Source organism: Pseudomonas sessilinigenes (assembly GCF_003850565.1).
In the GTDB taxonomy this organism is placed as follows: Bacteria; Pseudomonadota; Gammaproteobacteria; order Pseudomonadales; family Pseudomonadaceae; genus Aquipseudomonas; species Aquipseudomonas sessilinigenes.
Genome location: NZ_CP027706.1, coordinates 5298675 through 5414017, shown reverse-complemented (window position 1 = coordinate 5414017; position 115343 = coordinate 5298675). Strand labels below are relative to the sequence as shown.

Sequence of the window (115343 nt, the reverse complement as noted above, 5' to 3'; positions counted from 1 at the left end):
TCGAAGTGTTCCGCTACGATCCAGTCCCGCAGGAGGGCGTCGGTGAGGCCAACGCAGGTCGTTCTAATGCTCATAAGATTCTCGATAGCTATTGTGCCGTTGCGCTACGCAGCTCAGTCGCCAACCACATCGAAGTTGCAGTGCTGGGCGGCCTTGGCCTGGTACATGTCGGACTTGGCCGGAACGAAGAACTTGCCGTCCGTGCCCTCGCGATGGCGCTCCCCGGGCACCGAGACCTGCAGTACCGGCTGGCCTGTGAGCCGTTCGTGCTCGCGCAGCAGGCGGGTCATGGAGACCATGCGATCGAGCATCCGGCGCAGCATTTCCATGCCTTCCTTGTCGCCCAGGACTTCGCCTTTCTTGTCGCCCACCAGCATCGCCGGGAAGCCGTAGCCGACCATGATCATGCGGTTGAGCAGGGCGCACTGGAGCATCTGGTTGTAGACCTCCACGTGCCCCATGCGCCGGCCAGTCACCATGACCCCGGCGACCTTGTTGGTGAGGGTGCGATCGTGGCGCAGGAATCCGGTTCCGACCCGTTCCAGGAACGCCGACATCAATGGGGTTGCGCCAAAGCCATGGACCGCGCAGGCAAAGATCACGCCATCGCTCTCTTCCATGAGTCGCACGGCACGGGCGGCGTCATCCTTCTGCGCGCAAGGCTCGTTGCGAAAGTTGCAGTCGCCGCAGGCCCCACAGGGGTCGATCTTGGCGCTGGCCAGTGAAAAGACCTCGAGGATCACATCCTGCTTCTCCAGGTACTCGGCTGCCCACTCCAGTGCCCTGGCATTGTTGCCATCCACCCGCTCCGAGCCATTGATGGCGACATACTTGATTTTGTCCGTCATGGTTTCTCTCTCCTTAGAGTTCGCATTTTCCGAGCACGGCGATCCTCGGACCGCCGTGCCATGTTTGCCGGGGTGCTGGCCGCGGCGTCAGTTGGCCAGGTAGTCAGCGATCGGATACTTCACGCACAGGGCCTCGGCTTCTGCACAGAACTGCTTGCGCAGCGCCGGGTCCAGGGTGAATTCGTTATCGCCCTGTGGGGTCACCTGGTCGAGGATCCGGCAGAGCAGGTCAACGATCTGCCGGCAGCCCTGCGCGTCGATATGACGTTGGGCCAGGGCCCCGGTGCCGATGCGCAGGCCGCTGGTGACGAAGGAAGAACGTGTCTCCCCGGGGATACGGTTCTTGTTGACGACGATGCCGCAGTGCTCCAGCGCGGCCTCGGCAATCGCGCCGGTCATGTTGGCGCGCAGGCGAATCAGGATGGTGTGGTTTTCGCTGCGTCCGCCCACCACTTCATAATCCCGGGCCTGGAACTCGCTGGCCATCACGTCGGCCGCGTCGCGGATGCGTTGCATCTCGGCATCGAACTCGGGGGTCATGGCGTAACCCAGCGCTGCGGCCTTGGCGGCCATCATGTTGACCGCCGGTGCGCCTTGCATCCTGGGGAACACTGCCAGCTCAAGCACTCGGGCGAAGGTCACGTCGCGGCCCGGGACCTTTTCATTGGCGTCGCGGCCCGAGAGGATCAGGCCGCCACGGGGACCGGCGAGTTGCTTGTGGGTGCAGGTGGTGGTGACGTGCGCGGCGTCGATCGGGCTTGGGTGGCGTCCGGTCGCCACCAGGCCGGCGATGTGCGAGATGTCGGCCATCAGGATGGCACCGGCTTCATCGGCGATCCGCCGGAAACGATCGAAATCCACGACCCTGGAGTAGGCCGTGGCGCCGCAGATGATCAGGCGTGGCCGATGCTCCAGGGCCAGCCTGCGGACTTCGTCGTAGTCGATCAGGCCTTCCTTGGTGGTGCCGTAGCCGATGGCGTTGTAATAGGTGCCCGAGAAGGTCACGGGGCTGCCATGGGTCAGGTGGCCGCCGTTGTCCAGGGCCATGCCCAGCAGCGTGTCGCCTGGCTCCAGGAGGGCGGCGAGGACTGAATAGTTGGCGCTGGAGGCCGAGTGCGACTGGACGCCGGCATATTGCGCACCGAACAGTTGCCGGGCACGTTGGATCGCCAGGGACTCGACCAGGTCCACGTTCTCGCAGCCTGCGTGATAGCGGCGTCCGGGCACGCCTTCGGCGGTGACGTTGACCAGCACGGAGGACGAAGCTGCCAAGGTGCGCGGCTTGACTGCGCAGCAAGAGGCGACCAGCGACAGGGTACGCTGCTGGCGAGCGACCTCGGCATCGAGGATCTGCGCCAGTTCGGCGTCATGTTCCTGCAGGTCGGCCAAGCCACGCTTGAGCAGATCGGCTTGGGTGAGAAGTGGTTGATGATTGACTGTCATTGCTTGCTATCCCTTCCATTGGTGTTGTGTGCTGCGAACGCCAGCACGGTTTCCTCGACTTCGTGCGCGTGGGTGCGTACGAAGTAATGCCCGCCACCGGCCAGGGTGGCGGCTTGGGTGACGTCGATGAACTGGCTCCAGTGTTCCAGCACGGTTTCGGGTTCGGCGGTGGCCGGGTCTTGATCCCCCAGCAGCACCAGTGCCGGTACGTCGCGTGCCGGGTACTGCGCCAGGTAGCGATAGGCTTCGCAGGCGACCAGGTGGTCCCTGCGTCCGCGTGCCAGCATGCTCTCGACCTGGGTGTCCAACAGCCCGGTAAAGGCGCCCAGCGAACGCAGGTAATCGGTCCAGGTCTGGTCGGACGTGACTTCGGCGGCGCGTATCGCCGCGTCTGCATCCAGCACCGGGCGCGAGGCGGCCACGACCAGTGACAATCCCTTGTGGCTGTCAGCCATGCTGGAGGCCAGGCACGCGGCAGTGGCTGCCCCGGCGCAATGGCCATAGATCACCAGTCGCTTGGCACCAATGCCTTCGATCTGAGTGGCCAGGGTATCGAGCAGGGCATGGAAGTCCGAGGCATCCTCGACTTCGAAGTCACCGAAATCCACACCGAAGACCTGTACCTCCTGCTGGCCCTGGAACAGGTTGCGATAGGCCGTGGCATCGCCGCCGCCGAAAGGCACGGCAACCACGGCGGTCGCTCCGGCTGCGGCCTGGGCATCGCCAAAACACACCAGGCGCGCGGCTTGTCGAGTAGCTTCGCTGAGGATGCGCCGGGCCAGGTCGGTAGCCGTCGGATGCTCGAAAAGCGTCACGATGGGCAGGTTGCAAGACAAGCGCGACATCACCCGGATCGCGTCGAAGGAGTCGCCGCCGAGGTTGAAGAAATTGTCTGCCTGGCCCACATGGGGCAGCTTGAGCACCTCGGCGAAAATGGCAGAGACGCGAGCCACTTCATCGGCGAGGATTTGTTCATCGAACTGGATGTTTTCAGTCATTCCATTCACTCCTATCCATAAGTACATCAGCGAGTTCATTGATCAGGTTGGTGGCGCCAGCGGCGTCGCAGAACGGCCCTTCGATCTCCAGGAACCACTGCGCAGGCCCCGTGCGCCGTATTTCGATGCCCACCGGGAACGTGGCACTCATCACCTGGGAGGCCGGGATGCCGCGCTTGGCCGCGCCATTGATGAACAGCTCGCTGGTGCGGCAGCAATCCAGTGCCTGGCGTGCGGCTGGGCAGCGGCGAGCACGGGCCTCAAGGCTGGTTTGCCCGGGGAACAACGGTGCTTGAAGAGGCTCGAGCGAGAGCGGGACCAGGCCGGTCATCATGCCGATGGCGTCTTGTTGCTGGGCTGGGCGCCAGTCACGGGAGGAACACAGGGTGTTGCCCTCGGCGATGACTCCAGCCCGTTGCAGACAGGCCAGCAGGGTCGCCATGGGGTGCTTGTCGGCATTGCTGGCGGCAACGTCCAGGGTGCGTTGCAGGCTCATGCGCGGCCTTTGGGCGTCGAAGGCCAGGCGTCCGGTTTGCAGCAGGCGCACAGGTGTCATCGGTGGCGCCATCGGGATGGAACCTCCAGGGGCAGTCTGTTCGGGCCGGGCCTGGGCCTGGACATAGGCCTCGTAGAATCCATGCCCCTGGCGCATCTGTGCCAGGGCCGAATCGCTGTCCTCGGCTTGCAGCAGGCGCGCCAGGATCTGCAGGCTGTGTTCATCGGCCAGGCCATGATGGATCGACAGGAAACACTGTGTTCCGCTGTCAGTGGCGAGGTGGCCGGCGGCAAACAGCGCAGTGCCGGATCTGACAGCTATCTGGACTTTACGCAGGGCCTCATCAGCGCTGTTCCCGCAAACCTCGAGCACCTTGAGGTAACGGCCCAGTTCTTCGCCCCAGCCGGCGTTCAGTAGTTGGCGCAAGGGTTCCAGGTCCGGTAGTACGGCGTCCTTGAGCGGGATGACCGTGGAAACTTCCTGGGCAAGTCCGGTGTAGAGGCCCTGGGCAACCATGGCCTTGGCCTCGACGCTGAACCTGGCATCGGCCAGGGCTTGCACCATGCCTGATGGTTCAAGCGGCTCATTGAACGAGCCTGTAGCTGTTACTTTTGACATGTTCGATTCTCGGCGCGCAGGGGTTATCCGGCGGCGGTTTCGATCCAATGGCGAGCGCATTTGCAGATGCCCACGCTCCTCCCGACCAGCAGGAAAGTCATTGGGCACGCACAGTTCATCTACGACAGTCTCAATCGCTCATGTCGTAGGAATGCGTCGGTTTTTAAGGGGTCTCGAGCGGGCCGATCAGTTTCTGAGGCGCGCGCAAAGGAGGGAGCCTGACGGAATGTCGGGCAGGGTTCCGAGGGGGAGGGGGGCGTTTACTGCGGTTAGCCGCTCATGGGCGCAGGTGCTGAGGACAAAGGTTGCAAGGGGGGCTGGCAGGTTCCGGACAACAATATCGGCAAACAAATACATTAAGCCATTCCTTAGCTCGGGTAGGAAAAATGTCGCCGTTGAGGCGATCTAAATAAAGCATCCTTTGACACGGCTCCAAGCTCATCCTGATGGAGCCTAGGGTAAACCCCTACATGTCACGAGGGAAAACCTTAGTAGGTAATGTCGTAAGCGCAAGTAAGTTTTTTCCTGTTTGTAAAAAAAAATTATCAGGACGCTCTAGCTCGCGGTTTTGCCACCGAAAAAATCTGCAGCGAGCATCAAGGGCAGTAGCGGGGGAATGAATCAATGCTTCTAGTGTTACAGCCAGATAACAGGCCGTAGCACCAGAAGCGGGGGAAATCCGAGGCGGGCGCTGAAGCTCTTCAGCAGTGAATGTGTTCCGCGGCGTGCATGGCCAGGTAGGCATCGAGTTTCTGGTCGTTCAGGCCCAAGGTGTTAAGAATTTGCGCCATGAAGCTGACAGGCGCGCTGCCAGGGGCAGTGACCACCCCATGGTCGGCAACGGCATAGGGGACGTCCTCGTAATAGTCAGCCCCGCGGTAATGCACCTGCTTCAGGTTCTCGGCAGAGTTGGAGGTATGTTGCAGGTGATCCAGCACTCCCGCCTGGGCCAGGACCCGGGTGCCATCGCAGATGCCCGCCACCACGATCTTCTTGGCATGGGCCGAGCGTACCAGTGCCTCGATCTCAGGTGCCTGGTCGGTTTTCCAAATAGGGCCTCCGGTCACGATCAGCAAGTCCACCTCTTCCAGATCGATCGCTTCGATGGCCAGGTTCGGGACGATGATCATTCCGCCGGATGAGGTCAGTTGCTTACCGCCGGGGGCCGCGAAGCGAGTGTCGAAACCATAGTAGGCCCGACCGGTGGAGTTGATGAGCGCGGGTTCCCAGTCGGAGAAATTCTCGGTGAGAATAGTGACGGCACGTACCATTTGAGTGTCCTTCTCAAGTATCCATGATGATCAGCAATGGCCCAGGGGAACGCCCTACAGCGCATTGCCATCGAGTGTAGACGCCGGTGAATGGCAGGTCCGAGTATCGGCAGGATACAGCCGATTCGACAATGACAGTGGTCAAATGGCTGTCAGGTTCACGATTGAAATCAACGGGATGACGCTTTGAGCAGGCATCATGGCTGATGCACCGTCCCGGGACGGACGCTGCTGCATCAGGGGCAGGCTGGCGTCTGGTTGCGCAAAGGGCGGCAGGCTTCTTCCAGGGTGGCGCGCAACGCCTGGCACAGGCGCTGGGGTTCGCCGTCCTGGCGGAAGCTGGCGACCTGGCGTTGCAGTTCGGCAAAGCACGGCCCCTCGGCGCTCCTTGCCAGGCTCACGCGTGGGTCGGGCTGGATGTAGCGCGAGTCGTCCGGGGCCAGGTACAAGCCGTTGAGGTTCTGGTAGTCGGCGTCGATCCAGGCATACAAGTGATGCGCGAAATGTTCGGCAAACCGATAGCGACCGAAGTCCATCACCTGCAATTGCAATGGCGCGGTGCTGGACGGCCCGGCCAGTTGCACGTTGACGCCATCGATCAGCAGGGGCCTATCCCCGTTATCCGCCAGCAGGCGTTGTAGCGTTTGGGCCACCTGGTCACTGACCGGCAGCGCTTGGTCATCGCGTCGTACCTGCACCTCGCCGTTCTCCCGGCAAACCAGGAAACGCACGGCGCCACAGCTGCTGGCGGTCAAGCCATAACGCCGCAGCAGCAGTTCGGCCTGCATCAGCGCCCCGGCCAGTTCGGCGCCTTGCCAGTAGCGTTGCCATTGGCACCGCGGGCGGGTGCAGGGGCGGCGCAGTAGCAGCACCGCTGGCTCCGGCGGACGCCCGTCATGCCACAAGGCGTCGAAGCCCAGGTCGATCAGGGCATAGGCCGGCAGCGGTGTGATTGCGCCACCGGCATGCTTCATGGCGGCGAACACCAGGTGTTCCATCAGCACCTCGTGCACCGCTTCGGCCAGCGTCAACAAACCGTTGGAGTTAGGCAGCACGGGGGCTTCGTCCGGCGGTACGCCGATGCCCTTGATGTCGAACAGCACCTGTTCGCTGCCCGGCACGCACAGCACCGCGGCCCGGCCATAGCGAGGCGGGCGCCAGGCCGTGACTTGTCGATTGTCGAGGGCGATTGGCGTGTTGATGCCTTGCGCCGACGCTTGGCTAGTGGAGACATAAGCGGCGTTGTGTAGCAGCCAGCGGTCGATGGCGGCGTGCTGGGAAAGGCCCGTAACGGGCTCCCAGAGGGCGTCAAAATCGGCGCGAATGGCCGGGTAGTTGGCGAACACTACGCGCGCATTGGCCACCCCGAGCACCTGTTCTGCCTCCAGCGCCTGGCCACTGCCGGCGTAGTCGGCCAGCTGGCGCACCCGGGGGCCGCCAGCGAAGGGCTGGTCCAGGTCGTGGGATGGTTCAAATGCGACGGGACTGTTCATCGAGAGTCTCCGGCCCAGGCATCAAGGTGCCCGGGGTGATCGAGGGCGGCAAGGGGGTCCAGCAGGACCCAGTTGCGGTGAAGCTCCAGGCTGGTTTGCGGTCCCTGGGCCACCTCGCCCCGGTTGCGCAGCATGGGCAGCTCGCGCAGCGCGGCCGAGGCCGGGGCACAGACTCCCAGGGCGTCAGCATGGGGGCTGTAGCGCAGGCGTTCGAACAGCGGCAGCTCACGGGTGCGGATCGGGATGAACTGCCCGTTGAGCGTCGGTGATCCTTCCACGGCCCAGGGTTCCAGGCCGTAATCGCGCAAGCGCGCGAGCAGCCCGGGCATTTGCTGCCGCAGTCGCTGGCTGCGGGCCTGGGCCCGTGCGATGGCGGGCATCAACGCCGGCAAGGCATGAATCGACAAGGCTGGGCTCGACGCTGGAAAAGCGCGGGCTCGCTGGCCCGGCGACCAGACGTCGATATCGCCATCCACCGGTGTGTCACCGAACAGCGCGCCACCGCCGCCAATGTCCAGCGCCTTGCCATGGCCAAGGGAGGTGATCACCCGCGAGGCGCCGGGGCGGTCGAGGTCCCAGGCCCCGGCACTGTCTTCGATGATTGGTAGCTGCTCGCCCAGTAATCGGCGCAAGGCCGGGATGTCACAGGGCAAGCCGTATTGGTGGACCGCAATGACCGCGTCCAGGCCATTGACGTGGGGGGCCAGGGCCTCGCGGCTGAGCAACAGTTCGGCGGCGTTCTCGATAATTACTGGCACTGCGCCGACATTGAGAACGGCGGCGACCACCTGATGGCAGGTGGCCGCGGGAACCGCGACCCGCCAGGTGGTGGCGGCACCCAATTGGCGCAGTGCCAGTTCCAGCGCCGCGGTGCCGGACCCGAGCAAGACGCCATGGCGTCGCCTATAAAACTGCGCGAGCCAGGACGAGCACGGCAGCCGATCGGCCTCCCGTGCCCGCCACAGGCCATCGGCAGGACCCTGGGCTACTTGCACTTGTCCATGGCACAAGCGGTCAGGGCTTCGACCTTGCATTTATCCATGGCGCAGGCGGTCAGGGCTTCGACCTTGCATTTATCCATGGCACAGGCGGTGAGGGCTTCGACTTTGCACTTGTCCATGGCGCACGCGGTCAGGGCTTCGACCTTGCATTTGTCCATGGCGCACGCGGTGAGGGCTTCGACTTTGCATTTGTCCATGGCGCAAGCCGTCAGGGCCTCGGCCCGGGGGCCACCGATGCGCCAGCTGGTGAATTTGCTTTCCGGCAGCGAGCCGCGCTTGACCACGTCCAAATGCAGGGTGCGGGCATCATGGTCGTTGCACTCGAGGAGAATCTCGTCCTCGGCGACCGCAAAGTGATCGTGCAGCAGGCAGAGTCCAAAGCGATCCAGGTTGCCGTGGCGCTCCAGTAGCTCGTGCAGGTCATTGATGAATTGCGCATCAGACGCCCCCAGTGGCATGGCTTCGTCAAAGGAGGGATTGGTGTGTCCGTTCATAAGGTGTACTCCAATATGTTTGATTTGAACTGGTCATCTTCATCAACAGTGCGCGCTAGGTTTGTGCCTCATGTACCTCCTTGTTCCGGTGGAACCTTGCTGGCCGATACCCCAAGGGGCTCAATGCTGAGCAGCGCTGGCCGGTTGTCCGATGCCATCGTGCCCAATGCCAGTTGCGATCATTGGCACTGAAGGCACGCAGGGTCAGGTCGACCCGGGCGTTGCCCTGTACCGAGGCGCTAGTAAAGGCCGGGGGACTGTTCAAAGTGGCCACCGGCAACAGCAGGGCCGCCGCCAGCATGTCCTTTGCGTATGGGGCATGATTCAGTGGGCTAAACCGAGTGAGAGTCTAGGTCCGCTTCTTCGTCTGTCGAGGTGGGGGAGGAGGCGCCAAGCAGGTGTTTTCTCCACTCTGGTGATGCTCCTGTGGCCGTCTGCCCTGGGCTACAGATCACGTTATTTCAAGGCCTTAGGTCTGATCGCGCGACCAATGCCGAATGCCGCTAATAGCGTTTTGTAATCACCCTTGCGACAAAATGGTTGGTCACACCCGGATGTCACTGGGATCGGACGTGCCTTTCAAGGCATGCAGGTGTGCAGGCAAAGCAGCGCAGTGACAGGCGCTGAATCTCAAAGGGTAGGGGTTAGGAGGCTGCAAATTTGAGGGTTTTGATATAACTCAACTAAATGAATATTTAGTTGAGTTGTTTTTAATATTCAAATTATAGGGGCAGGGTAGTTCACTTGGTGATTCTTACAATGTACTGCAGTGGTTATAGTTGGCTTGGAAGTTGGTATTGAAATTCCATATACGCAGCCTGCAAGCATCTGCTGTCAACCAGCAAGGTGCGAGCTGAAATAAATTTGATAAAGGGCAGATCGAAGCTATCCTCACCAAGGATCATGTTCTTGATCATTTATAAATACGTGCAGGATATATAGGCAGGAGCCAAGGGATATGACAGGGGAAGATCTAATTAAAGCTATAGTCAATAACGATGTTCTCAAATGGTTGAATGATTGTTTTTCTGTGCCGGTTCAAATGGGCTGCGCGGTTTACGGGAAGCCGCAAAATGACAATGACGGGAAAGTGATTGAAAAAAACAATTCCATGGATAAGGCAATCAAAGACGCGATTGTATTTCTTGGTGCGAACTCGGAGACAGCTGTTTGGCACTTTGCTGTCATGAAACCAAAGGTTCACCACTTTGTCGTTATCCCTTGGTACAAGCAGTCAGCTCCTAACCAGGGGATTGTCTATACGGTATTCATGGCCTACGAGAATGAGTACATGATGGTTAATTATGTCAAGCATAACAGCCCGGCCCCTGGTACTAAAAAAGGCTACAAGGAAGTTTGGACAGCAAACGACCTGAAAACCATGCTCTCTGATTTACTTGTTGAGGGTAACGCCTGGGAAGAGTATTTCGGCAATGTCGGGGCCTCCCAGGCACAAGAAATTAAGTACTACAAATATAGAGAAATAACGTTGAACTCAGCAGTTGCCAGCGTGCAGGAATTTAGAAAGCGTTGTAGCTGATAAGCTACCAGGCCGCCTCATGCTCGGCCTCGGTTACCCAAAGCCCACCTTCAGTAGTGCGATGTGCCGGTGGGTTTTGGCCAGCAGTTTCTTGAGCCAGTTGTTCTCCAGCTCGATCTTTGGCAACGGTTGCGAATGTCGAGAGATGCCGCGACGTGTTCAGCAACGGTCGGTGTCGGTACGGGCCAAGCAGTTGAAAATTTTTCGTCCAGTGCCGGTGGAGCTCTGGATTGGCGGTCACCAGAAACAAGGGGCTCGGGTTTCGTTTGTCCTGGTCACATCGTCTAGGTCCAGGCGTGAGCTGCAGCAGAGTGATCGAGGTGTGGCTTCAAAATCTGCCGCCATTGGCCCTCAAGCCGATATATGAATATTCGCATAATGTATATTATGTTAAATTAAGTGCTACGCCAGAAATGTTCATGAGCCTCGTAAGGCACTGATTCGACTCGCGACTTCGGAATTTCGGAACTTTTCCTATGAGACTCGCAAGCACTTGGTGTTTTTTAGCGAAAATTTAGAACAGCCTCGCCCGAAAATGCTCAATTTCGAAATTCTCTCTCCACACGACCAACCTTCAGCACCCGATCCTTGCGCTTTCAATCCAACTACAATGGACCTACACCCATTCCATCACTAACGTGACCAGTGAACCCTATGGTTTCTCCTCGTGCCCAGATGCCCATTTCACCTCCCGAGTTTCGGAATCTAACGGATTGCCTGACTCAGATCAAAACCGAGCAAATGCATTGAGGCGCCCAGGCAACTACGTTGCCTATATATTCCTAAGCAAAATCGGCCAATACTTCCCGCAGCCACTTATGCATCTTGCAGGCCATGAGTTTTCTAAACTCCTCAGCGCTAAGCGAGCTAAGAATTTTTTCGACGGCTTGCTCATTCACCCCTTTTTGTCCAAGGTACAACAGAGCCGTCAAGGCTATGCCTGCTTGGCTACTAGCATGCTGTAGACGTTGCCAAGATGCATGACGCAACCGCACCACCGCGTTACCTATCTTGATTTCACGCGTCGATCCACTGGTGTAGTAAGTGGGTAGAACCTGCATCTGAGTGCTAATTCCTAGTCTGCGAACAGCCTCTGCGCCATGGACTTGGATAGTCTCGCCCCTGGCTCTTGCGACTGCCTCCATGACTGTTATCGGGTTAGCTCGAACCTTCTTACCAGTGTACTCACTCAGTTTAGGGCGCATATAGACGCCGCGAGTAACGCGCTCTAGGAGGCCACTTTGCACCATCCGAGACAGTGCTTTATCAACCGAGGTACGGGATCCCATCTCTACGAAAACTGCATTAGTAAAAGGCTTGCCCCTCTGCATGTGTTTGATACGCTTAGAGATACACTCAGCGACAGACATGAATGGCTCCTAACCCTTTCGATCCAGCTCTGAATCGGTCAATTATATCCGGCCAATTTCAGCGAAAGTTGCAAAACACGAGCTTGACTGTTTTTTAACTCTTGCTCGATCTTAGCGGTTTTCATGAGGTGCTCATCGCTGAGCTCTGCTATATATTTCTCTAACTGACTTTGTTGTAACTGGGGTGCCCCGGGTTGACAATATCGAGACCGCATCAGCAACTTGGGTTTTCGTAACGTTAGCGTTCTTAGAAACATTCATATGGCGCCCTCTTCTTGTCAAAATTCACTTTTTTACGCCTCGCCGGTTACGCTCTGGTACCCATGCATCATGCGATCACTCCATTCACCCTATATTCCGCAAGTAGATTATTCAGGACAGACAACCATACGACTAGGATGAAATCGAGCATGGGCCATGCAGTCGATTTCAGTCACGCCGAGTTCGAGGCTGGCCTAGTCTCGCCGCCGAAATCATCGTAGATCAGCTTGCCCTTCCAGTCCGGCAGGAAATTACACGCATGTTCGCCGGCCCCGCGCAAAACGGGCTGGTGGCGTAAGCCCATACGACCGACGTTGCATCAAGTGACGAAGGCTGTTCAAGCAGTGCTTCGCGTTCCACTCAGAAGATGACCCTGCGCTTAATATCGAATCGGGCTAGGCTATCTCGATCGGCCACCTGCAATGTGAGAGTTTTATGGCACCTCCAACTGCCCAGACAGCTATCTCGACGCCGCTGGTTCATAAACCGACGGAATATCTTACTCATGCCAAAATTGAGGAGCTTAGCGAGCTCCATATTTTTTTGCTCGTGAGGGAAGGTTTTGCACTGAAAGACGTCCAAGCAATGATCGCGCTTTCCGAGCTTTATTTGTCATCGAAACTCATCGAACGTATCACTGGTAAGCTAGGTCGAACTAAGCAAGGTAAAGGCGTCGAATCGACGACCGGTCGACTGAGTTCCCTCCAGAGCGCGATAGCCTTTCAATACGCAAAGGTACTGGAACACGCAACGACTGTTTTTGGCGCCTTGCAGCTTGCTGAAGAATGGCTAGCTAAACCCTGCCGGCGTTTTGACGATAATACCCCTCTTGATCTGGCGGGTAATCCAGTCGGGTTTCAGGTTGTCGAGAACTACCTGGAACGCGTTGAACTGGGGATCTATCAATAAGGATCCTCCATGAGCTTCGTGAGGTCACTCACACTCGTGACGGTACCAGGCGTATGTGCACTTGAATCAAGGGCTGCGCGTTACCGAAGCCCTCCCTTCCCTCCCCCTGCTCTTCTTGGTTAGTTCCAAACTTCGGAAGCTGATAGCGCTTCCCGTGGCGCTTTGGTTTGATGGCCCCCGGCGTGTGGGCCTAGCCTGAGACTCTCACACTGGAAAGGCTTAAAGGTCCTTCCGTGGCGATGAGCGTCCCCCTTCAAAGATTCTTACTGAGCACAATTCATCTCTGATTGTCTGAAACAGAGCCTCAACGTCCTGATGACTTTCTTTACCGACGTATGTGGCGACAAGAATGCTGAGCGGGTGCACGTCTAAAGCTCCCGCTAGCTGGTCCACCTTTTCTAACGTTGGGCTTTTGAGGCCTCGCTCCAGCGTGCTGAGGTAGGTGCGACTACTTACAGTAGCAAAATCTTCTTGAGTAAGATTTTTACTGCTTCGGATCTGTTTCAGCGCTCGGCCGAACGCGATATTGAGTTCCAATTTGCTGATCCCGCAAAAGGAACGATGAGGCGCCATCGAATCTTATAGGACTACAATCTATAGTGTTCATTTTCGAGGTTCGCTATGTTTACCACCTACCCAAGGACTGAAATCACCTTCGAAACGCCCGATGCTGCCAACTCGCATGATGGCCAGCGAGTTTGGAGCTTCGTTGAGCAGGAACTGCTACTGCCTTGGTTTTACCTCCAAGTAGTGCGCAGGGCTGGCCGGGAAAATTACGCCAGCATGCTTATGATGTACCACGTTCACGAGCTCAAGCAGTTTATCGACGCGCAGTCAAATCGTATGTGGGTCGAGCAGGTTCAGCTGGTTACACCTCCCCATATGAATGGCCAATCTATCTGGCTGATGGAGCCTCTGACGATGGCTGGGATCGTTATGGATCCCCGAGACGGGTCGCACTTTTTCGTTTATGAAGTCGCTGGTGGGGTGACCTACTCGTTACGAGACGATGCTGATGCGAATTTGAAGCCTTTCAGAGTCCTATTTTCAGGTGAGCGTGATCTTCGTAGCTAGACGCCTGGCCACGACTAATGTCTTTGAAAGCGGGCATGGCTTGGTCACATACCAAATTCCTTCGAGAGAGCCAACGATAGCGGAGTCCAGAAGCAATATTGACCTCCGAAAAACAGGCACCACGGAGGGGAAAACCTCTCTAAAAGCTGACGCTTTAGGTGCGCATGCTGAACCTGTGGGCATACTCACGGGAGTGAGCGGCGATCGTGATAATGCAGTCAAGGCAGTGGAGTGACCGTGAACAAATACGAACGTTGGACAGTGAAATGTCAAGATACTAAGGATGGGAGCGGCGATTGTATTATCGACTTGCCGACTGATCTACTTACCCAGTTAGGGCTAGGCGTTGGCGACGTGCTCACCATTGAGGTTGTTAACGGTTCGATAGTATTGAGGCCGAAGCCGAACGATCCTACGTCCCGATGATTTATCGATATTGAAGCGCGGCCCTGGTTTTCACCCTCACCGCAGCAAGCGAATTAATAAACAAAAATGCCTATTGAGCCTTTGGCAGCGATTACCATGAGTGCCGGCAATCCTTCAACCTCGGTAGCGAGCAGCCGGCATTGCAAGGTTTAGAGCTGCCACGGAGTAACCTGTCCTTGAACATACCACCAATTTTTAGGTATGCCTGTTATTCGCCTCTTCGCCAAGCAGCTCAATTGCTGGCGAATGCCTCAAGCGAAGTGAGCAGCTTGGCAAGCTCAGTAAGGTTGGCGGCTGTCACAATGTCGTACGTCCCTCCGCTGCTTAGCAGATAGACCTCCCGGGCTTTTCTGACACGCTCCAACAGCGGAACGATCACGCCTGATGCCATTTCCAAGAAGTCATTAATGTCTGCCCTGGTCTGGGGGATTTTGTATCCGGTGGCAGCACTCGTGATAATGACGCCGGCATCTCGAAGTTTCGCAATTCCGCTCGACCTGATTCTCTGTTCTGGCAGATCGCCGAATCCTCTCTCTCCGAGATGTGTTTTGATCTCAGCCGTAGTGATGTAGTCTTTCGTGACGAACTCACTTTGGAACCTCAGATAGTCCAAGATCGTGAGTTGTAAATGCTCGTCTTCATCTGGATGATTTCCCACTTTTTCGATGAATCGGCCGGCTTGTCGAAGAGCTTCCTGATGGATCTGGTAGTCGGCGAATCCGGGTTCATCCGATGGGGGCGATAGCAGTGTTTGATACTTAAGGGGCCATTCCAGCAGGCCCAAGGTAAGCTCGCGAAGAATCCTCTTATAGATCCGTACCACATCCTCTTCAGCCTTTCCTTCGTAGATCTGGGCAACAGATCCGGCGAAGAAGTCGGCGACCTGAATTAGTACATCGTCCTTGCTGGATTTTGTCTGAAAAGCTTGGGCATCGCCGAACAGGTCATCCACATACCTGTCTTCAACATAGCCTTTCAAACTCTCCTGAAACTCTGCTCCCCCATGCTCGTCGACGATCATCTGCAGATTATGGCAGTTGCTGAATAGTAGACCATTGACATGCTTGATGAACGACTTTTTGAAACGTAGACCTCCATCCTTGTAAACCTGGGACTTGTCTACGACGGCAAAATAGAGCTTAAGCGGAAGCTCTGCCATGTCATTCAAGATCCGAACGCGACGTTTGGTGTCCTGGGGTTTGACCTTACTGGACTTGATTTCCCCCGTCTGGAAGTGACGCTCTCTGAGTGTTTCAGCGCCCTCATAGGCGCTGTCCAGGAATTGCTCACGGACAATCACTGCACACACCACGAAGAAGCCCGAACTTCCACCTTTTGATGTGTCTAGGTCGTGATTTCCAGACTCATCTACATAGGCATACATTCTGTTCAATTCAGGGTTTCTCTCAGCATGATGTCCCTAACCACGCCGGAGTTCTACCGGCGCAGCGGCTATCTCAGTTAGTTGCTGTTGTAATGCCTGGTGCCGGGCCTTCGCTAAATGTGTAGTTAATTACCACGTTGTTGCGGATGAGCACGTCAAGCGTCTTCTGGGTGCCTGTTGTCGTCACTTTCATCGTCACCACGTAGCTCTGAGCGTGCGCTGAACCGTTGGTATAGGTATAGATCCACTTCTCGTCAGTCTCGCTGACAGCATTCTTAGTGTAGGGCTCACCGAAGAGCGACTTCAGCTCAGTTGTCGTCGTCTTGCCCTTAGTAATGCTGGCGACATTGGCCGACGAGAAATCCCGACCAGCAGTGTAGTGTGACGTGGCACAACCACCGAATACAAAGCACATACCGATTACAGCAATGAGCTTTTTCATAGTCGTCCTTGATAAAAGAGGTACCAGCAGCTTAACCGCAGGCAAGGCCAAAAGCCATTACGGCACAACCATTACTCACATGTCAGCTAAGCGTGTTAGCCGCGGCGCGCGTAGGCCACCAAGGTCGAAAGGCGCGAAGATGGAAGTCACCTCCTCGCCGAGCAGGCTACTTACTATCCCTTACCCCCATCTAGGTCTGACCACCATCCACGAACAGCTCAGTTTCGTGGGCGAAGCTTGAATCATCGCTCGCTAAAAACGCTGTAGCGTTGGCTATCTCAGCGCCCCGAGCAACTTGGCAGTGGCGCTTCAGTGTGATGAGTGAATGCGCACAGCTGGTCACGGATCACGCCTTATCAACCACCCTCGAAAGCACCACTCGCGGTCGTCATCGGTCCTTGCTGGGCGCTTTGCGCGCGCGCGTCGGCCGCTCAAGCTGCTTCAAATGCTGTTCGAGGGTCTCGGCCCGCGCCTGCGCCGCTGCGGCGTGCTCCCGCACGGTGCCCAGTTCGGTTTGAGTAACCTGCAGGCGCTGTTGCACTGCCTGCAATTGCTCCTCCGCCTGCGCGGCCACCTGGCGCCACTGCTCCACCTGTGGGCGTAGTGCTGTGGCCTGCGCCCGGGTTTCGGCGCCTTGCTCACGGGCTTCGGTCAAAGCAGTCTGGCTGGTCTGCAAGGCCTGGTGAGTGAGCAGGAGTTGCGTATTAGCCTCCTTGAGCTGGGCCGCCAGTCCTTTAGTTTCTTCACGAGCACGATCGATTTCCCGGAAGGCTCGGTTCTCCACGTCCTTGGTGTAGTGCTCTTGGTCGAGGCGCAGTTGTTCAGCTTGAGCCCGGGAGTCCTGTAACTGCTGGCGGAGCGCAACGGCGTCCTGGCGCGCCTCATCTACTTGGCTCCCCTGTTGCTCGCGCTGCTGGCGTAGATCATCGATCTGCGTCAGGCGCTGCTCCAGCAATTGCTCCAGATCGCCCAAGCGTATCTCTATGGCCTGGCGCGCGGCGACGGCCTCAGCGGCCAGCAAGCGCCCGCGTACCGCCTCCTGACGCAGTTGCTCCTGTTCCGCGGCCAACTGCTCGCGTTCCTCCATCAACACTTGGCGTTGCGCCGCCAGCGCCTGTTCTGCCACGCCTTGGGCCAGTAGCGTCGCCTGCTGCCAGATGGCGACAAAGGCTTGGGCCACTTCCGTCGGCAGCCCGGGCAGGCGGGTCTCGCCGCGCAGGCGCCCGGCCAGCTGTTCCCACCACTGATCGAGCAGCGCGCCGACCCGTGCCGGACTGCCACGGCCCAGCTCCAGGCGCACCCGTTCCACCGTCGGTCGCTCGCCACGCGCCAGCACAGCGTCCGCCGCAGCGAATACGTCGTTTTCCGGTACGCCTACCGCCATGCCCTGCCTCCATGTGATTAGATCTGATAATTAAATCTTATCCGACATTATTTTCAATTTGACAATATTATATTACGTTAAACGTAATAAATATTACAGATTGCTAAGTGATAGTCAGCATGGCGTTAATTCAGCCAACGCTGGCGAGGCTTATCGGTGCTGGCTTGAATGTGAGTGAATGGGTGGCCATGTCGTTGATCGGTCACATCACCTTGGTTAGTAGCGACTCGCCCACGAAGCGCTAGAAGGCGATCGACCGGTTTCAGTAGGAGCCAGAATGCCGCGTGTTTATTTACACCAGACGGACCGTCGGCACTGGGAATAAACTTCTCGACAGCAACTACGTGTTCTTCCTGGGACTGCCATGGGCTCCTGGTTCAAATGACCAGGCGGGGTATGCCTATCGTACCGAAGGCAGTCCAAGCGTAAGTCGGGGCAGCTCAGTCGTATCTAACGTGCTCGCCGTTTGCTTGTGAAACGTCTTCGCCCAATCGCTATGGTCCGCGCGATCAATGTGATGGGTATGAAGCCTATGATTGATAGGACGTTTGCGCTGGACGACATCGCTGAGGCTTTCCGACATCAGGCTGCGGGCAAACACTTCGGTAAGGTTTGCCTGTCAATCTGATCTGCAAGCGATCGGGAGGCGCGTTACGCCCACGTGTGCTGCGCAGGTTCCACCCGCCTCCCTTCGACGTGAATCAGCAACTAACAGCCCAAAAAAACCGGTGCCCGACGCGTGAGAAAGGCAGTTACGCCTTCCCTGAAGTCCTTGGTCTTGGTTGCAGCACAAAAAGCTATTCGCTCTCGCTCCAGGTGAGCCTGTAATTCAGCAGGAGCGCTCCTTATCAGCTCTTTATAACGACCATAGGCATGACTTGGTCCAGAGAGGATCTCTGCACTCAAGCTTTCCAGACGCTCCTGTAGCTCATGCGCAGGAACACACCAGTTCAGCAAGTTCATGGCCCGAGCCTCTTGTGCAGTCAACTCGCCACTGCCCACCATCAGTTGCATTGCCGCTCCTGTGCCGATACGTCTTGGCAGAAAAAAAGTCCCACCACAATCGGGAGCTGCCGCCACTTTGTTATAGGCCAGTAACAGACGAGTATCTTCAGCCGCGAGGACCAGGTCGCATCCCAACATCAGGCTCAGCCCTGCCCCCGCCACTACACCATGCACGCATGCAAGAACTAATGCTGGCGTGGTATGGAGCGCCAGGATTGCTGAGTGAAGAGGGTCCAGCAAATGATTGACCACCCGATCTGCGTAATCGAAATCGTCGGCGAACCGCTGCAAGTCCCCCCCTGCCACGAAGGCGCGCCCAGCCCCACGAATGACAATCAGGCGGATACCAGCCTGCGCGGTAGCCTGTAGCACGGCTTCGCAGAATGATCGTGCAGTTTCGACATCAATAGCATTGAGTACACCCGGGCGGTTGAACGTCAGAGTTGCACTACGGGAGACGGCATCGAACTGGTAATCGACAGGGCGTGACATCGCGAGATCCATGAGTGAAAGGAAAGTTCTCGTCGCAGCCTAGCGCTAGAAATAGATCACCTGCCCAACCTTAAGGTTGGATTTGACCACTTGGGATTGAATCCACCTTTTAGTCCTTTATGACGAATCCTCCAAACACGGACTGCCCCATAGTGACCGGGCAACTGCGCCCCAGCGCCCACAAAAATCTCCACAAAAAAATAACCATGGAGACTCTGTCTGTGCCCGTCCAAGCCCCTACCCGCCCTCTGGCCCTCCCAGTCGTGAATGCGCAAAGCGCAGACATCCAGCGAATATTCAGCGCTCAACGTAATACGGCTCTAAAACTTCGAGAATCTACCGTTGAACAACGCATCCGCAAATTACGCCGCCTGCGCAAGGCTATTGAGATTCGCCACGACCAGATTATTGCGGCGGGTGCGGCGGACTTCGGCAAGCCTGATATAGAAGTGGAAATGACCGAGATACTGACGGTCATCATGGAAATCAGCCATACCTGTAAGCACCTAAAAAAGTGGCTCAAGCCGAAGCGCGTTCCCTCAACTGCATTGATGCTAGGCACCTCGGCCTCGGTGCGGTACGAGCCACGGGGACGCTGCCTGATCATTTCGCCCTGGAACTACCCTCTAACTCTGACATTCGGACCACTGGTCCCGGCCATCGCATCCGGTAATACGGTGATCATCAAGACCTCGGAGCTTACACCGAACCTATCGGCAGTCATGGTGGAGATCATCCGTGATGCTTTCGATGAAAGCGAAGTCGCCATTTTGGAAGGTGACGCTTCGGTGGCAAGCGAGTTGCTGGCCCTGCCCTTCGATCACTCCTTTTTCACCGGTTCCCCAACCATTGGCAAGGTGGTCATGCGGGCGGCGGCAGAGCATCTGACTAGCGTGACCCTTGAACTGGGCGGTAAGTCACCGACCATCATCGATGAAAGCGCCGATCTTGAAATGGCTGTAAAAACCATTACCTGGGGCAAGTTTCTCAATGCCGGGCAAACCTGCATCGCACCAGACCATCTCTATGTGGCGAGCAACGTCAGGGACCGTTTCGTGCAGTTGCTCAGGCAGCATCTGGATCAGGTTTATGGTGAGGGCGCCAAGGCCCGTTCTGCACCGTTAGCGCGCATCGTCAACCAGCGTCATGCAAGTCGTATTGCAGGGTTAATCGAGGACGCTCTGGAGCGTGGCGCCAGGGCTAGCTATGGATCGGTGATTGATGTCCAGGACCGCTTCATTTCCCCCACGTTGCTTGAGGATGTACCGAGCGATGCCAAGATCATGCAGGAAGAAATCTTTGGCCCCGTATTGCCGATCATCGTCTTTGATGACCTGGATGAGGTTATCCAACGTATCAATGCCGGGCCCAAGCCGCTGGCTTTGTACATCTGGAGCAAGAATCGTCAGCACATCGAACAAATCCTGCAGAACACCAGTGCAGGTGCATCCTGCATCAATCACGTAGCGGGGCACTTCCTGCACAACAACCTACCGTTTGGCGGCGTGAACAACTCGGGAATTGGCAGCTACCACGCCGAATGGGGGATCCGCGCCTTCTCCCATGAACGCTCGGTTCTGGAAAGCAAAATCATGCTGTCGAGCCTGTTCTTCCCCCCCTATACCCAAACCACTCGGCGAATCCTGCGCTGGTTGTTCAAATTCTTTTAACAACAAAACGAAATCAAGGAACCTGCCATGAAGATCATTGCGGCGGTGACACGCCACAACGCCAACGGCTTTTGCATCGAAGATCTGGAACTGGACGATCCTCTGGATGAAGAAGTTCTAGTACGCATCGTCGCCGTGGGTATCTGCCATACCGACCTGGTTGCGGCTTCCGGAGTCCTGCCGATCCAAGCTCCGGCAGTGTTCGGCCATGAAGGCGCCGGCATAGTGGTCAAGGTAGGCAACAAGGTCACTAGCGTTCGGCCAGGCGATCATGTTGCTCTAAGTTTTCACTCCTGCGGGCAGTGTGAACGCTGCGCCATTGAGGACCCGTCTTATTGCCACTCCTTCGGCCTGCTTAACTTTACCGGTATTCGCCAGGGTGGTAGCAACTTGCATGATGCAAATGGCGCAGCGGTAGCTGGAAGCTTCTTCGGTCAATCATCCTTTGCCAGTCATTGCGTGGCCAACCAGCGCAACGTCGTCAAGGTGAGCAAAGACATTCCCCTATCTCTGGTAGCGCCGATGGGGTGTGGCATCCAGACTGGATTTGGTGGTGTCACCCGAGCCCTGGCCTGTACTGCAGGCTCATCCATCCTGATCCTGGGGGGAGGCGCTGTAGGTCTGGCGGCGATCATGGGCGCAGTGCTTTGTGGTTGCGAGCAAATCATTCTCGTCGAACCCCATGCAAACCGACGGGCTTTGGCGCTGGAGTTGGGGGCTACCTGCGTGATCGACCCCTACGGCGAAGATACTGAAAAGGTGGTGAAGGCCTTGCTCCCGACCGGTGTGAACTACGCACTGGATACATGTGGTATCAACGCAGCACTAGAGACCGCCTACCGTTGTCTCGCGCCACGGGCCACCTTCGGCCTGGTGGGCGCCCCCCAGGATTGGGAGCAAAAACTGCCGGGCAGCCTAGCCCAGATGATCCAGAACGGCATCATCTTCAAGGGCATCATCGAAGGCGACAGTGATCCCCAACAGTCGATCCCGGAGTTGATCAGTCTCTATCAAGAAGGCCGACTGCCAATTGACAGGCTGGTGAGTGACTTCCCTCTGTCTCAAATCAACGAAGCCGTCGCCGCCCAGCATGCCGGTACCTGTGTCAAACCTGTGCTGCTGCCCAACTGATCAGCTTTAAGTCTTCGCCATTGAGGAATCGTTGTATGGCAACTTCCCTTCTGCGTCATCCCGGTTATCACGCCAAGCGCTCGCCGGAACGCATTGCTGTGCTCATCGCCGAAACGGGGGCGTCACTGACCTATCAGGAGTTGGATGCCTTCGCCAACCGCCTGGCACGATTGTTTCAGGCGTTGGGGCTTCGTTATGGAGAGCATGTCGCCTTTTTGCTAGAGAACCGAGTCGAGTGCCCTGCACTTCAATGGGGGGCCCATTATGCCGGCCTGTACTACACCTTTCTCAGTACGCGTCTGACGACAGCCGAAGTCACCTACATCATTGAGGACTGTGACGCTAAGTTGTTAGTGTTGAGCGCTAAATCTGCCACGCCGCAACTGCTTGGAATACTGGAGCAATTGCCCGGTGCTCCCAAGGTATTGATTCTCGACCCACAGGAAGGTGTGGCAGGGTCACTACCCGAGCTTCTACAAGCCTATTCCTGTACTGCACTGGAGGGCTCGCGAGAAGGCAGTGAAATGCTTTACTCATCGGGCACTACCGGACGCCCCAAGGGAGTCAAACCCAAGCTCACCGGTTTGCCCCTGGGCAGTACCGAGGTGATCGCCCAACAGTTGGAGCGGTCATTCTCCGTCGATGAACATTCAGTCTATCTGTCACCGGCCCCCTATTACCATGCCGCACCATTGAAGTGGGTAAGGGCCGTGCATGTGCTGGGCGGTACCGCGATTCTGATGGAAAAGTTCGAGCCAGAGGCCGCCTTGGCCGCCATCGATGAATATCAGGTAACCCACAGTCAGTGGGTGCCGACTATGTTCCATCGCCTGCTCAACCTGCCAAGTGAAATCCGCAGCAGATATTCCCTGAGTAGCCAGCAGGTTGTCGTACATGCCGCTGCGCCCTGTCCGATCCCTACCAAGCGAGCCATGATCGACTGGTGGGGGCCGATACTCTACGAGTACTACGGCAGCACCGAGCAGATCGGTATGACTATGGCCAGCACCGATGATTGGCTAAAGCATCCCGGTACCGTGGGACGAGCCATCTATGGGCGTTTGCATATTCTTGACGAAGCAGGACAAGAGCTGCCTGCTGGTAAAGATGGCCTGGTGTTTTTCTCGGAAAGCCTGCCGTTTTCCTATCACAAAGACCCGAACAAGACGGCCGAGGCCTACAACGACCTGGGGTGGGCATGCGTGGGAGACATCGGCCATATCGATGCCGATGGTTATCTCTTCCTGACTGATCGCAAAAGCAACATGATCATCTCTGGCGGCGTCAATGTATATCCACAGGAAGCCGAGAACATCCTGCTCAGCCATCCGCAGGTGCTGGATGCCGCAGTGATCGGCATTCCGGATAGTGACCTGGGGGAATCGGTTCATGCGGTAGTGCAGTTGCATGACTACAGCATGGCCAGTGATGCGCTTGCGGTCGCGCTCAATCAGTTCTGCCGCGGGCAATTATCCTCGATCAAATGCCCGCGCAGCATCGAATTTCGTGAAGACCTGCCTCGCGAACCCACAGGCAAGCTGCTCAAGCGGCTATTGCGTGACGAATACGCGGGCAATGCGCGTTGAGGAAAAGCTAATGAATGATACTTGCATCATTGTCGGTGCTAGCCATGCCGGCATTCAACTGGCCATTGGCTTGCGTCAGGAAGGTTGGCAGGGGCGTATCCTGTTGCTCGGCGAGGAGGCCTGTCTCCCCTATCATCGTCCGCCCCTGTCCAAGTCCTATCTCAAAAACGAAGCCGATCTGGCCATCATCCACCCACAGGCAAGCCTGGATAAACATGAAATAGAATTTCTGGCTTCGACCCGTGTGGTGCGGATCGATCGCCAAGTGCGTGAGGTCCTGTTGGATAACCAGCAGCGCTTGGCATACACGAAGCTTGCGCTCTGTACTGGGGCCAGCCCCCGGCGCCTAAGTATCGAAGGCAGTGACCTACAAGGCGTGCATTATCTACGTGATCACGCCGATGCGGATCGGCTACGCACGCAGCTTCCTGGAGCTCGTAACGTGGTGATTATCGGTGCGGGCTACATAGGCCTGGAAACCGCTGCCAGCTTGCGTCAGTTGGGCCTGCAAGTCTGCGTGCTGGAGGCCGCGCCACGCATCCTGGGACGCAGTGTCGACGAGCCTGTATCGGCCTTCTTCGAGGCGTTGCACCAGGATAATGGCGTGACAATCCGCACGAGCTGTCAGGTCAGCCAACTGGTAGGCAAGGAACATGTCGAGGCCGTGCTATGCACGGATGGCACTCACTATCCGGCAGACATCGTTGTAATCGGCGTCGGTGTAAAGGCCAATGTGGGCCTCGCGGAGGATGCGGGGCTGGCCGTCGATGATGGCATCCTGGTTGATAGCTCTGCCCGTACATCGGATGCGGAAATCGTCGCAGCAGGTGATTGCACTCGTTTCCCGAGCGCCCACCTGCAGCGCTTGGTACGTCTGGAGTGCTTAGCCAACGCTAGCGATCAGGCACGAGTGGCAGCCGCGACCTTATGTGGCCATGAACGTCGCCATGATGCCCTGCCTTGGTTCTGGTCGGACCAGTACGCCACCCGCCTGCAGATCGCTGGAGTGGTCGATGAATACGAGCGCGTGGTACAACGTGGGGACATTGCTACAGGCAGCTTTTGTCGGTTCTATTTGCGCGATGCAGTGGTACTCAGTGCCCTTTGCGTAAACCGTCCCAAGGAATTCATTGCCTGCAAGCGGTTGATTGCGACGGCAAGGCCAGTCGATCCGACCAAGCTGGCCGATGAGTCCTGTGATATCAATGTCGCACTATCTGCCCTACCTGCTTGAATGGCTTCACCGCCTGCGCATGGATGCGCTTGAACGATACAGGCCAGGGCTGTCACGACTTGATTAGCCACTATTGACCCATAAGAACAAGAACCATGAAGATCGGCCTGCCCTCCTCCGTTGATCTACCCGTCAACTTCATCCCGCGCCACCTTTACGATGGGCTGTTAAGCACACTCACGACACATCGCCTTACCTTACTCTGCGCGCCGGCAGGTTATGGCAAGAGCACAGCACTCGCCTACTGCATGCAGCATATCCATCGTGCCAACGCCCAAGGGATATGGGTCTCGGCCGAGCAATGGCCTGGAGTCGGCAGCGATACGCTGTTGCAAACGCTTTGCCGACAGTTTCCCGGAATCGCTGCCACGCCTGAGTCTCTTCTGGCACGCCTGCTGGATCTCAAGGCACCGCTGGTGATTTTCATCGACAGCTATGAATACAAAGAGAGCTGCCCTGGAACAGCCCTTCTGGAGCGCGTCTTACGACTCAACCAACCGCGCTTGCATATTGCTGTGGCTTGTCGGCACCAGCCGGCAGTAAAGCTATCCCTGCTGGAGATGCGAGGTCAGTTGCACCGTATCGACAGCGCCCAGCTCAGTTTCAGCGCCGAAGAAACAACCTTGGTACTCGGTCCGGAGCTACCTGGCAGTCAACGCGAGGACCTATACCAACGTACCGAGGGTTGGCCACTGGCGGTGAATCTTTGCGGGCTGCTGGCAAGAGACAAAAAACGCGCAGCCAGGTTGGTGAGTTTTTCCGGGCGAGACCAAGGTCTTCGGCTCTTCTTTGAAGAACAAGTACTGGCCCATCTGGATCTTCAACGGCAAGTTTTTCTCGGTGCTTTTGCCGTACTTGGAAAAGGTTGTGGTGAACTTTGTGATGTTGCGCTGCAACGACAAGATAGTCAGCGAGAATTGGAAGGCCTATACCAAGCGGGGGCGTTTCTTGAGGCCTGCGATCGTAATCTCAACGAATACCGGCTGCATCCCTTGTTCCGGGAGTTCCTGCTTGAAAAACATTCGCCCGAACTCCATCCGCGCAAGCTACTGGTACGAGCCACCCGCTGGGCCATTCGCAATCAGCGATATCGGCTTGCCGCTGACTATGCGCGAGCCAGCGGTGAACCTCGAGTGGCCCGCCTGGTGATCAGTAAGACCAGCGAGACTCTTGTACGCAACCTTGGCGAGCTACCGACCATCGTCGGTTGGACTCGCGACCTGCAAGTTGGCCCCGTGTTTGAACTGAACGAGTTGGTGTACTGGTCAACCTGGTCGCTGGCCTTCTCCTACTGCTGGGAACAGGCTCATGAACGCATCTGTCAGCTGGCTCGCGCCGTCCGCGATAACGTTGGGCTCTCACCACTGGAGCGCCGCCGTTATATGTCCAGGCTAGAAGCGTTGGAAGTGGCATTGGCAATCTTCCAGGACCGCACCGTAGGTGTGATTGAGTGCTCGGCTCGTTGGTTGGAGCGGTATCAGGATGCCGACACCTTCGACATTGCGGTCATCGCCAGCGCCCAGATGATCGCACGACGCTTAGATGCCGACTGCAAAGGTGCGGCAAACGCTGGGAGCCGAGCCATATCGGCCATACAGCGCTCCGACAGCGTATACGGCAAGATCTGGGTGAACCTACTCAACGCCCTGTACCAGTTGGAGTTCGGTGATTACAACCGTGCGCGTCTGTTGCTCAACGAACAGTTCTACCTGGCCACTCGGGAGATTGGCGAGCATTCAGCGATTCTTTCCACCTGCGCGCTGCTGTTGTCGCGAGTCGCCTACGAACACAATGATCTGGACGAGGCCGCCGACTACGTCGAGATCGGTTATCGGCATATAAGGGACCATGGCCTGATCGAGAGCGCTTTGGCCGGGGTGACAGTACGAGCCCGTCTAGCCGCGCGCTCCAGTTTGGGGGAGGCGTTACAGATATTCGATGATGCTCAGGTGATCAGTGCGGTCTACCCCCCTCGCCTGGAAAGCTCACTGCATCAGCAGCGTATCGAGTTGCTGCTGGATCATGGGCGTACCAACGAAGCACTGATCGTCGCAGATGCCTTGGAGCAACTGATGGCCGAACAGACGCATCAGGATACGCGGCTTGTGCCAAGGCTATACCAAGTCTATATCGAGCTACTGCTCAACTGCGCCCGAGAGCAGTGGCTAAAAGCCCGGACAGATTACGAACACCTGTTGGCTGAGCCAGCATTGGCACTCCAACCCTTGCTGCATTGCCGAGTGCTGATTATCAAGGCCTCGTTGCTGGCAAAAGCCGAAAGCCCGGTTGAAGCAAACAAGGTTCTGTGTGTTGCGCTGAGGGTCGCGCGTGAACACAACCTCTATCGCGTGTTCCTCGACCTCAACCGCTTTTCGAGCCCGACCTTGCAGTGGCTGTGCAATAGCAAACAACAACAGCTGCCCTCAACGGAGCGCGAACTGTTTGTCCGACTATGCGATGCCTTGCAACTGACTGCGCACCCCAGAGCACAGGCACCCCATTTGGCTGAACCGCTATCACGACGGGAAATGGAGTTATTGGCGATGCTCGAATCCGGGTTGACCTACCAACAGATCGCCGATCAATTGTTCATATCCCTGGCCACGGTCAAGTGGCATGTCTACAACATCTACGGAAAATTGGGGGTCAAGAACCGCTCCGGGGCCTTGGTCGCCGCTCGTCATCTGCAATTGCTGGATCAAGGAACATGACCGCTGTCTACCAACGGCCCCAAGCGACTGTAATGAGTCGACCGATCCAGAGCTTTTCCCCTGAAGGTGAACCAGACTTTTTCCTAGGTTTCCCCTGCTGGCCCAATGCCAAAGTGACTTCACAAAAACAACGTTGGCAAACGCCGTGGAGACACTATGAGTACTGGCACCCGCGACTCTACCCAGTTCCGTAAACTGATGGACGCCCCCTTGCTGGCATGGCCTACCGTGCTGCTGTTCTTTGGTTCACTGAGTATCCTTGGCCTGGTGGACTACCTGGCTTTGGCAGGCACTATCCCCTTATGGACGGGAACGATCATCAATGGCCTGGTCATCTATCTATTGTTCAGCTGCGTACACGATGCCTCCCATGGCGCAGTTTCGCGTATCAAGTGGATCAACGAACTGCCAGGCCATGTTGGTATGTTCTTCTTCGGCCCGATTGCACCGTTCAATGTCGCTCGCTTTATCCATATGCAGCATCATCGCTTCACCAACGACAACGCCCTAGACCCCGACCATTTCGGGCACAAGATGGACTGGCTGTTTCCCCTGCGCTGGAGCAATTTCGATTACTACTACACCAAGTATTTCTTCATGCGTGCGCCAGCGGCCATGCGAAGGAAGTTCCTGCCACGACTGATCATCCATTTCAGTGTCATTATCGCCGTCTTGCTTGCCCTGACGCTGGCCGGTTACGGACTAGAAGCCTTGATGTTGTGGATTCTACCGACCCGTATCAGCTCCTTCCTGTTCGTCATGGCCTTCGTCTATCTGCCCCACGAGCCCTTCCAGAGCACCGCCAAGGAGGATGAATATCGCGCCTCCAACATCCGTCCAGGTGCGGAGTGGCTGTTGACGCCATTGTTGGCCTACCAGAACTATCACCTGATGCATCACCTGTACCCCACCGCCCCCTTCTACAACATGATCAAGTTATGGGAGCTAAGGCAGGCCGAGCACATGGCCAAGCATCCATTGATTGTCAACACCTTCGGCTTGCGTCCTGTAAGCCAATCCAGCCGGACCCGGAGGGATGCAGCATGAAGCGCTGGCAATGCCGTTACTGCTCATTCATCTACGACGAGGCTGCCGGTCTGCCGGCAGATGGCATCGCTCCCGGAACGCCACTGAGCGATGTGCCGGATGACTGGATGTGTCCTGACTGTGGAGCGACCAAGGTCGATTTCGACGAAATCTGATCCACATCCCATCAGGAGGGGGCGCCCGCCCTCTCCGACCCCTGTCGAGAAGAACAACCATCCTCGGATCTGACCACAAGGCCCGACGATCAGGAGTCGAGAATGAATATCCCTGCCCGCCCACTCTGCGCGCAATCCTTCCCGCAACTTGTAATGTCCAAGCTACAGCCTCCCCAGCAGCCGGTTCAACAAGAACTCCGTCTTGCCTTGTTGGGTCGATTGGCTAACCGTACCCCTCGCAAGCTGGTACTGGTGCATGCCCCTGCCGGTTTCGGCAAGACAACCTTGCTCCTGCAATATCTGGCGGTTTGTCATCGGGAACAGCGACGCACGCTCTGGTTGAGTCTCGATGCCGCAGACAACGACCTCGAGCGCTTCGTGCGCCATCTGCAAGTAGGTTGGAATGCCCGGGCACAGAGGCCTGTAGATGCTACCGGACTGCTCGAACAACTGGCTTTGTACAACCATCCGTTTTCCATTCTGCTCGATGAGTTCGAGGTGATTCAGGCCCCGGATGTTCTCGCCCTGCTGCAACAGTTGCTCGAGTATCTACCGCCCCACGGCGAAGTACTGATCAGCTCACGACAGGTGCCGCAACTACGCTTGGCGACTCTGCGGGCCCACGGTCAGTTGCTGGAAATCACCCGAACACAACTGTGCCTCAGTCTTGAGGAAACTACCCGCCTGCTGCACGCCCGTTTGCCGCGGCAATTAGCTCCCCCGCAGATTGCTCTGTTGCACTCCCGGACCGAGGGTTGGGTAGCGGCCATTCAACTGCTGACTCTATCTTTGCCCAAACATGATGATCCAGCCCATCTGCTGGAGCACTTTTCAGGGCGCCATTGTGAGCTGGCGGACTTTCTTACCGAAGATATCTTGCGACGCCTGTCACCGGCGCAGCAGGAGTTTCTCATCGCCAGCAGTGTGTTCGAACAGTTCAGTGCGCCGGCTTGCGACTGGCTGATGCAGCGCCAGGACAGTCAAGAGATGTTGGATTGGTTGTTGCGCAACAACCTGTTCCTGCTGCCCCTCGATGGCCAAGGTAGTTTTTATCGCTATCACAGCCTGTTCGCCAGCTACCTGCGCAATCAGTTGCGGCATCAATCTGCGGCTCGTTATGGACAGTTGCAGCACCGAGCGGCGCAATGGTTCGTCCAGCAAGGCAAACCGGCTTGCGCCATCGACCACCTGCTCTTGGCCGACTCCCCTGAGGCCGCGATGCAATTGCTGGAACAGCATGCTCCGGCGCTGCTCGAACAAGGCCGAGTGCGACGTTTGCTGCGCTGGTTCGACCAGTTGCCAGCAGAACTGCTCGCCCGGCATCCACGTCTGCGCTTGTCTTGCGCCTGGGCGTTGATACTCAATCGACGCCATGCTGAGGCTAGTGCGCATATCGCGGCTATCAAGCAGCAATCACCTTCGGACGCAGTCCATGCGCAGACAGTGGAATGCCTGATGCTGGCAATGAGTGATCGTATCTCGGCATGTTTTCAGGCTAGTCGCGAGCTGCTAGCACAGCTGCCGAGTGGATACTCATTACAACGAGGCCTCCTGGCCACAGTTCAGGCGCACCATATGATTGCCGCCAACCGCTACGATGAGGCTCGCCAATTGCTGGCTCAGACCTGCGGCCAGCAAACCATGCTGCACACTACGTTCATACGGACCATCAGCGACTATAACGAGGGGTGGATCGATTTGCTCCAAGGACGGCTGGTCCAAGCACAGGTTCGATTGCAGACCAGCTATCGCAGTTCCTGGCGTGAGGGACAGAAAGGCGTGCCAGGTGGACGCGCCATGATCGGCGCCCCCCTGGCCGAAGTGTTGTATGAGATGAATCAACTCGACCAGGCACGGCGCCTGATTGGCGAATGCCTCCCCTACGCACGTCAAAACGGTCACGTCGATGCCCTGATCCTTTCCTATGTACTACTCTCGCGCCTGGCGGCCACCGAAGCGGACCGGGAAACTGCTTTACGCCATCTCATAGAGCTTGAAAATATTGGCCTCGATCTTGATCTTCCTCGGGTTCGCGCTAGTGCGCGCCTGGAGCAAGCCAGGCTGTATTGGCTGCATGGCGACCTGTTTCTCAGTGAACGAATCGTCCGTGAAGTCGAGAGCATGCCGTTCTGGCTGTCTCTGACAGGCTACAGCTTGCCGGCCCAGGATATCGAAACACCTCAAATGATGCGTTGGCGTCTGGCAATCGCCAACGGTCGGGCAGCCACCGTGGAGGAAGACATTCGCCGAGCCTGTATTCAGGCTCGACAGGAGATGCGCTTGCGTCGCGGCTTGAAGCTGGAGTTGTTGTTGGCTACCGGCCTGAACTCCCAGGGCAAGCAACAAGCTGCACTGCAACAAGTTACCCAGGCACTGCAACTGGCCGGCAACGAAGGCTTCCTGCGCAGCTTCCTGGACGAGGGTGAAACTCTGCAACCGCTGCTGCGCATTTGGCGGGCGCGACACCTGCATCTGTCTTTACCGGAAGGGGTCAGCAGTGATTTCGTTGAACGACTGTTCGGACAATTTGTAGAGGAGTCGCCGGCTAAGCAGCCTTCGCGCAAGCAACCCACGTCAACCACTGCTGTTATCGAGCCATTGAGTAAACGAGAGCTGCAGGTGTTGCACTACATAGCCGAAGGACTGCGCAACCGGCAGATAGCCGACAAAATTTATCTTTCTGAAACCACGGTCAAAGCCCATCTGCGTCGTATTCATTCCAAACTCGATGCCCACTCAAGAACCGAGGCTGTGGCCATTGCTCGGCGACATGGTTGGATATGAGCGATCCCGAGCATGGGCGGCCCACCTGTTCTCTGCCCTCACTCTCAGACAAAAGCCGGCCCTGAAGCCGGCTTATGCTTGGTTGGCTCAGATCAACGCGGCGGCATCCGAAGGGCACCATCCAAGCGGATAGTTTCTCCGTTGAGCATCGGATTCTCGATGATGTGCCGGGCCAGTTGAGCGAACTCCTCGGGGTAGCCTAGCCGAGAAGGAAAAGGGACCTGGTCTCCCAGGGCTTTTCTGGCTTCCTCAGGCAGCATTTCGAGGATTGGAGTGGCAAACAGCCCCGGGGCTATGGTGCAGACTCGAATGCCACTACTTGCCAATTCGCGAGCAACTGGCAGGGTCAGGCCGACGACACCACCTTTGGAAGCGGCATAGGCAGCCTGGCCAATCTGACCATCGAATGCTGCGATCGAAGCCGTGTTGATCAAGACACCTCGTTCGCCCTGCTCATTGCCAGCATTGAGGCTCATCTGGAGTGCGGCGAGTCGGATAACGTTGAAAGTGCCGATCAGGTTGACTTCGATTACCTTTGCAAAGCTTTCCAGACGATGTGGGCCCTGCCTGCCCAGGACTTTTTCCGGATTACCAATCCCGGCGCAGTTGATCGCCCCATGTAAACCGCCGAATCGTTCAACGGCCAACTGGATTGCATCCTGGACCTGATCTGCCGAGGTGACATTGACCTTGGCAAAGGCACAACTGTCACCGAGACGGCTGACCAGCCTCTCACCCGTCTCGCTGTTCATATCCGCTATCACGACCTTGGCACCTGCACTGATCAGATGCTCTGCCGTTGCGGCACCAAGGCCAGAAGCTCCGCCGGTGACGAGAAAAACCCTACCTTGTACTTGCATGCTAAAACTTCCCCTACGGTGTGAGCCGACATTCAGTCGAAGAATTTTTGTTGTACGCCAGCGCCTCGGAGCCGCTCAGGCAGTTCGAGCCCTGCTGCCTGCGTCCACTCCACGATCTGCGTCGCACCGAACCAATCGATGCACTGCAATGGACCGCCCATATGCTTGGGGAAGCCAAGGCCCAGGGTCAGTGCGGTATCGAGTTCATGGGCGCTGGCCACCACTCCCTCCTCCAGGCAATACACAGCCTCCAGCAACATCGGTAGCATCAGCCGGCGGACAATTTGTTGATCGCTAACCCGGGAAACACCTACAGGGGAGATACCTAAGAGCGCTTGAATATCACTGGAAGGGATTTTGTGGGGCCGTCCTTGAGCATCACGTTGGTGGAGATAGAAACCTGCGCCACTTTTCTGCCCCAGACGACCGAACCTGGCCAATAGGTCGAGGTATCTGCTGAGCTCCGCTTGCATGCGTCGCGGATAGGCCAAGCCGATGGCGCGAAAAACATGGGCCGCGGTATCGAGGCCGACCACATCGTTCAGGTAGGCTGGTCCCATGGGCCAGCCGAGCGCTTCCATGATCTGGTCAATACGCTGGAACTCCACGCCCTCGCTGAGCAATTTAAGGAACGCCAGAATGTAAGGAGTCAATACGCGGTTGACCAGGAAGCCTGGGCAGTCGCTGACGACGATAGGTGTCTTGCCCAGAGCCAAGACATACTGAACGGCTGTGCCTAAGCTTGCGCGATCGGTATGCGTGTCACGTACCACCTCCACCAATGGCATTTGTGGCACAGGATTGAAGAAGTGCAAACCCACCAGGCGCTCCGGGTTCTGAAGCGTATTGGCCATCTGATGCAGACACAGCGAGGACGTGTTGGTCGCGATAACGCACTCCTGTGTTACCTGCGATTCCAGTTCACTCAGTACTTCGCGCTTGATGTCCAGGCGCTCCACCACGGCCTCGACAACCAGCTGTACGTCATTGAATCCCTGGTAGTCCAGCGAAGGGGTGATGCGCGCCAAAACTGCCTCGGCCGTTGTCCTGTTCATTCGCGCGGCTGCGACGCCCTTGTCGACGAGACGCCGGGCCTCATTCATGCATGTTTGTAAAGCACTCGGTGAGATGTCCTTGACCTTGGTATCGATGCTCTTGATCGCATTGCTATAGGCGATGCCGCCGCCCATGATTCCGGCCCCCAATACGGCACTACACGATACTTGAGAGGCACCGTCCCGATACTGTCGCAGGCTCTTCTTCAGCGCCTGTTCATTGAGGAATGCCTGTACCAGACTCGAGGCGGCCTGGGTCTTGGCTATCTGGCCAAAAACTCTCGACTCGAGCTCCAGTGCCTGATGCCCGTTCAATAGCAATGCATCTTGAAGCAACTCGACAACGATTCGTGCCGCAGGCAGGTGCTGACCTCCTTGCGCCTGCTGACGCTCACGCTCACGCTGGAGTAGCTGGAGGTCTTGCTCACTGGTAACTACTGGCTGCTGCTTGCGTCCACGGGCCTCGCGCCACTGCAGTTCTCCGCGCACGGCTTGCTGGAGTAGGTTCAAGGCAACATTTCGTAGTTCGTGCGGGTCGGCAATGGCATCCACCACACCATAAGCCAACGCATCCCTGGCTGGCATCTGCGCTCCGCTCACCATCCACCGCACAGCAGTAGCGGCTCCTGCTACTCGCGGAAGACGTACAGTGCCGCCAAAACCGGGAATCAGCCCCAATTTGACTTCCGGAAGCCCAATTTCGGCACGGCTAGATTGCACACGCAAATCCGTGCTCAAGGCCAGCTCGAGCCCTCCTCCCAGGGCGTAACCATTGATGACGCTAACAGTCGGTACTGGCAGGTTTTCCAGCGCCAGGAACACCTGGTTGGAACACCTGACATCAGCACTGATCTGCTCGGCTGACAGGGCAAACAAGCTGGAGAACTCGCTGATATCTGCACCGACGATAAATACATCCTTGGCGCTGGTGATCAAAAGGCCGTGTACGGCTGAGTCATCGGCAATTGATTCGAGTGCCTCGCGCAGTTCACGTACCGCAAGCTTGTCCAGCTTATTGATGGATTCGCCTGTGCGATCGAAACACAGTTCGATCAGGCCATCCGCCAATGGAGAGAGTCTGAGTGTCTTACCTTGATACATGCGCCCTCCTCAGTTGGTAAAGAAGCGATTGGCCAGGGCAAGCTGCCCACGGCACTCTGTAATGATGCGCTTGAGTAACTCCGCGCAAGTGGGGATGTCGTTAATCAAGCCGACGACCTGTCCGGCCCATACCAACCCGGCATTCAAGTCCCCAGTCTCCAGGGCCAGGCGCCCCTTCTGGCCGGACACCAGATGTTGGATGTCCTTGAATTCGCAACCACCTTCGCGGCGTTCAAGGCTGACCACCTCGTTCGATACCGGTGTTTTCAGGACGCGACCGGTGTTATGCAAGGTGCGAAAAATCAGGTTGGTTTCACGCTCGCTGGCGCCCAGCAAAGCCTCTTTGACGGCCTGATGAATCGGTGCCTCGACGGTCGCGCAGAAGCGCGTACCCATATTCACGCCCTCGGCCCCCAGCACCAGTGCTGCGGCAAGGCCGCGGCCATCAGCAATTCCACCGGATGCGATCACCGGGATTTCCAGAGCACTAGCGGCCAGAGGAATCAGCACCAGGCCACCCACGTCGTCCTCACCGGGATGACCGGCACACTCGAAGCCGTCAATGGATACTACGTCCACCCCATTGCGCTGCGCAGACAAGGCATGGCGTAGCGAAGTGCACTTATGCAGAATCTTCACGTCATGCGCCTTGAAGCGAGCAATGAACTCCTTAGGACTGTTACCCGCGGTCTCCACGACCTTTACCCCGCTGTCGATGATTGCCTCGACATATTCGGCGTAAGGTGGTGGGTTCACCGAAGGCAAGATGGTCAGGTTCACGCCAAAGGGTTTTGTGGTGATATCCCGGGTCCGCTGGATTTCTCTGCGCAGATCCTCAGGTGTTGGTTGAGTCAGGCCGGTCAGCATGCCCAGGCCTCCAGCATTAGAGACGGCCGCGGCCATTTCTGCACGTCCCACCCACTGCATGCCGCCTTGTACGATAGGGAATTCGATTCCCAGAAGCTCGGTAATCCGGGTTCTCATGGTCAAACTCCTCACAACCGCTCGATGATGGTGACGTTGGCCATGCCACCGCCTTCGCACATGGTCTGCAGGCCATATCGCTTGCCATGCACGCCAAGGGCGTTGATCAGGGTGGTCATCAATTTGGTGCCCGAAGACCCCAGCGGGTGGCCCAGGGCGATAGCACCGCCATGCACATTGAGTCGAGAGGCGTCCGCGCCAAGTGCTTTCAACCAGGCCAGTGGTACCGAAGCAAAGGCCTCGTTGACCTCGTACAAATCGATGTCGTCGATCCGCATGCCGGACTTTTCCAAGGCTCTCTGAGTCGCAGGAATGGGCGCCTCGAGCATGATCACCGGATCATGGCCCAGTACACTCATGTGATGGATCCTGGCCAAGGGTTCCACTCCTAGAGCCTTGAGCCCTCGCTCATTGACCACCATGACTCCGGACGCGCCATCGCAAACCTGACTAGCGTTGGCAGCAGTAATCACTCCGCCTTCATGCAACAGTTTGACGCTGGAGATGCTGTCCAGGGTTGCGTCAAAACGGATGCCCTCATCTACCTGGTGCAGGTGATCAACGTTACCCTCGCCAGTGGCACGGACCAATAACGGCAGGATTTCATTACGGAACGCTCCCGCCTCGACGGCACGTGCCGCTTGCTGATGGCTGCGCAAAGCAAAACCATCCAGATCCTCACGGCTCAGGCCATACTTCTGGGCCATTTGCTCAGCACCGCTGAACTGACTGAAACGTATCCCTGGATAACGCTCCTCTATCGCTGGGCCGACGTACAGACCGTAGCCGTGTTCGTTAGGCAACGTACTGGGCAGGAACATAGGCACCCGGGTCATGCTCTCGACACCGGCAGCTATGACCACGTCCTGACTGCCCGACATCACGGCTTGGGCGGCAAAGTGCAAGGCTTGCTGTGAAGAACCGCATTGGCGGTCGAGGCTGGTGCCTGGCACGCTTTCCGGCAGCATCGAGGACATGATCGCGTTACGAGCGATATTGTTGGATTGCTCGCCGATCTGACTGACGCATCCCATGATCACATCATCGATTCGTGCCGGGTCGACATCGACCCTGGAGACCAACTCATTGAGTACTTGAGCGGACAGATCCGCTGGATGCCAACCGGACAAGCGTCCGTTACGACGTCCTCCCGCGGTACGCACTGCTGCAACGATATACGCTTGGCTCATCTCTTTTGTCCTCATCCCAAATTGACAACCTGCTTTGCGGCAGGCGGGTTTCCAGCGCCGCAGCGCGATGGGATGAAGCCTATGGCGGGTAGTCGGAAGATGCGCCGTTCTTTAGGACTAATCTACTTCCTGTTGGATCATCCCGCAGAGCTCACTGGAACCTGTCCTCTATCGCTCGGACACACCTCCAGTAATACCCACGCCTCTATGTGTTCTATGCAAATTAGTCCGTTCGAACCCATGCAGGCCCCCGGCGTTTGCTTAGGATCAGCCCTGCCACTCTCCCCCGCTGGAGAGTGAAAGAACAACAACAAGAGCGACCTAACTATGAAAAAAACCCTTAATGCGGTTTGTCTCTCAGGACTATTTTGCTCAGCCTTGCTCCTGATCAGTTCCCCGGCAAGTGCTCAAGAAGGACATTGGTGGCTACGTACCGGCCCCGCCTTTGTTGATTTCAAGAATGACGTCACCTTGAAAGCGCCCTTACTCGGCGGCGAAGTTCCCGGAGCGAATGCCAGTGTCAAAGACAACGTCAGCGTGGCAGCTGAGATTGGATATGACTTCACTGATAACTGGGCTCTAGGTCTCACCCTCGGGTACCCACCCACCACTGAACTGAAGGCGGGGGGCTCGCTCAAGAACTTGGGTAAGCTTGGCAGCATCACTTACGGCCCGGCGGTCCTGACCGCCCAATATCGGTTTACCAACTTCGGCAGATTCCAGCCTTATCTTGGTGCAGGGTGGTCTTACATGCTTGTACTTGATTCCAAAGACAAGGCCGTTAGCAATCTGAATGTCGACGACGTGAACGGACTGACCCTGCAGGCCGGCTTCGAATATCGCAATAACGAAGACATGGGGTTGTTTTTCGACGTCAAGCGACTGTTTTTGGAAGCAGAAGCTACTGGCAACGCCCCTCCAGCCATGGGCGGTATTCCGGTCAAGGGCGAGATTGTCCTGGACCCTTTCGTCTACAGCGCCGGGGTCGTGTTCTACTTCTGAAGTTCTCACAGCGCCGGTGGCAAGCGGCCACCGGTCAACGGGCTTGCGCTTTGTTAGTCAAAGCGCAGCTCAGAGGAGCAAGCCGTCATGCAGTACTGGACGAAAACAAAAATTTCCCAGCGCTTGGCGCTCTGCCTGAGCCTAGTGCTGATTCTCGTAGTCTTTCTCGGTGTATTTGCGCTGTTCAACCTGGCCAAGATCCGCGCCACTAACCAGCGATTACAAGAAACCTGGTTACCCCAGCAAACATGGTTGCTCGATTTGCAAAACCAGTTGCAGAACAGCCCCCAGGACACCCAGGTACTGAGAAATCTATTAGCTGCACTGCCATCCGGCCAGGCGACCCCGGCGTCCGAGGACGTTCGTGACGCACTGGTGAGCTACCTGAATGAGCCTCTAATGCAAGCCCCTTTGCAGGGGGCTTTGTTGCGCCTGAGTAGACAGCAACTAGAGGAAAGCTATGGAATGGCCACGTCAGATGCCTCTGTGCAGGCGCATGTTGGCAATGTGGTGGTTACAGTCATTCCACCGGTGCTGGCGATTACCCTGCTATTGCTCTGGCGCCTGATCATAAGTATCACCAGGCCCATTCAAGCCGCAGTTGTTGTCGCGGAACACATAGCTGCCGGTCATCTTGGTCACCCAGTGGAGATCCATGGGCCGAACGAAACTCGGCGCCTGGGACTGGCCCTGGAAACCATGCGTGAAAATCTGCACAGCACGCTGACGCAGATCCAGCAAGGCAGCAACGATCTGCTTCTGGCGGCGGATGCAATGCGCAATACGGCGCAAATTAACACCGACAATCTGCAGCGGCAGAACCAGCAGGTCGAGCACACCGCCGCTGCCATCAACCAGATGGCGGCCTCGGTCGCACAGGTCGCCCGACACGCCAATGCCACAGCACTGAGCTCCCGAGATTGCGTCGACGTATCCAAGGAAGGCCAGCAGCGCCTGCACGTGACGGTCACTGATATCCAGGTATTGGTGACACAGGTGCTCGAGGCCTGCCTGCATTCCGAGCAATTGACCTACAAGGCCAAGAATATCGGCCAGGCTCTAGTGATCATTCGAGACATCGCCGAGCAGACCAACCTGCTGGCCTTGAACGCCGCCATCGAGGCCGCACGAGCTGGGGACAGCGGCCGTGGCTTTGCAGTGGTAGCGGACGAAGTTCGAGCTCTGGCTCGGCGAACCCAGGCATCGACCAAGGACATCGAGCAGATTGTCGAACAGATCCAACTAGAAACGCAGCAAGCGACTCGAGCCTTGCACAATAGCGCAGAGCAGGCTAGCCAGACGCTGGTCCGAACCACTCAAACCAGTGACAGACTGCAACATTTTGCAGAGCTCAGCACCAGAATCAACGACAACAACACCAGCATCGCCAGCGCCACCGAAGAACAGGCCATGGTATCGCAAGATATCGACGGTAATCTGGCACGTATTCATGAATTGACCAGTCTCAGCCTGAGCCAGGCCCGTGTGACAGCCAAGGCTGGTGACTCCTTGAGCGATTTGGCAGGCCAGCTACGCGAAGCCGTTATCCGCTTCACGTTATAGGCTCTACAACAGGTTCGGCGATCAGCCGGACCTGTTGAGAGTTTTCCACGTTTTGGCAAACGCTGTATTTCAGCCGATCAGTTCACGACCGAACAAATTGCGAGCCACAACCCAGCGCTGCACTTCATTCGCGCCTTCATAGATCTCGCCGATCTTGGCATCTCGATAAATCGACTCCAATGGAAAATACGTGGAGGTTTCTTTCAACTCCCGAACAAATCCATAGGCACCGCATACCTGGATGGCGTCGCGAGCCACATCCACCGCAAGCCGGCTGCCGGCGATCTTGGCCATTGCTGCTTCGACTTCCGCCTGGCCCTCCTGGTCGTAGCGCAGCGCCGCTTTGATATAGAGATTGCGGGCACTCTCGATACCCAGAGCATGTTCGGCAAACACGAACTGCCAGTGTTGAAACCGTGCCAGCTCCTGACCAAACACCTTGCGCTTACTGCTGTAATCAACAGCGAAGTCCACCGCGGCCTGAGCCATGCCGACCCCAATGGCACCAATCCCCATCCGCCCGAGCATCAAAGCCCCAAGGGCGGCACGCAAGCCCCCGCCAACCTCACCCACGACATGATCATCGGCGACAAAGACATTTTCGATATGCACGTCGGCCGTCAGTTGGGCATGGTTACCCATTTTCAGGTCCGGCTCACCCACCGAAACTCCGGAGGCATGCATGTCGACACACAGCATGGTCAACCGGTCCCCTGTACGACAAAGGAGTAGCATCAAATCGGCGGCAACCGAGTTGGTGATCCAGCGCTTGTGGGCATTCACCACCCACCCACCCTCGACTCGCTCCGCCCGGCTATGCATGGAGCCGACCGACAGATCAGTACTTGCCTCCGGTTCGCTTGTGGCAAAGGCCCCTACAAATCCGCCTTTGACCAGTTGTGGTAGGTACCGTTGGCGCAACGCCGGGTCCGCTCGATCCAGCGTCTTGCCCACCAGGATCGCTTGGCCATCGTAGAGTGCCGAGGCGGCGCCGGGTGAGTAGTAGGCCAACTCCTCAATGGCGACCAGCGTCGCAAGAGTCGGGTACTTCAGCCCGCGCCCCCCCACATCGCTAGCAAAGGGAATTTCATACAGACCGGCTTCACTCATCAGCTCGAACAGCTCTCTGGGAAACCCATCCCGGCGCTCAGGAGCTGTATTTAATGAATGAGCTCTTGGACGAAGCTTAAGCTCAGCGAACTCCCTGGCCTCGGCACGAATAGCAAGGGTTTCTTCAGGCAGAAATATGTCATTGAACATATGTTCGGAACGGCGGTGAGGATAGCTCATCAGATTCTCCATTTTTTTTTGTATTGGTTGAATATCAACGGCGGCAATTGCGTCCGAGAAGGTTCGCCCAAGAAACGACGAATTAGATGTAGCCTTTCGGCGATTGGAGGTGAACCTTGTTATGGACAGCGCTATGTCCATCCTAGAGCGTTCCGCCCCGAGGGAAACCATACTAAAGAAGGGGTAAGTGGATGGTGGGAAATTCCACTAGCTGGTTACCAGATAGTGACCAGCTGACATCTTGCTGGGGAGTAGGTGCAAGAGTATGGCGAATGTTCTAAATAACTAGATTGGATAATGATGCTTATTAGGGTCATCCAATGAGTAAATCTAAACTTTTTTATGTGTCAGCATCCCAGGATGCAGCTCCGCGCTTGCCATAGATTGAAGCAGGTGTAATAGCCAAAACAGCCGCTAATACATGAATAAGCTCCGTTGAAAGTCCGACGAAGCTCGTCGGACTGGGAGGATTAACCTTCGATGCGGTAGCCTTTAAATAGAAATACCGAACCCAAGGCATAGTCGTCTATCAACTCGTTGAATCGCGCAATCGTTTCGTTCTTGCAGTGTTGGAGAAACGCAGCTTCATCGACATATACTTCATCCAAATAGAAGCGATTGCGGTTGTGCTGATCGCGAATCACCTCGAAGCGAAGAGTGCCCTGAGCTCGGAGCTCGGAGCTTTTCTGAGGCACGCATCATGTAGGTGGCCACCGCCTCTTTGATCGCTGGCAGTTCCTGCAGGCGTTGGCCGAACATGCGGCTGCAGCAGATCTCCTACTTCGGCGGAGCGGGGTCGTCCAGTTCCAGTTAGGCGTAAAGCTCATTGACTACAATAAAGGCAAAGAGGGCTTATCAGGTTTCCCAGCGGTCAGCACTTGTCCCGACCATCTCCGAGGATGCGACCAAGAATAAGCCACTTGTAGAGTTTTGCGATGCAGATGTACGCGGCCCACGCCGTAAGCGCGGAGATCAAAAAACATAATGCAGTGCTGCTTGAGTTGTAGTGGGATTTAACTACTTCATCCAGTGCTAGGGCGAAGTACATCGTGATGACGCACAATGCTGCAATTACCGAGCATTTGCAGGCGAGAAGTATTAAGTAAGCTGTGCGTCGGGCGTTTCTTGATACGGCCATTAAATCCCCTGGCTACATTCCATAATGTGTATCTGATACAAGATGCGTATCTATTATTCATGAATTTAATATCCAATGATATCACATTGACGCCATATTCATGGCAATCTTATACCTAAGTATTATGCGGCTCATGTGGAAGTCATGCACTGGGCCGTCTGGTCGCCGTTGCGGCTGCTGTGCCGACTGGTAACGGGCCAGATTGAGGCGCTATGGCAGAATGATTCTATGGATGTTTCCACGGCCTTATTGCTGCTGACTCGCCTGTGTGAACTGGGTAAGCTCTCTGCCACTGGTGACGAAAGAATAATTAGTTATACGTGTCATCGTCCAATGAGGAGGTCTGAACTTTTTTATGTGTCAGCATCCCAGGCTGCAGCTCCGTGCTGGCCATGGTGTGAAGCAGGTGTAATAGCCAAAAACAGCCGCTAATAATTGAGACCTCGATGGCTTGATTAGTTGGGGTTTCGAAAATCCATGCGCCAATATTATTGAAATATTGGCGCATAGAAAATCACAAGGATTTAATTGCTAGATACGGCATCACAAGTGTGAATCTTGAGAAAACCACTGCTCTTCCTAAAAGTGGGTGCATCCTACCTTCTCGTGCCTCGAGAGCTGCACATGCTTAAATTTTATAGCTTTATTTACAGAGAGAAACTTGCTTGTCAAGTATTCGCCATCACGCCCATTAAAATGCCGATATGGGGCCTTCTGGTTTATCCATAATCCAGGCAGTCGTAACTGTAATTTTAGGCCATACAGGAAGGACATATTTGCTAGATATATAGCTTTCAGTCGAACTGAGTTCCTTTTTGAATTAACTCAACCTTAAAGCCATCTGGATCCTGTAAAAATGCAATGATGGCGCGTCCGAAATTCATATGACCAGCCTCACGGAGAACCTTGTAACCGAGTGCTTTTGCACGATCACAAATTGCGGCCGCGTCCATGACTTCAATGGCAACATGACCATAAGCATCACCCAAATTGTAATTATCTTGATCCCAGTTATGAGTCAGCTCCAATACTGTATTGTCTTGCTCGGCGCCATAACCAATGAAGGCTAATGTGAATCGTCCCTCCAAATAGTCTTTGTGCCTTAATAATCGCATGTCTAGAACGCGAATATAAAAATCAAGCGCCGCTTGAAGATTACTTACGCGCAACATAGTGTGCAGAACTCTCATGAATAAGCTCCTTTGAAAGTCCGACGAAGTTCGTCGGACTGGGAAGATTAACCTTCGATGCGATAGCCTTTAAATAGAAATACCGGACCCAAGGCATAGTCGTCTATCAACTCGTTGAATCGCGCAATCGTTTCGTTCTTGCAGTGTTGGAGAAACGCAGCTTCATCGACATATACTTCATCCAAATAGAAGCGATTGCGGTTGTGCTGATCGCGAATCACCTCGAAGCGAAGAGTGCCCGGCTCCTTTTCTAATGAGCTGTTGGCATCAAATAGCCCAGCACTGACAAAAGCCTCACGCTTGTCAGAAGGAACATCGAACTGCACCAGTACGTGATAAGTCATGATTGATTCCGATTGAAGAATTATAGGGAGCGATCGCAGGAAGGATGCTAGGCTGGGAGGTCAGTTATTAAAAGTAACTAATAGTCATCAACACGCTAACAAAAAGAGATCATATGAAGCTCTCACAACTCAGCTTCTTCTGTGCCGTGGTCGAGCATGGCACCATTGCGGCAGCGGCAGCACAGCTGCATTGCGTACCATCAAACATTACTACGCGGCTACGCGAGCTAGAGGGGCAGCTTGACGTTGTCTTGTTCAATAGAGAAAAGAACCGCCTGCTAGTGACTCCTGAGGGGCGCTTGCTATACCGCAATGCCAAGCAGATTCTGGCAATGACTGCCGATACCCAGTCGTTGTTCTCCAGCGAAAAGCCACATGGTGTGCTGCGAGTGGGAGCTTTGGACGTAGCGCTGGCCAATCATCTGCCCCCACGTCTTTCACGATACCGTCGCGAGAATCCAACAGTGGAACTGCACATTCGCCCAGAGCACTCGATGCTACTGGAGCGTCTACTAATGGAGGGGGAAATGGATCTTATACTCACTGACGGCCCGATTGAGCACCCATTGCTAGCTAGCCGCCTGGCATTCCGTGAGCGCTTATTGCTAGTCACTCCAACTAAGCTCTCGGCACCTTCAACGGAGGAACTTGAACATCTTGAGCTTTACGTATTTGGCCACACTTGCCATTACCGCCGTCAGGTCGACCATTGGTTAGAGACCTGCGATATCAAACCACGGGTGGCTCTGGAAATCGAGTCATACCCCAACATCTTTGCCTGTATAGAAGCAGGGTTGGGTTTTGCCTGTGTGCCAGAAAGTGTCGTCAACCAATTTTCTCTTACACATAAAGGATTCTATGCCCAACACATTCAAGGCCTGGGTTCGAGTGACATTCATTTTGTTTGGCGTAAGCAGCAAGCCTCTCCGCTGATTCAGGGTTTTATTGAGAGCATCGAATCTACACTTTGAGTGTACGCAGCGGAACTCCACTATTCTTCTCCGCCAGTTATCCCGCAACGATCAGGTTACAAAAGACTTAAAGATCTAGAAAATGAGCTTATAAATTCCAAACACCCCAAGTGCCAACAAAAAATAAAAAGCATACTGAACACTTTTCGGCGTGACCCTTCTACTGAGCACAATCAATTCATCGAAGAAAAATGAGGTGAAATCATTGATATCTATATCCATTTCAACCCCTGCTTCGTCAAAAATAGCCAAAGCTTCACCATATTTAATTCGAGCAATTTTTGCGGTTAGCTCATTGCGATCATCTATTTTTACACGGTCTTCAGCAAAACACTGCCATGCCATCATTCGTGCCGCCTTCTCGCCTTCCGAGTCTAGTAGGCCAATAGAAAAGACTCTTTCATTTGCCTCTTTATTAACCTTTGAAAAGCCATACAACTCAAGATTTCTCATAAAGCCTCCTAGGACTTCATAAATAAGATTAAAAAATTTACACTAATTTCCCGCTGAAGCTCGGGGAGCTGCGATTCATAGAAACAAGCTAGTACTCATAAGAAACGACCCTCTAAAGTTAATCATATTAAACACCACCCCCCACAATACCCACGGAGACGTCAGTCCCATGAGGGAAAAACAGATAAATATAGCTATAAGCCAAGCGCAAAAGCACTTCGTCCGCCGCCACCACTTCGATCGCTTGGTAAGTAGTGAAACTTTAAGATCATCGGTATGTTTACGACGTGCTCTCATAAACTGTCTTCCAAGCATGGATAACCCAAGTTTTCCATCAACACCTTCCCGCCGGCCGCCCCTGACTGAGGAGGGCCGGGCAACTTATGAAAAGCATTAAAAGTTAATTAATGGCGCAAGAAATTCAACCATCACAGTTGGCCTGGAATTAAATTAGCGCTTGCGCTTACGAAACTTAGAGCGCGCCCACTGTTTAATTTGCTCCCAATATTCTTTCCCCAGTAGCGCTATCGCAATAAGAAATAGAACTTCGCCAACCACCACCAGAACCGACATGACGGCAATCTTATTCGGTATCTCGAGGAAGGGAATGATAGGGAAAGCCAACCAATAAAGTAGGACCAGCCCGAGTAAACCGAAACCAGCTTTCTTTTTAAAGCTGACTTTTTCACTGCTGAGGATAGTGGGTAGTTTGCGCAGCCAACTCTGTAGATCATCAATGATCGTGTAGACGGCCGGAATTACCAGCAGGCTCAGTACTGTGGAGGTAATCAATCCACCAATGACGGCGACCGCCATTGGGCTGCGGAAGCTCGGGTCGGCACTGCCCAGGCCCAAGGCTACCGGTAGCATGCCTGCCCCCATAGCAAGAGTGGTCATGATGACCGGGCGCGCCCTTTTGTGGCAGGCGTCGATCAACGCCTCGGTACGTCCCATGGGCTGCTCTGTCGCCACTCCATCCGGGCCGGGATGGCCGCGACGAGCCTCGATTGCATAATCCACCAACAGAATGGAGTTCTTGGTAGCGATCCCCATCAACATCACCAACCCGATGAGCGAGGACAGCGAGAACGCCTGACCTGCCAGCAACAACCCGACGAAGGCACCGCCTAACGACAAGGGAAGCGCTGCAAGGATGGTGACAGGCTGAAAAAAATCCTTGAACAGCAGTACCAGGACTACATAGATCGCCAATACGCCGCTGAACATGGCTACGCCGAAACCGGTGAACAACTCGCGCATCATTTCTTCGTCGCCCTGCGTCACCTGATGGACGCCGCCAGGCAAATTGCGGATCGAAGGCAACGTCGCCACCTGAGCGGTTAGGTCACCCAGCGGCATCCCGGAGAGTTCAACATCGATGATGACACTGCGGGCACGATTGATTCGGCTCAAGCGTGCCGGACCGCCATTTTGCTCAAGTTGCACCACCTGGTTGAGCAGCACCGGTCCCTTGGCTCCCCTAACCGTCAAGCGTTCCAGGAGACGCATATCCTCCCGCACATCTCGCGATAACTTGACCACGATAGGTATCTGGCGTTGTTCCAGATTGAGCTTGGCCAGCAATTGGTCATAGTCACCGACAGTCGCCACCCGCAACGTATCGGCGATAGCAGTCCCTGTAACCCCTAGCTCGGCGGCTTTGGCGAAGTCCGGCCGCAAGATGATTTCATTACGGACCAGACCCGTATTGGAGGAGATGTTGCCCAGGCCGGGAAGGTTTCGCAGGTCCTGCTGTACTGTATCTGCTGCCTCAGCCAGCAACCTAGGATCGTCGCCTGCTAGCACCAGTTGGTACTTCTCACCCGAATTGCCGAATCCCACCTTGCTGCGCACGCCGGCCAGCTCGGCCATCTGTGTACGGATCTGGGCCTCAATTACATTTTTCTTCGGCCGTTCCTTACGCGGGTCGAGCAGCACGGTAAGCATGGCGACACGCATTTCGGGCTTGCTTTCCTCGCCTGAGGTACTTCCCGCAGAGCCACCACCGATGGTGGTGAAGATGCGCTGCACGTGGGGCAACGATTCCAGGCGACGACGCGCATCTTCGGCCTTCGCCTGGGTCTGAGCCAGCGTGGCACCAGGAGGCAGCTCCAAAGTGACTTGGGTTTGAGAGTTGTCATCGGGAGGGAAGAACCCTTGGGGCAACAGTGGAATCAACATCAGCGAGCCGACGAAAAAACCACCCGCCATGAACAGGGTGATCCAACGATGGCCCAAAGCCCATTGGCTTATGCGCAAGTAAGCTGGCATCCAGAATGGGTCGCGCTGGGGCCTTGAATGAGCCTTCATCAGATAGGCTGCCATCATCGGGGTCAGCAGGCGCGCCACCACCAGAGACGCGAATACTGCCAAAGCCGCTGTCCAGCCAAACTGCTTGAAGAACCTGCCGGCGATACCGTCCATGAAAGCCGTTGGCAGAAACACCGCTATCAGCGCGAAAGTTGTGGCTACCACAGCCAAGCCGATCTCCGAGGCTGCGTCCTTGGCCGCTTGCAGCGGTGTCTTGCCCAAGGTTATGTGGCGTTCAATGTTCTCCACTTCAACAATGGCGTCGTCCACCAGCAGTCCGATTACCAGCGACAGAGCTAGCAGGGTCACTGCGTTCAACGAGAACCCCATCATGTCCATAACGATGAATGCCGGCAGTACGGATAATGGTAAGGCTGCAGCTGAAATCAGGGTGGCGCGAACATCCCGCAGAAACAAGAACACGATGAGGATCGCCAGAAGCGCGCCTTCGTAAAGTATGCTCATGGAGGCATCGAACTCATCCTGCGCAGTCTGGACGAAGTCGAAGACCTGAGTGATCTGCAGGTCGGGCCGTTCACGACGCAATTGCGCTATTGCTTGCTGCACCCCGTCGCCTACTTCTACCTCGCCAGCCCCCTTGGCTCGAGCGATCTCGAAGCCGACCACAGGCTTACCGTCGAGCAAGGCCAGGGAGTTACGCTCGGCAACGGTATCCTTGATGCTTGCCACCTCCCCGAGCCGAAAATGCTGCCCACCCGGAGCCGACAGTTCCACCGCTGTCAGCTCATCAGCACTTTTGACTCGCGCCATGAGACGCAACGGCTGTTTGCTATGACCCAGATCGACCAAACCGCCCGTAGCGTCGGTTTGTACATTGCGCAGTTGCTGCGAAATTTCGGCCGCTGTGACACCGATCGCTTCCAGCTTCAATGGATCAAGCTCAACCTGGATTTCACGGCTCAACCCACCAACGCGGGTCACCGAGCCCACTCCCCTGATCCCTCTCAAGTTTCGCGACAGGGTGTTGTCCACATACCAGGACAGCTCGCTTTCATCCATATTGCTAGAGCTGATAGAAAACGCCAGGATCGGACTACCGATGATGTTCAGCTTGCTAACGATTGGATCGCGCAGGTCTGTCGGCAGGTCCGCGCGTACACGCTGCACGGCCGAACGTACATCGTCCACGGCTTCCTGCACGGGTTTTTCAAGGCGGAACTCGGCGGAAATCGACACCATGCCATCTTGGATGGTGCTACGTAGATTTTTCAGACCTTGCACGGAAGAAATCGAGTCTTCCAACTTACGTGCGACCTCAGTTTCCAACTGCGGTGGCGCCGCGCCCGGGAGTGCCGCCGATACCGAGACGGTCGGCAGATCCATATCCGGAAAGTTCTGTACCTTCATTCCATGGAAGGCGTAAAGACCAGCAATACTCAATATCAGGAACAGCAGAATAGAAGGAATGGGACTGCGGATAGACCAGGTCGAAAGATTCATGTCGGGGCTCTCAATGCTGGTCAGGGTTGGCAGGTGAACTGGCTAGCCGAACTCTGTCACCGTTGTTCAGAAAGGCCCCGCCGCTGGCGACGATACGCTCGGCTCCTTTAAGACCTGAAAGGACTTCCTGTTGGTCGCCGAAGATGCGTCCAACGCTAACCTTCAGTGCAGAGACCTGCATGTCCTTGCTCACTACAAATACCAAGTGAAAACCATCACGAGCCACCACAGCGGACTGCGGCACCATCATCGCTCGTTGTATCCCCGTCATCAGTTCACCGCTGACATACGCCCCAGGTGGGATAAAGCCCTCCTCCCCTGCTTTCGCGCTGTCGATGTCCACATAAACCATCCCCCGACGTGAGCTTGGATCGATAGTCGGAGCAACAAGACGTACCACACCGCTCCACGTGCTGCCGCCAGGCGAGGTGATCATGGCTTTTTGGCCTGGGCGAATCTGCTCTAATTGTTGCGCAGCCAATTCCGCTCTCCATTCGAGGCGGCCCTGGCGAATCAAGCGGAACATTTCATTACCCTGGGCTGGTACCGAACCGATGGTTGCTGAGCGCGCAGCCACGATTCCATCGTCAGGAGCACGCAGTACCGTCTGGCTCAAGCGCAGTTTCTGCAACGCCAGCTGGGCCCGAGCGGTTTCCAGGCGGGCCTGGGTAGTCTGTTCCTGGGTCAATAGTTGTTGAATACGTTGCGCGCTTAGGTTGCCGGAATCCTCCAAGTTACGAGCCCGCTGGCCATCCGCGCGTGCTTCTCCTGCCGCCGCGCTAGCCTCATGCAAGGCCGCCTCTGCCAGCATTCGATCGTTCTCCACCGTATCGCGAGCAAACCTTGCGAGGGGTTGCCCCTTTCGCACTCGGTCTCCGACTTGGACCAAAACTTCCTCTACGCGCAATCCGTTGATCTCTGGGCCAATAATTGCCTCTTGCCACGCAGCAACTGAACCGTTGGCGCTGATCACATTGCTCACCGGTTGCAAGGTCGGGGTGGCAAGGCTGACTGTCAGTGCGGGCTTACTGGCCTCCGCAACCGCTGGTAGTTCTGTAGGCCCGCAGGCTGTCATGAACAGAGGAAGAGTCAGCGCCAGTGCAATGACATAGAAAGGCGAAGGTCGCATGCGGGCCTCGGTGTTCAAGGGTGTTGGTTGGGTCATGGTTTAGATTCAGTATTCATAGATGAGCGGTCGAAGCCCCCGCCAACAGCGCGGTAGAGGGTTGTCCAGGCACGTCGACCTTCCAGATCCAAGGCCAACGAATCCTGCTCGGCCGCGCGCGCCTTGCGCCGGAGCTCCTCCAGCTCGAACGGACTGAGCATTCCTTCCTGTAGCAAGCGCTCGCTCGACTGCAGACGAATAGCCGCTTGTTCAGCAGCGACGCGGCTGTAGCACAAGCGCTGGTCGGCACTGTCGAGTTGCACTAAGGCTTCTTCGATTTCGCGTACTGCAAGGCGAACCCGTGCGTGGTACGCACTGATCGAGGCATTGAGATCTTCCTCGGCGGCCCGCTGGTCAGCAGCCCGACGTCCGGCATCGAATATCGGAAGATTTAGCGCCAGGGGTCCGAAGGTCCAGCTAGTGGCATTGCGAACGCTGACGTCTCCAGCATCGATACTGCTGCGCCCGACGAAACCCTCCAGGCTCAAACGAGGTAAGCGGTTGGCTTGCGCTTGCATGACCCTTGCCTGAGCTTGTATGACATCCAGCTCGGCCACATAGACGTCGGGACGCTGGCTCAGGGCCTGGGCTGGTATTGCCGACACGCTGAATGAGGCTAATGACAGAGGGCGTTGCCAGGCGGGTTGCAACAGTTGTCGGAGACTAGGTTCGCTTTGTCCGGTCAAGGCTACTAGTCCCTTGATCTGTAGCTCACAAGTAGCTTGTTGCTTCTGCAACTGCCCCATCACCTGCGCTGCGTTATATCGCTCTGCTGCCAGTTCCCCATCTGCAGCCATGCCAGCTTGCAAAGAACGCAGCATCATCTGAACCGAGCGCTCATAAGACTCCGCGTCCCGGTTATAGAGTTCCGACTGACGCTGACAAATACGTGACGCGTAATAAAGATCGGCTACTTCTGCTGCAACCAAAATGCGGGCGTTATGCCATTGTGCATCGGCACTTTCTAGTCCCGCTTGACCACTGCTTAGTTGCGAACCATTAAGTTTGGCCAAGTCCAGCGCCCAACTGACTTGAACCCCTGTTTGAGTTTGAGTGTAGGCACCATTAGCGAGTGGAGAATAGGACTTATTACGCGACATAGTTGCTGTTAATTCTGGCAGCAAAGATGATAGATCCTGCACCTGTGATGCCTTCGCCCGTTCTATTCGTGCTAATGCACTTGCGATATTGGGGCTGACTTCATTAGCGGCCTCAATTAGCGTCACAAGCTCCGGCTCATTTTGCGATTTCCACCAATTCTTCAACTCAGTTGCCCGCCGTGAATCAGGCATTGGCGCTTCCCATTGCGCCGGCACTTTGGGATCGGCTGATAGTTGCTCCACATGTTTGGTTGCACAACTACATAAGAGCAAGGCAGTACTGATAAAAGAAAAAAAGAGTGCTAGCCGGTGGGGGCGTTTAAACAACCGCATTGGATTCACCGTTGAATTGGCAGTTGACTGCATGAGCAGGCTTCCCCTGTAGGGCGCGAACTGTCACTCGCTAATTGAGTGACATGTTGAGTAAAGAGAATTTTCATAGAAATAAACCGCGGGCAGGTTAGATACTCCGGATGCTATAGATTTTCCCGGTAGGCAATACATTTCCTCGTAAAAAACTTTCCAATCCCGCTTGGATATCGGTGCTTAGTATTTCTATCGAATTCAAGAATGGAGAGAAGCAATCGCTGTGTTCACCACGTTTTCCTGAGAGATCAGAAGGCCCACTGGACGGGGTTGATTTAGCGTCCGAGATGCCCGAACAGAGGGAGGATCTCAGTGGGCTCCTGCGTAAGACTCTCGGCATGTGAAGTCCATAGGTAACTGTCGACGAGATCGTCGCCCAATATCTGCAAGTCTTTTTCATGGACGTTTCGGGCATGGGAAGCTTCGTTTGAGAATCCATCTTCTTGCTCCCCCCTAGCGAGGCATTGCTTTTCGAGGACTCCGCCGCGATCTCGGTAGCCTGGACCTTGATCACTGCTCTATCGGTGCTATTTACATGTGGAGAAAAGTCATTTACAGCTTCCTCCGAGTGCGCCACCTGCGAATGACTACAGGCGCTCATCAGCAAAACGCCGACAATCAACAGCAGAAGCTCAATAGGCCAATTCGAAACTTTCAAAAAATAAACGGAGTACTCCGTCTCATTATATCTTAAAAAAAAAGCCCATCGATGAAGGGCGTTTTAAAACGGTTCTATTCACCATGATCCAAACCTGCGTTGAAATTCAGGAACAAATAGATAGGTTCTTACAAAATCGCCGAGTGCCGCAGCAGCGTGGTCAGTATTGGCGGCCAAGCCCAAATTCATTTCCAGCCACAGACCGCTGAGTAATGAAAACAAGAGCCCCGCCGCTCCTTGTGGAGAAAGACCCGGGCGAACCCAGCCCTCACGTTGACCATTGGCTAGAAGCTCAATCAGCTGTTTACGCATCTGCTGGTCTACTTCAATGAGACGTGTCTGGTCATGACCACGCGTTACCTCCAACCAGCTATCCAGGCTGAGATCAAGATCTCCAGGGCACAATTCCTGCGCCAGTTTCTCTGCGCTGATGCTAGCTAAGTGGTGCAACCCGTCCTTACTGAATAATTGTTGAGCCTGAGAAAGGTAGCGTTCGCACTCAATTGCGATAATGGCGTCAATAATCTCTCGTTTGTCGGAGAAATAACGAAAGACCGCTCCGGCACTCATGCCCGCCTGCTGGCAGATGTCTTCGGTACGGGCGCCATGGAATCCCTTCTCCTTGAAGACGCGGGTAGCTGCCAACAGGATCTGTTCGCGGCGTTGCTCATGCAATTGTTCGTTGCGGGTGCGGGCCATAGCTGGTGCCACTCAATAAACGGACTGAATAGTCGCATAATTAACCATGGCAGCGGCAATGTCAACCGCCTCATCAACGGCACGCCCTAGGTTTGATATTGAGTGTCTAGGGAAACTCCGAACAAGTTGCTCCTCATCTTGAAATGGACGGCTTGTAGATCGTGTTCTTGGCCAAGCCACGGAAGCGGGTTTTCACATAACCGAATTGGCGCTTGATCACACGGAATGGATGTTCGACCTTCGCTCGCGCCTGCGCTTTGACCTTCTCGATCTTGCGTCTGGCTTTATAGAGCACGCTGCGTTTGCTCAAGTGTTTGTAGGTGCTACGACGAGCCGCAATCTGCCAGATCACCTGCCGCCCTTCATGCTCCGGCCGTTTCTCCACGCGGTATAACCCGCATCGGCATCTCATCGCCATGCAACAGGTGCGCGACCTCCGTTACATCAGCTACATTCGTCGTTGTGCCGTGGACGTGGTGCACCAGCTCCGACTCGGCATTGGCCCCGATATGCGCCTTCATGCCGAAGAAATACTGATTACCCTTCTTCGTCTGATGCATTTCAGGATCGCGTTTGCCTTCCTTGTTCTTGGTCGAACTGGGTGCGTGGATGCTGGTGGCGTCGACGATGGAGCCCTGGCGCAACAGGCCCTTGTCTCGCAGGTAATTGTTGATTGTTTCCAGAATCCCCGAAGCCAGTTCGTGCTTCTCCAGCAGGTGCTGGAAGCTCATGATTGTCGTGTCTTCGGGGATCGGAGCGCTGAGCGTCAGACGAGCAAACTGGCACATCGAAGTGATCTCGTGCAGCGCCTCTTCCATGGCTGGGTCGCTCAGCGAGAACCAGTTCTGCAGCAGATGAACACAATGGGACGGGGGCTATTTCAGGGCAGTTCAGATGACCTGTGCTGACTTGATCGGAGAGTCCTTAGGTGTCCAGCTACATTGGGTTGATATCAGTCGCGACATACTATGGGTCGGCAGATGTATCTCTGTCAGCAATCCAGGATGCACAGCAAGTTCCTCCATATCCGAGTGGCCTACCCGCACGCGAAGTATTAAGTTGGGTTGGGCCTGATAACCACAGGTTATCCGTACCTGTTGATCGAGCCGCATTGAGCGAGATGAAAATGACAGATCCTGTACAGTTACCCTCCTCCCAGCCGTTGGTGCTGGCGGAGTTGGCCGACAGCACTCGCGCCGCCGCTGAAGCGTTCATCTCCGCAGGCACCGCAGCCAATACCGTTCGCAGCTACCGCAGCGCCCTGACCTACTGGTCGGCCTGGCTGCGGCTACGCTACGGACACGTGCTGGGCGATGCGCCACTCCCCGCGACCGTGGCCGTGCAGTTCGTCCTCGATCATTTGGCCCGGCCGTTGGCCGACGGTACCTGGGCGCACCTGCTGCCGCCGGCGATCGACGTGGCGCTGGTGACCGCCCGGGTCAAGGGGGGACTGGGGGCGCTGGCCTTCAATACCGTCAGTCACCGCCTTTCGGTGCTCGGCAAATGGCATCGGCTCAACGGCTGGGCCAATCCGTGCGAAGAACCGGCGCTGAAGACCTTGCTCCGCGACGCGCGCAAGGCGCAATCGCGCCAGGGTGTGACGGTGCGCAAGAAAACCGCGATTGTGCTGGAGCCGTTGCAGGCGCTACTCGCCACTTGCACCGACGGCGTGCGCGGGGTACGTGATCGCGCTCTCCTCCTGCTGGCATGGAGTGGCGGTGGCCGTCGGCGGTCCGAGGTGGTCGGCCTGCAGGTCGGCGACGTGCGCCAACTGGATGTTGACACCTGGCTGTACGCTCTCGGCACCACCAAGACAGACACCGGCGGGGTGCACCGTGAGAAGCCGCTGCGCGGCCCAGCAGCGCAGGCCCTCGCTGCCTGGCTGGTGGCGGCACCTGCTGACAGTGGCCCGCTGTTCCGCCGGCTTTACAAAGGTGACAAGGTCGGCACCACAGCGCTGTCAGCGGACCAAGTCGCACGCATTGTCCAGCGCCGAGCGCAACTGGCGGGTCTCGACGGCGATTGGGCGGCGCACAGTTTAAGGTCGGGGTTTATAACCGAGGCCGGGCGCCAGGGCGTGCCGCTCGGCGAAGTGATGGCCATGACTGAACATCGCAGTGTCACCACGGTGATGGGTTACTTTCAGGCAGGCTCCCTGCTCGACAGTCGGGCCAGTCAGCTCCTCGGACCGACACCGATCGCGAGCGAAGCTGCGCCAGAACCAGCAGCCGGGTCAAAGGGGACGAGCGTCTTCTGCGCGTCAGCCATGACGAACGCGGGAGACTGAGGCGGTTGCGTCGCTGATCGATAGGTCTGGTGGAGAGATAAAGCCACTTAGGCAGATGCTGCGTACACCTGAAGTTACATGGGGAACAAGTCGATGGCAAAAATGCTTTTGCTGGGAGTACTGCTGTGGTAAGCCGCTCGCGGCACCAGCGAATTCGCTGGTAGGCTACAGGTGAGGTGTCGTTCGACGGAGGCATAGACTGAGAGGAAGAACCGCTCCAACGCATTGATCGCGGTGCCTTCATGATCCTCGTAGAAGTACGAGAGATAGCCCATACCATCGCGATCGTGGATGACCATGCCTTTCTGCAAATGGTAGGAGTGGTCCAGATCGGTGATTTCGTCCGGGAGGAGCTGGAAAGTATCGTGATCGAACTCCTGATAGCTCTCTGGGTGCCGAAATGAGTGAAAGTGCTTGCTGACAGTCCCCAACGTCGGAGCGTTGAACATGAACAAGTATGTCCTCGCCTCGAGTCGCAGGTTTTGGAAACTCTGGAAATAGCGAATCCTCATGAAACCCGGCCCGGTTGATCGAGTTTTTTACTTCGATAATGGCAATCACCGCCTCCGCCGGAACCACAACCCCCTCTACTCGATAGAACGGGGCATATCGGTGCGAGTCGTAAATCAGAATGTCGCACTGCTTGGAAAAACCGCCCACGCTGTCGATGATGAAGCCCTGCTCCACACTGACCGCCCCGGCAGGTGGTCTTTGAGGAACTGGCGAAGCACCGCTTCGGCCAGTGGTCGGGTTGTGGCGGGTGATGTACACCTTGGCCTGGGCGATCTTGCTGTACAGTTCCTGACTAGTGACTCATGTTTAAAGGTAAGCCGCAATGCTGATGGCTGCCGCCGGCCAAGCCCCATCGATTGTCGGTATGACGCACCATCTCGACAAGACGCCGCCGCGCTGGCAGTTGAAAACCCGCAGCGGTCCATCCTGCGGCACCAACGCAGTAGCCTCCAAAAAATTACTAATGTACCAGTACATCGTTGCTTATCGCTTGAAGATGACGTGACAGCGGGCTGCTTGCACGTTGCGTGATTTCTTCCGTTTGCTAGGCTGGAAACAGATCTCCGTCAGGTGCAACGCAGGGATCTGCATGAGCGCCAACGCACTCAATGATCACCACTTGGCGCATCGTGCGCCGCTGCCCCGGGGTATCTGGTATCTATGGCAGCAGATCCTAGGCGACCGCAACCACAGCCCTGTGGGCATGACCGTTCATAAGTCCTTGGCTCCAGGAAACCCTGCAGCAAGACGTTTCGCTCGATCCGCGAAGTGCGAATCTGTGCAACTGAAAGCCACCCCATGCACGATTCATCAGTGATGATTGCCTGTCGGAGCAGCCCATGGCACTACTGCAAACTATCTATTTCATCCCCGGTCTCGGTCAGGAAATCACCGATTTTCTGTTGCACACCGTGCCCCTGCGTAGACGGCGTAAAGTGGCGCGCTACCTTCAGCATGTCGACCTATGGTTGCGCCACACACAGTACAAATCGCTCAGTGAGAGCCTGCTGCCGCTAGAGGCCTATGTGTATTTTTATCTCTCACATATCTCTGTGTACCCCGGACCGGCAGACCCCACAGAGCCCAGAAATTACTACCTTCCAGTGTACATTGATGACTTGCTCATCCAGCGTAAACTGAAGGGCTTGGGTCGACTTAGCAATCGCCAGGCCGCTTCCAGAATCGCCGCCGCTATGAACTGGCAGGAACATCGCTTCGGCAAAAATCTGGACCCCCTGCGTTCCCAGATGAAGAAGCTCTACCGTCAAGCCACTCGCTTTCTCCATGCCGCTGAACTCACAGCACACACTAAATTGTACTCAGGCGAAAGCCTGGAACTGATAAGCGGAAGTTGCAGAGGCGTGGAGCACTGGTTGAGGGATCTCGCGATGCTTCGTTTGTTACAAGAAACGGGATGCACCACATCGGATCTGGCCAAAGCAAAATGCGCCGATCTTCTTCACGGATACAATGATGCGTGGTATTTCCAATTCGGCAATGATAAGGAGATCTGCCTCACCGAAGGGAGCGCCACCCTCTTGCAGGCGTTACTGGGCCGACATCATCATTTGGCGAAATATCGCGTTAATCACCAAAAGCTGTTCAGCATGGGAGACGCTGGAGTCGAATTCGAGATGAGTGCCCACGAGATAGAAGTCGTATTAGAACGCCGCTACCGCTTCGCGCTAATGCTAAGCAGCGTGAACTGCCCATCGCTTGTCAATCTTTACGATCCTGACGCCACGCCCTTTCCGGAAGGATTTGTCAGTGAGTGTACGGCGCTCATTCCACCCCTTGGAAAAACCCACAAGGTCGTCAACCTCCAATTTCCGGCCGACTTTGATAGAGCACTTGAACGCCCTACCTCCGCTGCCTCAGAAGACCAATATTTTTACGAAGATTGGGACGCTGCGATTCGCAACTCTAGACTGGCATTGGCAGAACAGGAGGTTTTACACGCCAATGAAACACCTGCCGAAACACAGAATGCCAACCTGCGACAGAAGCACGTGCTGATTGCCGGCGAAAGCATCGATGAAACGGCCTGGGACAATTGGGGCGTAGACTAATTGTTTATCACTGTGACAGCGACGCATACGTCTCTCGCTGCGCCGGTTTGCTCACCTTCCATCGACCGAGCTCACCGAAAACGGAGCGGGCTGTAAAATGGAATTCACAAGCGGCCTGCTGGGGAAGGATAATCAGCGCCCATGCAGCGGATCCTACCCACCGGCGATAGACCACTTGATTGGGGTTCGCCCTAGAGCAGGCTAGATCCGATTGGGGTAGCCGGCGTATCTGGTTGGTCATGAAAAAAATAATTTCATGAGCTAGTATTTTCGTCATCAGCCATTTTCTTTCGCGTTCCCCTTTGAGTGAAGCAAATACTTCGTGCGTCCGTTTCGATTCAAGCCAAGCTTCCAGTTTTCTGTTGACACATGACCTTGCCTTCGAGCACAAGTCGGATGGCGTTTTAACCCCGTACCAAAAACATAACCAGTCAAGATAGCCGACGAGTTGGTACCCTTGCTTGGGCACCTCACACTCCTCAATACTCCGCCAAATTCCGGCAAGCTTTTGCTTACTCAGTTTGATTTCAGGAAGAAAGCGCTTTCTAATTTTCCGGAAAATACACTTCAAAATCGGAACAAGGTCTTTGACTGTCAGCTCTATTACCGATCTTTCAACTGGCGAGCAACGACTGATGTTACTGACTCTGTAAAAACCCACATTTTTATCACCCTGACCTGATGCCGCCCTAGTCTGAACCTCATTGAACAGCGCACGCTGGTGCACCGAAAAATGAGTGATGGCCGAGGAAAACTGAGCGGCATTATCAAAGTAAATATTGGTCGGCTGATTTATATCAAAAAACACCTGACGGTCCCTGCCGCGCTCAAAAATTCGATGGGCCAAAATTAGGCGGTTTAGCCCGGATTTATTCAAATAGGACCGGCCACTCTGACTGCCCTTGAGTCGCAGTAGATGGCCACAATGGTTGCAGCCGTATGGTTCACGGAACAACCTGCTGTTTAACGAGTAGTCCATCGCCCCTCCGCAGGTCTGACACGCTTGGCTCAACTCGACCTGATGGATCGGGCACTGCTTGATGAGTAAGTATTGAAATAGGGAGTAGTGCATGCCACGCACCATGCATACTGGACACACTCTTAAAGTGGCTGCAATGTGATCATTGCTCGGTACAGCTGACGGCACTAAAAAAAGTGCATTTTGCTGCGCTCTATCGAGGGTAAAGCACTCGTGGATCGCTACAGGGTTCACAGCCGTGATGTGGGCGAGGTTTGGGAATCGGCTAAGTTTGCCGTTACCCTCGCTCTTTGATGGCGCAAAGATTTTAACCAGCGCAGCCCCATGGATGACGTTATAAAGTGCAAACCGACTTAGAATCGAATATGCAGATTCGTAAGCCATGTACAGTGGGGCCACCGGACAGTACCTAGGGTTGATGCTCAGCGTCTTAGTATCCGGGACGATTATCATCATCAAGCGTTCAGATCAGCAGCTTTACTATTGCGCGTTGCGGCCTGAAACCAAGATTCACGTATAGATCGCAAACTGAACTCCCTGGTAATGGTGTAGCTTGGGTGATCCATGTCGACACTATCGCGCAAAATAATCTCTATCGTTTTACTGAAATACTGCATCGGTATTTCCATTTTGCTTTTCAGCTTCAACTCCTTATAAGCATCACAAAAGGCATCCCACAGTATGTCTTTCACTTGCGCCAGCCTAAAGCCATTGGCATATGCCTGTGGGACAAAGAATTTGGTGAACGTCCATGTGGAATTGGCCGGATAAGGGGTACTGTCAAAAAAGCCAAGGCAGGTCGCGAAATCTTCTTTTTCGCGTATTCCGCGGAAAGGGTGCTCGTAAAGCATGAACCTATTAACAATAGCCTCTCCCTCCACCCCGGTATTGAGGAAGGTTTTCTTCTGGTCCAGCAGTTGCTGCTGCCCTACCAGGATGGGAAGCAATGTTACGCCCTTTAGCCGCAGGTCATTGTAGATATCCTTGACCCAGTCAAAATGCTGCTGCTGAAGCCGCTGAGCTTCATCAATGAACAGAATAAAGACCTGCCGTGAATCCTTGCACGCCGCCTGCTCCATGAAATTCACTAACCGAAGATGTTTTTTTGAGAGGCTAACATTGTCATTCCACTGCTTGTGACCGACCACCGCCAGCAGTGAGTTATAAAAATTACCTTTCGTGGCTGATATTTCCCGCTTCGCGTTGTAAATAACAACAGGAAAATCCGGAAAATCTTGCGTAAGGCATTGCTGGCAATAAAGCATTGCCCAGGTCTTACCGTAACGGGTATGCCCCCAGATGACTAAACCAGAATCTCTGCGACGAATAACCTTAAGCACAAGCGCGTAAGTCTCACCGATCGAAAATGTCGGAATCAAATACCGCTGATTGCAGACAGGATGAAGATCAACCTCGACGGGTCTCGTATCCTGGATATCCATTTGCACCCTCTATTTCAAAAAGTGAAAACTTTAAACAGCTTTACTCTGTCGACTTGTGATTCCGATGCTGGGGGAGGCGTTTCTTCCTCGACAGACGAACCTGATGAAACCATGCCAGTGTTTTTGTAGAGGTTCGTCGCGCTCTCTCGAGTCATTTTGTTACCTTTCAATTGAAACCTACGGACAGCTTCAATGAATGACTCACTTTCCGTAAAGCGGAATTGTCCGTCCTTCACGGCCTTTGAAATCTCGGTCTGCAATTTGTAGCTGTGTGGCGTGATTGAGTAAGGTGGCGGCGGTGTCAGCACACCAATAAACGCACCAGACTCATCAAGCAAATTGATCGAAGAGACATCTCTACGAGAGTACTCAATGATCATTTTCCGTCCCGCCGAATTACTCCGCAATACGTCCGGATTTCGGTATTTTTGGTAAGCAAAGTTAATGAACGCGCCCCCATATTTGGCATTTGACTGCACGATCTTTGGCTCGCGAATTCTCGTAAACGCTGCCTCATTTTGATAACGAATAGGCAGTGTGTTCGGCGGCAACGCCCTTGCCTTCATACGCATGAGGAACAAGTCCAATGGAGTGTGGCCTTGGATTGACGCGTGCGGCCGACCGTTATAGTCAGAAATCACTATGTCTACGGCACTTTCCAACTCTTCTAGAGACAGCAACATCTTCAAAGGGTTTTTGGATTTTGGCGATAAACGTGCCTTGATCTCGTCTGTGGACTCACTACCCGTGGTACCAATTATTCTGTGAGAAAAATTTTGCACTAAATAGAGAAAAAAACGCTCCACAACAGGGCGATCATTGGGCGTGTGCGGTCTGCCGAACTCCACCACACTGCCAAGCCTATCATTTAGCACCTCAATCACATGCTTCGCCTTATGCGCCCAAGCATTATCCAGTTTTAGTGTGGACCACGTTTGCCACGCGCCCGAACTTTCTGAGGGGAACCCCCCTTCATTGCAATAACGGGTATCAGGAATATTCAGCGGTGGACGAGCGTGTGGGCTCAGGGCTCGATAAATCGCCGTAAGCAAGTCGACTTGATCATAGTTGTGACCCAGTGCCAATGAATAGCCCAACACGCACCTTGAAAATTTTTCGATCAGACAAATTAGCCAGACCCTAAGAATTTCATATTCAACAGGCTCCCCATAGGCATCCCTTTCGCGAATAACCAAGCGGATATCCAATTTGTGTCCATCTGCTTCAACTTGCTCCAAGATATCCGATGGATCAATATCTCGGACGCTCTCGTTAGCTTGTGAGGACTTCAACTCCTGCTCTGCTTTCAATTCTCGGTGTTTATCCTGCAACCACCTCCTAAGCCCGCTTATACCTTCGGTTTTTTGATTTAATGGGTATTCATTTTTGGTAACTCCAACCTCAATGCACTTGCGCACGAACGCTTTATGAACCGCTATAAAGTAGTCGCCGCCAGATTTCCGGGGTTTATATCTACGGGCTTGCGCTTTCAGCCAGTCATCCACATCTGGATGTTGCTCAACGAAGTGCGTAAAAACGCCGGAATATCCTTGCGTTGCGGATGAACTGGGCTGCGCTGTCCGATTATATTTTCTTTCACCGCTGCGTTTATAAGGTATTGCGGCCACCCAGCCAATGGGACTTCCGGATTTGTCCATCGCTTCGCATTTGTCGATGACTCGATAAAGCGTTGAGCGGGGTATCCCGTATTTTTCTTGAATTTCCTCTAGCGATGCGCCTTCCTTCAAGAACGCCCGGATAGCTTTAATACGATTCTCCGTCGGACCTCGAAGGCCATCCGGCAGGACCGTTAAGTCAACAGCGCGCCACTTATCACAGTCGTAACCTTCTCGTTCGCGTTCGGACCTAGAAAATCGTTGATCACTCATCCTGGGCATCTCCATGGCCTAATTGGGATGTCCCACTTAATTTTGTCGAACTCAATCTATTGACCTTCAATCGGCCCTTTCTGACTAACTCGAACACCAAAGCTGCGCCCTTTTCGCCAAAATCCTGCTCAACCGCCTGCATAGCGCTGCTCACCGTAAGTCCATGCCTTGGGAGGAGTCTCATTACTTCGCGAAGATTGCGCTCAGTCAGTGCATCTCTCTGCTTATTGATATAGGAAAGCATGAGTAGGTAGTTTTCGTAGCGGGTACGTTCTGATTTCAGGAAGTCAGTATCTAAAATTTCGCAGAGAAAGCCGTTATCGTCGGCATAATTCTGGACTTCAACGGTCGTGCTGGTTCCCAGGCACGACTTGGACACCACAATGATTGAAGCGTGGCTATTCTCGAACGCAAGCGCAACCGGAATTCTAACTTTGTCCAATTCGATGAAACGCTGGTTCACGGTTAAATCGCTCACCCAAGGATCAAACTCCACCTCGGCGAATCGCCACAGCGTGGGTCGGCAGAACAAGCTGACCTTTTCGTTTTGCTTATGACTGAACACCACGAATTCTGGAGCGCCCGCTGGTCGTGAAGGATGGGAGAGTGGGTCCATTGCTTTCCTTTTTGACTAATGCCCGTAAAATCATTAACTTACGAAGTTGCAAAATTGCACATGCACTCAAAAGTTTCATAATTAGAGAGGAAGTATGGGTGACAGATGGTCAATCGTTATATCTTATAAGAATATAAAACATATTCTTTATTTCTGGAGGAGTTGGCGATCTAGGGGGCTATATAGATCGACTTCGATTTATAACTGGATTTCCATTAGAAATACTTAAGTGAGGTCGTCAAAGACGATGGATGCATTTCAAATGCTGAGTTTCAAATTTTGAAAGTCTCGAATTTTCGAAGTCGCAAGACTCTCTCAACGGGCCATGTTCTTTGAGTTCATGACGAGTCCTTGAATGAGGTGGCTACCGATGAAACTGATTCAGTGCCGTTTCTCTTCAGGTCAACGACTACCGCTGCTTATACAAGCTGGTGACGCGGCGCCGTTGCCCGTCTTGTTCCGTTCATCTAAGTCCAACTTAAACTCAGACAGCGCGCTTACAACACGGCTGCGGCGCAAATAAACCGAGCCGCTCACCAAGGCGGTATCTCGGCCCGCTGGGCTTCCATCCCCGCGCCTGCGCGCTCCACTTACATTGTTGTACGAGCTGTAATCTAACCGTCCACGCTCTAGACTGCGGATCCTCACTTTTTTATGAACGATGGAAATGTATATGTCTGAAGCTGAACACGACAATGTCGAAGAGAAGGCAAAAACTGATGATCTTTATCAAACCGCAGAGCAATATTACTCGATGGTAAAAGCCCATCGTCGTCGCAAGCGTGCGGCTAGGTTTCGAGAGATGAATCCTTTGGCTTGGTACTTCGACGAATTCCCCGCGCAGGACATGTATAAGAGCCCGTTATCGAATCAGCGCTCAACTCGGCAGGAAGTTAGATATCACTGGCTAAGGCAGCGCACAGGCTGGGTCTTTTGGTCTCAGCTGAAGACTACGACTGCGGTACGATTTGCCGCTTTTGGAGGATTGATCAGTGCATTCTATCAGGCCGCCCCTGGTATGCATGGCGAGGCCGGTGACGCAGGAGCTCCCTTCAGGTGGCTTTTGTTAGCAGGCCTGACCTACCTCATCGCTGTGCTTTGGTATGAAATATGGTGCCCTCTTTTGTTGAAACAGGCCCTCTCCACCAAGCCTGGCTTACTCGAAAATCAATCCAGTGTGTGGCTTCGTACGTTGGTTGAGGATGAGCTGCGACGCTGGTGGAGCAAACGCAATTGGTGGCCGCATCCCGACTTGCTGGATGAGCAGAAGTCCGAAGACCGGACGGCGATCGCAATTATGTCCGGATATGGTGTACCTGCGTTCGCAGGGTTCGATGCTTATGCATGCGCTCACATTGAGCGAGCTCTATTCGAATATCGCAACCTGCGTAAAGTAACTATGTGGCGAAGGGGCGATCGCTCGTCGGGTATGGAGGCGTTCTCACCACAATACAGCTACGAGGGTAACCGCCCCTTAATGCGTCGTTTGACCATCAGTTCTATCAATGAATACGATATCCAGGACAATCCCAAATCAAAGGTGGGAGATTTAGTGGTGGGCTGGCACAGGTGCCCTATCAGCCTCTCTTCGCACCTTGAGAGTCGAAGCACCGTCAACATTAGGCACGAAGCTGAAGGACTAGATCACCTATTCGTAGATCATGCAGGGGCTATAGCGTTTGCTCAGACGATTGCAATTTGGCAAAACACAATGCACCCGATTCGTCGTCTCATACTAATGGCTCTGTATTTGATGAGTGGAATCTTTTTCGTGTGGTTCGTAGTTCTTCAACTACAGATTATTCTCCCGAAAATGTTTTGAGCCAATCCCTGTCGCTCACTAACCGGCCGCGCCGGTGCTGTGGTGGTGGACATATGCCAGCGTTCACCGCTCAGCATTCCTTCTCTATGGAGTCATCCGCTTGCGCATAGGAGCCCGGTGGAAAAGGCTTAGGGAACACCTTGCGCAATCACATCTGCTTGTCGGGCGCTCAATTGGTAAAGCGAGTCTCCGAGATACATCGTGCGGGAAATTTTCGGCCCCTCGCGGTCGAACAGCGCGTAACCAAAATGCTCTTCGAGGGTTTTAACGTGCCGGCTCACGGATGATGAACAGGTTTTCTGCGGCCTGGGTAAATGAGCTGAAACGCGCGGCCAATTCAAGGGCGCGTAATGCGTTTTGTTCCAGAGCACCATGATTTTTACTCATCATTACCTGGCTTTTTTTCTGCTTTTAAATACAGTGCGCTTGCCAAATAATGAGCCATATAAACAAGCGATCGAACTTATAAAGCACTCGAGCGAAACAGCAACTTACCTCCAGCTATCATTGCGTGTGGTATGCACCCTCCCCGCTGTGGTCTTCATCATGCTTAAACACACAGAAGACGACTGGTGATGCCCGATTTCAATCAATTCCTGTCCTCCAGTATCCAGCAAACCCGACTCGATCAAGTGGTGGAATCCGATATGTTGAAGGACATCGCGCTCGAACTTGTGAGGCCAAACGCCGAGGCAGCCCTGGCATTTGAGCAGGAGCAAGAACGGCTACAGCAGGCGTGCGGATTTTGAGCCCGCACATCCTCATCGACCAGGCCATCGAGGGCGTTGCCGATCCCGATAGTGAGCCCGGCATCGATATCCTGGTGCAAGGCCTGATCACCCGCCTTTTCACTGATGGGGCAATCACCACTGCTGAATTCAACCACTACTGCAAGCGCTTGATGGACGTCTGTCAAAAGCGCAAGGAGGCAGAATGATCCCTTCCCCAGTCAAGTCGCTCATCGACGAGCAGTTGGCAGACATCTCCGCCCACAACCTGCGCGATGCCTACTGAATTTCCGCTTTTTCGGTAATAAGAAAGGCTTCCTGCATTTGAAAAACCTGCCAATCGGTACGGTGCCTCCGCCCCCAGCGATCACGCCGGGCTGAATAAAATAAGCCGCCCTGCTGTTCGTTCCGCCCTCCCCACTTCTGCCATTAACTTCCCACTCTAAAGGCCCTGTAAAATGACAGAGATATCGGGGACATCCGGTGTCTGCGTCAATAGCGATAACGGCCACCTTTCTTCAAGCTAAGCATGCTCTCTAGTTGCTCGGGCAGCGCTTGTTTCAGCGCCTGTTCGGTGTAACTTATTTTTCACTTTCGACTGTCATTCAGCCCTCTCTGCGGCCCACTGCTTACTGTCTGAATATAGTCGCTGTCATGGATTAAACACCCTCTCTTGTTCCATCAACTTTCCAGCGCTGCGTTTGCCGCAGCCGATGAGTGCATGACCATGGAAGAGCTAAGTTATTTGAAGAAAGTCGAATCCAACGCACGCACCTATGCCGCCAATTTCCAGCGCCTGTTCGTCAGCGGCAACGGGGTGTGGCTCAGGGATGCGCAAGGCAAGGAATACCTCGACTGCCTGGCCAACGCCGGTACCCTGGCGCTGGGCCATAACCCGCCGGAAGTCAAGGACGCGGTGCTGGACTTCCTGGGCTCCGACCAATTGCAGCAAGCACTGGACCTCTCCACCCCGGCCAAACATGCCTTTGTGCAGGAGCTGTTTTCACAACTGCCGGCAGGCATGCGCGATACCAGCAAGATCCTGTTCTGCGGCCCCAGCGGCTCGGATGCTGTGGAAGCGGCGATCAAGCTGGCGCGCCACTACACCAAACGTGCGGCATTGATGGCGTTTCACGGTGGCTATCACGGCATGACGGCTGGCGCCCTCTCGGCCATGGGCAATCTCAACCCCAAGGGCATCCCCAGCGTTACTGCACAAAACACCCATTTCCTGCCATTTCCGTACCGCTTCCGCTGCCCGTTCGGTACCGACGGCGAGCAAACCGATCAACTGTCGCTCGAGTACATCCGCACCGTGCTGTCGGACCCTGAAGGTGGCGTCACCCGCCCGGCCGCCGTGCTCGTCGAAGTGGTGCAAGGCGAAGGCGGCTGCATTCCTGCCTCGAACGCCTGGCTGCGCGGGCTGCGCGAGATCACCCATGAGCTGGGTATCGTGCTGATCATCGACGAAGTCCAGACCGGCCTGGGCCGCACCGGCAGCACCTTTGCCATCGAACACGCGGGGATCGTTCCCGATATTCTGGTGCTGTCCAAGGCCATCGGTGGCGGCTATCCACTGTCGGTCATTGTCTACGCCGAACACCTCGACACCTGGGGCCCGGGCATGCACGCCGGTACCTTCCGTGGCAATCAGATCGCTATGGTCGCCGGGCGCGCAACCATGCGCCACATTCGCCAGGTGGGCCTGGTGGAACACGCCGCCGCACGCGGAGCGCAACTGCTCGCCGGCCTGCAGGACATTGCCCTGCGCCATGATGCGATTGCCGACGTGCGTGGCCGTGGCCTGATGATCGGCGTCGAGGTCACCAAGCCGCGTACGGAGAGCCGCACCGGCCTGGGCGACGGCACACTGGCCAAGGCGATCAAGCTCAACTGCTTTGACAACGGCCTCGTCATCGAAACCGGTGGGCGCCACGGTTCGGTATTGCGCTTCCTGCCCGCTCTGACCATCACCGAAGCCCAGGTTGGCAGCGTACTTGATCGTTTCGAAGACGCCATCAGCAGCGCCACCGCGCACCGTTTGCAGGTGGTCGGCTAAGCCCATGAAAACAGCAGCAGCGCCGAGCTGCTGTTGTGCCATGCCAAACCTGATGCAATGAAAAGCCCGCCAACCGACACCGGTTGGCGGGCTTTTTGGTATGCGCGTCAGTCCCGGGCAAGCGACTCGATCGGATCCAGCCGCGCGGCATTACGCGCAGGTACAAACCCGAAGATGATGCCGATCAGGCTGGAGCACACGAAGGCGGTGATAATCGATTCCAGCGAAAACACCATCTGCCATTCCGTGATCACCAGGGAGAACACGAACCCGATACCGAACGACAACGCAATCCCGATCACCCCGCCAATCAGACAAACCATCACCGCCTCCACCAGAAACTGTTGGCGAATGTCCGACTGCCGTGCCCCGACCGCCATGCGAATACCGATTTCGCGTGTACGCTCGGTCACCGACACCAGCATGATGTTCATCACCCCGATGCCACCCACCACCAGTGAGATCAGCGCAATCAACGACAGCAGCAATGCCAGCGACTGGCTGGTTTTCTGCACGGTTTGCATGATGCTATCGAGGTTGTAGGTGAAAAAATCCTTGGTCCCGTGGCGCTGTTGCAACAGCTTGACCACGTTATCCTCCACCACCTTGCTCGGCTGGCCATCCTTGATCCGCACCGTGATGCTGTCCAGGTAGCGTTGACCCAACAGGCGCCCGGCGGCAGTTTCGTAAGGCACCCAGACGTTGAGAGCCTTGCTGGTGTTGAAGATATTCTTATTGTCCGCCGCCACCCCAATCACCGTGCACGGCAGGTTGCCCACCAAAATGATCTGGCCCAGCGCCTCGACGTCCGGGCCGAACAGGCGATTACGGGTGTTGTGGTCAATCACCACCACTTGGGCCTGGTGGGTGTCGTCGTCCTGGCTGAAGGTGATGCCTTCGGCGATCTTGATCCCGCGGACCTGGAACGAGCTGGCACTCACGCCATTCACCGTGGCGTTCACATCGATATTGCCAAAGCGCAACAGCAGGTTGCGTCCGGCGTTAGGGGTGGCGCTGTCGATGTAATGCAACTCGCTGAGGGCGGTCACATCGGACAACACCAGGGTTTCAATCGCCGACGCATGGCTGTCGCCAAAGTCGGTGCCCGGGTAGATGTCGATGGTGTTGCTGCCGATCGCCTGAATATCATTCAAGACATAGCGCTTGGCGCCCTCCCCGATGGCCACGATCGACACCACCGACGTGATGCCGATCACGATGCCGAGCATGGTTAACAAGGTTCGCATGCGGTGGGAAATCAGCGCGACCCAGGCCATCACGAAGGCTTCCTTGAACAACCCCAGGCTCGCCACCAGACGCCGCCCCGGCGTAGCCCGGCCCTGGGTGGCAACCGGGGCCTCGACCTCCGGTGCGGCGCGCTCGTTGAGGCGGTCACTGAGCACTTCGCCGTCGCGCATCTCGATGATGCGCTCGGCGTGGGCCGCAACCTTGGCGTCGTGGGTCACGATAATCACGGTATGCCCCGCCGCATGCAGCTCCAGCAGGATGTTCATCACTTCCTTGCCGCTGGCGGTATCGAGGGCGCCGGTCGGCTCATCCGCGAGGATCACCTCGCCACCGTTCATCAACGCCCGGGCGATACTCACCCGCTGCTGCTGCCCACCGGACAACTGGCTCGGTCGGTTGACCAAGTGATTGGCCAGGCCCAGCCGGGCCAGCAGTTCCTTGGCGCGGCTATGGCGCTGGCCTTCCGGCACGCCGGCATAAATCGCCGGCATCTCGACGTTATGCATGGCGCTCAAGTGCGGCAGCAAATGATAACGCTGGAAGATAAAACCAAAATGGTCGCGGCGCAGTTCTGCCAGCTCCTGGTCCGCCAGGTCACGGGTTTCGCGACCGCTGATGGTGTAGCTGCCGTCAGTGGCGTAGTCCAGGCAACCGAGAATGTTCATCAGGGTCGACTTGCCTGAGCCCGACGCCCCGGTGATCGCCACCATTTCCCCGGTGTTGATGGTGAGGCTGACATTCTTGAGTGCCATGAAGGCTTTTTCACCGGCCATAAAGCTGCGGCTGATGCCTTTGAGTTCCAACAATGCTTGGGTCATTGTCAGCTCCCCGCCACGGCCGGCGTCGGATCACCGATGACGACCTGGTCGCCCTCCACCAGGCCATCCTTGATCTGGGCCTTGACCTTGTTGTTGATCCCCACCTGCACGTTGCGCTCCTGAGCGTGGCCGGTCTCATCCACCACCCGCACTACGTACGAACCGTCGTCATTGCGCTTGCCCAGGGCCGCAACCGGCATCATCAGTACATCCTTGGCGGTGTCGCGCACGATGCGCACCTGGGCGGTCATCGAGATGCGCAGGCGATGATCAGGGTTTGGCACATCAAACAGGGCGTTGTAGAACACCGCGGTGTTCTGTTTGGTCGTACCGGCGGCCTGGGTGTCCAGGTAGTTCTGCGGTGCCGGTTCAGTGCCGCGCAGTTTGCCGTAGTAGCGTTTATCGGACTCGCCAAGGATGGTGAAGTACACCTCCTGGCCTGGCTGGATGTGAATCACATCGGCTTCCGAGACCTGGGCCTTGATGGTCATGGTGTCCAGGTCCGCCAATTTCAGCAGCACCGGCGCCAGCTGCTCGGCGATCACGGTCTGGCCTTCCTGAGTGACGATGCCCACCACGTCACCGTCCATCGGTGCAACGATACGCGTATAGCCGAGGTTGACTTTGGCGGTGTCGATCTGGATTCGCGCATTTTTCAGCTGCGCATCCAGGGCTACCAGGTTGGCGCTCTGCACCAGGTAATTGGATTCGGCGGTCTCGAAATCCTGGCGGGAGATGGCCGCGTCCGATTGCAGGCGGTTGTAACGCTCCCACACCGATTTGGTCTGGACCACTTGTGCCGCCGTGGCTTTGCGTTGTGCTTCGAGGTTTTCCTCGTTGACCTGCGCCTGGCGCAGGGCGTTCTGCAGCACCAGCGGATCGATTTCCGCCAGCCATTGGCCCTTCTTGACCTTGTCGCCGAGCTTGACTTTCAGCGATTTCAATTGACCGGAGACCTGGGCGCCGACGTCGACCTGTTTGATCCCCTGCAAGATCCCGGTGGCAAGCACCGAGTTCTCGATCTCGCCCCGCTCGACCCTGGCGGTCAAATACTGGGGTGGCTCAGCCGGTGACTGCACCGAATAGACAATCAGGCCGGCAACAACGGTCAGGCCTACGCCCCAGACAACCTTGCGAAACTTCGACTTTTCCATAGATGACCACTAATACGTTGAAAGGTAGACCCGGCCACTGGCCGGGCTTGCGCTAAGTTGCTCGAATGTTCGCTTCAGGTAAGGGCGCAAGCGCCCGTGCCGGCTCCCCCTGTATCACGCGTCATGAGGTCACCTTGCCGGGCGGCACGATCAGGCCGTCGTGCCACCAGGACGCCAGGCTGTAGACGTGCGGCGCCTTGAGCAGGGTGAAATGGTTGCCTGGTCCGTACCAGGTCTGCAGGTGATCCGTGTGTCGGCTCCAGCCCTCGATCATGCTGGTCTGCTCACGTTGATTGCCCTGTGCATCCAGCGTCGGATCATCGGCCAACACCAGGCGCACCGGACCGTTGTAGCGCTGGCGCGGCTGGTAGACCGTGCGCAGCGCAGCACCAAAGGCACGCGCCGGCCCTTGCATCACATCAGGTGTGGAGCGCGCTGAAAGCATGCCGACGCGCACCATGGCGGCGTGCAAGGTTGCCAGTTGTGCCGATTCATCCAGATCAACAAAGGCCTGCTGATCAATCCCGAACGGTTTTCCAGCCGCCAGTTGCAGGGTTTCGATCAGGCGCAGTAGCACGCCGGTTGCGGTGTACGGCTTGCCGACCACGCCCGAACTGCCCGGTGATTCACTGTCGATCAGGGTCAGCGACAACACTTCGCGCCCCTGGGCCTGCAGGCGCAGAGCCATCTCGAAGGCTACCCAGCCACCAAAAGAATGCCCCAGCAGATGCACCGGCCCATGCGGGCATTGCTGTTCCAGTGCCTGCAGATAGGCCTGCGCCGCCGTTTCCACGCGGCTGTGGGGCAACGCCTTGGCGTCCAGCCCGCGGGGTTGCAGGCCATGGATCGGCCAGGCCGGCCCGAACGCATCACTCAGGCCGATAAACCCTGTGACGCTATCGCCGGCCCCCGGTATGCAGAAGATCGGTGCCTGCCCGGCCTGCCCGCTCTGGATCGTCAGCACCGGTTGGTAGGGTGTGTTGGCCGATGTTGCCGGCAAGGCATTCAAGGCATCGCCGATGGCCTGGCCCAACGCCGCGATGTGCGGCGCCTGCATCATGCTCTGGTGGTCGCCTGGCACCCTGATACGCTGCAGCAGGGCCGTCGGCAGAACCTCATCCCAACCCAGCGTGTCACTGCTGCGCGAAGCCTCATCCATGCGTTCTTCGGCCGTGAACAAATGCACCGGCATGGTCAGCGGCAACAAGCTGTAATGGGCTTGCCCATGGCCATGGGCGACTTCACGGTCCAGGTAGGCCCACAAGGCGTCACGGGACAGCGCCGCCAGCTGCGGTTGCAGCAAGCCGGCGTCGCAGCAGCGTTGCCACAGGGTGTCAAAGTCCATCTGTGCCGCGTCACCCTCCAACTGCGTGAGGGTGGCCAGCGCCTGTCCATCCACCGGCCGTTGAGCCTGGCAGAAGGCGCGGCACTGTTCGAGCAGGTGCAGGCTGTGGGCATGGGCCACCGACCAGCGCGCCTTGCCTTGATCGACCAGACGCGGCACGTGGGTGTCCAACAGGCCGAGGAAACTCACCTCCTCGTCCATGCCGATCAGCTGCGCGGCGATTTCATACGCCAGCAACCCGCCGAACGACCAGCCGGCCAAACGGTAGGGGCCGTGGGGCTGCACGCTGCGCATCATGTCGATGTGCCGGGCGGCCATGCATTCCAGGGTCCGCAACTGCGGCTCGCCCCAGGCCACGCCTTCCAGGCCGTAGACCGGAATGTCCGCATCCACATGCCGGGCCAGCGCCGGGAAATACACATTCAGCCCGCTGAACTCATGCACCAGGAACAATGGCGCCTGGGTGCCGCCGGCACGTACCGTGACCAGGCCTTCCTCGAGTGCCGGCGCATCGCTGCGCAAGCGCAGCAGCACGGCCATCGACGCGACGCTGGCGTGCTGGAACAACTGCGCCAGGGTGACCGGCAGGCCGTCCTGGGTCAGCAGGCTGACCAGGCGAATCGCCAGCAGCGAATGCCCGCCCATTTCAAAGAAGCTGTCGTGGCGCCCTACCCTTGCCAGCTTCAACACGTGGGCCCAGTGGCCCGCCAGGCGTTCTTCCAGTGCCCCGACCGGCGCTGCATAGTCGCGGCTGAGCACCGCCTGCTCAGGCGCCGGCAACGCCTTGCGGTCGAGTTTGCCGTTCGGTGTCACCGGCAAGCTGTCCAGCTGGACATACGCGCTCGGCAGCATGTACTGCGGCAAGTGGCTCAGCAGTTCTTCACGCAGTTGCTCGATTGAGCCCGTCGAACCGCACAGGTAAGCCACCAATTGCTTGCCGGCGACCTGCCCTTCACTGTCGTCGCGAGCCATGACCACGGCCTCCCGTACGCCTTCACAGGCCAACAGCGCGCTTTCGACTTCGCCCAATTCGATACGGAAACCACGGATTTTCACCTGATCGTCGTTACGCCCCAGGTATTCCAGGGTGCCGTCCGGCAACCAGCGACCCAGGTCGCCGGTCTTGTACAGGCGGCCCGGGCTGTCGCTGAACGGGTCGGCCAGGAAGCGCTCACTGCTCAGTTGCGGCTGGTTGAGGTACCCGCGGGCGATCCCGATACCGGCCAGGTGAATCTCACCGGCCACCCCCAGGCCCGTCGGATGCCCATGGGTGTCCAACACATACACTCGGGTGTTGGCGATCGGACGCCCAATGGCCCGAGGATGCGGGTTGGCGGCAAACACTTCATTGGCGGTCGCAATGATCGTCGCTTCAGTCGGGCCATAGGTATTGAGCAAGCGCGGCGTGTGGCCGCTGCGCAGGAACCAATGCTGCACCGCCTCCGGGCTCAGTTCTTCGCCCCCCACCACAATGACCCGCACAGACGCCGGAATGACAGTGCTGTGATCGTCCGCCAGGCCCTGCCAGAAGCGAGTCGGCAAGCTGATCACCGACAGCCGTGCCTGCGCCGCCAGGCTCCAGAAGTGCGCGGCATCGGTCAACCAGTCGGCACTGCGCAGCACCAGGGTGGCGCCGCAAGTCAGCGCGCCAAAAATCTCTTCGATGGACGCGTCGAAGTTGATGGTCGCAAATTGCAGCGCACGATCCCCCGCCCCCAAGCCGGTCAAGCCACGAATCGCCTGGATCTCATTGCACAGGCCGGCATGCTCGATCATCACGCCCTTCGGCGTGCCGGTCGAACCGGAGGTATAGAGCACATAGGCCAGGTGTTCGCTGACTAGCCCCAACTGCGCAGGCTGCGGGTTGTGCGTGCCCAGCTCGCGCCAGGGTTGCAGCGCGCTGTTCAAGGTCACCACCTGCATGGCCTGTGGCAGCGTGCCGAGCAGCGGCAGCACTGCGTACTCGCTGAGCAACACCCGTGGCGCACTGTCGCCGAGCATGAAAGCCAGGCGTTGCGGCGGGTAAGCCGGGTCGAGCGGTACGTACGCAGCACCGGATTTGAGGGTGGCGAGCAAGGCCACCACCATCTGCATCCCGCGCTCCAGCGCGATAGCGACACGGTCGTCAGGCTGCACGCCGAGGGTAATCAAATGATGGGCCAACTGGTTGGCCTGGGCATTCAGTTCGGCGTAGCTCAGCGCCTGGCCGTCGAACTCCAGCGCGATCGCGCCGGGGGTACGCAGTACCTGGGCCTCGAACAGGCCATGGATCAGTTGATCCTGGGCTTCGTCGGTATGAGTCTGGTTAAAGTCCAGCAGTACCTGCTGACGTTCGGCCAGCGGCAGGATCTCCAGGCTGCTCAGCGACGCGTCCGGAGTACGTTCCAGGGCATCCACCAGGCTGTCGAGTGCGCCGTGCATATAGCCGCAGACCCGTTGTGCGCCAACTTCCGGGCTGACCTGAACGGTCAGGGCGAAGGCCTGGCCAAAGTCGTCGACGTCCAGCGACAGTGGGTAGTTGCTGCGTTCTTCACCGCCCAGCGCGTGGATGCCGGTCCATACCGCGATGTCTTCACTGGAGGCGGCACCTGCACTGTGACGGTAGTTGAGCAAGGCACTGAACAAAGGTGCCGGGGCGGCAACACCGCTGCAACGCTGGGCCAGGGCCAGAGACGCGTGTTCATGACCGAGCAACGTGCTCAAGCGCGCATGGGTGGCCTTGACCCCGGCCTGTGCACCCTCGGCGCCCACGCTGACGCGCAACGGCAAGGTGTTGAGGAACAGCCCCAAGGCGCGTTCACCGCCCTGCAGCCCTCCCATCAGCACCGTGCCGAACACCACCTCATCCTGGCCGCAGACATGCGCCAGTACTTGCGCCCAAGCCACATGCATCAGGCTCGCGGCGCTGACGCCCAGTTGCCGTGCGGCGCTGCGCAGACGCTGGCCAAGGTCCTCGTCCACAAGCAGTTGCGCCGCTTCCAGCGTGCCGCCGGCTTGCACATCGTGCAGGCCAAACGGCAAGGTCGGCTCGTCGATGTCTGCCAGCATCGCGCTGAAAAACGCTTCATGCTCCTGCTCCGTCAGGCCCAGGCGCGCCTGGGCCACATAGTTGCGGTACGGCACGGGCGCGCTCAAGCGGTCTTGCTGACCGGTGAGGAACGCCTGCAACTCGTACTGCAAGAGATCCATGGCGACGTGATCGAACAGCATGTGGTGGAACATCAGCAGCGCACACCACTGCTGTTGCCCAACGTCATAGGCACCCACCAGGCGCATCAGCGGCGCGTCGCGCAGGTCCATGCGGAAATGCTGCGGGTTGAAACGCTCACGCAGTTGCGCACCGGCATCGCCTTCGCCGTCCAGGTTCAACTCTTCCAGGGCAAACGGCACGTGGCGCAACACCACCTGCACCGGCTCGCCCAAGCCTTCCCAGCGCATGGTGGAGCGCAGGATGTCGTTACGCTCGACCACGCCTTGCAGGGCTTGGGTAAAGGCATCGAGGCGCTCGCGGCTGTCGAAACTGAACGACGCCTGCTCCAGGTACAAATCGCCCTCATCCGCCAACAGGTGGTGATACAGGATGCCTTCCTGCAACGGCGTCATGCCGTAGATGTCCTGTACGTTGGCCAGTTGGCCCGGCACGCTGGCAACGATGCTGTCGATCTCGTCCTGGCTGAGGCTGGCCAGCGGCAGCAACTCAGGCGTGATGCGTGGGCAATCAGCTTCAATGGCATTGGCCGGAATCACCAGCGCGCGGCTGCTGCCGACGACTTTGGCCAACCCGGCAAGGGTCGGATGGGTAAACAAGGCACCGACGTCGACCCGCAGGTCTTCCTGGCGCATGCGCTCCACCAGCTTGACCGCCAGCAACGAATGGCCGCCGAGCTCGAAGAAGTTGTCATGCCGACCCACTTGTTCCAGCTGCAGCACTTGCTCCCAGACCAGCGCCAGGCGGCGTTCGATACGCCCTTGCGGTGCCTGGTAATCACGGCTCGCCACCGCCGACTGATCCGGGGCCGGCAAGGCTTTGCGGTCCAGTTTGCGGTTCGGCGTGAGCGGCAGCGCTTGCAGGGTGACGAAGGCTGACGGAATCATGTATTCCGCCAGCAACGGCGCCAGGTAGCTGCGCAATCCGGCGGCGCTCAGCTCGACCCCGGCATGCGGCACCACGTAGGCCACCAGGCGTTTCTCGCCGGGGCGGTCTTCGCGTGCAATCACTGCAACTTCCTTGACGCCGGCGCAGTTGCCCAGGCTCGATTCGATTTCGCCCAGCTCGATGCGGAAACCACGCACCTTGACCTGGAAGTCATTACGGCCCAGGTACTCGATCGAGCCATCCGCCAGGTAACGTGCCAAGTCACCGGTCTTGTACATCCGCGCACCCGGTACCGGGCTGAACGGGTCGGCAATAAAGCGCTCGGTGCTGATCTGTTCAAGGTTCAGATAACCGCGTGCCACGCCGTCGCCACCAATGAAAATCTCCCCCGCCACACCCAATGGCACCGGCTGCTGCCGGCTGTCGAGCAGGTAGATACGGGTGTTGGCCATCGGTTTGCCGATGGTGGTGTTGCCATTGATGTCGCCGGTGTAACTCACGTAAGCAGTGGTGCAGGACACCGTCGCTTCGGTCGGGCCGTAGGTGTTGATCAGCCGTACATGGGCCGGGCGCGCCTCGTCCCAGAGCTTGAGTTTTTGCGCCGACAACGCATCCCCCGTCACGTTGATCAAGCGCACATCACGCAGATGGGCCTGGGCCTGCTGCGGATCGTGATGCCATTCAGCGGCCAGGGTGTGCCAGTGAGCGGCCGTCAGGTGCAGGAAGGTCGGCGTAATGGCCGGGTCGCGCGCGGCTTCGGTGCCGAACACATGGCGGCTTGGCGCCAGGGTCGCGCCCGCCAACAGGGCCGGGAAGATCTCCTCCACCGACAGGTCGAAGTTCAGCGTGTTCTGTTGCAACACGGTGTCCTGCGGCGTCAAGCCGAACAGGCGCGCGGCGTCGAGGCTGTAGTTGACCAGCCCGCGGTGCTCGATCATCACCCCTTTGGGGTTGCCGGTGGAGCCGGAGGTGTAGATCACATACGCCAGGTGACGGGCATTGAGGCCCGGCACCACCGGGTTGTGGTCGGCACCCTCGACCGGTTCATCCAGCAACACACTCGGGATCGCCAGGGCCGGCAGACGGTCCTGCAACGGACGCTGGGTCAGCACCGCCGAAGGTGTACTGTCGGCGATCATGTAAGCCAGGCGCTCCGGCGGGTAATTGGGGTCCAGCGGCACATAAGCAGCGCCGGCCTTGAGTACCCCGAGCAGGCCCACCAGCACCTCATCGCCGCGCTCGGCGCAGATCGCCACGCGCTCGTCCGGGCCAATGCCCAGGCCGATCAGGTGATGCGCCAGGCGGTTGGCCCGGCGGTTGAGTTCGGCATAACTGATGCGCCCAGCTTCGAACGCCACCGCGATGGCCTGCGGCGTGGCCTCGACCTGGGCTTCAAACAACTGGTGAATAGTGGCCTCGTGCGGGTAAGCGACTTCGGTTTTGTTGAGTGCGTGCAGCAGGTAATCGCGCTCCTCCTCATCCACCAGCGCGATATGCGCCAACTGCGCCTGGTCATCGGCGACCATCGCGTGCAGCAGTCGCTTGAAATACCCCAGGTACCGTTGCAGGGTGGATTCCTCAAACAGCGCCGTGGCGTACTCCAGGTTACCGGCGATGTGGCCTTGCACTTCCCCCAGGTCCAGGGACAGGTCGAATTTGGCGAAGTTGCTGGTCTCGCCGACCGCTTCGAACTGCAGGTCACCCATCACCAGGCTTGGGCCGTCGCTGTTCTGCCAGGTCAGCAGGGTCTGGAACACCGGGCTATGGGCCAGGCTGCGCGCCGGCTTGACCACCTCCACCACTTGCTCGAACGGCAAGTCCTGATGGGCTTGCGCTGCCAGCGTGCGGTCCCTGGCATGCGCCAGCAAAGCGGCGACGGTCAGGTCCTCGCCCGCACCAATACGCACGGCGAGGGTGTTGACGAACAGGCCGATCAGGCCTTCGACTTCGGCACGCATGCGGTTGGCGGCCGGCGAACCGATCACCACCTCATCCTGGCCGGACAGACGGCAGAGCAACGCGCCCCACGCGGCCATCATGGTCATGTACAGCGTGGTGCCGTGGCGTTGACTCAAGGCCTTGAGCCCGGCGGTAAGGTCGACGTCGAGCAACAGGGTCAAGGTCGCGCCGCTGTAGTCCTGGCGCGCCGGGCGTGGACGGTCGGTGGGCAGCATCAGCAAGGCGGGTGCATCCGCCAGCGCTTGCTGCCAGTACTGGCTCTGTTGCTGCAACACCTCGCCACTCAACCAGCGGCGCTGCCACACGGCAAAATCGCCGTACTGCAGGGCCAGCGGCGGCAGCGGGTCCGGCTGGCCGTGGCGGAAGGCCTCGTACAGCGCCATCAGTTCACGGGTCAGCACACCCATCGACCAGCCATCGGAGACGATGTGGTGCATGGTCAACAACAGCACGTGATGGTCGTCGGCACGCTGCAACAGCTGTGCACGAATCAGCGGCCCCTGTTCCAGGTCGAACGGTTGCAGCGCGTCGGCGCTGATGTGCGCTTGCACAGCGGCCTCGCTGTCGACGTCCAGACGCCGCAGCGCAAAGGCCCGCTCGGCCGGGTCGATACGCACCAGAGCCTCGCTGTTGTGCTGCACGAAACGACTGCGCAGGGCTTCGTGGCGCGCCACGATGGCCGTGAGCGCGCGTTCCAGCGCGTCGGCATCCAGGTGACCGCGCAGCCTGAGGGCAATCGGCATGTTGTAGGCGGTGCTGGCGCCCTCCATCTGCGCCAGGAACCACAAGCGCTGCTGGGCAAACGACAGCGGCAAATCCTGGTCGCGCGATACCGGCAAAATCGCCGGCAAGGTACTGCGGGACGCCTGTGCCAGCACCTGGGCCAATGCGGCCAGTTGCGGGTGGGCAAACAGATCGGCCAGGGCCAGCTCCACACCCAGACGCTGGCGCACCTGGGAAATCAGGCGCATCGCCAACAGCGAATGACCGCCCAAATCAAAGAAATGCCCTTGCCGGCTAATCTGCTCCAGCCCCAGCAGGTCCTGCCAGATATGCGCCAGGGTCGCTTCAATCTCGCCCTCGGGCGCTTCATACACACCGCTGACCACTGCATCGAGGCCCGGCGCCGGCAGCGCCTTGCGATCCAGCTTGCCGTTAGGGTTCAGGGGCAATGCGTCAAGTTGCACATAGGCCGACGGCACCATGTACTCCGGCAGTGCGCTTTGCAGGTAGGCGCGCAGCTCTTCGATCTGCGGCGTAAGGCCGGTGAAGTAGGCCACCAGTCGCTCATCACGTACCAGTACCGCAGCCTCGGTGACTTCCGGGTGGGCCGCGAGCAGCGCTTCGATTTCGCCCAGCTCGATGCGCAGGCCACGGATCTTGACCTGGTCGTCGTTGCGGCCCAAGTAGTCGAGCGTGCCGTCGGCGCGGTAACGCGCCAGGTCACCGGTTCGGTACATGCGCCCGCCCGGCGTGAACGGATCGTCGAGGAAGCGTTCGGCAGTCAGTGCTTCACGGTTGAGGTAACCACGGGCCACACCGGCGCCGCCGATGTAGAGCTCACCCACGCTGCCGGTCGGCACCAGTTGCCCGTAGGCGTCCAGCACGTAGAGCGTGAGGTTGCGCAATGGCCGGCCCAGCGGAATATCTGTGGCACCGTAGCTGTCCAGGTCAGCGTCGACCGCATGCCAGGCAACCACGTCGCTGCACTCGGTCGGGCCATAACTGTTGATGAATTGCGGGCGCGGCACCTGCAGTTTTTCCAATTGCGACAGCTTGATCGGCTCGCCACCCAGCACCACGCGGCGCAGCTGGCTCAGGGCGGACTGCTGGTCGGCGTCGATCAGCGCATAAAACGCGCTGGGAGCCAGGTTGATGTGGGTGATCGCCTGGTCGCTGATCTGGCGCACGATGCTCGAAGGATCAAACGGGCTGTCCGCCAGGTGCAAGGTGGCCCCCACGGCCAGGCTGGCGAAGATGTTTTTCTGGGTCAGGTCAAAGCTGTGGGAGGTCAGCAGCAACACCGCATCGCTGGCATTAAGACCCACGTCGTCAAGGTACCAGCCAAGCATGTTGACCACGCCCTGATGCTCGACCATGACGCCCTTGGGCTGGCCGGTGGAGCCTGAGGTGTAGATCACATAGGTCAAGTGTGTGGCCGTCAGTTCGGCCACCTGCGGGTTATGCAGGTTCGGGGTGTACGCGTCATCACGGTCGAGGTCGACCACCGGCAGGCCCGGTTCGCCGGCCAGCTGCGCGGTCGCACTGTGCACCAGCAGCGCCGCCGGGGCGCTGTCGTGCAACATGTAGTGAATGCGCTCCAGCGGGTAGTTCGGGTCGATCGGCACATAGGCGCCGCCGGCCTTGAGAATCGCCAGCAAGCCGACAATCAGCTCGGCACTGCGCTCCACACAGATCGCCACGCGGGCATCGGGCTGTACGCCAAGCTCGCGCAAGTGGTGGGCCAGCCGGTTGGCACGCTCGTTTAGCTCGCGGTAGGTCAGTGAACCGTTGCCGGCCTGCACGGCACGGGCATCCGGTGTGCGCAGCGCCTGAGCCTCGAACAGGCTGTGCACCGTGGCGCCCGGCAACGCAGTGCGCAGGCCGCCAAGGCCGGCCAGCTGCTGTTGGCGCTCGTCATCATCGAGCAGCGGCACACGGGCAAGCAGTGCCTGATCGTCGGCGACCATGGCGCGCAACATGCGCTCAAGGTAGCCGAGGTGACGGGTCAGGGTCGGTGCATCAAACAACGCCGTGGCGTAGCTCAGGGAGCCGATGATATGGCCCTGGGCCTCGCACAGCTCCAGCGACAGGTCGAATTTCGCCGCGCTGTTGATCTGGCCGCTGCCTTCCAGCACCAGGTCACCGAGTACCGGTGCCACACTTTCGTTGTTCTGCCACGTCAGCATGGTCTGGAAAATCGGGCTGTAGGCCATGCTGCGCACAGGTTTGATGATATCCACCACCTGTTCGAACGGCAGGTCCTGATGGGCCTGCGCGCCCAGCGTCTGGGCCTTGACCCGCGCCAGCAGGGTTTGCACGGTCGGCTCACCCGAGGCGTCGATACGCACGGCCAGGGTGTTGACGAACAGACCGATCAGGCCTTCGACCTCGACACGGTTGCGGTTGGCCACCGGTGAACCGATCACCACTTCATCCTGCCCGGCCAGACGGCTGAGCAACGCGCCCCAGGCCGCCAGCAGCGTCATGTACAGCGTGGTGCCATGGCGTTGGCTGAGGGTCTTGAGGCCCTGGGTCAGCTCGGTATCCAGTTGCAGGTTCAGCACCGCACCGGCGAAGTCCTGCTGCGCGGGACGCGGGCGGTCAGTGGGCAACGTCAACATGGCCGGCGCACCGGCCAGAGCCTGTTGCCAATACAGGTTTTGCTGTTGCAACACCTCGCCACTCAACCAGCGGCGCTGCCACACGGCGAAGTCGGCGTATTGCAGGGCCAGCGGCGGCAACGGGTCGGCCAGGCCCTGGCTGAAGGCGCCATACAGCGCCATCAGCTCGCGGGTCAGCACGCCCATCGACCACCCGTCAGAAGCGATATGGTGCAGGGTCAACAGCAGCACGTGGTGTTCGTCACCCATGCGCACCAGGCGCGCACGCAGCAACGGCCCGTTGACCAGGTCAAACGGGGCCAGCGCCTCGTGCTCGGTCAAAGCCTGCAACTGCTGCGCTGCATCGGCCAGCTCGCGCAGGTCGTTGTGCTCAAGCACAAAGGCGCCTTCGACCGGGGTGATGACCAACTGCGGCTCATCGTTATCGACCACAAACACACTGCGCAGCACTTCATGCCGGCTGACGATCTGCGCCAGGGCGCGCTCCAGCGCCAGCGCATCAAGGGCGCCACGCAGGCCCAGGCCAATCGGCATGTTGTAGGCGGCGCCGACATTGTCCATCTGCGCCAGGAACCACAGGCGCTGCTGGGCAAACGACAGTGGCAGCGCCTCTTCACGGGACACCGGCACGATCGGCGGCAGGCTGCTGCGCCCCGCCTTGGCCACCGCCTGGGCGAGGGCCGAAAGTTGCGGGTGGGCAAACAGCGCTGCAAGGTCCAGTTCCACCCCCAGGTGTACACGCACCTGGGAAATCAAACGCATGGCCAACAACGAATGCCCGCCCAGCTCGAAGAAGTGATCTTCACGCCCGACCTGCTCGACCTTGAGCAATTGGCTCCAGATCTGCGCCAGCGCCACTTCCACCTCGCCCTGCGGCGCTTCATAGCCACGGCTGAGCAAGGCTTCCTGATCCGGGATCGGCAGCGCTTTGCGGTCCACCTTGCCGTTATTGGTCAACGGCAGGCTGTCGAGACGCACATAGGCACGCGGCACCATGTACTCCGGCAGCTGCTCTTGCAGCCAGGTGCGCAGGGCCTGGATGTCCAACGCCTGGTGCTCGGTGAAGTAGGCCACCAGGCGCTTGCTGCCCGGCTCGTCCTCACGGGCCAGCACCACGACCTCGTTGATCTGCGGGTGTTCGCCGAGGCGGTTTTCGATCTCCCCGAGTTCAATGCGGAAACCACGGATCTTCACTTGGTCGTCATTACGGCCCAGGCAATCCAGTTCGCCCTTGGCCAACCAGCGGCCAAGGTCGCCCGTGCGGTACATCAACGCGCCCGGCTCGTGGCTGAACGGGTCCAGAATAAACTTCTCGGCGGTCAGCTCGGGCCGGTTCAGGTAACCCTTGGCGACGCCTTTGCCGCCAATGTAGATCTCCCCGACAACGCCCAACGGTACCGGCTGCTGGCGTTGGTCGAGCAGGTAAATGCGCGTATTGGAAATTGGCCCGCCGATCGGCACGCTCTCGGCATCGTCGGCCAGCGCACGCACTTCAAAGGTGGTGGCGTAGGTGGTGCTTTCGGTCGGGCCGTAGCAATGCACCAGACGCAGCTTGGGCGCATGCTCAAGCAGGCTGCGGAACGCCGCCGGGTCCGCGCGTTCGCCACCACACAGCAGCATGCGCAAGCCCTTGAGGGCGTCGGGAATCAGCTGTACGTACTGGTTGAACAGCGCCGTGGTGGTGAACAGGATCGTGACCGCCGATTCGCTCAATACGGCGCCAAAACGCAGTGGGTCAAGCAGCGTGTCGTGGTCGATCACCACCACTTGGCCGCCATTGAGCAAGGCGCCCCAGACGTCCATGGTGCTGGCGTCGAACGCCGGGTTGGAGGCAAAGGCAATACGGTCATGGGTATTGAAATCGGCATAACCACCGTTGATCACCAGCCGCGTGATGCCCCGATGCGGCACCAGCACGCCCTTGGGCACGCCGGTGGAACCGGAGGTGTACATGATGTAGGCGACCGACTCGGCAGACTGTTCAATGGCCGGGTCGTGGACCGGAGCATCGCTCAGGTCGAGGCTGTCCAGGTCCAGGCGCTCGCCGCCTTCGGGGGCTTGATGGGCGCTGGTGGTGAGCAGCCATCGCGCGCCGCTGTCCTGGCGCATGAAGGTTTGACGGTCGGCGGGAGCGTTGACATCCAGCGGCACATACACCGCGGCTGCCTTGCTGATTGCCAGTTGGCTGGCCAGCAAGTCTACGGAACGCTCCAGCAGGATGGCGACACTGTCACCCGCCTGCACGCCCAGGCTGATCAGGTGGTGGGCCAGGCGGTTGGCGCGCCGGTTCAATTGCGCATAGCTCAGCGACTGTTCAGCGTGAACCACCGCTACAGCGTCCGGACGGATGCGTACCTGAGCCTCGAACAACGCGTGCACGGTCGAGGTCTGCGGGAACGGACGCTCGCTGTCGTTGAAGGCTTCCAGCAGTTCCTGGCGCTCAGCCTCGGGCAAGACCGACAGGTCCTGCAACGGTGTACCGGGCGCATGTTCCAGGGCATCGACCAATTGCGCCAGCGCCGCCTGCATATAGACGCACACACGCAGTGCACCAATCCCCACCAGCGCCTGGGCATTGAGTTGAAAGCCGCTGCCGAAGTCATCGACGTTAAGCACCAGCGGGTAGTTGGTGCGCTCTTCCATGCTCAGCGCCTGAATGCCGTCCCAGGCGGCAATGTCTGCGGTGGACACTGGCGCGGCCGCACTGTGGCGGTAGTTGAGCAAGGTGTTGAACAACGCCTGCGCCGCCGGCATGCCGCTGCAATGCTGGGCCAGCGACAAGGACGCATGTTCGTGGGCCAGCAGTTGCGCCAGTTGCGTGTGAGTGGCACGCACTGCTTCGCGGGCCCCCTGGGCGCCGATGCTGACACGCAACGGCAATGTGTTGATGAACAAGCCCAGCGCACGCCCTGCCCCTTCACCGCCTTGCAAGCGGCCCAGCAGCACCGTGCCGAACACCACGTCCTCACGGCCACTGACCTGCGCCAGCACCTGGCCCCACGCCAGGTGCATCAGGCTCGCAGCGCTGACCCCAAGCACCCGCGCCTGCTCACGCAGCCGCCCGCCCAGTACGCTGTCGAGCATCAGGTGCGATTCCTCGACCCCCCTGCCGTCGCCCTGCACATTCTGCAGGCCGAACGCCAGGGTCGGTTCATCGATATCACCCAGCATCTCGCCGAAGAACGCTTCATGGGCCTGGCGATCAGCGCCCAGGCGCGACTGCGCCACATGCTCGCGATACGGAATCGACGGCGGCAACTGTGCGCTCTGGCCTTTGAGGCTGGCCTGGACCTCCTCGATCAGCACCTCCAGCGCGGTATGGTCGAGCACCATGTGGTGGAACAAAAGGATGCCGACCCAGCGCTGGTTGGCACTGTCCTCGGTGTAGGCCAAATGCATCAGCGGAGCACGGGTCATGTCCAGGCGGTAGTGGCGCGGGTCGAACCGACTGTGCAGTTGCGCCAGTACGTCACCCTCGGTCGGGTCGATGGCCACTTGCTCCAGGCCCAGCGAAGCTTGGCGCCATACCACTTGCACAGGCTCCACGAGCCCTTCCCAGGCGATGCTGCTGCGCAGGATGTCGTGACGGTCGATCACGCTTTGCAGGGCCTTGGCGAACAGGTTGAGCGGTTCGGGCCCGGTAAACGAAAACAGCATGTGCAGCAGGTAGGCATCACCCTGATCCGCTGCCAGGTGGTGGTAGAACATACCGTCCTGCAGCGGTGCGAGGCTGTAGATATCCTGCACATTGCGCACGCCGCCGGGCACGCTGGCGACGATGCGGTCGATGCTGCTTTGGTCCAGTTCGGCCAGGGGCAGCAGGTCGGGAGTGATCTGCTCGCAGCCAGGCCCGATCAGGTTGGCCGGCACCTGCAGCTGCGCATGGCCGCCCACCGCGGCCGCCAGGGCCGCCAAAGTGGGCTGGCCAAAAAGGACACGCACATCGGCGCTCAGTTCGAGCTGGCGCATGCGTTCGATCAACTTCACCGCCAGCAGCGAATGGCCGCCCAGTTCGAAGAAGTTGTCGTGCCGCCCCACCCGTTCCACGCCCAGCAACTCTTGCCACAGCGCGGCCAGGGTCTGCTCCACCTCCCCCTCCGGACGCTCGTATTCGCGCCGCGCCAGGGCATCGCCATCCGGCGCCGGCAAGGCTTTGCGATCAAGCTTGCCGTTGGTGGTCAACGGCAAGCGCTCAAGCATCACGAATGCGCTGGGCACCATGTAATCGGCCAAGGACACCAGCAACTGCTGGCGCAGGTCGGCCGCCACAAGTTCGGCGCCATCGGCCGCGATGACGTAGGCCACCAGGCGCTTGTTGCCGGGCTGGTCCTCGCGAGCAATCACCACCGCGTCACGTACGCCGTCACAGGCCGCGAGGTGCGCCTCGATTTCCCCGAGTTCGATACGGAAACCACGGATCTTCACCTGGTCGTCATTGCGTCCCAGGTAGTCGATGCTGCCATCTGGCAACCAGCGGCCCAGGTCACCGGTCTTGTACAGGCGGGCATCGGCACGCCCGCTGAACGGGTCGGCGATAAAGCGCTCGGCATTGAGTTCCGGGCGGTTCAAGTAACCACGTGCCACCCCGGCACCGCCGACGTACAACTCACCCACGACACCCACTGGCACCGGTTCGCGTGCGCTGTCGAGCACGTAGAGCTGCAAGTCCGGAATACGCCCGCCAATCGGGCTGGCCCCCACCAACTGCGCATCCGCCGCTTCAAGGGCCCGGTAAGTCACATGCACCGTGGTTTCGGTGATGCCGTACATGTTCACCAGTTGCGTACCGGCGTTGGCCGTACGCGCATACCAAGGCTTGAGCATCCCCGGTTCCAGGGCTTCGCCGCCGAAAATCACCTGGCGCAGGGAATGCTTCAAGGCACTCTGGCCCTGGGCGGCGATCAATGAACGGAAGGCACTCGGGGTCTGGTTGAGGATGGTCACACCGGCACTGCACAGCAGCGCATAGCACTCGTCCGGCGAGCGGCTGGTGAGTTGCGGCACTACCAGCAACTGCCCGCCGTGGATCAGCGCGCCCCAGATTTCCCAGACCGAGAAGTCGAAGGCGAACGAGTGGAACAGCGCCCACACGTCCTTGTCATTGAAGTTGAACCACCCTTCGGTGGCGGAGAACAGCCGCGCCACGTTGCGGTGCTCGATCATCACACCTTTGGGCAGGCCGGTGGAGCCTGAGGTGTAGATCACGTAAGCCAGGTTGGCCGAGGTCAGGCCAGGCACTTGCGGGTTCTGCATCGGCTGCAGTTGCAGGTCCGTCGCGTCCAGGTCAATCACCGGCACCGCAAGTTCGGCAATCCGCGCCTGTGTCGCCGCCTGCACCAGCACCGCCACCGGCGCACTGTCCTGCAGGGTGTAACTGATGCGTTCCTGCGGGTAGGCAGGGTCGATCGGTACGTAACCGGCACCCGCCTTGAGGATGCCGAGCAAGCCGATGATCATTTCCAGCCCGCGCTCCACGCAGATCGCCACCCGCTCATCCGGGCTTACGCCCAGGCTCAGCAGGCGGTGCGCAACTCTGTTCGCGCGCGTGTTCAGCTCGGCGTAGCTCAGGTGACTGTCTTCAAACACCACCGCGATGGCATCGGGCTGTTCGGCCGCCTGGCGCTCGATCTGGTGATGAATCAACGCGGCATCGGCATACAGGCTGTCCGTGGCGTTCCAGTGTTGCAACAGTTGCTCACGCTCAAGCGCCGGCAACATGCCCAGGCTTGGCAGCGCCGCTTGTGGAGTCTGTTCCAGCGCCTGCACGAGGTTTTCCAGCACACATTGCATATAGCCGCAGATGCGTGCGGCACCAATGGTGCCGTCGGCCATGACCGACAGGCTAAAGGCATCGCCCATGTCGTTGACCGACAGGGTCAGTGGGTAGTTGGTGCGTTCCTTGCTGTCGAGGATGCCGATACCTTCCCAGGCGGCCTGCGCGGCCTGGGACACATCCCCACCGCCAAGCTGACGGTAGTTGAGCAGCGAGCTGAACAGCGGCGTAGAGGGCGCAACCTTGCTGCAGCGCTGCGCCAGCACCAGCGACGCGTGCTCATGGCTGAGCAAACCGGTCAGGCGCGCATGGGTCGTTTTGACCAGGCTGCGTACGCCCGCCTCACTGAGGCTGATGCGCAACGGCAGCGTGTTGATGAACATCCCCAGGGCGCGGTCGGCGCCTTCGCCGCCTTGCAGGCGCCCCAGCAAGACCGTACCGAACACCACGTCATCGCGGCCGGAAACACCACCCAGCACCCGGGCCCAGGCCAGGTGATACAGGCTCGCCGGGGTCACGCCCAACTGCCGAGCCTGCTTGCGCAGGCGCGTGTTGAGGGTGTCATCGAGTTGCAGCAGCACCTCTTCCACCCCGTGGCCATCGCCTTGCACATCCTGCAGGCCAAACGGCAGGGTTGGCTCGTCGATATCGCCCAGCATTTCACTGAAGAACGCTTCGTGTTCTTCGCGGCTCACGCCCAGGCGTGCCTGCGCCACGTAGTTGCGATACGGCACCGAAGCCGGCAATTGTGCTTCTTCACCGCGGGTATGGGCTTCGACTTCGGCGATCAGCATGCGCAGGGAGGTGGCGTCGTCCACCAGGTGGTGCAATAGCAACACGGCCACCCAGCGTTCGTTGGGGGCGTCCTCGCTGTAGCCGATGCGCATCAGCGGGGCCTGGCGAATGTCCAGGCGATGGTGGCGCGGGTTGAGGCAGGCGGTCAGTTGTTCAGCGATATCACCGGCGGCCGGATCCAGGGGGATTTCATCGAGGCCCAGTTGTGCCTCGCGCCAGACCACTTGCACCGGCTCGTCCAGGCGCTCCCAGACCACCGCCGTACGCAGAATGTCGTGTCGCGAAATCACGCCTTGCAGTGCGTCGGCGAAACGTGTCAGCCGCTCGCGGCTGGTGAAGCTGAAGGTCACGTATTGCAGATAGGGGTCGCCCTGGGCGGCCGCCAAATGGTGGTACAGGATGCCCTCTTGCAGGGGCGCCAGGCTGTAGATTTCCTGGACGTTGCGCGCCCCGCCCGGCACCGTCGCCACGATGCGCTCGATGGCGTCCTGATCGAGGTCCGCCAGGGGCAGCATGTCCGGGGTGATGTGATCGCAACCCTCGGGCACACGATTGGCGGGCACCTCCACGTCCTTGCTCGCACCGGCGACAGCCGAGGCCAGGGCCGCGAGGGTCGGCTGACCGAACAGCACACGCACATCGGCACCGAGCCCGACCTGGCGCATGCGCTCGATCAACTTGACCGCCAGCAACGAGTGCCCACCCAACTCGAAAAAGTGATCCTGGCGCCCAACCTGCTCAACATTGAGCAAGTCCTGCCAGATGGTCGCGATTGCAGTTTCGACCGCACCTTGAGGTGCTTCGTACTGACGCCGCGCCAGTGCGTCGGCGTCCGGTGCCGGCAAGGCCTTGCGGTCGAGCTTGCCGTTGGTGGTCAACGGGAAGCTGTCGAGCATGACAAACGCGGCAGGCACCATGTACTCGGCCAGATGCACCAGCAACTGGGTCCGCAGGTCGGCGGCGTTCGGCGCCATGCCCTCATCACCAATCACATAGGCCACCAGGCGTTTGTCCCCCGGCGTGTCTTCACGGGCAATCACCACGGCTTCGCGCACGCCGTCACAGGCTGCCAGGCGCGCTTCGATTTCGCCCAATTCAATCCGGAAACCGCGAATTTTCACCTGGTCGTCGTTACGCCCCAGGTAGTCGATGCTGCCGTCTGCCAGGCGACGGCCCAGGTCGCCGGTCTTGTACAGACGAGCGCCAGGGCGGCCGCTGAACGGGTCGTCGATAAAGCGCTCGGCATTGAGTTCCGGGCGGTTCAGGTAACCACGGGCCACGCCCGCGCCACCGACGTACAGCTCGCCCACCACCCCGACCGGCACGGGTTCGCGCCGATCATCGAGCACATACAACTGCAAGTCCGGAATGCCCCCGCCAATCGGGCTGGCACCCACCAGCTGCGCATCCGCCGCTTCAAGGGCGCGATAAGTCACATGCACTGTGGTTTCAGTGATGCCGTACATGTTCACCAGTTGCGTACCGCTATTGGCGGTGTGGGCGTACCACGGCTTGAGAATCCCCGGTTCCAGCGCTTCGCCGCCAAAAATCACCTGGCGCAGGGCGTGCTTGAGGGTGCTTTGGCCCTGGGCAACGATCAGTGCGCGGAAGGCGCTCGGGGTCTGGTTGAGAATGGTCACACCGGCGCTGCACAGCAGCGCATAGCATTCATCGGGCGAGCGGCTGGTCAGCTGCGGCACCACCAGCAACTGCCCGCCGTGCATCAGCGCGCCCCAGATTTCCCAGACCGAGAAGTCGAAGGCGAACGAGTGGAACAAAGCCCATACGTCGTGATCGTTGAAGTGGAACCAGGCCTCGGTGGCGGTGAACAGGCGCGCCACGTTGCGGTGTTCGATCATCACGCCCTTGGGCAACCCGGTGGAACCGGAGGTGTAGATCACATAGGCCAGGTTCGCCGGCGTCAGGCCCGCGACCTGGGGGTTGCCGGTTGATTCGTCCTGGCAGTCCCCCGTATCCAGCGTGATCACCGGCACCGACAATTCGGCCACCCGGGTGTGGGTGGCCTGTTGCACCAGCACGGCCACCGGCGCGCTGTCTTGCAAGGTGTAGCTGATGCGTTCCTGGGGGTAGGCCGGATCGATGGGGACGTAACCGGCACCGGCCTTGAGAATACCCAACAGGCCAATGATCATTTCCAGACCGCGCTCGACGCAGATCGCTACGCGATCATCCGGGCGCACGCCCAACGCCAGCAGGCGATGCGCGACCTGGTTGGCGCGCTTGTTGAGCGCGCCGTAGCTCAGGCGCTGGTCATCAAACACCACCGCGACGGCGTCAGGCCGCGCCGCCGCACGGGCTTCGACCTGGCTGTGGATCAGTGCGCTGTCGGCATACACCGTTTCGTTGCTGTTCCAGGCGTGCAGCAGATGCTCGCGCTCGGTTGCAGGCAGGATGCCCAGGGTTTGCAGCGGCGCCTGCGGGGTGTGTTCCAGCGCATCGACCTGGCTCTGCAAGGCGGCATTGAGGTAGCGCGCGACACGCTCGGCACCTATGTCGGGGCCTGCGAGTACCGTGATATGGAAATCCTCACCCAGGTCATCGAAGTTGACGGTCAAGGGGTAGTTGGTACGCTCCTGTGCCCCGAGCGCTTGCATGCCGGCCCAGGCGACCTGCGCTTCGGTGGTGGCGCCGGTGGCACTGTGGCGGTAATTGAGCATCGCGCTGAACAGCGGCGTGGGCGTGGCCACGGCGCTGCAGCGCTGGGCCAGAGCCAGCGAGGCGTGCTCATGCGCAAGCAGCGCGGTCAGGCGCTGATGGGTCAGCTTCAGGCCACTGCGCACGCTTTGCGCGCCGACGCTGACGCGCAGCGGCAAGGTGTTGATGAACATGCCCAGGGCGCGGTCAGAGCCCTCGCCCGCGTGCATGCGACCCAGCAGGACCGTACCGAAGACGACTTCCTCGCGCCCGGATACCTTGCCCAGCACTTGCGCCAGCGCCAGGTGCACCATGCTGGCGGCACTCACGCCTATCTGGCGCGCCTGGGCACGCAGGCGCTTGCTCAAACCGCTGTCGAGCATCAGGTGGCTTTCGTCGATACCGTGACCATCCCCCTGAACATCCTGCGCGCCGAAAGGCAGGGTCGGCTCATCGATGTCGCCCAGCATCTCGCGAAAGAACGCTTCATGCTGCTGTTCCGTCACACCCAGCAGAGCCTGGGCCACGTAGTTACGGTACGGCACCGGCTCGCCGAGGTGCTCGACCTGCCCCAGCAGGAAGGCCTGCATTTCGTGCTGCACCACCTCCATCGCGGTATGGTCCAGCGCCATGTGGTGAAACATCAACACCGCCACCCAACGCTGATTCGCTGAATCCAACGCAAAAGCCATGCGCATCATCGGCGCCTGGCGAATGTCCAGGCGATAATGACGGGCATCGAAGCGACCTTGCAGTTGGGTCAGCACGTCACCGTCGCGCGGGTCCAGGTGCACTTCCTCACTGACCAGCGCGGCCTTGCGCAGCACCACCTGGACCGGTTCATCGAGGCTCTCCCACACCACCGTGGTGCGCAGAATATCGTGACGCTTGATCACGTACTGCAAGGCTTCGGTGAATTGCTCCAGGCGCTCGCGGCTGTCGAACGCGTACTGCGATTGCAGCAGATACGGGTCACCCTGTTCGGCGGACAAGTGGTGGTACAGCATGCCTTGCTGCAACGGCGCCAGTGGGTAGATGTCTTTCACGTTTGCCAGGCCACCGGGCACGGCCTCGACAATCTGGTCGATGGTCGCCTGGTCCAGCGTCGTCAATGGCAGCATCTGCGGGGTAATGCGATAGGCCGGGCTCAGCCAGTCGCCACCGTTGCGGGCGATCAACTCAAGCAATTGCGCCTTGTGCCTGCGCAGGCTGTCGATCACCCCGTCATCGAGCCCCTCATCGTCGCCCAGGATGATCAGGTCATCCTCTTCACGTTGAAGATGGATCGGGTGGGTCGAAAGAACTGCCATCAATTCGCTGAAGTGCATGGTGTGCCCTGCTTAAGATTCGAAAACAATGACGAAAAAGCCCGAATTCGCGTGTAACCGAAAAACCGGGCATCGAACGCCGGCGCATGCCTTCCATGGACAGAGGCGCCGCCGCCGACAGGTTCAAAAAGTGATGGGTTGAATGCCCGCCACAGGGCTCCCCACAGGGCAGGAAAACTAAAACATCCGCACTGAGGTGTATGTCATGGGAAGCCGGGACAATGGGGATGCCCAGCGGATAAACATGCGGGAGCCGGCTTGCCCGGCTCCCACGGTTAAAGGTTTATGCCTGCCAGATTGGCCACACCCAAGCGCCAAGGCGGGAGCCGCCCTGCCAAAGCACAACAGCTCCCACAGGGGAGCTGTTGTGCATCGCGTCAAATGCGCCGCTTGCGCTCAAGGGTCGGCACGCTGGATTGCGGCACCACCACGTGCTCCACCTGCCCCACCGCTGCCGCCATGGCTGCCAGCGTCGGTTGGGCGAGCAGCACGCGCAAGTCAGCGTCCAGCCCTTGCTTGCGCATCTGCTCGACCAGGCTGACCGCCAGCAACGAATGCCCACCCAGCTCGAAGAAGTGGTCATGACGCCCCACCCGTTCAACCTTGAGCACCGTTTGCCACAGCTGTGCCAATGCCACTTCCACCGGCCCCTCGGGCGCCTCGTAGGCACGGCTGAGCACCGCGTCCTGGTCCGGCGCCGGCAAGGCCTTACGGTCGACTTTGCCGTTGCCGGTCAGCGGCAGGCTGTCCAGTCGTACATAGGCGGCTGGCACCATGTACTCCGGCAACTGCCCCTGCAGGCGGGCGCGCAGAGCCTCGATATCCAGGCTTTCGCGTTCGGTAAAATAGGCCACCAGACGCTTGTGCCCTGGCTCGTCCTGGCGGGCCAGCACCACGGCATCCTTGACGCCGGGGCAGCCGGCCAAGCGGGTTTCGATCTCGCCCAGCTCGATACGGAAGCCACGGATCTTCACCTGTTGGTCGTTGCGCCCCTGATACTGCAACGTACCGTCGGCGCGCCAGGCCACCAGGTCGCCCGTGCGGTACATCAAGCCGCCGTCGCTGAACGGGTCGACGAGGAATTTCTCTGCCGTCAATTCAGGCCGGTTGAGGTACCCCAGCGCCACACCCTGCCCACCGATGTACAGCTCACCGGTCACCCCGACCGGCACGGGCTGCTGATGCGCATCAAGCACATAAGCGCGGCTGTTGCCGACCGGTTTGCCAATTGGAATGCTGCCCTCATCCGCCCGGGTGATCTCATGGGTGGTCGAGAAGGTCGTGGCTTCGGTCGGGCCATACCCGTTCAGCAGATGCCTAGGAGCACCGCCTTTGAGTACCCGGGCAATCACGCTCGGGTCCAGCACATCGCCGCCGACGATCAGGTAGCGCAGGCGCGCAAAGGCCTCCAGCAAACCCTCGGCGTATTGATGGAACAACCCGGCAGTCATCCACACCACGCTGACGTCCTGCTGCTGCAACAGGGCGGCAAACGCATGTTGCGTCAACAGCGTGTCCTGGTCGATCACCACCACCGCGCCGCCATTGAGCAACGGCGCCCAGACTTCCAGGGTGCTGGCATCAAACGCCGGGTTGGACGCGAACGCCACGCGGTCGTGCTGATTGAAATCGGCATAACCGTTATTGATCACCAGTCGTGTGATGGCTCGATGGGGCACCCGCACACCCTTGGGTGTACCGGTAGAGCCGGAGGTGTACATGATGTACGCCGCCGCCTCGCTACTGACCACCACCGCCGGCTGGTCATCAGGCAGTTGGCCCAAGTGGGCCTGATCCAGATCGAGCCGCTGCACCTGCAACGCCTTGCCCAGCCCGGCGTGGCTCAACAGCAACGTCGCCTGGCTGTCGCTGAGCATGAAGGCCTGGCGTTCGACGGGTGCATTGACGTCCAGCGGCACATACACCAGCGCGCATTTGCTCAGGGCCAGTTGGCTCACGAGCAGGTCAATCGAACGCTCCAGCAGCACGGCCACGCTTGACCCTTCCGGCATTCCCAGGCTGACCAGGTGATGGGCCAGACGGTTAGCACGGGCGTTCAGTTCGGCATAGCTCACCTGTTGCTCGCCATGCACCGCCGCCACGGCCTGCGGCTGCGCCTGTGCCCACGACTCGAACACCTGGTGCACCGGCATGCTCGCCGGATAGTCACGTACGGTGGCATTGAATCCGTGCAGCACATGCCTGCGCTCCTCTGCGGGCAGGATCGACGGGTGCTGGAAAGCAGCATGGGGAGCCTGCTCCAGGGCATCGAGCAGATCGCCCAGCACCGTGGTCATGTACCCCAGCACGCGCTGTGCACCGACCGACTGCGGCGCCAGGGCATTGACCCGGAAGTCCTCGCCCACATCGTCCACCGAAAGAATCAACGGATAGCTGTCGACCCCTTCCCCGCCGATCATTTCGATCCCTTCCCAGGCCGCCCGGCTGGCGTCGCTGGCGCTGGCCGAACCATGACGGTAATTGAGCAAGGCACTGAACAACGGCGCCGGCGCGGCAACCCCACTGCAGCGTTGAGCCAGGGTCAATGACGCATGCTCATGGGCGAGCAACTGGCTCAAGGCGGCATGGGTACGCTTGACGGCCACCGACACACTGTCATCGGTCAGGCGCACACGCAGCGGCAACGTATTGATGAACATGCCCAGGGAGCGGTCGGCGCCTTCGCCGGCCTGCAAGCGACCGAGCAACACCGTGCCGAACACCACGTCGTCGCGTGACGACACCGCACCGACCACCTGCGCCCATGCCCAGTGATACAGGCTGGCCGCACTGACGCCCAGTTGCCGCGCCTGCTGGCGCAGGCGCTGGCTGAACGCCGCGCCCAGCCAGTGTTCGGCTTCTTCGCTAGGGTCCCGTGCGCTGTCGATGCGTTGCACGCCAAACGGCAGCGTCGGCTCGTCGACATCGCCGAGCATCTGGGTAAAGAACGCCTCGTGGGCCGCGCGGTCCTTGCCCTGCATGGCCTGAGCGACATAGTTGCGGTACGGCACCGAAGCCCCGAGTTGCGCCTCACAACCACTCATGTGCGCTTCGATTTCCGCCACCAGCACGCCCATGGACGTGGCGTCATTGACCAGGTGGTGGAAGCTGAGCATGCCGATCCAGCGCTGATGCTGCGGATCATGGGCGAAGCCCAGATGCATCATCGGTGCCTGGCGGATGTCCATGCGGTGACGCCCCAGGCTGAAGTGCTCGCGCAGCTGCGCCAGCACCTCGCCCGCTTGCGGGATGAACTCCTCAACCGTCAGTGGAGCCTCGCGCCAGACCACTTGCACCGGTGCTTCCAGTTGCGCCCAGAACAGGCTGGTACGCAGGATGTCATGGCGTGCGATCACCCGTTGCAGGGCCTGGGCAAACCCTTCCAGGCGCTGGCGGCTGTCGAATGCGAACAGCGCATGTTGCTGGTACGGGTCGCCCTGTTCGGCGCTGATATGGTGGTACAACAAGCCCTCCTGCAGCGGTGCCAGGGCATAGATGTCCTGCACGTTGGCCACGCCGCCCGGGACACTGGCGACAATTCGCTCGATACTCGCCTGATCCAGTGTGGCCAGGGGCAGCAGGTCCGGGGTGATCTGCGTGCAATCCGGCTCGATCCGATTGCGCGGCACCGCCACTTCGTGACCGGCACCCACGGAAGCAGCGAGCGCTGCCAGGGTTGGCTGACTGAACAGCACGCGTACATCGGCCTGCAAACCGGCCTGGCGCATGCGTTCCACCAGGCCCACCGCCAGCAATGAATGCCCGCCCAGTTCGAAGAAGTTGTCGTGACGACCCACCTGCTCCAGCTTCAGCACTTCGGCCCAGATCTGCGCCAGGGTGGTTTCCACTTCCCCTTCAGGTGCCTCATAGCCACGGCTGATCAGCGCATCCAGCCCCGGTTCCGGCAGCGCCCGGCGGTCGAGCTTGCCATTGGCGGTGAGCGGCATATGGTCGAGCCGCACATAGGCGCTCGGCACCATGTACTCGGGCAATTGCGCCTGCAACCAACTGCGCAAGTCTTCGATCGACACGGCTTGCGTCTCGGTGAAGTAAGCGACCAGGCGCGCCTCGCGCGCCAGTACCACGGCTTCGCGAACCTGGGCATGCTCGCCCAGTCGGGTTTCGATTTCGCCCAGCTCGATACGCACACCGCGGATCTTCACCTGGTCATCGTTACGCCCCAGGTAATCCAGTGTGCCGTCCGGCAACCAGCGCGCCAGGTCGCCGGTGCGGTACATACGCGCCTGCGGGTCGTGGCTGAACGGATCCTTGAGGAAGCGCTCGGCGGTCATTTGCGCACGGTTCAGGTAACCGCGCGCCACCCCGGCCCCGGCCACGTACAGCTCGCCGGCAACACCGACGGGCACTGGCTGTTGATGCGCGTCCAGCAGGTACACCTGGGTGTTGGCCACCGGCCTGCCGATATGCAGCGCCTGGCCGGCCTCGACCACACCGGAGGTGGCGACAACCGTGGCCTCGGTCGGGCCATAGTTGTTGACCAGTTTGAAGCGCTGTGGCGTGTGGAACTGACGCAGGCGGTCGCCACCGACCAACAGGGTCTTGAGGGTCGGGTGTTGCAGGTTCTGGCTGAAGGCGTACTCCGCCACCGGCGTGGGCAGGAAGCTCACGTCCAGCGGCTGCGCCAGCCACCACTTGAGCAGCGCATCAATGTCTTCGCCGCCCTCCCGGGCCGGTGGCAAGTGCAGGGTGGCGCCCACGCACAGGGCTGGCCAGATTTCCCAAGCCATGGCGTCAAAACCGAACCCGGCAACGCTGGAGGTGTGGCTCCCGTGTCGCAGCTCAAACGTGTCGCAGTGCCAGTTCACCAGGTTTTCCAGGGTCTGGTGCTCAACCATCACGCCCTTGGGCAGCCCGGTCGATCCGGAGGTGTAGATCACGTACGCCAGGTGCGCCGGGGTGAGCCCGCTGACCTGCGGGTTACCCTTCGACGGCCCTTGCCACAGGCGACTGTCCAGCTCCAGCACTGGCGCGGTCACGGTCGGCAGGCGCTGCGCCAGGGCGGGCTGCATCAGTACGGCCACGGGTGTGCTGTCCTCCAGCAGGTAACTCAAGCGTTCGGCCGGGTGCGCCGGGTCGATCGGCACATAGCACGCGCCCGCCTTGAGAATCGCTACCAGCCCGACCAGCATTTCCAGGCTGCGCCGCGCGCAGATGGCCACGCGGTCGTCGGGCTGCACGCCCAGTTCGATCAACTGGTGCGCCAGCTGATTGGCCTGCCGGTTCAACTCGCTGTACGTCAGGCTTTGGCCCTGGTACACCACGGCCAGCGCGTGGGGGTACAGCTCGACCTGGGTTTCAAAGCGCTGGTGAAGGGTGTGCCCGACGGGGAAGTCGATCTGCGTGGCGTTGAAACCGCTCAACAATTGCTGGCGTTCATGAGCCGGCAGGATCGACAGGTGATGCATCGGCGTGTCCGCCGCGTGCTCCAGAGCCTGTACCAGGCCCTCGACCACACCCACGACATAGTCGCAGATGCGCTGCGCGCCCACCGAGGCCACCACCAGCGCGCTGAGGCTGAACGCTTGGCCTTGATCGTTGACGCTCAAGGTCAGCGGATAGTTGCTGTGTTCCTGTGCCTGCAACAGTTGCATGCCTTGCCAGGCCTCGGCTTCGGCACCGGACACCGGTGCGCCATGGCTGTGGCGATAGTTGAGCAAGGCACTGAACAGCGCCGTGGATTGCGCGACGCTGCTGCAGCGTTGCGCCAGGGCCAGCGAGGCATGCTCGTGGGCGAGCAGGCCGTTGAGCCGTGCATGGGTGGCCTTGAGCGCAGCCTGCACGCCGACACCTCCCAGGTCGACACGCAACGGCAGGGTATTGATAAACATCCCCAGCGCCCGCTCCGCCCCGTCGCCGCCTTGCATGCGGCCCATCAACACCGTGCCGAACACCACGCGCTCGGTACTCGACACCACACCCAGCACCTGAGCCCACGCCAGGTGGAACAGGCTGGCGGGGCTGACGCCCAGTTGCCGCGTCTGCACGCGCAGGCGCCGACTCAGCCCGGCGTCAAGCGGCATATAGGCTTCCTCTACCGGCTCGTCATCGGCAATCCCTTGCAGACCAAAGGCCAGGGTTGGCTCCTCAATGTCCGCCAGCTGTTCGCGGAAGAACCGCTCGTGCGCCTGCTCGCCCTGCCCCAGGCGGGTTTGCGCCACATAGTTGCGGTACGGCACCGGGGCCTGCAGCTGTGCCGTCTCGCCCATGAGGAAGGCTTGCATTTCCTGCTGCACCACCTCCATGGCCACGTGATCGAGGATCATGTGATGGAACAACAGCGTGGCGACCACGCGGCCATCGGTGGCCTCTTCGGCATACAGCAGCTGCATCATCGGCGCCTGGGTCAGGTCCAGGCGTGGCTGCCGGATATCCGGCGACGCACGCTGCACCGACAGCCGCGCAGTGCGCCACACCACCTGCATCGGTTGTTGCAGGCCCTCCCAAACCACGCTGGTGCGCAGGATGTCATGGCGTTCGATCACCTGTTGCAGCGCTGCGCTGAACGCGTGCAAGCGCTCGACGTGCTCGAAGGCGTAGCGCAATTGCATGACGTAAGGGTCGCCGTGCACCGCGCTGAGGTGGTGATAGAGGATGCCTTCCTGCAACGGTGCCAACGGGTAGATGTCCTGCACGTTGGCCGCGCCACCGCTGACTGTGGCGACGATGCGCTCGATGCTCGCCTGGTCAAGGGTGGCCAGCGGCAACATCGACGGCGTAATGCGGGTGCAGTCGGCCGGGATCAGGTTGGCCGGTACCGCCTGCTCTTCGCTCGCCCCCACCGATGCGGCCAGCGCCGCCAGGGTCGGCTGATTGAACAAGGTGCGCACGTCCGCCTTCAAGCCGGCTTCACGCATGCGGCCCATCAGGTTGACCATCAACAGCGAATGGCCGCCCAGTTCAAAGAAGTGGTCGTGACGCCCGACTTGCTCCACCTCGAGCAGTTCGCACCAGAGCCGCGCCAGGGTGACTTCCGTCTCGCCCACCGGTGCCTCGTACTCGCGCACCAGCACCGACGTGCTGTCCGGGTCCGGCAGCGCCTGGCGATCGACCTTGCCGTTGGGGCTCAGGGGGAGCGCGTCCAGCAGCACATACGCCTGGGGCACCATATAGCTCGGCAACTGTGCTTGTACCTGCGCTCGCAAGGCCTGGATGTCCAGGCTCGACGGCGCGCGGCAATAAGCGATCAGGCGCTCGTTGCGCACCAGCACCACGGCCTCCTGCACCTCGGCATGGGCGACCAGGCACGCCTCGATTTCACCCAGTTCGATGCGCAAGCCGCGCAGCTTGATCTGGTCGTCGTTACGGCCCAGGTATTCGATATTGCCGTCGGCCAGGTAACGCACCAGGTCGCCGGTTTTGTACAAGCGCCCGCCCGGGTTGAACGGGTCGGCCAGGAAGCGTTCGGCGGTCAGGTCATCGCGCCCCAGGTAACCGCGAGCCACCCCGGCACCACCGATGTACAGCTCACCGGCGACACCCAGCGGCAGCAGCTGCAGGTGCGCGTCGAGGACATAAGCGCGGGCGTTGGCGATGGGTTTGCCGATTGGCACCGCATCGAGCGGGCCTGGGTCATTGAAGGTCCAGGACGTGCTGTCGATGGTCGCTTCCGTCGGCCCGTACAGGTTGACGATGCCGTGGGTGGTCAGTGCACGGGCCTGCATGGCCAACTGCGGGTCAAGGGCTTCACCGCCGCTGAACAGGTAGCGGCAGCGCACGCCCGTCTCGGGCAATTGCACCAGCAGGCGCAACAGGCTCGGCACGAACTGGGCAATACTCACGCCCTGCTCCACCAGCGTACGCGCCATGTGCTCGACATCCCGCGAGGCTTCAGCCGGCAGCAAGACCAGCCGCGCACCGATGGCCAACGGTGTCCAGATTTCCCAAACCGACGCGTCGAACGCCACCGAGGTCCGTTGCAGGAAGCGGTCTGTGGCATCAAAACCAAAGGCATGGGTTTGCCAGCTGATGTGGTTGACCAGCGAGCCGTGTTCCACCATCACGCCTTTGGGGCGGCCGGTGGAGCCTGAGGTGAAGATCACATAGGCCAGGTCATGGGCCGTGGCCAGGGCGGGCGGATTGTCGAGCGGCTGCCCTGCCAAAGCGGCATCCGCCAGGTCAATCAGCGGCATGGCCGTATCGCCCAGCGCGCCACGGCTGGCGTCCTGCACCAGCACTGCCAGCGGCTGGCTATCCTGCAGGGCGAACGCCAGGCGTTGCGCCGGGTATTCGGGGTCCAGCGGCACATAGGCAGCCCCGGACTTGAGGATGCCCAGCAAGCCGACAATCAGCTCCAGGCTGCGTGGCATGCAGATCGCCACGCAGCTATTGGCGCCTGCGCCAAGGCTGCGCAAATAATGGGCGACGCGGTTGGCCTGCTCGTTCAGGTCGCGGTAGCTCAACTGCTGGTCGCCCAGCACCACCGCAATCGCCGCCGGGGCCCGAGTGGCCTGGGCCTCGATCATCTGCACCACGGTGGTATCGCGCGGGTAAGCGGCGTCGGTGGCGTTAAACCCGAGCAGGGTCTCGCGCTCGGCGGCGGGCAATACCGACAGTTGCGGCAAGGCCGTGCGAGGCGCCATTTCCAGTGCATTGGCCAGGTTATCCAGGCTGATCAGCAGGTAGTCCAGCAGGCGCTGCGCACCGATTGCCCGCGGTGCGCGCGCGGTCAGGCGGAACTCACTGCCCAGGTCATCGACTTCCAGCACCAGCGGGTAGCTGACGATGCTGTCGCTTTCCAGCCCGACGATACCTTCCCAGGCCTGTTGGCTGTGTTCATCAGCGGCCGTGATATGGCGGTAATTGAGCAGGCTGTTGAACAGCGGCGTTGGCGCGGCCACCGCGCTGCAGCGTTGCGCCAGGCTTAACGGCGCGTGCTCATGGGCCAGCAATGCCGACAACCCGGCGTGGGTGTGCTTGAGTGCTGCCTTGACCTGCAGGCCGGCCATTTTCACGCGTAACGGCAAGGTGTTGATAAACATGCCCAAGGCCCGGTCGGCGCCCTCACCGGCTTGCAGACGGCCCAGCAGTACGGTGCCGAACACCACGTCATCCTGGCCCGACACGGCGCCCAGGATTTGTGCCCACGCCAGGTGATACAGGCTGGCCGCACTCACCCCGGCCAAACGTGCCTGGGCCCGGATACGCAGCCCCAGCGCTGCCGGCACGTTGCCGAGCACTTGCTCGCTGCTCGCGGCGTCCATGGTGTCGAGCAAGCCGAACGCCAGGGTCGGCTGGTCAAAGTCGCCGAGCATGTCGCGGAAAAACGCTTCATGGGCGGCGCGATCCTTGCCTTGACGGGTTTGCGCCACGTAGTTGCGATACGGCACGCTGGCGGGCAACCGGTGCTGCTGGTCGAGCATATGCGCTTCGATTTCCGCCGTCAGCACACCCAGCGAAGCGGCGTCATTGACCAGGTGATGGAAGACCAGCATGCCGATCCAGCGTTGCTGGCGGGGGTCATGGGCGACCCCAAGGTGCATCATCGGCGCGCGGCGCAGGTCCAGCGGGAAACGGCTCGGGTCGAGTTGTTCACGCACTTGCGCAGCCACGTCGCCGTCTTCATCCACATTCAATGATGTGAGCCCCAGCGGCGCCTCGCGCCAGACCACCTGCACCGGCGTTTCCAGGCCGTCCCAGACCAGGGCGGTCCGCAGGATATCGTGACGGGCAATCACTGCCTGCAAGGCCTGGGCAAATGCATCCAGGCGCTCGCGACTGTCAAATGCAAACAGCGCGTGCTGCTGGTATGGATCGCCGTGGCTGGCGGTGACGTGGTGATACAACAGGCCTTCCTGCAACGGTGCCAGCGCATAGATATCCTGCACGTTGGCCACGCCGCCCGGTACACCGGCGACCACACGATCAATGCCCGCCTGGTCCAGGTTGGCCAAGGGCAGCATGTCAGGCGTGATGCGCTCACAGCCCAGGCCGATGCGATTGGCCGGTGCCGCGGTCATGCGCCCGTTATCGACGGCCGCCGCCAAAGCGGCGAGTGTCGGCTGGCTGAACAGGACCCGCACATCGGCGCTGAGCTCGACCTGGCGCATCCGCTCGATCAGGCTGACCGCCAATAGCGAATGGCCGCCCAGTTCGAAGAAGTTGTCGTGGCGCCCGACTTGCTCAACCTTGAGCACATCGGCCCAGATCTGCGCCAACAGGGTTTCGATTTCCCCCTGGGGCGCTTCGTAGCCACGGCTGAGCAGTGCGTCCTGATCCGGCGCTGGCAAAGCCTTGCGGTCGACTTTGCCGTTGTTGGTCAGCGGCAGGCTGTCCAGACGTACGTAGGCGGCCGGAACCATGTAGTCCGGAAGTTGATCGTGCAAATGATCGCGCAGCGCTTCGATTTCCACTCGGCTGCGTTCAGTGAAGTAGGCCACCAGGCGCTTGTGCCCTGGTTCATCCTGACGGGCCAGTACCACCACGTCCTTGACCTGGGGGTGTTCGCCCAGGCGCGCTTCGATCTCGCCCAGTTCGATACGGAAGCCGCGAATCTTCACCTGCTGGTCGTTACGCCCCAGGTACTGCAGGGTGCCATCGGCACGCCAGGCCACCAGGTCGCCGGTGCGGTACATCAGGCCGCCGTCGTTGAACGGGTCGACCAGGAAGGCGTGGGCCGTCAGGTCGGTACGGTTCAGATAACCCAGGGCCACGCCCTGGCCGCCGATGTACAGTTCGCCCGCGACACCCACCGGCACCGGTTGCTGACGGGCATCCAGCACGTAGGCCCGGCTATTGCCGACCGGCTTGCCGATCGGGATGCTGCCCTCGTCCGCACGCAGAATTTCATAGGTGGTCGAGAAGGTAGTGGCTTCGGTGGGGCCGTAGCCGTTCAGCAGGTGCTGCGGTGCGCCGTCCTTAAGCACGCGGGCGATCACGCTTGGGTCCAGCACATCGCCGCCGACAATCAGGTAGCGCAGTTGCGGGAATACCGGCAGCAAACCTTCGGCGTATTGATGGAACAGGCCAGCGGTCATCCACAGCACGCTGACCGACTGCTCTTGCAGCAAGGTGGCGAAGGCCTCACGGGACAACAGCGTGTCCTGATCAACCACCACCACTGCGCCGCCGTTGAGCAACGGTGCCCACACGTCCAGAGTGCTGGCGTCGAACGCCGGGTTGGAGGCGAACGCCACGCGGTCCTGCGGGTTGAATTCGGCATAACCGTTGTTGATCACCAACCGTGTGATCGCTCGGTGAGGCACCAGCACGCCTTTCGGCGTACCGGTGGAGCCGGAGGTGTACATGATGTAGGCCGCGGTTTCCGACGACTGCTCCAGGGCCGGGTTGTGCTCGGATTCCGTGCTCAGATCGAGGCTGTCCAGGTCCAGACGATGGCCAGCCACCTCGGTTGTGCTGGTGGTCAACACCCAGCGGGCGCCGCTGTCTTCGATCATGAAGGCTTGGCGATCCGTCGGCGCATTCACATCCAGCGGTACATACACCGCCGCGCACTTGCTGATCGCCAACTGCGCCATCAGCAAATCCAGGGAGCGTTCCAGCAGGATTGCCACCCGCTCACCCGGTGCTGCGCCGAGCTCCAGCAGGTGGTGGGCCAGTTGGTTGGCCCGCGCATTCAGTTCACCATAGGTCAGTGAAACTGCACCCTGCACCGCCGCCACGGCGTGCGGGGTTGCCGCTGCCTGCTGCTGGAACACGTCGTGCACGGTCTGCCCGTCGGGATAGGCACGTGCCGTGGCGTTGAATGCCTGCAGCACTTGCCGCGCTTCTTCCTCCGGCAACACCGTGACGTGCTCCAACGGCAGCTGCGGCGTCTGCTCCAGTGCCTGCACCAAGTGCGTGACGGCGGTCAGCAGGTAGTCACAAATGCGGCGCGCCTCAATCGGCGAGACCACCAGCGCGCTGAGATTGAACTGCTCGCCCAGGTCATCGACGCTCAGGGTGATGGGGTAGTTGGTGCGTTCTTCGGCGTGCAGCAGGTACATGCCGTGCCACGCCTGGTCCATCTCCACCGCGTCTTCGACCCCGGCACTGTGGCGGTAGTTGAGCAAGGCATTGAACAACGGCGTGGTGGCCGCGACCCCGCTGCAACGCTGGGCCAGGGCCAGTGAGGCATGTTCATGCCCCAGCAATGCCGTGAGCCGCGCATGGGTGGACTTGACCGCCCCCTGCACGCTGACCTGTGCCACGTCCACGCGCAGCGGCAAGGTATTGATAAACATCCCCAGCGCCCGGTCCGCCCCCTCGCCGCCTTGCATGCGCCCCAGCAGCACGGTGCCGAACACCACATTCTGACGACCCGACAGCGTGCCCAATACACGGGCCCAGGCCAGGTGGAACAAACTGGCGGCACTCACGCCGGCCTGACGCGCCTGCTCACGCAGCCGCAGGCTGAGGTCGACGTCCAGCAAGTGCGTGGCCTCGCCCACACCGTGACCTTCGCCCTGCACATCCTGCAGGCCGAACGGCAAGGTGGGCTCATCGAGGGTACCGAGCATCTCGCGGAAAAACGCCTCGTGCTCCGCTTCGCTGCTGCCCAGCCGGGCCTGCGCCACATAATTGCGGTAAGGCACGGCATGCCCCAGCGCCTCGCCGTGGCCCAGCAGGATCTTGCGCATTTCCTGCTGCACGGTATCGAGCGCGGTGTGGTCCATGACCAGGTGATGGAACATCAGCACCGCGACGATGCGCCGGTTGGCCGGGTCCTGGGCGTAGACCATGCGCATCAAGGGGGCCTGAGTCAGGTCGAGGCGATAGTGACGGGCGTCGAAACGCTCGCGCAGTTGCGCCAGCACGTCACCTGCCGCTGGGTCGCATACGACCTCCTGCACCACCAGTCGGGCCTTGCGCCACACCACTTGCATCGGGCTTTCCAGACCTTCCCAGACCAGACCGGTACGCAGGATGTCATGCCGGTCGATGACCGCTTGCAGCACATCGGCGAAGACCTGGAAACGCTCAAGGTTGTCGAAGCCGTAGCTTGATTGCAGCAGGTAAGGGTCGCCTTCGTCGGTACGGATATGGTGGTAAAGCACCCCTTCCTGCAACGGCGCCAAGGGATAAATATCCTGCACATTGGCCACGCCGCCCGGTACCGAGGCGACAATGCGGTCGATGCCGGCCTGGCTCAGTTGGGCCAGCGGTAACAGTGCCGGGGTGATGCGCTCGCAGTCAGGGGTAATCAGGTTGGCCGGTACGGCCACCTCGCGTCCGCTGCCAACCGCAGCCGCCAGCGCGGCCAGGGTTGGCTGGCGGAACAACACGCGCACATCGGCGCTGAGCTCGACCTGACGCATCCGCTCGATCAGGCTCACCGCCAATAACGAGTGGCCACCGAGTTCGAAGAAATTGTCGTGGCGCCCTACTTGCTCGACCTTGAGCACATCGGCCCAGATCTGCGCCAGCAGGGTTTCGATTTCGCCTTGGGGCGCTTCGTAGCCACGGCTGAGCAGTGCGTCCTGATCCGGCGCCGGCAAGGCCTTGCGGTCGACTTTGCCGTTGTTGGTCAGCGGCAGGCTGTCCAGGCGCACATACGCGGACGGGACCATATAGTCCGGCAGCTGGTCATTCAGATAGTCGCGCAGGGTTTCGATGTTGATGGTTTCGCGTTCGGTGAAATAAGCCACCAGGCGCTTGTGCCCCGGCTCATCCTGACGCGCCAGTACCACCACGTCCTTGACCTGCGGGTGTTCGCCCAGGCGCGCTTCGATCTCACCCAGTTCGATACGGAAACCACGGATCTTCACCTGCTGGTCGTTACGCCCCAGGTACTGCAAGGTGCCGTCGGCACGCCAGGCCACCAGGTCTCCGGTGCGGTACATCAGGCCGCCGTCGTTGAACGGGTCGACCAGGAACGCATGGGCCGTAAGGTCGGTACGGTTCAGATAACCCAGGGCCACGCCCTGGCCGCCAATGTACAACTCGCCGGCGACACCCACTGGCACCGGCTGCTGACGGGCATCCAGCACATAGGCGCGGCTGTTGCCGACCGGCTTGCCGATGGGAATGCTGCCCTCGTCCGCACGCTGGATTTCATAAGTGGTCGAGAAGGTGGTGGCTTCGGTGGGGCCATAGCCGTTGAGCAGGTGCTGCGGTGCGCCGTCCTTGAGTACGCGAGCGATCACGCTTGGGTCCAGCACATCGCCGCCGACAATCAGGTAGCGCAGTTGCGGGAATACCGGCAACAGGCCCTCGGCGTATTGATGGAACAGGCCAGCGGTCATCCACAACACGCTGATTGACTGCTCTTGCAGCAAGGTGGCGAAGGCATCGCGTGACAACAACGTGTCCTGATCAACCACCACCACTGCGCCGCCGTTGAGCAACGGTGCCCACACGTCGAGGGTACTGGCATCGAAAGCCGGGTTGGAGGCGAACGCCACGCGGTCCTGCGGGTTGAATTCGGCATAACCGTTGTTGATCACCAGCCGCGTGATCGCCCGGTGCGGCACCAGCACGCCTTTCGGAGTGCCGGTGGAACCGGAGGTGTACATGATGTACGCCGCAGTTTCCGACGACTGTTCCAGGCTCGGGTTGTGCTCGGATTCCGCGCTCAGGTCGAGGCGGTCCAGGTCCAGACGATGGCCAGCCACCTCGGTCGCGCTGGTGGTCAGCACCCAGCGGGCGCCGCTGTCTTCAATCATGAAGGCTTGGCGATCTGCCGGGGCGTTCACGTCCAGCGGTACATATACCGCTGCGCACTTGCTGATCGCCAACTGCGCCACCAGCAAATCCAGGGAACGCTCCAGCAGGATTGCCACCCGCTCACCCGGCGCTGCGCCGAGGCCCAGCAGGTGGTGGGCCAGGCGGTTGGCGCGGTTGTTCAGTTCACCATAGGTCAGTCGCTGCCCATCCTGCACTGCGGCCAGTGCCTGAGGCTGCGTGGCCACGAGCGCTTCGAAAACCCCGTGCACCGTCAGCGCGGCAGGATACGCCCGTGTGGTGGAGTTAAAGGTCTGCAGCACCTGTTCGCGTTCAGTCGCCGGCAATATCGCCAGGGCCTGCAGCGCCGTGGTCGATGACTGCTCCAGCGCCTGCACCAACTGCTCCAGCGCCTGGTGTACAAAGCCGCACACCCGTTGCGCGCCGATCTGAGCCAGAGTCAGTACGGTCAAGCTGAAACCGTCACCCCACTCGTCCACGTTCAAGGTCAGCGGGTAGTTGGTGCGCTCCTCACCGCCGAGCCCTTCCATACCCTGCCAGGCTTGCTGGACTTGCTCGGAGCCCTCGGCCACGGCGCTGTGCCGGTAGTTCAGCAATGCACTGAACAACGGCAAGGGCGCGGTCACCTGGCTGCAGCGTTGCGCCAAGGCCAGCGACGCGTGTTCATGCCCCAGCAACGCGCTGAGGCGCACATGGGCCTGGCGCACGCCGGCACGGGCATCGCGGTGGTCGATATCAAGACGCAGGGGCAAGGTATTGATAAACATGCCCAATGCCCGTTCCGCGCCTTCACCGCCGAGCATTCGGCCCATCAGGACGGTGCCGAACACCACGTTCTGCTGGCCGGTCGCGGCCGCGAGCACCTGTGCCCAGGCCAGGTGAAACAGGCTGGCGGCACTGACGCCAAGCTGACGCAACTGGCCACGCAGGCGCCGATCGAGTTCGGCATCGACCACCAGGTGCGCTTCTTCGATATGTTGGGCATCGCCTTGCACATCTTGCAGGCCGAAGGGCAAGGTCGGGGTATCGATATCCCCGAGCAGCTCGCGAAAGAACGCCTCATGCTCCTGCTCGCTGACACCCAGGCGCGCCTGGGCCACGTAATTGCGATAAGGCACCGGTTCGGCCAGTTGCACAGCCGGGTCCACCAGGTAGGCCTGCATTTCCTGGCTGACCACCTCCAGCGCGGTATGGTCCAGGGCGATGTGGTGGAACAGCAGAATCGCCGCCACACGCTGCCGGGCCGGGTCCTGGGCATACACCAGTTGCATGAGCGGCGCGCTGGCCAGGTCGAGACGATGTTGGCGGGCCCCAAACCGTTGCTCAAGCTGGGCCATCACATCGTCGCCTGTCTCTTCCAGCGGCACCTCTTGCACATCCAACTCAGCCTTGCGCCACACCACTTGTACCGGGGCCGGCAGGCCTTCGAGCACAATCGCGGTGCGCAGGATGTCGTGTCGATCGATCACGCGCTGCAGCGCCTGGGTAAATGCCTGCAAACGCTGCATGTCGGCAAAGCTGAAGCGCGCCTGCAGCAGGTACGGATCACCCTGCTCGGCGCTGAGGTGATGGTACAGAATGCCTTCCTGCAGCGGGGCCAGCGGGTAGATGTCCTGCACGTTGGAGGCGCCACCCGGTACGCTGTCGACAATCCGGTCAAGGCTGGCCTGGTCGAGGCTGACCAGTGTCAGCAGGTCCGGGGTAATGCGCGTGCACCCGGGCTGAATGCGGTTGGGCTCGACCGTCACTTCACGGCTGTGGCCAACGGCAGCGGCCAATGCTGCCAGGGTTGGCTGGTTGAACAGCACGCGCACGTCGGCCTGCAAGCCCGCCTGGCGCATGCGGCTGATCAGGCCGACCGCGAGCAACGAATGCCCGCCAAGTTCGAAGAAATGATCATGGCGGCCCACGCGCTCGACCTTGAGCACTTCGGCCCAAATCTGTGCGAGTGCGACTTCCACCTCACCCACCGGCGCCACGTAGTCACGGCTCAGTTGTGCGCTTTGATCCGGTTCCGGCAGCGCCTTGCGGTCCAGCTTGCCGTTGGCCGTCAGCGGCAGGTTGTCCAGGTGCATGTAGGCCGCCGGGACCATCGCGTCCGGCAATTGGGCTTGCAGGTAGCGGCGCAGCTGCTCGATATCCAGCGCCTGACGCGCGGTGAAGTACGCGATCAGACGTCCGTCGCGGGCAATCACCACAGCCTCGCGCACATCGGGATGTCCGCCCAGGCAGGTCTCGATTTCGCCGAGTTCGATCCGCACACCGCGGATTTTCACTTGGTCGTCGTTACGCCCCAGGTAGTCAAGGCGGCCGTCAGCCAACCAGCGCACCAGGTCGCCGGTGCGGTACATGCGCGCCTGCGGGTCGGTGCTGAAGGGGTCTTTCAGAAAGCGTTCGGCGGTCATTTGCGCACGGTTCAGGTAACCGCGGGCCACCCCGGCACCGCCCACATAGAGTTCACCGGCGACGCCCAGCGGCACCGGCTTGAGTTGTGCGTCGAGCACGTACACCTGGGCATTGGCCACCGGCTTGCCGATGTGCAGGGGCTGCCCGGCTTCGATCACGCCGGAGGTCGCTACAATCGTCGCTTCGGTCGGGCCGTAGTTGTTGACCAGGGTGAAGCGCTGCGCCTGGGTGAACTGGCGCAGGCGGTCGCCGCCGATCAACAGGGTCTTGAGGGTCGGGTGTTGCAGGTTCTGGCTGAAGGCGTATTCAGCCACCGGCGTAGGCAGGAAACTGACGTCCAGCGGCTGGGCCAGCCACCAGGTGAGCAGCGCATCGATGTCTTCGTTGCCCTGCGCCGCCGGTGGCAGATGCAAGGTGGCGCCCACGCACAGCGCCGGCCAGACTTCCCAGGCCATCGCGTCAAAACCAAATCCGGCGACGCTGGACGTGTGGCTGCCGGCGTTGAGGTTGAAGGCCTCGCAATGCCAGTTCACCAGGTTGTCGAGGGTCTGGTGCTCAACCATCACGCCCTTGGGCAAACCCGTGGAACCGGAGGTGTAGATCACATACGCCAGGTGTGCCGGGGTCAGGCCGGCAATCTGTGGGTTGGCGCGCGCGGGGCCTGCCAGCAACAGGCGGTCAAGTTCGAGTACCGGTACGCTCATCGCTGGCAAGCGCCCGGTCAGCCCCGGTTGCACCAGCACCACCACCGGGGCGCTGTCTTCGAGCAAGTAGCCGATGCGGTCCGGTGGATGGGCCGGGTCGACGGGTACGTAGGCCGCGCCGGCCTTGAGGATGGCGACCAGACCCACCAGGGTTTCCAGGCTGCGACGCGCACAGATCGCCACGCGATCGTCCGGCTGCACGCCCAGTTCGATCAGGCGATAAGCCAGGTGGTTGGCTTGCTGGTTCAGTTCGGCATAGCTCAGCGTCTGGCCCTCGTACACCACCGCAGGCGCCTCGGGGCTGCGTTCTGCCTGCTGTTCGATACGCTGGTGAATGGTCAAACCGCGTGGGTAGTCGGCATGGGTCTGGTTGAAACCTGCCAGCACCTGTTGGCGCTCGGCATCCGGCAACACCGACAGCAGGTTGACGGGAGCCTGCGGGTTTTGCTCCAGCGCCTGGATCAGATGGTCCAGGGCGGTATGCATGTAGCCGCAGAAGCGTTGTGCGCCCAGCACCGGCAAGGCCTGAACGGTAAAGGAAAAACCGTCGCTGTACTCATCGACGCTCAGTGTTAGTGGGTAGTTGGTGCGTTCTTCGGTATGGAAGAATTCGATGCCGCGCCAGGCCTTTTCGGCCTCGTCACTGGTGTGGGCCACCGTACTGTGACGATAGTTGAGCAAGGCACTGAACAAGGGTTGCGGTGCGGCGACGCCACTGCAGCGTTGCGCCAGCACCAACGGTGCATGCTCGTGACCGAGCAATGCGGTCAGCCGTGCATGGGTGGCCTTGAGCGCCGCCTGGGCGCCTTGTTCAGCGATATCCACCCGCAGCGGCAAGGTATTGATGAGCATGCCCAGCGCGTGCTCGGCGCCCTCGCCTGCCTCCATGCGCCCCAGGAACACCGTACCGAACACCACGCGCTGTTTGCCGGTGACGGCCGCCAGCACTTGCGCCCAGGCCAGGTGGCACAGGCTCGCGGTACTCACGCCCTGCTGACGGGCCTGTGCACGCAGGCGCAGGCCCAACGTCGGCGCGACGGCCAACACGGCCTCCTCCAGGGCATTGCCATCGCCCTGCACATCTGCCAGGCCGAACGGCAGTGTCGGCTCGTCCACCTCGCCGAGCATGTCGCGAAAGAACGCTTCGTGCTGTTGTTCAGTTACGCCCAGGCGCGCCTGCGCCACGTAATTGCGGTACGGCACCGGTTTGCCCAGTTGCGCGGCGTGGCCCAGCAGGTATTGCTGGATTTCATGCTGCACCACGGCCAGCGCGGCATGGTCGGAGATGATGTGATGCAACATCAGCAAGGCCAGCCAACGCCCATTCTGTGGGTCATGGGCATAGGCGATGCGGATCAGCGGTGCCTGGCTGATGTCGAGGCGAAAGTGCCGGGTGTCGAAACGCTGCTCCAGTTGCTGGCGAATATCACCGTCAGCCGGGTCCAGCACGAGCTCTTCAACCTGCAACTGGGCCTGGCGCAGCACGACTTGGTGGGGCTCGTCGAGCCCGTCCCAGATGACGGCGGTCCGAAAGCTGTCATGCCGATCAATCACGCATTGCAGGGCCTGGCTGAAATCGTCCAGGCACTGGCGGTTATCCATGCCGATGACGCATTGCAGCACGTAGGGATCGCCCTGCTGCGCCGACAGGTGGTGGAACAGAATCCCCGATTGCAGCGGCGCCAGCGGGTAGATGTCCTGGATGTTGGCGGCCCCGCCGGGAATGTTCGCGACGATAAGGTCGATGGCCGCCTGGTCGAGTGTGGTCAGCGTCAGCATGTCCGGCGTGATCCGCGTGCAACCGGCGACGATGCGGTTGGCCGGAATGTCCACCTGCCCGGCGCGCTGTGCCGTGTACTGCCCGGCATTGATCAAGGCGATCAGCGCCGCCTTATGCTCACGCAGCGAGGCGAGCACACTCGGCTCCTTCAGTGCCTGCTTGTTGCCCTGTACGACGAGCTGGTCACCCTTGACGGAGAGCTGAACGTCTTTTTCTTTTAATGTCGCCAACAGTTCGAGAACACTCACAGGACCATCTCCATTCTTTCGGTAATTTCGGCGTATTCCCAGAGCGTGGGTTGCTCGAACAGCGCCTTGACGTTCGCATCGATGCCATCCTGGCGTAACCGCCCGATCAGGCTGACAGCCAGCAGTGAGTGGCCGCCCAGTTCAAAGAAGTTGTCGTGACGACCGACTTGCTCCACCTCGAGCAATTCGCACCAGAGCCGTGCCAGGGCGATTTCCGTCTCGCCCACCGGTGCCTCGTACTCGCGCACCAGCACCGACGTGCTGTCCGGGTCTGGTAGCGCCTGGCGATCCACCTTGCCGTTGGGGCTCAGGGGCAGCGCGTCCAGCAGCACATACGCCTGGGGCACCATGTAGCTCGGCAACTGTGCTTGGACCTGCGCTCGCAAGGCCTGGATGTCCAGGCTCGACGGCGCGCGGCAGTAAGCGATCAAACGCTCGTTGCGCACCAGCACCACGGCCTCCTGCACCTCGGCATGGGCGACCAGGCACGCCTCGATTTCACCCAGTTCGATGCGCAAGCCGCGCAGCTTGATCTGATCGTCGTTACGGCCCAGGTATTCCAGCGTGCCGTCGGCCAGGTAACGCACCAGGTCGCCGGTTTTGTACAAGCGCCCGCCTGGGTTGAACGGGTCGGCCAGGAAGCGTTCGGCGGTCAGGTCATCACGCCCCAGGTAGCCGCGAGCCACCCCGGCACCACCGATGTACAGCTCACCGGCGACACCCAGCGGCAGCAGCTGCAGGTGTGCGTCGAGGACATAGGCGCGGGCGTTGGCGATGGGTTTGCCAATCGGCACCGCATCGAGGGGGCCTGATTCATTGAAGGTCCAGGACGTGCTGTCGATGGTCGCTTCCGTCGGCCCGTACAGGTTGACGATGCCGTGGGTGGTCAGTGCACGGGCCTGCATGGCCAACTGCGGGTCAAGGGCTTCACCACCGCTGAACAGGTAGCGGCAGCGAATACCGGTCTCGGGCAATTGCACCAGCAGGCGCAACAGGCTCGGCACGAACTGGGCAACACTCACGCCCTGCTCCACCAGCGTACGCGCCATGTGCTCGACATCCCGCGAGGCTTCAGCCGGCAGCAAGACCAGCCGCGCACCGATGGCCAACGGTGTCCAGATTTCCCAAACCGACGCGTCGAACGCCACCGAGGTCCGTTGCAGGAAGCGGTCTGTGGCATCAAAACCAAAGGCATGGGTTTGCCAGCTGATGTGGTTGACCAGCGAGCCGTGTTCCACCATCACGCCCTTGGGACGGCCGGTAGAGCCTGAGGTGAAAATCACATAAGCCAGGTCGTGGGCCGTGGCCAGGGCGGGCGGATTGGCGCGTGGCTGCTCGGCCACCCCGGCATCCGCCAGGTCAATCAACGGCATGGCCGTATCGCCCAGCACGCCACGGCTGGCCTCCTGCACCAGCACTGCCAGCGGCTGGCTGTCCTGCAGGGCGAACGCCAGGCGTTGCGCCGGGTATTCGGGGTCCAGCGGCACATAGGCAGCGCCGGATTTGAGGATGCCCAGCAAGCCGACAATCAGCTCCAAGCTGCGTGGCATGCAAATCGCCACGCAGCTATCGGCGCCTGCGCCAAGGCTGCGCAAATAATGGGCGACGCGGTTGGCCTGCTCGTTCAGGTCGCTGTAGCTCAACTGCTGGTCGCCCAGCACCACCGCAATCGCCGCCGGGGCCCGAGCGGCCTGGGCCTCGATCATCTGCACCACGGTGGTATCGCGTGGGTAATCGGCGTCGGTGGCGTTAAACCCGAGCAGGCTCTCGCGCTCAGCGGCAGGCAATACCGACAGCTGCGGCAAGGTCGTACCCGGCGCCGTTTCCAACGCATCCACCAGGCTGCACAACGCCGCCTGCATGTAAGCCACGACCCGCTCCGGATCCGCACCACACACCTGCGCCGTCAGCCGGAAACCATCACCCCTGTCGTCCACGCTCAAGGCCAATGGATAGTTGGTGCGCTCTTCCCCGGCCAGGGTTTCGATCCCCACCCAGGCGTCACGGGTTTCGTGCATGACGCCATCGCTGGCGCTGTGACGGTAGTTGAGCATCGCACTGAACAACGGTGAAGGCGCCACTACGCCGCTGCAACGCTGGGCCAGTGCCAGCGAGGCGTGCTCGTGCCCCAGCAGCGCCGACAAGCGGGCGTGAGTGGAACGCACCCCGGCACGTACGTCCTGGTGATCGAGGCTCACCCGCAACGGCAAGGTGTTGATGAACATGCCCAACGCACGGTCGGCGCCGTCGCCACCCTGCATGCGCCCCATCAGCACGGTGCCGAACACCACATCCGGTTTGCCCGAGGCAGCACTCAAGACCCGTGCATAAGCCAGGTGGAACAGGCTGGCGACGCTGACGCCCAGCGTCCGTGCGGCGGCGCGCAGGCGCAGGTTCAGGGCGGCGGGCACGTCTTGCCCGGTTTCCCTGACGGCATGACCGTCGCCTTGTACGTCCTGCAGGCCGAACGGCAGGGTCGGCTCATCGATATCGCCGAGCATCTCGCGGAAGAACGCCTCGTGCTCCTGCTCATCCGTGCCCAGGCGCACCTGGGCCACATAGTTGCGATACGGCATGGCCGGTGCCGGTGCGGCGGTTGATCCGGCCAGGCTGGCAGCGATTTCGCGGCTGACCACCTCCAGTGCCGTGTGATCCAGCGCCATGTGGTGGAACAACAGTACCGCCACCGTGCGCCCGTTGTGCTCATCCCGGGCGTAGGCCAGGCGCAGCAACGGCGCCTGGCTGACATCAACGCGGTAATGACGGGCATCAAAACGCGCGTGCAGTTGGCTCAGCACGTCGCCGTCAGCCGGGTCGAGGATCACCTCTTGCAGTGGCAACCGGGCGTTGCGCCACACCACTTGCGCCGGGGTGCCGAGATCCTCCCAGGCAATCGCGGTGCGCAGAATGTCGTGCCGGTCGATCACGCCCTGCAAGGCCTGGGCAAAACGCTGCAGACGTTCGACGCTGTCAAATGCCATTTGCGATTGCAGCAGGTACGGGTCGCCCTGCTCGGCGGTGATGTGGTGGTAGAGAATGCCCTCCTGCAAGGGCGCCAGCGCGTAGATATCCTGCACGTTGGCCACGCCGCCCGGTACCGTGGCGACGATGCGGTCGATGCTCGGTTGATCAAGGTTGATCAACGGCAACAACTGCGGGGTGATGCGGGTGCAATCCGGAGTAATCAGGTTGGCCGGCACGGCCACCTCGCGTCCGCTGCCAACCGCAGCCGCCAGCGCGGCGAGTGTCGGCTGGCTGAACAAGACCCGTACATCGGCGCTCAGGCTGGCCTGGCGCATCCGTTCGATCAGGCTCACCGCCAGCAACGAGTGGCCACCCAGTTCGAAGAAGTTGTCGTGGCGCCCTACTTGCTCGACCTTGAGCACATCGGCCCAGATCTGCGCCAACAGGGTTTCGATTTCCCCCTGGGGCGCCTCGTAGCCACGGCTGAGCAACGCGTCCTGATCGGGTACCGGCAAAGCCTTGCGGTCGACTTTGCCGTTGTTGGTCAGCGGCAGGCTATCCAGACGCACATACGCGGCCGGGACCATGTAGTCCGGCAGCTGGTCGTGCAAATGGTCGCGCAGCGCTTCGATTTCCACTCGGCTGCGTTCAGTGAAGTAGGCCACCAGGCGCTTGTGCCCTGGCTCATCCTGACGAGCCAACACCACCACGTCCTTGACCTGGGGGTGTTCGCCCAGGCGCGTTTCGATCTCGCCCAGTTCGATACGGAAACCACGGATCTTCACCTGCTGGTCGTTACGCCCCAGGTACTGCAAGGTGCCATCGGCACGCCAGGCCACCAGGTCGCCGGTGCGGTACATCAGGCCGCCGTCGTTGAACGGGTCAACCAGGAACGCGTGGGCTGTAAGGTCAGTACGGTTCAGATAACCCAGGGCCACGCCCTGCCCGCCGATGTACAGCTCGCCGGCAACCCCCACCGGCACCGGCTGCTGACGGGCATCGAGCACGTAGGCGCGGCTGTTGCCGACTGGTTTGCCAATCGGAATGCTGCCCTCATCCGCCCGGGTGATCTCATGGGTGGTCGAGAAGGTGGTGGCTTCGGTCGGGCCATAGCCGTTGAGCAAGTGCTGCGGCGCGCCGTCCTTGAGTACGCGGGCGATCACGCTTGGGTCCAGCACATCGCCGCCGACAATCAGGTAGCGCAGTTGCGGGAATACCGGCAACAGGCCCTCGGCGTACTGATGGAACAAACCGGCGGTCATCCACAGCACGCTGATTGACTGCTCTTGCAGCAAGGTCGCAAAGGCCTCACGGGACAACAGCGTGTCCTGGTCAACCACCACTACCGCACCGCCATTGAGCAACGGTGCCCACACGTCGAGGGTACTGGCGTCGAACGCCGGGTTGGAGGCGAAGGCCACGCGGTCCTGCGGGTTGAACTCGGCATAACCGTTGTTGATCACCAGTCGCGTGATCGCCCGGTGTGGCACCAGCACGCCCTTCGGTGTACCGGTA

The 115343-nt window shown here is 59.2% G+C and carries 62 protein-coding genes and 7 pseudogenes (2 of these 69 cut by a window edge); 25 read left to right on the top strand and 44 right to left on the bottom strand.

All coding sequences use genetic code 11. The features are described 5' to 3' along the window. From C4K39_RS24855 to C4K39_RS24815, 9 genes are all read right to left on the bottom strand, one after another. On the bottom strand, positions 1-74 hold the start of the coding sequence (locus C4K39_RS24855; protein WP_124347661.1) for a DNA glycosylase AlkZ-like family protein. It extends 1045 nt beyond the left edge of the window; 74 of the gene's 1119 nt are visible here — the first part of the coding sequence; the start codon lies at positions 72-74; its stop codon lies beyond the left edge, outside the window. A gap of 39 nt (positions 75-113) precedes the next feature. Continuing rightward, a complete protein-coding gene (locus tag C4K39_RS24850) occupies positions 114-848 on the bottom strand; it encodes a flavodoxin family protein (protein ID WP_068580001.1) in 735 nt (244 codons plus the stop codon). Between the two features lie 87 nt (positions 849-935). Then, positions 936-2291 carry a serine hydroxymethyltransferase gene (glyA, locus tag C4K39_RS24845; protein ID WP_068580000.1) on the bottom strand — a complete coding sequence of 452 codons (1356 nt, stop codon included), beginning with the start codon at positions 2289-2291 and terminating at the stop codon, positions 936-938. After that, positions 2288-3289, bottom strand: a complete 1002-nt coding sequence (locus tag C4K39_RS24840; RefSeq protein WP_068579999.1) for an alpha/beta fold hydrolase — start codon at positions 3287-3289, stop codon at positions 2288-2290. The genes glyA and C4K39_RS24840 overlap by 4 nt, the downstream gene beginning before the upstream one ends. After that, a complete protein-coding gene (locus C4K39_RS24835) occupies positions 3282-4349 on the bottom strand; it encodes a hypothetical protein (RefSeq protein ID WP_124347660.1) in 1068 nt (355 codons plus the stop codon). Before C4K39_RS24835 ends, C4K39_RS24840 begins: the two co-directional genes overlap by 8 nt. A 755-nt stretch (positions 4350-5104) precedes the next feature. Beyond that, the gene (locus C4K39_RS24830) at positions 5105-5674 is read right to left on the bottom strand and encodes a DJ-1/PfpI family protein (protein ID WP_124347659.1); all 570 of its coding nucleotides are present in this window, start codon (positions 5672-5674) and stop codon (positions 5105-5107) included. 236 nt (positions 5675-5910) lie between these two features. Further along, positions 5911-7167: a hypothetical protein gene (locus C4K39_RS24825; RefSeq protein WP_124347658.1), complete on the bottom strand. Its 1257-nt coding sequence runs from the start codon at positions 7165-7167 to the stop codon at positions 5911-5913. After that, positions 7164-8201, bottom strand: coding sequence for a DegT/DnrJ/EryC1/StrS family aminotransferase (locus C4K39_RS24820; RefSeq protein ID WP_124347657.1), 1038 nt, complete (start codon positions 8199-8201; stop codon positions 7164-7166). The genes C4K39_RS24825 and C4K39_RS24820 overlap by 4 nt, the downstream gene beginning before the upstream one ends. Then, the gene (locus C4K39_RS24815) at positions 8153-8662 is read right to left on the bottom strand and encodes a hypothetical protein (RefSeq protein WP_124347656.1); all 510 of its coding nucleotides are present in this window, start codon (positions 8660-8662) and stop codon (positions 8153-8155) included. Before C4K39_RS24815 ends, C4K39_RS24820 begins: the two co-directional genes overlap by 49 nt. Positions 8663-9620: 958 nt before the next feature. Here C4K39_RS24815 and C4K39_RS24810 point away from each other — a divergent pair. Continuing rightward, positions 9621-10202 carry a hypothetical protein gene (locus C4K39_RS24810; RefSeq protein WP_124347655.1) on the top strand — a complete coding sequence of 194 codons (582 nt, stop codon included), beginning with the start codon at positions 9621-9623 and terminating at the stop codon, positions 10200-10202. A gap of 782 nt (positions 10203-10984) precedes the next feature. Here the strand turns inward: C4K39_RS24810 and C4K39_RS24805 are convergent. Together C4K39_RS24805 and C4K39_RS32330 are read right to left on the bottom strand one after the other, a co-directional pair. Continuing rightward, positions 10985-11572 (bottom strand): DUF6088 family protein, encoded by a 588-nt coding sequence (locus C4K39_RS24805; RefSeq protein ID WP_124347654.1) that lies wholly within the window; start codon positions 11570-11572, stop codon positions 10985-10987. A 404-nt stretch (positions 11573-11976) separates the two neighbouring features. Beyond that, positions 11977-12139 (bottom strand): annotated as a pseudogene (locus C4K39_RS32330) (IS66 family transposase); the annotation flags it as partial. Between the two features lie 129 nt (positions 12140-12268). Between C4K39_RS32330 and C4K39_RS24800 the strand changes: the two are divergent. Then, a complete protein-coding gene (locus C4K39_RS24800; protein WP_124347653.1) occupies positions 12269-12742 on the top strand; it encodes an antitoxin Xre/MbcA/ParS toxin-binding domain-containing protein in 474 nt (157 codons plus the stop codon). Positions 12743-12961: 219 nt separating this feature from the next. On the opposite strand, the gene C4K39_RS24795 is transcribed toward C4K39_RS24800, so the two are convergent. After that, positions 12962-13279, bottom strand: a complete 318-nt coding sequence (locus C4K39_RS24795; RefSeq protein WP_124347652.1) for a helix-turn-helix domain-containing protein — start codon at positions 13277-13279, stop codon at positions 12962-12964. An 84-nt stretch (positions 13280-13363) separates the two neighbouring features. Here C4K39_RS24795 and C4K39_RS31890 point away from each other — a divergent pair, with 84 nt between their 5' ends. Both C4K39_RS31890 and C4K39_RS32020 read left to right on the top strand, forming a co-directional pair. Next, on the top strand, positions 13364-13816 hold the full coding sequence (locus C4K39_RS31890; protein WP_124347651.1) for a hypothetical protein: 453 nt from the start codon (positions 13364-13366) through the stop codon (positions 13814-13816). A 231-nt stretch (positions 13817-14047) separates the two neighbouring features. Beyond that, on the top strand, positions 14048-14242 hold the full coding sequence (locus C4K39_RS32020) for an AbrB/MazE/SpoVT family DNA-binding domain-containing protein (protein ID WP_367613701.1): 195 nt from the start codon (positions 14048-14050) through the stop codon (positions 14240-14242). Positions 14243-14474: 232 nt separating this feature from the next. Here the strand turns inward: C4K39_RS32020 and C4K39_RS24780 are convergent, their stop codons facing one another. The 4 genes from C4K39_RS24780 to C4K39_RS24765 all read right to left on the bottom strand — a co-directional run bounded on the left by C4K39_RS24780 (position 14475) and on the right by C4K39_RS24765 (position 17452). Next, a complete protein-coding gene (locus tag C4K39_RS24780) occupies positions 14475-15626 on the bottom strand; it encodes a DUF3800 domain-containing protein (RefSeq protein WP_225926531.1) in 1152 nt (383 codons plus the stop codon). A gap of 73 nt (positions 15627-15699) precedes the next feature. Next, the gene (locus C4K39_RS24775) at positions 15700-16068 is read right to left on the bottom strand and encodes a hypothetical protein (protein ID WP_124347648.1); all 369 of its coding nucleotides are present in this window, start codon (positions 16066-16068) and stop codon (positions 15700-15702) included. 190 nt (positions 16069-16258) lie between these two features. Next, positions 16259-16411, bottom strand: coding sequence for an SDR family oxidoreductase (locus C4K39_RS24770; RefSeq protein WP_124347647.1), 153 nt, complete (start codon positions 16409-16411; stop codon positions 16259-16261). 45 nt (positions 16412-16456) lie between these two features. Then, on the bottom strand, positions 16457-17452 hold the full coding sequence (locus tag C4K39_RS24765; protein ID WP_124347646.1) for a DNA-binding protein: 996 nt from the start codon (positions 17450-17452) through the stop codon (positions 16457-16459). A 200-nt stretch (positions 17453-17652) separates the two neighbouring features. Between C4K39_RS24765 and C4K39_RS31885 the strand changes: the two are divergent. Both C4K39_RS31885 and C4K39_RS32015 read left to right on the top strand, forming a co-directional pair. Then, positions 17653-17859, top strand: a pseudogene (locus C4K39_RS31885) (P-loop NTPase family protein); the annotation flags it as partial. Positions 17860-17948: 89 nt separating this feature from the next. Continuing rightward, the gene (locus C4K39_RS32015; RefSeq protein ID WP_367613718.1) at positions 17949-18080 is read left to right on the top strand and encodes a zinc-binding dehydrogenase; all 132 of its coding nucleotides are present in this window, start codon (positions 17949-17951) and stop codon (positions 18078-18080) included. An 80-nt stretch (positions 18081-18160) separates the two neighbouring features. On the opposite strand, the gene C4K39_RS24755 is transcribed toward C4K39_RS32015, so the two are convergent. Beyond that, a complete protein-coding gene (locus C4K39_RS24755) occupies positions 18161-18949 on the bottom strand; it encodes an enoyl-CoA hydratase/isomerase family protein (RefSeq protein ID WP_164485026.1) in 789 nt (262 codons plus the stop codon). Between the two features lie 152 nt (positions 18950-19101). Here C4K39_RS24755 and C4K39_RS24750 point away from each other — a divergent pair, with 152 nt between their 5' ends. The 8 genes from C4K39_RS24750 (at position 19102) to C4K39_RS24715 (ending at position 31267) form a co-directional block, all read left to right on the top strand. After that, entirely contained in the window at positions 19102-20619 is a 1518-nt protein-coding gene (locus tag C4K39_RS24750) for an aldehyde dehydrogenase family protein (protein ID WP_225926532.1), read from the top strand. Between the two features lie 27 nt (positions 20620-20646). After that, the gene (locus C4K39_RS24745) at positions 20647-21750 is read left to right on the top strand and encodes an NAD(P)-dependent alcohol dehydrogenase (RefSeq protein WP_053130006.1); all 1104 of its coding nucleotides are present in this window, start codon (positions 20647-20649) and stop codon (positions 21748-21750) included. A gap of 35 nt (positions 21751-21785) precedes the next feature. After that, positions 21786-23336, top strand: coding sequence for an acyl-CoA synthetase (locus C4K39_RS24740; protein ID WP_053130009.1), 1551 nt, complete (start codon positions 21786-21788; stop codon positions 23334-23336). Between the two features lie 10 nt (positions 23337-23346). Next, on the top strand, positions 23347-24570 hold the full coding sequence (locus tag C4K39_RS24735; protein ID WP_053130012.1) for an NAD(P)/FAD-dependent oxidoreductase: 1224 nt from the start codon (positions 23347-23349) through the stop codon (positions 24568-24570). A gap of 95 nt (positions 24571-24665) precedes the next feature. After that, positions 24666-27281 carry a LuxR C-terminal-related transcriptional regulator gene (locus tag C4K39_RS24730; protein ID WP_053130015.1) on the top strand — a complete coding sequence of 872 codons (2616 nt, stop codon included), beginning with the start codon at positions 24666-24668 and terminating at the stop codon, positions 27279-27281. 156 nt (positions 27282-27437) lie between these two features. After that, positions 27438-28328, top strand: coding sequence for a fatty acid desaturase (locus tag C4K39_RS24725; RefSeq protein WP_124347645.1), 891 nt, complete (start codon positions 27438-27440; stop codon positions 28326-28328). Beyond that, positions 28325-28483, top strand: coding sequence for a rubredoxin (locus C4K39_RS24720; protein WP_083456857.1), 159 nt, complete (start codon positions 28325-28327; stop codon positions 28481-28483). Before C4K39_RS24725 ends, C4K39_RS24720 begins: the two co-directional genes overlap by 4 nt. Positions 28484-28585: 102 nt before the next feature. Then, entirely contained in the window at positions 28586-31267 is a 2682-nt protein-coding gene (locus tag C4K39_RS24715; protein WP_124347644.1) for a winged helix-turn-helix domain-containing protein, read from the top strand. A 92-nt stretch (positions 31268-31359) separates the two neighbouring features. On the opposite strand, the gene C4K39_RS24710 is transcribed toward C4K39_RS24715, so the two are convergent. From C4K39_RS24710 to C4K39_RS24695, 4 genes are read right to left on the bottom strand one after another with little or no spacing between them, the layout of a single operon-like run. Next, positions 31360-32127 (bottom strand): 3-hydroxyacyl-CoA dehydrogenase, encoded by a 768-nt coding sequence (locus C4K39_RS24710; RefSeq protein ID WP_124347643.1) that lies wholly within the window; start codon positions 32125-32127, stop codon positions 31360-31362. A 32-nt stretch (positions 32128-32159) separates the two neighbouring features. Continuing rightward, positions 32160-34283, bottom strand: coding sequence for a 3-hydroxyacyl-CoA dehydrogenase NAD-binding domain-containing protein (locus C4K39_RS24705; RefSeq protein WP_124347642.1), 2124 nt, complete (start codon positions 34281-34283; stop codon positions 32160-32162). A 9-nt stretch (positions 34284-34292) separates the two neighbouring features. Further along, the gene (locus tag C4K39_RS24700; protein WP_124347641.1) at positions 34293-35267 is read right to left on the bottom strand and encodes an NAD(P)H-dependent flavin oxidoreductase; all 975 of its coding nucleotides are present in this window, start codon (positions 35265-35267) and stop codon (positions 34293-34295) included. A gap of 11 nt (positions 35268-35278) precedes the next feature. After that, complete coding sequence (locus C4K39_RS24695) at positions 35279-36457, bottom strand: acetyl-CoA C-acetyltransferase (protein WP_124347640.1); 1179 nt, start codon at positions 36455-36457, stop codon at positions 35279-35281. A 327-nt stretch (positions 36458-36784) separates the two neighbouring features. Between C4K39_RS24695 and C4K39_RS24690 the strand changes: the two genes are divergently transcribed. From C4K39_RS24690 to C4K39_RS32320, 3 genes and pseudogenes are all read left to right on the top strand, one after another. Beyond that, positions 36785-37459, top strand: a complete 675-nt coding sequence (locus C4K39_RS24690) for an OmpW/AlkL family protein (protein ID WP_124347639.1) — start codon at positions 36785-36787, stop codon at positions 37457-37459. An 87-nt stretch (positions 37460-37546) separates the two neighbouring features. Beyond that, a pseudogene (locus tag C4K39_RS32325) lies at positions 37547-38164 on the top strand (HAMP domain-containing protein); the annotation flags it as partial. Continuing rightward, positions 38159-39022, top strand: coding sequence for a methyl-accepting chemotaxis protein (locus C4K39_RS32320; protein WP_437179390.1), 864 nt, complete (start codon positions 38159-38161; stop codon positions 39020-39022). The pseudogene C4K39_RS32325 and the gene C4K39_RS32320, both read left to right, overlap by 6 nt. A 69-nt stretch (positions 39023-39091) precedes the next feature. Here the strand turns inward: C4K39_RS32320 and C4K39_RS24680 are convergent, their stop codons facing one another. The 5 genes and pseudogenes from C4K39_RS24680 to C4K39_RS24660 form a co-directional block, all read right to left on the bottom strand. Beyond that, positions 39092-40453 carry an acyl-CoA dehydrogenase family protein gene (locus C4K39_RS24680; protein WP_225926533.1) on the bottom strand — a complete coding sequence of 454 codons (1362 nt, stop codon included), beginning with the start codon at positions 40451-40453 and terminating at the stop codon, positions 39092-39094. 329 nt (positions 40454-40782) lie between these two features. Then, a pseudogene (locus tag C4K39_RS24675) lies at positions 40783-40974 on the bottom strand (heme-binding protein); the annotation flags it as partial. After that, positions 40943-41122 (bottom strand): annotated as a pseudogene (locus C4K39_RS31880) (DNA polymerase V subunit UmuC); the annotation flags it as partial. The pseudogenes C4K39_RS24675 and C4K39_RS31880, both read right to left, overlap by 32 nt. A gap of 1122 nt (positions 41123-42244) precedes the next feature. Then, positions 42245-42640 (bottom strand): lactoylglutathione lyase, encoded by a 396-nt coding sequence (gene gloA, locus C4K39_RS24665; RefSeq protein ID WP_124347636.1) that lies wholly within the window; start codon positions 42638-42640, stop codon positions 42245-42247. Between the two features lie 47 nt (positions 42641-42687). Then, positions 42688-42984 carry a heme-binding protein gene (locus C4K39_RS24660; protein WP_124347635.1) on the bottom strand — a complete coding sequence of 99 codons (297 nt, stop codon included), beginning with the start codon at positions 42982-42984 and terminating at the stop codon, positions 42688-42690. A 113-nt stretch (positions 42985-43097) separates the two neighbouring features. Here C4K39_RS24660 and C4K39_RS24655 point away from each other — a divergent pair, with 113 nt between their 5' ends. Then, the gene (locus tag C4K39_RS24655) at positions 43098-43955 is read left to right on the top strand and encodes a LysR family transcriptional regulator (RefSeq protein ID WP_124347634.1); all 858 of its coding nucleotides are present in this window, start codon (positions 43098-43100) and stop codon (positions 43953-43955) included. A gap of 75 nt (positions 43956-44030) precedes the next feature. Here C4K39_RS24655 and C4K39_RS24650 read toward each other — a convergent pair whose 3' ends face one another. From C4K39_RS24650 to C4K39_RS24625, 6 genes and pseudogenes are all read right to left on the bottom strand, one after another. Next, positions 44031-44408: a hypothetical protein gene (locus tag C4K39_RS24650; RefSeq protein WP_124347633.1), complete on the bottom strand. Its 378-nt coding sequence runs from the start codon at positions 44406-44408 to the stop codon at positions 44031-44033. Positions 44409-44858: 450 nt separating this feature from the next. After that, positions 44859-48179 (bottom strand): efflux RND transporter permease subunit, encoded by a 3321-nt coding sequence (locus tag C4K39_RS24645; RefSeq protein ID WP_124347632.1) that lies wholly within the window; start codon positions 48177-48179, stop codon positions 44859-44861. A gap of 10 nt (positions 48180-48189) precedes the next feature. Then, positions 48190-49344: an efflux RND transporter periplasmic adaptor subunit gene (locus C4K39_RS24640; protein WP_053130055.1), complete on the bottom strand. Its 1155-nt coding sequence runs from the start codon at positions 49342-49344 to the stop codon at positions 48190-48192. Beyond that, entirely contained in the window at positions 49341-50810 is a 1470-nt protein-coding gene (locus C4K39_RS24635) for an efflux transporter outer membrane subunit (RefSeq protein ID WP_124347631.1), read from the bottom strand. The genes C4K39_RS24640 and C4K39_RS24635 overlap by 4 nt, the downstream gene beginning before the upstream one ends. A 736-nt stretch (positions 50811-51546) precedes the next feature. Next, positions 51547-52167 (bottom strand): TetR/AcrR family transcriptional regulator, encoded by a 621-nt coding sequence (locus C4K39_RS24630; RefSeq protein WP_124347630.1) that lies wholly within the window; start codon positions 52165-52167, stop codon positions 51547-51549. 160 nt (positions 52168-52327) lie between these two features. Beyond that, positions 52328-53027 (bottom strand): annotated as a pseudogene (locus tag C4K39_RS24625) (IS5 family transposase); the annotation flags it as partial. A gap of 260 nt (positions 53028-53287) precedes the next feature. Here C4K39_RS24625 and C4K39_RS24620 point away from each other — a divergent pair. Continuing rightward, on the top strand, positions 53288-54454 hold the full coding sequence (locus tag C4K39_RS24620; RefSeq protein WP_124348391.1) for a site-specific integrase: 1167 nt from the start codon (positions 53288-53290) through the stop codon (positions 54452-54454). 74 nt (positions 54455-54528) lie between these two features. Here C4K39_RS24620 and C4K39_RS31720 read toward each other — a convergent pair whose 3' ends face one another. Both C4K39_RS31720 and C4K39_RS32070 read right to left on the bottom strand, forming a co-directional pair. Next, positions 54529-54903: a hypothetical protein gene (locus C4K39_RS31720; RefSeq protein WP_217884160.1), complete on the bottom strand. Its 375-nt coding sequence runs from the start codon at positions 54901-54903 to the stop codon at positions 54529-54531. A 124-nt stretch (positions 54904-55027) separates the two neighbouring features. Next, positions 55028-55114, bottom strand: a pseudogene (locus tag C4K39_RS32070) (DUF6602 domain-containing protein); the annotation flags it as partial. Between the two features lie 175 nt (positions 55115-55289). On the opposite strand from C4K39_RS32070, the gene C4K39_RS24610 reads away from it, so the two are divergent. Continuing rightward, positions 55290-55472, top strand: coding sequence for a hypothetical protein (locus tag C4K39_RS24610; RefSeq protein ID WP_124347629.1), 183 nt, complete (start codon positions 55290-55292; stop codon positions 55470-55472). Positions 55473-55806: 334 nt separating this feature from the next. Next, a complete protein-coding gene (locus C4K39_RS24605; RefSeq protein ID WP_124347628.1) occupies positions 55807-57036 on the top strand; it encodes a hypothetical protein in 1230 nt (409 codons plus the stop codon). 7 nt (positions 57037-57043) lie between these two features. On the opposite strand, the gene C4K39_RS24600 is transcribed toward C4K39_RS24605, so the two are convergent. From C4K39_RS24600 to C4K39_RS24585, 4 genes are all read right to left on the bottom strand, one after another. Then, a complete protein-coding gene (locus tag C4K39_RS24600; protein WP_164487320.1) occupies positions 57044-58399 on the bottom strand; it encodes a TniQ family protein in 1356 nt (451 codons plus the stop codon). A gap of 71 nt (positions 58400-58470) precedes the next feature. Beyond that, positions 58471-59457 carry an ATP-binding protein gene (locus C4K39_RS24595; RefSeq protein ID WP_124347626.1) on the bottom strand — a complete coding sequence of 329 codons (987 nt, stop codon included), beginning with the start codon at positions 59455-59457 and terminating at the stop codon, positions 58471-58473. Between the two features lie 14 nt (positions 59458-59471). Then, positions 59472-61346, bottom strand: a complete 1875-nt coding sequence (locus C4K39_RS24590; protein ID WP_124347625.1) for a TnsB C-terminal domain-containing protein — start codon at positions 61344-61346, stop codon at positions 59472-59474. Continuing rightward, entirely contained in the window at positions 61339-61962 is a 624-nt protein-coding gene (locus C4K39_RS24585) for an SPFH domain-containing protein (protein ID WP_124347624.1), read from the bottom strand. Before C4K39_RS24585 ends, C4K39_RS24590 begins: the two co-directional genes overlap by 8 nt. A 673-nt stretch (positions 61963-62635) precedes the next feature. Here C4K39_RS24585 and C4K39_RS24580 point away from each other — a divergent pair. Beyond that, entirely contained in the window at positions 62636-63784 is a 1149-nt protein-coding gene (locus C4K39_RS24580) for a hypothetical protein (RefSeq protein WP_124347623.1), read from the top strand. A 128-nt stretch (positions 63785-63912) separates the two neighbouring features. Here the strand turns inward: C4K39_RS24580 and C4K39_RS24575 are convergent, their stop codons facing one another. Beyond that, positions 63913-64158: a helix-turn-helix domain-containing protein gene (locus tag C4K39_RS24575; protein ID WP_437179338.1), complete on the bottom strand. Its 246-nt coding sequence runs from the start codon at positions 64156-64158 to the stop codon at positions 63913-63915. Between the two features lie 201 nt (positions 64159-64359). On the opposite strand from C4K39_RS24575, the gene C4K39_RS31585 reads away from it, so the two are divergent. From C4K39_RS31585 to C4K39_RS24560, 3 genes are all read left to right on the top strand, one after another. Then, positions 64360-64533, top strand: a complete 174-nt coding sequence (locus C4K39_RS31585) for a hypothetical protein (protein ID WP_164487257.1) — start codon at positions 64360-64362, stop codon at positions 64531-64533. Continuing rightward, on the top strand, positions 64530-64721 hold the full coding sequence (locus tag C4K39_RS24570) for a hypothetical protein (RefSeq protein WP_068588131.1): 192 nt from the start codon (positions 64530-64532) through the stop codon (positions 64719-64721). Before C4K39_RS31585 ends, C4K39_RS24570 begins: the two co-directional genes overlap by 4 nt. Before the next feature lie 518 nt (positions 64722-65239). Then, entirely contained in the window at positions 65240-66571 is a 1332-nt protein-coding gene (locus C4K39_RS24560) for a diaminobutyrate--2-oxoglutarate transaminase family protein (RefSeq protein WP_124347622.1), read from the top strand. 107 nt (positions 66572-66678) lie between these two features. On the opposite strand, the gene C4K39_RS24555 is transcribed toward C4K39_RS24560, so the two are convergent. The 5 genes from C4K39_RS24555 to C4K39_RS24535 form a co-directional block, all read right to left on the bottom strand. After that, positions 66679-68637, bottom strand: a complete 1959-nt coding sequence (locus C4K39_RS24555; RefSeq protein WP_124347621.1) for a MacB family efflux pump subunit — start codon at positions 68635-68637, stop codon at positions 66679-66681. A 2-nt stretch (positions 68638-68639) separates the two neighbouring features. Then, positions 68640-69791: a macrolide transporter subunit MacA gene (gene macA / locus C4K39_RS24550; protein ID WP_124347620.1), complete on the bottom strand. Its 1152-nt coding sequence runs from the start codon at positions 69789-69791 to the stop codon at positions 68640-68642. Between the two features lie 121 nt (positions 69792-69912). Continuing rightward, positions 69913-91086, bottom strand: a complete 21174-nt coding sequence (locus C4K39_RS24545) for a non-ribosomal peptide synthase/polyketide synthase (RefSeq protein WP_124347619.1) — start codon at positions 91084-91086, stop codon at positions 69913-69915. A gap of 377 nt (positions 91087-91463) precedes the next feature. Beyond that, a complete protein-coding gene (locus C4K39_RS24540) occupies positions 91464-110864 on the bottom strand; it encodes a non-ribosomal peptide synthetase (protein WP_124347618.1) in 19401 nt (6466 codons plus the stop codon). Continuing rightward, positions 110861-115343, bottom strand: partial view of a non-ribosomal peptide synthetase gene (locus tag C4K39_RS24535; RefSeq protein WP_124347617.1) — the 3' end only. It continues 14759 nt past the right edge of the window; the window shows 4483 of its 19242 coding nt (coding positions 14760-19242); its start codon lies beyond the right edge, outside the window; it ends in the stop codon at positions 110861-110863. Before C4K39_RS24535 ends, C4K39_RS24540 begins: the two co-directional genes overlap by 4 nt.

Excerpts from the sequence above, each read along its gene's own strand:
- C4K39_RS24545 (WP_124347619.1), bottom strand. The coding sequence starts at position 91,086 with ATGCACTTCAGCGAATTGATGGCAGTTCTTTCGACCCACCCGATCCAT.
- C4K39_RS32015 (WP_367613718.1), top strand. The coding sequence starts at position 17,949 with ATGGTCCGCGCGATCAATGTGATGGGTATGAAGCCTATGATTGATAGG.
- C4K39_RS24610 (WP_124347629.1), top strand. The coding sequence starts at position 55,290 with ATGCTGATGGCTGCCGCCGGCCAAGCCCCATCGATTGTCGGTATGACG.
- C4K39_RS24810 (WP_124347655.1), top strand. The coding sequence starts at position 9,621 with ATGACAGGGGAAGATCTAATTAAAGCTATAGTCAATAACGATGTTCTC.
- C4K39_RS24575 (WP_437179338.1), bottom strand. The coding sequence starts at position 64,158 with ATGGTGCTCTGGAACAAAACGCATTACGCGCCCTTGAATTGGCCGCGC.
- macA (WP_124347620.1), bottom strand. The coding sequence starts at position 69,791 with ATGGAAAAGTCGAAGTTTCGCAAGGTTGTCTGGGGCGTAGGCCTGACC.
- C4K39_RS24595 (WP_124347626.1), bottom strand. The coding sequence starts at position 59,457 with ATGGATATCCAGGATACGAGACCCGTCGAGGTTGATCTTCATCCTGTC.
- C4K39_RS24740 (WP_053130009.1), top strand. The coding sequence starts at position 21,786 with ATGGCAACTTCCCTTCTGCGTCATCCCGGTTATCACGCCAAGCGCTCG.
- C4K39_RS24835 (WP_124347660.1), bottom strand. The coding sequence starts at position 4,349 with ATGGTGCAAGCCCTGGCCGATGCCAGGTTCAGCGTCGAGGCCAAGGCC.
- gloA (WP_124347636.1), bottom strand. The coding sequence starts at position 42,640 with ATGAGAGTTCTGCACACTATGTTGCGCGTAAGTAATCTTCAAGCGGCG.
- C4K39_RS24555 (WP_124347621.1), bottom strand. The coding sequence starts at position 68,637 with ATGACCCAAGCATTGTTGGAACTCAAAGGCATCAGCCGCAGCTTTATG.
- C4K39_RS24755 (WP_164485026.1), bottom strand. The coding sequence starts at position 18,949 with ATGTCACGCCCTGTCGATTACCAGTTCGATGCCGTCTCCCGTAGTGCA.
- C4K39_RS31890 (WP_124347651.1), top strand. The coding sequence starts at position 13,364 with ATGTTTACCACCTACCCAAGGACTGAAATCACCTTCGAAACGCCCGAT.
- C4K39_RS24820 (WP_124347657.1), bottom strand. The coding sequence starts at position 8,201 with ATGCAAGGTCGAAGCCCTGACCGCTTGTGCCATGGACAAGTGCAAGTA.
- C4K39_RS24720 (WP_083456857.1), top strand. The coding sequence starts at position 28,325 with ATGAAGCGCTGGCAATGCCGTTACTGCTCATTCATCTACGACGAGGCT.
- C4K39_RS24765 (WP_124347646.1), bottom strand. The coding sequence starts at position 17,452 with ATGGCGGTAGGCGTACCGGAAAACGACGTATTCGCTGCGGCGGACGCT.
- C4K39_RS24825 (WP_124347658.1), bottom strand. The coding sequence starts at position 7,167 with ATGAACAGTCCCGTCGCATTTGAACCATCCCACGACCTGGACCAGCCC.
- C4K39_RS24815 (WP_124347656.1), bottom strand. The coding sequence starts at position 8,662 with ATGAACGGACACACCAATCCCTCCTTTGACGAAGCCATGCCACTGGGG.
- C4K39_RS24745 (WP_053130006.1), top strand. The coding sequence starts at position 20,647 with ATGAAGATCATTGCGGCGGTGACACGCCACAACGCCAACGGCTTTTGC.
- C4K39_RS24850 (WP_068580001.1), bottom strand. The coding sequence starts at position 848 with ATGACGGACAAAATCAAGTATGTCGCCATCAATGGCTCGGAGCGGGTG.
- C4K39_RS24645 (WP_124347632.1), bottom strand. The coding sequence starts at position 48,179 with ATGAATCTTTCGACCTGGTCTATCCGCAGTCCCATTCCTTCTATTCTG.
- C4K39_RS24840 (WP_068579999.1), bottom strand. The coding sequence starts at position 3,289 with ATGACTGAAAACATCCAGTTCGATGAACAAATCCTCGCCGATGAAGTG.
- C4K39_RS31720 (WP_217884160.1), bottom strand. The coding sequence starts at position 54,903 with ATGTTCAACGCTCCGACGTTGGGGACTGTCAGCAAGCACTTTCACTCA.
- C4K39_RS24700 (WP_124347641.1), bottom strand. The coding sequence starts at position 35,267 with ATGAGAACCCGGATTACCGAGCTTCTGGGAATCGAATTCCCTATCGTA.
- C4K39_RS24830 (WP_124347659.1), bottom strand. The coding sequence starts at position 5,674 with ATGGTACGTGCCGTCACTATTCTCACCGAGAATTTCTCCGACTGGGAA.
- C4K39_RS24590 (WP_124347625.1), bottom strand. The coding sequence starts at position 61,346 with ATGAGTGATCAACGATTTTCTAGGTCCGAACGCGAACGAGAAGGTTAC.
- C4K39_RS24730 (WP_053130015.1), top strand. The coding sequence starts at position 24,666 with ATGAAGATCGGCCTGCCCTCCTCCGTTGATCTACCCGTCAACTTCATC.
- C4K39_RS24800 (WP_124347653.1), top strand. The coding sequence starts at position 12,269 with ATGGCACCTCCAACTGCCCAGACAGCTATCTCGACGCCGCTGGTTCAT.
- C4K39_RS24640 (WP_053130055.1), bottom strand. The coding sequence starts at position 49,344 with ATGACCCAACCAACACCCTTGAACACCGAGGCCCGCATGCGACCTTCG.
- C4K39_RS24680 (WP_225926533.1), bottom strand. The coding sequence starts at position 40,453 with ATGGACATAGCGCTGTCCATAACAAGGTTCACCTCCAATCGCCGAAAG.
- C4K39_RS24655 (WP_124347634.1), top strand. The coding sequence starts at position 43,098 with ATGAAGCTCTCACAACTCAGCTTCTTCTGTGCCGTGGTCGAGCATGGC.
- C4K39_RS24710 (WP_124347643.1), bottom strand. The coding sequence starts at position 32,127 with ATGCAAGTACAAGGTAGGGTTTTTCTCGTCACCGGCGGAGCTTCTGGC.
- C4K39_RS24705 (WP_124347642.1), bottom strand. The coding sequence starts at position 34,283 with ATGTATCAAGGTAAGACACTCAGACTCTCTCCATTGGCGGATGGCCTG.
- C4K39_RS24585 (WP_124347624.1), bottom strand. The coding sequence starts at position 61,962 with ATGGACCCACTCTCCCATCCTTCACGACCAGCGGGCGCTCCAGAATTC.
- C4K39_RS24715 (WP_124347644.1), top strand. The coding sequence starts at position 28,586 with ATGAATATCCCTGCCCGCCCACTCTGCGCGCAATCCTTCCCGCAACTT.
- C4K39_RS32320 (WP_437179390.1), top strand. The coding sequence starts at position 38,159 with ATGCGTGAAAATCTGCACAGCACGCTGACGCAGATCCAGCAAGGCAGC.
- C4K39_RS24690 (WP_124347639.1), top strand. The coding sequence starts at position 36,785 with ATGAAAAAAACCCTTAATGCGGTTTGTCTCTCAGGACTATTTTGCTCA.
- C4K39_RS24725 (WP_124347645.1), top strand. The coding sequence starts at position 27,438 with ATGAGTACTGGCACCCGCGACTCTACCCAGTTCCGTAAACTGATGGAC.
- C4K39_RS24635 (WP_124347631.1), bottom strand. The coding sequence starts at position 50,810 with ATGCAGTCAACTGCCAATTCAACGGTGAATCCAATGCGGTTGTTTAAA.
- C4K39_RS24805 (WP_124347654.1), bottom strand. The coding sequence starts at position 11,572 with ATGTCTGTCGCTGAGTGTATCTCTAAGCGTATCAAACACATGCAGAGG.
- C4K39_RS24605 (WP_124347628.1), top strand. The coding sequence starts at position 55,807 with ATGGCACTACTGCAAACTATCTATTTCATCCCCGGTCTCGGTCAGGAA.
- C4K39_RS24780 (WP_225926531.1), bottom strand. The coding sequence starts at position 15,626 with ATGTATGCCTATGTAGATGAGTCTGGAAATCACGACCTAGACACATCA.
- C4K39_RS24660 (WP_124347635.1), bottom strand. The coding sequence starts at position 42,984 with ATGACTTATCACGTACTGGTGCAGTTCGATGTTCCTTCTGACAAGCGT.
- C4K39_RS24630 (WP_124347630.1), bottom strand. The coding sequence starts at position 52,167 with ATGGCCCGCACCCGCAACGAACAATTGCATGAGCAACGCCGCGAACAG.
- C4K39_RS24600 (WP_164487320.1), bottom strand. The coding sequence starts at position 58,399 with ATGGCTTACGAATCTGCATATTCGATTCTAAGTCGGTTTGCACTTTAT.
- glyA (WP_068580000.1), bottom strand. The coding sequence starts at position 2,291 with ATGACAGTCAATCATCAACCACTTCTCACCCAAGCCGATCTGCTCAAG.
- C4K39_RS24695 (WP_124347640.1), bottom strand. The coding sequence starts at position 36,457 with ATGAGCCAAGCGTATATCGTTGCAGCAGTGCGTACCGCGGGAGGACGT.
- C4K39_RS24560 (WP_124347622.1), top strand. The coding sequence starts at position 65,240 with ATGGAAGAGCTAAGTTATTTGAAGAAAGTCGAATCCAACGCACGCACC.
- C4K39_RS24650 (WP_124347633.1), bottom strand. The coding sequence starts at position 44,408 with ATGAGAAATCTTGAGTTGTATGGCTTTTCAAAGGTTAATAAAGAGGCA.
- C4K39_RS24775 (WP_124347648.1), bottom strand. The coding sequence starts at position 16,068 with ATGAAAAAGCTCATTGCTGTAATCGGTATGTGCTTTGTATTCGGTGGT.
- C4K39_RS31585 (WP_164487257.1), top strand. The coding sequence starts at position 64,360 with ATGCCCGATTTCAATCAATTCCTGTCCTCCAGTATCCAGCAAACCCGA.
- C4K39_RS24620 (WP_124348391.1), top strand. The coding sequence starts at position 53,288 with ATGAAAATGACAGATCCTGTACAGTTACCCTCCTCCCAGCCGTTGGTG.
- C4K39_RS24580 (WP_124347623.1), top strand. The coding sequence starts at position 62,636 with ATGTCTGAAGCTGAACACGACAATGTCGAAGAGAAGGCAAAAACTGAT.
- C4K39_RS24735 (WP_053130012.1), top strand. The coding sequence starts at position 23,347 with ATGAATGATACTTGCATCATTGTCGGTGCTAGCCATGCCGGCATTCAA.